This window comes from Amycolatopsis sp. NPDC114478 (assembly GCF_055633805.1).
Map to the genome: position 1 here is coordinate 1 of NZ_JBVKDO010000032.1, position 92,532 is coordinate 92,532.

At 70.8% G+C, this 92,532-nt stretch carries 92 protein-coding genes and 4 pseudogenes; 54 read left to right on the forward strand and 42 right to left on the reverse strand.

All coding sequences use genetic code 11. The features are described 5' to 3' along the window. Positions 1-98: 98 nt before the first annotated feature. Positions 99-629 carry a snapalysin family zinc-dependent metalloprotease gene (locus tag ACZ7OH_RS46710; protein ID WP_470286825.1) on the forward strand — a complete coding sequence of 177 codons (531 nt, stop codon included), beginning with the start codon at positions 99-101 and terminating at the stop codon, positions 627-629. A 6-nt stretch (positions 630-635) separates the two neighbouring features. On the opposite strand, the gene ACZ7OH_RS46715 is transcribed toward ACZ7OH_RS46710, so the two are convergent. After that, the gene (locus tag ACZ7OH_RS46715; RefSeq protein ID WP_470286826.1) at positions 636-1,043 is read right to left on the reverse strand and encodes a DUF2000 domain-containing protein; all 408 of its coding nucleotides are present in this window, start codon (positions 1,041-1,043) and stop codon (positions 636-638) included. Positions 1,044-1,152: 109 nt separating this feature from the next. On the opposite strand from ACZ7OH_RS46715, the gene ACZ7OH_RS46720 reads away from it, so the two are divergent. The 7 genes and pseudogenes from ACZ7OH_RS46720 to ACZ7OH_RS46750 form a co-directional block, all read left to right on the forward strand. Then, on the forward strand, positions 1,153-1,608 hold the full coding sequence (locus ACZ7OH_RS46720; RefSeq protein ID WP_470286827.1) for an Lrp/AsnC family transcriptional regulator: 456 nt from the start codon (positions 1,153-1,155) through the stop codon (positions 1,606-1,608). 55 nt (positions 1,609-1,663) lie between these two features. Further along, entirely contained in the window at positions 1,664-2,884 is a 1,221-nt protein-coding gene (locus tag ACZ7OH_RS46725; RefSeq protein WP_470286828.1) for a sensor histidine kinase, read from the forward strand. Further along, entirely contained in the window at positions 2,881-3,528 is a 648-nt protein-coding gene (locus tag ACZ7OH_RS46730; RefSeq protein ID WP_470286905.1) for a response regulator, read from the forward strand. Before ACZ7OH_RS46725 ends, ACZ7OH_RS46730 begins: the two co-directional genes overlap by 4 nt. Positions 3,529-3,574: 46 nt before the next feature. Further along, complete coding sequence (locus ACZ7OH_RS46735) at positions 3,575-4,186, forward strand: hypothetical protein (RefSeq protein ID WP_470286829.1); 612 nt, start codon at positions 3,575-3,577, stop codon at positions 4,184-4,186. A 44-nt stretch (positions 4,187-4,230) separates the two neighbouring features. Continuing rightward, positions 4,231-4,512, forward strand: a pseudogene (locus tag ACZ7OH_RS46740) (methyltransferase domain-containing protein); the annotation flags it as partial. Continuing rightward, positions 4,482-4,709, forward strand: a pseudogene (locus ACZ7OH_RS46745) (response regulator transcription factor); the annotation flags it as partial. The pseudogenes ACZ7OH_RS46740 and ACZ7OH_RS46745, both read left to right, overlap by 31 nt. A gap of 8 nt (positions 4,710-4,717) precedes the next feature. Next, positions 4,718-4,858, forward strand: a pseudogene (locus tag ACZ7OH_RS46750) (methyltransferase domain-containing protein); the annotation flags it as partial. Positions 4,859-4,892: 34 nt separating this feature from the next. On the opposite strand, the gene ACZ7OH_RS46755 reads toward ACZ7OH_RS46750, so the two are convergent. The 3 genes from ACZ7OH_RS46755 to cysD form a co-directional block, all read right to left on the reverse strand. Next, the gene (locus ACZ7OH_RS46755; protein ID WP_470286830.1) at positions 4,893-5,318 is read right to left on the reverse strand and encodes a hypothetical protein; all 426 of its coding nucleotides are present in this window, start codon (positions 5,316-5,318) and stop codon (positions 4,893-4,895) included. Between the two features lie 198 nt (positions 5,319-5,516). Continuing rightward, the gene (gene cysC, locus ACZ7OH_RS46760) at positions 5,517-7,325 is read right to left on the reverse strand and encodes an adenylyl-sulfate kinase (protein WP_470286831.1); all 1,809 of its coding nucleotides are present in this window, start codon (positions 7,323-7,325) and stop codon (positions 5,517-5,519) included. Continuing rightward, entirely contained in the window at positions 7,325-8,254 is a 930-nt protein-coding gene (gene cysD / locus ACZ7OH_RS46765) for a sulfate adenylyltransferase subunit CysD (protein WP_470286906.1), read from the reverse strand. The genes cysC and cysD overlap by 1 nt, the downstream gene beginning before the upstream one ends. Positions 8,255-8,293: 39 nt before the next feature. Between cysD and ACZ7OH_RS46770 the strand changes: the two genes are divergently transcribed. Genes ACZ7OH_RS46770 through ACZ7OH_RS46785 form a run of 4 tightly spaced genes read left to right on the forward strand, consistent with a single transcriptional unit; the run spans position 8,294 to position 11,902 of the window. Further along, positions 8,294-8,773: a nuclear transport factor 2 family protein gene (locus ACZ7OH_RS46770; RefSeq protein ID WP_470286832.1), complete on the forward strand. Its 480-nt coding sequence runs from the start codon at positions 8,294-8,296 to the stop codon at positions 8,771-8,773. Further along, positions 8,770-9,960, forward strand: a complete 1,191-nt coding sequence (locus ACZ7OH_RS46775) for a hypothetical protein (protein WP_470286833.1) — start codon at positions 8,770-8,772, stop codon at positions 9,958-9,960. The genes ACZ7OH_RS46770 and ACZ7OH_RS46775 overlap by 4 nt, the downstream gene beginning before the upstream one ends. Before the next feature lie 2 nt (positions 9,961-9,962). After that, positions 9,963-10,745, forward strand: coding sequence for an SDR family oxidoreductase (locus ACZ7OH_RS46780; protein ID WP_470286907.1), 783 nt, complete (start codon positions 9,963-9,965; stop codon positions 10,743-10,745). A gap of 8 nt (positions 10,746-10,753) precedes the next feature. After that, a complete protein-coding gene (locus ACZ7OH_RS46785) occupies positions 10,754-11,902 on the forward strand; it encodes a sulfotransferase family protein (RefSeq protein WP_470286834.1) in 1,149 nt (382 codons plus the stop codon). On the opposite strand, the gene ACZ7OH_RS46790 is transcribed toward ACZ7OH_RS46785, so the two are convergent. Further along, on the reverse strand, positions 11,890-12,288 hold the full coding sequence (locus ACZ7OH_RS46790; RefSeq protein WP_470286835.1) for a nuclear transport factor 2 family protein: 399 nt from the start codon (positions 12,286-12,288) through the stop codon (positions 11,890-11,892). The two genes, ACZ7OH_RS46785 and ACZ7OH_RS46790, sit on opposite strands and share 13 nt — an antisense overlap. A gap of 9 nt (positions 12,289-12,297) precedes the next feature. Beyond that, positions 12,298-13,467, reverse strand: a complete 1,170-nt coding sequence (locus ACZ7OH_RS46795; protein ID WP_470286836.1) for a glycosyltransferase — start codon at positions 13,465-13,467, stop codon at positions 12,298-12,300. 41 nt (positions 13,468-13,508) lie between these two features. On the opposite strand from ACZ7OH_RS46795, the gene ACZ7OH_RS46800 reads away from it, so the two are divergent. After that, positions 13,509-14,114, forward strand: a complete 606-nt coding sequence (locus ACZ7OH_RS46800) for a TetR/AcrR family transcriptional regulator (RefSeq protein WP_470286837.1) — start codon at positions 13,509-13,511, stop codon at positions 14,112-14,114. Positions 14,115-14,193: 79 nt separating this feature from the next. After that, positions 14,194-14,724, forward strand: coding sequence for a hypothetical protein (locus ACZ7OH_RS46805; RefSeq protein ID WP_470286838.1), 531 nt, complete (start codon positions 14,194-14,196; stop codon positions 14,722-14,724). Here the strand turns inward: ACZ7OH_RS46805 and ACZ7OH_RS46810 are convergent. Further along, positions 14,721-16,385 (reverse strand): GGDEF domain-containing protein, encoded by a 1,665-nt coding sequence (locus ACZ7OH_RS46810; protein ID WP_470286839.1) that lies wholly within the window; start codon positions 16,383-16,385, stop codon positions 14,721-14,723. The genes ACZ7OH_RS46805 and ACZ7OH_RS46810 overlap by 4 nt on opposite strands. Positions 16,386-16,530: 145 nt before the next feature. On the opposite strand from ACZ7OH_RS46810, the gene ACZ7OH_RS46815 reads away from it, so the two are divergent. Then, the gene (locus ACZ7OH_RS46815; protein ID WP_470286840.1) at positions 16,531-16,881 is read left to right on the forward strand and encodes an ArsR/SmtB family transcription factor; all 351 of its coding nucleotides are present in this window, start codon (positions 16,531-16,533) and stop codon (positions 16,879-16,881) included. Then, positions 16,878-17,513: an SRPBCC family protein gene (locus ACZ7OH_RS46820; RefSeq protein WP_470286841.1), complete on the forward strand. Its 636-nt coding sequence runs from the start codon at positions 16,878-16,880 to the stop codon at positions 17,511-17,513. The genes ACZ7OH_RS46815 and ACZ7OH_RS46820 overlap by 4 nt, the downstream gene beginning before the upstream one ends. On the opposite strand, the gene ACZ7OH_RS46825 is transcribed toward ACZ7OH_RS46820, so the two are convergent. Then, positions 17,510-17,854: a PASTA domain-containing protein gene (locus ACZ7OH_RS46825; RefSeq protein WP_470286842.1), complete on the reverse strand. Its 345-nt coding sequence runs from the start codon at positions 17,852-17,854 to the stop codon at positions 17,510-17,512. The genes ACZ7OH_RS46820 and ACZ7OH_RS46825 overlap by 4 nt on opposite strands. Before the next feature lie 60 nt (positions 17,855-17,914). On the opposite strand from ACZ7OH_RS46825, the gene ACZ7OH_RS46830 reads away from it, so the two are divergent. The 5 genes from ACZ7OH_RS46830 (at position 17,915) to ACZ7OH_RS46850 (ending at position 25,531) form a co-directional block, all read left to right on the forward strand. Next, positions 17,915-19,486 (forward strand): deoxyguanosinetriphosphate triphosphohydrolase family protein, encoded by a 1,572-nt coding sequence (locus tag ACZ7OH_RS46830; protein WP_470286843.1) that lies wholly within the window; start codon positions 17,915-17,917, stop codon positions 19,484-19,486. A gap of 306 nt (positions 19,487-19,792) precedes the next feature. Next, a complete protein-coding gene (locus tag ACZ7OH_RS46835; RefSeq protein WP_470286844.1) occupies positions 19,793-22,669 on the forward strand; it encodes a S8 family serine peptidase in 2,877 nt (958 codons plus the stop codon). Positions 22,670-22,727: 58 nt separating this feature from the next. Beyond that, positions 22,728-23,378 carry an acVLRF1 family peptidyl-tRNA hydrolase gene (locus ACZ7OH_RS46840; RefSeq protein WP_470286845.1) on the forward strand — a complete coding sequence of 217 codons (651 nt, stop codon included), beginning with the start codon at positions 22,728-22,730 and terminating at the stop codon, positions 23,376-23,378. Positions 23,379-23,515: 137 nt separating this feature from the next. Next, positions 23,516-25,144 carry an ABC-F family ATP-binding cassette domain-containing protein gene (locus tag ACZ7OH_RS46845; RefSeq protein WP_470286846.1) on the forward strand — a complete coding sequence of 543 codons (1,629 nt, stop codon included), beginning with the start codon at positions 23,516-23,518 and terminating at the stop codon, positions 25,142-25,144. Between the two features lie 177 nt (positions 25,145-25,321). Beyond that, the gene (locus ACZ7OH_RS46850) at positions 25,322-25,531 is read left to right on the forward strand and encodes a helix-turn-helix domain-containing protein (RefSeq protein ID WP_003071237.1); all 210 of its coding nucleotides are present in this window, start codon (positions 25,322-25,324) and stop codon (positions 25,529-25,531) included. Here the strand turns inward: ACZ7OH_RS46850 and ACZ7OH_RS46855 are convergent. After that, entirely contained in the window at positions 25,518-26,870 is a 1,353-nt protein-coding gene (locus ACZ7OH_RS46855; protein ID WP_470286847.1) for a glycosyltransferase 87 family protein, read from the reverse strand. The two genes, ACZ7OH_RS46850 and ACZ7OH_RS46855, sit on opposite strands and share 14 nt — an antisense overlap. A 33-nt stretch (positions 26,871-26,903) precedes the next feature. Then, positions 26,904-27,755: an LLM class flavin-dependent oxidoreductase gene (locus tag ACZ7OH_RS46860; RefSeq protein WP_470286848.1), complete on the reverse strand. Its 852-nt coding sequence runs from the start codon at positions 27,753-27,755 to the stop codon at positions 26,904-26,906. Positions 27,756-27,827: 72 nt separating this feature from the next. On the opposite strand from ACZ7OH_RS46860, the gene ACZ7OH_RS46865 reads away from it, so the two are divergent. Together ACZ7OH_RS46865 and ACZ7OH_RS46870 are read left to right on the forward strand one after the other, a co-directional pair. Then, complete coding sequence (locus ACZ7OH_RS46865; protein WP_470286849.1) at positions 27,828-28,268, forward strand: MarR family winged helix-turn-helix transcriptional regulator; 441 nt, start codon at positions 27,828-27,830, stop codon at positions 28,266-28,268. A gap of 97 nt (positions 28,269-28,365) precedes the next feature. After that, the gene (locus ACZ7OH_RS46870) at positions 28,366-30,237 is read left to right on the forward strand and encodes an ABC transporter ATP-binding protein (RefSeq protein WP_470286850.1); all 1,872 of its coding nucleotides are present in this window, start codon (positions 28,366-28,368) and stop codon (positions 30,235-30,237) included. 43 nt (positions 30,238-30,280) lie between these two features. On the opposite strand, the gene ACZ7OH_RS46875 is transcribed toward ACZ7OH_RS46870, so the two are convergent. Further along, a complete protein-coding gene (locus ACZ7OH_RS46875; protein WP_470286851.1) occupies positions 30,281-31,447 on the reverse strand; it encodes a serine hydrolase domain-containing protein in 1,167 nt (388 codons plus the stop codon). 107 nt (positions 31,448-31,554) lie between these two features. Then, on the reverse strand, positions 31,555-32,283 hold the full coding sequence (locus tag ACZ7OH_RS46880) for an SIS domain-containing protein (RefSeq protein ID WP_470286852.1): 729 nt from the start codon (positions 32,281-32,283) through the stop codon (positions 31,555-31,557). A gap of 118 nt (positions 32,284-32,401) precedes the next feature. Here ACZ7OH_RS46880 and ACZ7OH_RS46885 point away from each other — a divergent pair, with 118 nt between their 5' ends. The 5 genes from ACZ7OH_RS46885 (at position 32,402) to ACZ7OH_RS46905 (ending at position 36,830) form a co-directional block, all read left to right on the forward strand. Continuing rightward, positions 32,402-33,094 (forward strand): alpha/beta hydrolase, encoded by a 693-nt coding sequence (locus ACZ7OH_RS46885; RefSeq protein WP_470286853.1) that lies wholly within the window; start codon positions 32,402-32,404, stop codon positions 33,092-33,094. A gap of 93 nt (positions 33,095-33,187) precedes the next feature. Next, positions 33,188-34,435, forward strand: a complete 1,248-nt coding sequence (locus ACZ7OH_RS46890; protein ID WP_470286854.1) for a class I SAM-dependent methyltransferase — start codon at positions 33,188-33,190, stop codon at positions 34,433-34,435. Between the two features lie 96 nt (positions 34,436-34,531). Further along, a complete protein-coding gene (locus tag ACZ7OH_RS46895) occupies positions 34,532-35,737 on the forward strand; it encodes an LCP family protein (protein WP_470286855.1) in 1,206 nt (401 codons plus the stop codon). A gap of 41 nt (positions 35,738-35,778) precedes the next feature. Continuing rightward, entirely contained in the window at positions 35,779-36,312 is a 534-nt protein-coding gene (locus tag ACZ7OH_RS46900) for a GNAT family N-acetyltransferase (protein WP_470286856.1), read from the forward strand. Further along, on the forward strand, positions 36,309-36,830 hold the full coding sequence (locus ACZ7OH_RS46905) for a GNAT family N-acetyltransferase (RefSeq protein ID WP_470286857.1): 522 nt from the start codon (positions 36,309-36,311) through the stop codon (positions 36,828-36,830). The genes ACZ7OH_RS46900 and ACZ7OH_RS46905 overlap by 4 nt, the downstream gene beginning before the upstream one ends. Before the next feature lie 201 nt (positions 36,831-37,031). Here ACZ7OH_RS46905 and ACZ7OH_RS46910 read toward each other — a convergent pair whose 3' ends face one another. The 4 genes from ACZ7OH_RS46910 to ACZ7OH_RS46925 form a co-directional block, all read right to left on the reverse strand. Next, on the reverse strand, positions 37,032-37,493 hold the full coding sequence (locus ACZ7OH_RS46910; protein WP_400890177.1) for a peroxiredoxin: 462 nt from the start codon (positions 37,491-37,493) through the stop codon (positions 37,032-37,034). A gap of 387 nt (positions 37,494-37,880) precedes the next feature. Further along, positions 37,881-39,698 carry a diguanylate cyclase domain-containing protein gene (locus ACZ7OH_RS46915; protein WP_470286908.1) on the reverse strand — a complete coding sequence of 606 codons (1,818 nt, stop codon included), beginning with the start codon at positions 39,696-39,698 and terminating at the stop codon, positions 37,881-37,883. 237 nt (positions 39,699-39,935) lie between these two features. Beyond that, entirely contained in the window at positions 39,936-41,396 is a 1,461-nt protein-coding gene (locus ACZ7OH_RS46920; RefSeq protein WP_470286858.1) for a cytochrome P450, read from the reverse strand. 101 nt (positions 41,397-41,497) lie between these two features. After that, on the reverse strand, positions 41,498-42,427 hold the full coding sequence (locus tag ACZ7OH_RS46925; RefSeq protein ID WP_470286859.1) for an AraC family transcriptional regulator: 930 nt from the start codon (positions 42,425-42,427) through the stop codon (positions 41,498-41,500). Positions 42,428-42,509: 82 nt separating this feature from the next. Here ACZ7OH_RS46925 and ACZ7OH_RS46930 point away from each other — a divergent pair, with 82 nt between their 5' ends. Beyond that, entirely contained in the window at positions 42,510-42,914 is a 405-nt protein-coding gene (locus tag ACZ7OH_RS46930; RefSeq protein ID WP_470286860.1) for a pyridoxamine 5'-phosphate oxidase family protein, read from the forward strand. Here the strand turns inward: ACZ7OH_RS46930 and ACZ7OH_RS46935 are convergent. From ACZ7OH_RS46935 to ACZ7OH_RS46955, 5 genes are all read right to left on the reverse strand, one after another. After that, positions 42,902-43,813, reverse strand: coding sequence for an alpha/beta hydrolase (locus tag ACZ7OH_RS46935; protein ID WP_470286861.1), 912 nt, complete (start codon positions 43,811-43,813; stop codon positions 42,902-42,904). The genes ACZ7OH_RS46930 and ACZ7OH_RS46935 overlap by 13 nt on opposite strands. 214 nt (positions 43,814-44,027) lie before the next feature. Continuing rightward, the gene (locus tag ACZ7OH_RS46940) at positions 44,028-45,101 is read right to left on the reverse strand and encodes a ribonucleotide-diphosphate reductase subunit beta (protein ID WP_400890189.1); all 1,074 of its coding nucleotides are present in this window, start codon (positions 45,099-45,101) and stop codon (positions 44,028-44,030) included. Positions 45,102-45,115: 14 nt separating this feature from the next. After that, a complete protein-coding gene (locus tag ACZ7OH_RS46945) occupies positions 45,116-48,019 on the reverse strand; it encodes a ribonucleoside-diphosphate reductase subunit alpha (RefSeq protein WP_470286862.1) in 2,904 nt (967 codons plus the stop codon). 259 nt (positions 48,020-48,278) lie between these two features. After that, positions 48,279-48,884 (reverse strand): acetoacetate decarboxylase family protein, encoded by a 606-nt coding sequence (locus ACZ7OH_RS46950; protein WP_470286863.1) that lies wholly within the window; start codon positions 48,882-48,884, stop codon positions 48,279-48,281. Further along, positions 48,881-49,720 (reverse strand): enoyl-CoA hydratase-related protein, encoded by an 840-nt coding sequence (locus tag ACZ7OH_RS46955; protein ID WP_470286864.1) that lies wholly within the window; start codon positions 49,718-49,720, stop codon positions 48,881-48,883. The genes ACZ7OH_RS46950 and ACZ7OH_RS46955 overlap by 4 nt, the downstream gene beginning before the upstream one ends. A gap of 140 nt (positions 49,721-49,860) precedes the next feature. On the opposite strand from ACZ7OH_RS46955, the gene ACZ7OH_RS46960 reads away from it, so the two are divergent. The 9 genes from ACZ7OH_RS46960 to ACZ7OH_RS47000 all read left to right on the forward strand — a co-directional run bounded on the left by ACZ7OH_RS46960 (position 49,861) and on the right by ACZ7OH_RS47000 (position 60,196). Next, positions 49,861-50,652 carry a TIGR03084 family metal-binding protein gene (locus tag ACZ7OH_RS46960; protein ID WP_470286865.1) on the forward strand — a complete coding sequence of 264 codons (792 nt, stop codon included), beginning with the start codon at positions 49,861-49,863 and terminating at the stop codon, positions 50,650-50,652. Then, the gene (locus ACZ7OH_RS46965; RefSeq protein WP_470286866.1) at positions 50,649-52,337 is read left to right on the forward strand and encodes an acyclic terpene utilization AtuA family protein; all 1,689 of its coding nucleotides are present in this window, start codon (positions 50,649-50,651) and stop codon (positions 52,335-52,337) included. The genes ACZ7OH_RS46960 and ACZ7OH_RS46965 overlap by 4 nt, the downstream gene beginning before the upstream one ends. Further along, positions 52,334-53,482, forward strand: coding sequence for an acyl-CoA dehydrogenase family protein (locus ACZ7OH_RS46970; protein WP_470286867.1), 1,149 nt, complete (start codon positions 52,334-52,336; stop codon positions 53,480-53,482). The genes ACZ7OH_RS46965 and ACZ7OH_RS46970 overlap by 4 nt, the downstream gene beginning before the upstream one ends. Next, positions 53,479-55,077 carry an acyl-CoA carboxylase subunit beta gene (locus ACZ7OH_RS46975; RefSeq protein WP_470286868.1) on the forward strand — a complete coding sequence of 533 codons (1,599 nt, stop codon included), beginning with the start codon at positions 53,479-53,481 and terminating at the stop codon, positions 55,075-55,077. The genes ACZ7OH_RS46970 and ACZ7OH_RS46975 overlap by 4 nt, the downstream gene beginning before the upstream one ends. 7 nt (positions 55,078-55,084) lie before the next feature. Next, positions 55,085-57,034: an acetyl/propionyl/methylcrotonyl-CoA carboxylase subunit alpha gene (locus ACZ7OH_RS46980; RefSeq protein ID WP_470286869.1), complete on the forward strand. Its 1,950-nt coding sequence runs from the start codon at positions 55,085-55,087 to the stop codon at positions 57,032-57,034. After that, complete coding sequence (locus ACZ7OH_RS46985) at positions 57,031-58,197, forward strand: acyl-CoA dehydrogenase family protein (RefSeq protein ID WP_470286870.1); 1,167 nt, start codon at positions 57,031-57,033, stop codon at positions 58,195-58,197. The genes ACZ7OH_RS46980 and ACZ7OH_RS46985 overlap by 4 nt, the downstream gene beginning before the upstream one ends. 10 nt (positions 58,198-58,207) lie before the next feature. Next, positions 58,208-59,044 carry an SDR family oxidoreductase gene (locus tag ACZ7OH_RS46990; RefSeq protein WP_470286871.1) on the forward strand — a complete coding sequence of 279 codons (837 nt, stop codon included), beginning with the start codon at positions 58,208-58,210 and terminating at the stop codon, positions 59,042-59,044. Continuing rightward, the gene (locus tag ACZ7OH_RS46995) at positions 59,041-59,637 is read left to right on the forward strand and encodes a TetR/AcrR family transcriptional regulator (RefSeq protein WP_400890211.1); all 597 of its coding nucleotides are present in this window, start codon (positions 59,041-59,043) and stop codon (positions 59,635-59,637) included. Before ACZ7OH_RS46990 ends, ACZ7OH_RS46995 begins: the two co-directional genes overlap by 4 nt. A gap of 301 nt (positions 59,638-59,938) precedes the next feature. Further along, on the forward strand, positions 59,939-60,196 hold the full coding sequence (locus ACZ7OH_RS47000) for a hypothetical protein (protein ID WP_400890213.1): 258 nt from the start codon (positions 59,939-59,941) through the stop codon (positions 60,194-60,196). A 36-nt stretch (positions 60,197-60,232) separates the two neighbouring features. Here ACZ7OH_RS47000 and map read toward each other — a convergent pair whose 3' ends face one another. After that, complete coding sequence (map, locus tag ACZ7OH_RS47005; protein WP_470286909.1) at positions 60,233-61,015, reverse strand: type I methionyl aminopeptidase; 783 nt, start codon at positions 61,013-61,015, stop codon at positions 60,233-60,235. Positions 61,016-61,137: 122 nt separating this feature from the next. Here map and murJ point away from each other — a divergent pair, with 122 nt between their 5' ends. Together murJ and ACZ7OH_RS47015 are read left to right on the forward strand one after the other, a co-directional pair. Further along, positions 61,138-62,919 carry a murein biosynthesis integral membrane protein MurJ gene (murJ, locus tag ACZ7OH_RS47010; protein WP_470286872.1) on the forward strand — a complete coding sequence of 594 codons (1,782 nt, stop codon included), beginning with the start codon at positions 61,138-61,140 and terminating at the stop codon, positions 62,917-62,919. A gap of 127 nt (positions 62,920-63,046) precedes the next feature. Continuing rightward, a complete protein-coding gene (locus ACZ7OH_RS47015; protein ID WP_470286873.1) occupies positions 63,047-63,541 on the forward strand; it encodes a hypothetical protein in 495 nt (164 codons plus the stop codon). Here ACZ7OH_RS47015 and ACZ7OH_RS47020 read toward each other — a convergent pair. Both ACZ7OH_RS47020 and ACZ7OH_RS47025 read right to left on the reverse strand, forming a co-directional pair. Further along, entirely contained in the window at positions 63,505-64,878 is a 1,374-nt protein-coding gene (locus tag ACZ7OH_RS47020; RefSeq protein ID WP_470286874.1) for a purine-cytosine permease family protein, read from the reverse strand. The genes ACZ7OH_RS47015 and ACZ7OH_RS47020 overlap by 37 nt on opposite strands. Positions 64,879-65,034: 156 nt before the next feature. Beyond that, positions 65,035-65,994, reverse strand: a complete 960-nt coding sequence (locus tag ACZ7OH_RS47025; protein ID WP_470286875.1) for a chitinase — start codon at positions 65,992-65,994, stop codon at positions 65,035-65,037. Positions 65,995-66,222: 228 nt separating this feature from the next. Here ACZ7OH_RS47025 and ACZ7OH_RS47030 point away from each other — a divergent pair, with 228 nt between their 5' ends. Both ACZ7OH_RS47030 and ACZ7OH_RS47035 read left to right on the forward strand, forming a co-directional pair. Further along, a complete protein-coding gene (locus ACZ7OH_RS47030; RefSeq protein WP_470286876.1) occupies positions 66,223-67,494 on the forward strand; it encodes a GGDEF domain-containing protein in 1,272 nt (423 codons plus the stop codon). Between the two features lie 120 nt (positions 67,495-67,614). Further along, positions 67,615-68,058 carry a hypothetical protein gene (locus tag ACZ7OH_RS47035; RefSeq protein WP_470286877.1) on the forward strand — a complete coding sequence of 148 codons (444 nt, stop codon included), beginning with the start codon at positions 67,615-67,617 and terminating at the stop codon, positions 68,056-68,058. Here the strand turns inward: ACZ7OH_RS47035 and ACZ7OH_RS47040 are convergent. Both ACZ7OH_RS47040 and ACZ7OH_RS47045 read right to left on the reverse strand, forming a co-directional pair. Continuing rightward, a complete protein-coding gene (locus ACZ7OH_RS47040) occupies positions 68,052-69,017 on the reverse strand; it encodes an isopenicillin N synthase family dioxygenase (protein ID WP_400890227.1) in 966 nt (321 codons plus the stop codon). The genes ACZ7OH_RS47035 and ACZ7OH_RS47040 overlap by 7 nt on opposite strands. Positions 69,018-69,030: 13 nt before the next feature. Then, positions 69,031-69,489 (reverse strand): nucleoside deaminase, encoded by a 459-nt coding sequence (locus tag ACZ7OH_RS47045; protein WP_470286878.1) that lies wholly within the window; start codon positions 69,487-69,489, stop codon positions 69,031-69,033. Between the two features lie 111 nt (positions 69,490-69,600). On the opposite strand from ACZ7OH_RS47045, the gene ACZ7OH_RS47050 reads away from it, so the two are divergent. After that, entirely contained in the window at positions 69,601-70,557 is a 957-nt protein-coding gene (locus tag ACZ7OH_RS47050) for a helix-turn-helix transcriptional regulator (RefSeq protein ID WP_400890231.1), read from the forward strand. Here the strand turns inward: ACZ7OH_RS47050 and ACZ7OH_RS47055 are convergent. The 4 genes from ACZ7OH_RS47055 to ACZ7OH_RS47070 form a co-directional block, all read right to left on the reverse strand. Further along, positions 70,554-71,642 carry a winged helix DNA-binding domain-containing protein gene (locus ACZ7OH_RS47055; protein ID WP_470286879.1) on the reverse strand — a complete coding sequence of 363 codons (1,089 nt, stop codon included), beginning with the start codon at positions 71,640-71,642 and terminating at the stop codon, positions 70,554-70,556. The two genes, ACZ7OH_RS47050 and ACZ7OH_RS47055, sit on opposite strands and share 4 nt — an antisense overlap. Continuing rightward, positions 71,639-72,079, reverse strand: a complete 441-nt coding sequence (locus ACZ7OH_RS47060) for a DinB family protein (RefSeq protein ID WP_470286880.1) — start codon at positions 72,077-72,079, stop codon at positions 71,639-71,641. The genes ACZ7OH_RS47055 and ACZ7OH_RS47060 overlap by 4 nt, the downstream gene beginning before the upstream one ends. Further along, positions 72,076-72,831: a pentapeptide repeat-containing protein gene (locus ACZ7OH_RS47065; RefSeq protein ID WP_470286881.1), complete on the reverse strand. Its 756-nt coding sequence runs from the start codon at positions 72,829-72,831 to the stop codon at positions 72,076-72,078. Before ACZ7OH_RS47065 ends, ACZ7OH_RS47060 begins: the two co-directional genes overlap by 4 nt. A 106-nt stretch (positions 72,832-72,937) precedes the next feature. Further along, positions 72,938-73,570: a TetR/AcrR family transcriptional regulator gene (locus tag ACZ7OH_RS47070; RefSeq protein ID WP_470286882.1), complete on the reverse strand. Its 633-nt coding sequence runs from the start codon at positions 73,568-73,570 to the stop codon at positions 72,938-72,940. A 145-nt stretch (positions 73,571-73,715) separates the two neighbouring features. Here ACZ7OH_RS47070 and ACZ7OH_RS47075 point away from each other — a divergent pair, with 145 nt between their 5' ends. Together ACZ7OH_RS47075 and ACZ7OH_RS47080 are read left to right on the forward strand one after the other, a co-directional pair. After that, positions 73,716-74,300: a CGNR zinc finger domain-containing protein gene (locus ACZ7OH_RS47075; RefSeq protein ID WP_470286883.1), complete on the forward strand. Its 585-nt coding sequence runs from the start codon at positions 73,716-73,718 to the stop codon at positions 74,298-74,300. Positions 74,301-74,326: 26 nt separating this feature from the next. Then, positions 74,327-75,325 (forward strand): quinone oxidoreductase family protein, encoded by a 999-nt coding sequence (locus tag ACZ7OH_RS47080; RefSeq protein WP_470286884.1) that lies wholly within the window; start codon positions 74,327-74,329, stop codon positions 75,323-75,325. Between the two features lie 17 nt (positions 75,326-75,342). Here the strand turns inward: ACZ7OH_RS47080 and ACZ7OH_RS47085 are convergent, their stop codons facing one another. After that, a complete protein-coding gene (locus tag ACZ7OH_RS47085) occupies positions 75,343-76,782 on the reverse strand; it encodes a HEAT repeat domain-containing protein (RefSeq protein ID WP_470286885.1) in 1,440 nt (479 codons plus the stop codon). A 45-nt stretch (positions 76,783-76,827) separates the two neighbouring features. Continuing rightward, entirely contained in the window at positions 76,828-77,781 is a 954-nt protein-coding gene (locus tag ACZ7OH_RS47090) for a ketopantoate reductase family protein (protein WP_470286887.1), read from the reverse strand. Between the two features lie 69 nt (positions 77,782-77,850). Here ACZ7OH_RS47090 and ACZ7OH_RS47095 point away from each other — a divergent pair, with 69 nt between their 5' ends. Next, a complete protein-coding gene (locus ACZ7OH_RS47095; protein WP_470286888.1) occupies positions 77,851-78,438 on the forward strand; it encodes a TetR/AcrR family transcriptional regulator in 588 nt (195 codons plus the stop codon). A gap of 97 nt (positions 78,439-78,535) precedes the next feature. On the opposite strand, the gene ACZ7OH_RS47100 is transcribed toward ACZ7OH_RS47095, so the two are convergent. Continuing rightward, on the reverse strand, positions 78,536-79,960 hold the full coding sequence (locus ACZ7OH_RS47100) for a M1 family metallopeptidase (protein WP_470286889.1): 1,425 nt from the start codon (positions 79,958-79,960) through the stop codon (positions 78,536-78,538). A 236-nt stretch (positions 79,961-80,196) separates the two neighbouring features. Between ACZ7OH_RS47100 and ACZ7OH_RS47105 the strand changes: the two genes are divergently transcribed. After that, positions 80,197-80,694 carry a GNAT family N-acetyltransferase gene (locus ACZ7OH_RS47105; protein WP_470286890.1) on the forward strand — a complete coding sequence of 166 codons (498 nt, stop codon included), beginning with the start codon at positions 80,197-80,199 and terminating at the stop codon, positions 80,692-80,694. Between the two features lie 110 nt (positions 80,695-80,804). Here the strand turns inward: ACZ7OH_RS47105 and ACZ7OH_RS47110 are convergent, their stop codons facing one another. Next, positions 80,805-81,470 carry a hypothetical protein gene (locus tag ACZ7OH_RS47110; protein ID WP_470286891.1) on the reverse strand — a complete coding sequence of 222 codons (666 nt, stop codon included), beginning with the start codon at positions 81,468-81,470 and terminating at the stop codon, positions 80,805-80,807. 60 nt (positions 81,471-81,530) lie between these two features. Between ACZ7OH_RS47110 and ACZ7OH_RS47115 the strand changes: the two genes are divergently transcribed. The 3 genes from ACZ7OH_RS47115 to ACZ7OH_RS47125 all read left to right on the forward strand — a co-directional run bounded on the left by ACZ7OH_RS47115 (position 81,531) and on the right by ACZ7OH_RS47125 (position 83,760). After that, positions 81,531-82,214, forward strand: coding sequence for an endonuclease/exonuclease/phosphatase family protein (locus tag ACZ7OH_RS47115; RefSeq protein WP_470286892.1), 684 nt, complete (start codon positions 81,531-81,533; stop codon positions 82,212-82,214). A gap of 680 nt (positions 82,215-82,894) precedes the next feature. Then, positions 82,895-83,302 (forward strand): hypothetical protein, encoded by a 408-nt coding sequence (locus ACZ7OH_RS47120; RefSeq protein ID WP_470286893.1) that lies wholly within the window; start codon positions 82,895-82,897, stop codon positions 83,300-83,302. Positions 83,303-83,382: 80 nt separating this feature from the next. Continuing rightward, entirely contained in the window at positions 83,383-83,760 is a 378-nt protein-coding gene (locus ACZ7OH_RS47125) for a hypothetical protein (RefSeq protein ID WP_470286894.1), read from the forward strand. Between the two features lie 157 nt (positions 83,761-83,917). Here the strand turns inward: ACZ7OH_RS47125 and ACZ7OH_RS47130 are convergent, their stop codons facing one another. Then, the gene (locus ACZ7OH_RS47130) at positions 83,918-84,391 is read right to left on the reverse strand and encodes a hypothetical protein (protein WP_470286895.1); all 474 of its coding nucleotides are present in this window, start codon (positions 84,389-84,391) and stop codon (positions 83,918-83,920) included. A 124-nt stretch (positions 84,392-84,515) separates the two neighbouring features. Between ACZ7OH_RS47130 and ACZ7OH_RS47135 the strand changes: the two are divergent. The 3 genes and pseudogenes from ACZ7OH_RS47135 to ACZ7OH_RS47145 form a co-directional block, all read left to right on the forward strand. Further along, positions 84,516-84,956 (forward strand): annotated as a pseudogene (locus ACZ7OH_RS47135) (tyrosine-type recombinase/integrase); the annotation flags it as partial. A 52-nt stretch (positions 84,957-85,008) separates the two neighbouring features. After that, on the forward strand, positions 85,009-85,359 hold the full coding sequence (locus tag ACZ7OH_RS47140) for a DUF5958 family protein (RefSeq protein ID WP_470286910.1): 351 nt from the start codon (positions 85,009-85,011) through the stop codon (positions 85,357-85,359). Positions 85,360-85,763: 404 nt separating this feature from the next. Further along, positions 85,764-86,120, forward strand: coding sequence for a hypothetical protein (locus ACZ7OH_RS47145; RefSeq protein ID WP_470286896.1), 357 nt, complete (start codon positions 85,764-85,766; stop codon positions 86,118-86,120). 183 nt (positions 86,121-86,303) lie between these two features. Here ACZ7OH_RS47145 and ACZ7OH_RS47150 read toward each other — a convergent pair whose 3' ends face one another. From ACZ7OH_RS47150 to ACZ7OH_RS47180, 7 genes are all read right to left on the reverse strand, one after another. Next, positions 86,304-86,606, reverse strand: coding sequence for a hypothetical protein (locus ACZ7OH_RS47150; protein WP_470286897.1), 303 nt, complete (start codon positions 86,604-86,606; stop codon positions 86,304-86,306). 87 nt (positions 86,607-86,693) lie between these two features. Beyond that, positions 86,694-87,233 carry a hypothetical protein gene (locus ACZ7OH_RS47155; RefSeq protein ID WP_470286898.1) on the reverse strand — a complete coding sequence of 180 codons (540 nt, stop codon included), beginning with the start codon at positions 87,231-87,233 and terminating at the stop codon, positions 86,694-86,696. A gap of 534 nt (positions 87,234-87,767) precedes the next feature. Beyond that, on the reverse strand, positions 87,768-88,373 hold the full coding sequence (locus tag ACZ7OH_RS47160; RefSeq protein ID WP_470286899.1) for a DUF3558 domain-containing protein: 606 nt from the start codon (positions 88,371-88,373) through the stop codon (positions 87,768-87,770). Further along, complete coding sequence (locus tag ACZ7OH_RS47165; RefSeq protein ID WP_470286900.1) at positions 88,370-88,969, reverse strand: YbaB/EbfC family nucleoid-associated protein; 600 nt, start codon at positions 88,967-88,969, stop codon at positions 88,370-88,372. The genes ACZ7OH_RS47160 and ACZ7OH_RS47165 overlap by 4 nt, the downstream gene beginning before the upstream one ends. 252 nt (positions 88,970-89,221) lie before the next feature. Continuing rightward, positions 89,222-89,410 carry a hypothetical protein gene (locus ACZ7OH_RS47170; protein ID WP_470286901.1) on the reverse strand — a complete coding sequence of 63 codons (189 nt, stop codon included), beginning with the start codon at positions 89,408-89,410 and terminating at the stop codon, positions 89,222-89,224. Positions 89,411-89,705: 295 nt separating this feature from the next. Continuing rightward, complete coding sequence (locus tag ACZ7OH_RS47175) at positions 89,706-89,858, reverse strand: hypothetical protein (RefSeq protein WP_470286902.1); 153 nt, start codon at positions 89,856-89,858, stop codon at positions 89,706-89,708. Then, positions 89,855-90,499 (reverse strand): hypothetical protein, encoded by a 645-nt coding sequence (locus ACZ7OH_RS47180; RefSeq protein WP_470286903.1) that lies wholly within the window; start codon positions 90,497-90,499, stop codon positions 89,855-89,857. Before ACZ7OH_RS47180 ends, ACZ7OH_RS47175 begins: the two co-directional genes overlap by 4 nt. A gap of 547 nt (positions 90,500-91,046) precedes the next feature. Between ACZ7OH_RS47180 and ACZ7OH_RS47185 the strand changes: the two genes are divergently transcribed. Continuing rightward, the gene (locus ACZ7OH_RS47185; RefSeq protein ID WP_470286904.1) at positions 91,047-92,423 is read left to right on the forward strand and encodes an MFS transporter; all 1,377 of its coding nucleotides are present in this window, start codon (positions 91,047-91,049) and stop codon (positions 92,421-92,423) included. The last annotated feature ends 109 nt before the right edge of the window (positions 92,424-92,532 follow it).

A 92,532-nucleotide genomic window follows, 5' to 3' on the forward strand; every position in this document is an offset into this window, starting at 1 on the left:
GAAGCCACCACACGAGGCAAGACACCATCAGCCACACCCCATCGCCCTGGGCATTCAGAACATCCCGTCCTGAACACCAACAATCTTATGGAGACACGATGAACGGACGCGTGATCGGCCGGATCGCGGCCCTGCTCCTGGTGGCCCCGGTGGGGCTGGGATTCGCCCCGGCCGCCTCGGCGGCCACCGTCACGACGCTGTACTACAGCTCGTCGGGTGCCCCGGACTACCTCGCCCAGATCGACCAGGGCGCGGCCAACTGGAACGCCGCGGTCACCGACGTGAAGCTGGTCAAGCGCTCGACGGGCGCGACGATCAAGTTCCACGAGATCCACAGCGGCGGTTCGTACACGAACACCAACGGCCACGGCCGCGGCGACATCTACCTGGACACGAGCCAGGTCGCGGAGGGCTACGACCCGACCCGCATCGCGGCGCACGAACTGGGCCACAACCTGGGCCTGCCGGACCACTACACCGGCCCGTGCACGGAACTGATGTCCGGCCACGGCCCGGGAACGGCGTGCAAGAACGCCAAGCCGGACGCGACCGAAGCGGCGAAGGTGCAGTCGTTGTGGGTGAACGGCCTCGCGGCGGCGCGCACGGAGGCCTTGGCCACGGTCCGCTGACGGCGCTCAGCGGAGCAGCGGGAGCGCGCCGACCAGCCGGTCGACGCGTTTGCGGGGGCCGTGCACGGCGACGCCGACGCTGTCGAGGTCGGCGGTCGCCGTGGCCGCCAGCCGGCCGGTGTACTCCTCGTAGGTCCGGCAGCTCTGCGCGAGCGCGCTGAAGGAGACGAAGAAGAGTTCGCCGTCGTCGGCCGCGGCCCGCACGACGGCGGCGATCCGCGCTCGCGGCGCCGTCAGGATCGGCAGCGGCGTGGCGATGATGCCGGGATGGGCGAGGCCGTCGGCGTCCTCGACGTCGGCCCCGACGAGGCCGCCGACCCGGTGGCCCAAGGTCACCGAGAGGACGCCGGCGGCGTTCGCCGCGAGACCGGTGGGCAGCTCTTCGCTGACCACGATGGCACATTTGGTGATCATGGCGTCACGGTAGCCAGCGGGCGGGGCTGCCGCGGCGAACTCCGCAGCCGATTCGGTAGGGTGGCCGAAATCCCGAATCCTGCTCGCTGTGGGGGAGAACGAGGCACCGGTGGACGAACTCGATGCGGCGCTGCTGACCTTGCTCCAGGAGGACGCGAAGCAGACCAACAAGGAGCTCGCCCGCCGCCTGCACATCGCCCAGTCGACCTGTCTCGAGCGGGTGCGGGACCTGACCCGGCGCGGCATCGTGCGCGGGCACCACGTCGACGTCGACCTGAAGAAGATCGGCCGCGGCGTGCAGGCGATGGTGGCGGTCCGGCTGCGGCCGCCCGACCGCGCGGTCATCGAGTCGTTCCGCGCGTTCGTGACCGGCCTGCCCGAGGTGCTGTCGGTGTTCGTGATGTCCGGCAGCGACGACTTCCTGCTGCACATCGCGGTCGCGGACAACGACGAGCTGAGCGGGTTCGTCCTCGACCGGCTGACCCAGCGCAAGGAGATCGTCGACGTCCGGACGTCGGTCATCTTCGACCACTTCCGCCGCACCGTGGTGACGCCGTCGTCCTGACCGGCTCCACCGCGAGAGGGAGGCGCCCGCGCCGGCCGGCTGCGAAGATCGGCCCGTGCGCATCCTCCGCCCCCTGACGAGCAAGGCGACCTACCGCCGCTGGGTCTACCTCGTCCTCGGCGGCGCGATCAGCGTGCCCTACCTGCTGTTCTCCGCCATCGCCGTGCCGTCGGTGCTGCCGTTCGTAACCACCGCCGACCAGGCCGTCGTGATCGGGGGCGCCGTCACGCTGCTCGTGCTCGCCGGGACGGCGTTCTTGCCCGCCGTGCACGTGCTGGAGTCCACCGCCGTCCGGGAGCTGCTCGACGACCCCGTGCCGGACGCGCCCGCGAAACCCCGCAGCCGGCCGGGCCGGCGGCGGGCCGCCGGGATGTTCGTGCTGCACGTCGTCACCGGGTTCGTCGTCAGCTTCTTCAGCCTCGCCGCGCCGGTCGCGGTCGGGCTGTCGGTGAGTGCCGTGTTCACCGGGCACCTGGTGCAGACCGGCGAAGGTGGCGAGGTGGCCGTGCCCACGGGGTGGCCTTCGGTGTGGCTGCCGGCGGTGTTCGCGGTGGGTGTGGTGGTGCTGATCTACGCCGTGTGGGCGGTCGGCGGCGTGCTGCGCCGGGTCGCGGTGCGGCTGCTCGGGATGACGGCCGCCGACCGGATCGCCCAGCTGGAACGGCGGACCGGGCAGCTCGCCGAGCGCAACCGGCTGGCCCGCGAACTGCACGACTCGGTCGGGCACGCGCTGAGCGTCGTCACCGTCCAGGCGGGTGCCGCCCGGCGGACGCTGCGCACCGACCCGGACTTCACCGAGCGCGCGCTCGGCGCGATCGAGGAGTCCGCCCGCACGGCCCTCGACGACCTCGACCACGTCCTCGGGCTGCTGCGGGAGGAGGCGGCGGCCCGGGCGCCGCGGCCGGCGCTGACCGAGCTGCCGACGTTGCTCGAGACGACCCGGCTGGCCGGCACCGACGTCATCGCGTCGATCGACGGCGACCTGGCCGCGGTGCCCGCGGTGGTGTCGCGCGAGGTGTACCGGATCCTGCAGGAATGCCTGACCAACGCGGTCCGGCACGCCGGTAGGGTCCCGGTGGCGGTGGCTCTTTCCGTTGCCGGTCACGGGCTGGTCGCCCGCGTCGCCAACCCGCTGGGGAGCGGCACGGGACGGACCGGCGGCGGCCGCGGCGTGCGCGGGATGGCCGAACGGGTCGCGGTGCTCGGCGGCGAGCTGACGGCCGGGCGGGTGGACGAGCGGTGGGAGGTCGAGGTGCGGGTGCCGTGGGGGAGCTGAGCGTGCGCGTGCTGCTGGTGGACGACGAGCCGCTGATCCGCGCCGGGCTGCGGGCGATCGTCGACAGCGAGCCCGGGTTGACGGTGGTCGGCGAAGCGGCCGACGGCGCCGAGGTGCCCGGCCTGGTGGCGCGGCTGCGCCCGGACGTCGTGCTGATGGACGTGCGGATGCCGGCGGTGGACGGGATCCGGGCCACCGCGCACCTGATGTCCACTGTAGACGTTCCGCCGAAGGTGGTCGTGGTGACGACGTTCGAGAACGACGACTACGTGTACGACGCGCTCCTCGCGGGCGCGAGCGGGTTCCTGCTGAAGCGGGCGCGGCCGGAGGAGATCGTGACGGCGATCCGCACGGTGGTGACGGGCGAGTCGCTGCTGTTCCCGGCGGCGATCCGCCGCCTGGCGGCGCACCACGGCCCGTCCGGCGACGGCTTGGCGGGGGCCGGCCTGACCGAGCGCGAGCGCGAAGTCCTGCGGCTGATGGCGGCGGGGCTGTCCAATGTGGAGATAGCGGGGGAGCTGTACGTGGGGATCCAGACGGTGAAGACCCACGTGGGCAACGTACTGGCGAAACTGGGAGCGCGCGACCGAACCCAGGCGGTGATCCGGGCGTACGACTCGGGCTTCGTGGCCCCGGCGGGCTGACGAAGACCCTGGTCGGAAGCGTAACGAATGCGTCGGAGAAACGGACTTGGACGACGGAATGCGTGAGACTGCCGGGAGCGAGATGACGACATCCGACGGAGAGCCCGACTTCGATTTGGCTGAAGTGGCCGACATCATGACCGGTGCCGAGTTCGCGGGCGATCTCCTTCTGGCCGAGTATCGGACGCTTCGCGACGAGATCCTCAAGAAGATGGACCACAGGACAAGTTTGGTCGTTTGCTCGGTTACGGTGAGCTCGGCCGTACTGGGCTTCGGGATCGAGCGCAGGAGTGCCTCGCTGCTTCTGGTATCCCCGTTGGTGTCGCTTCTCCTGGGCATCCTCATCGTCTTCTACACCATGCAGATCGGTGTCGTTTCGGAGTACCTGCGCAAGCGGTACGAACAACCGTTGTCCCGTCGGTTCAACGGGTTCACCGGGTGGCACGAGGGTATGGGCGTCTCCGATAGGGTGTTCCGGAGGTTGGTTCCCTACCACTTGCCGTTGATCTTGATAGCGATCGCTCCGGTCATCGTCGCAGTTCCGTTGGCGGTGTCCTTGGGAAGCGCGTTCGTCGCCGGAATTCCCGTCCTCGTGGTCGTTGTCTGCCTCTTCGCCGTCTACGTGTTCGAGCTGGTGAGGAACCGGAAGCCGCGCTGAGGGGGCCTGCACGCTGACGGGCTGACCCGGGCACTATGGGTTGCATGACCCGGGTTCCCGCGTACGACACCTTCGCCGAGGCGTACACCGCCGAGAACGACGCCAGTCTCATGAACGCCTACTACGAACGGCCCGCGACGCTCGCACTCGCGGGTGATGTGGCGGGACGGCGAATCCTCGACGCCGGCTGCGGGTCGGGGCCGCTGTTCGCGGCGCTGCGCGAGCGGGGTGCCGTCGTGACCGGTGTCGACCAGAGCCCGGCGATGCTCGACCACGCGCGCAAGCGGCTCGGCGCCGACGCGGACCTGCGGGTCGCCGATCTGGCCTGACCGAGCGCGAGCGCGAAGTCCTGCGGCTGATGGCGGCCGGACTGTCCAATGTGGAGATAGCGGGGGAGCTGTACGTGGGGATCCAGACGGTGAAGACCCACGTGGGCAACGTACTGGCGAAACTGGGAGCGCGCGACCGGACCCAGGCGGTGATCCGGGCGTACGACTCGGGTTTCGTCGCCCCGGCGGGCTGACTCAGGCACTATGGGTTGTCGGTGACGTGGCCGGCCGGCGGATCCTCGACGCGGGCTGCGGGCCGGGCCCGCTGTTCGCGGCGCTGCGCGACCAGAGCGCCATCGTGACCGGTATAGACCAGAGCCCGGCGATGCTCGAACAGGCGCGGGGAGCGCCGACGCTCGCCGAAATCCTGCTGAGCCTCAGAGCCGGTCGGCCAGCAGCTTCGCGAGGGTGGTGTAGCTGTCCTCGCTGCCCGTCGGGGTGAGGAACAGGGTTGCGGTCCGCACCTGGCCCTTGCTGTGCTTGGCGACCGCGATCTTCAGGCCGACGTCCTTCTGGTCGCAGTGCATCGCGGCTTCGCCGATCCCGGGCAGCGGCACCGGGTTCGCACAGTCCTTTTTCGCCCGCGCGAGGAACTGCGCGGGCGTCGTGGAATCCGCGGAGACGTACAGGGCCCCAGTCTGGCCTTTGCCGTATTCGCAGGAGTAGGCCTTGCCGACTCCGGTCTGCACCGGATCGCTCTCGGCCGACCCGCCGGTGACCGACCGGCCGAGTGCCTGGATGATCTCGTCGGCGCTCAGGAACGGGCCGGACGCGGTCATGGTGACGGCCAAGGCCGCCGGCATGAAAGTCGACTGCCATCGGCGCGAACTGCTGCGGGTCGGAACGAGAACCAGCTGGTTGGTGGGGTTCGGTGACGCCACGGCCCGAGAGCGCACCCCGCCCTTCCCTGGGGGGCGACCCCGCACCCAGTCTATCGGAGCCCGCTGCCACGAACGGGTGATGCGGTGAATCTGTGGACAGCCGAACCCGATGTGGATAACTCAGGCGAGGTCGTCGAGCAAGGCCTGGATCGCCGCCGCCATCGATGACGGGTCGCCGTCGTCCGGTCGTAGCACCAGATCCGGTGACGCAGGCCGCTCGTAAGGCGCGTCGATGCCCGTGAAGCCGGTGATCTCACCTGCCCGCGCCTTCGCGTACATCCCCTTCGGGTCGCGTGCCTCGCATACCTCCAGCGGCGTGTCCACGAACACCTCCACGAACGGCAGGTCCCCGGAAATCGCGCGCGCCGAAGCTCGGTCGGTTGCATACGGGCTGATCAAGGACGCGATCGCCACCACCCCCGCGTCCGCGAACAGCCGGGCCACCTCCGCCACCCGCCGCACGTTCTCCGCGCGGTCCTCCGGGCTGAACCCCAGCCCCGCGTTCAACCCGTGCCGCAGGTTGTCGCCGTCCAGCAGGTACGCCGGGCGGCCCGCCGCCACCAAGCGGCGCTCCAGCTCCACCGCCACCGATGACTTGCCAGACGCCGACAACCCCGTCAGCCACACCGTCGCGCCGCGGGTGGGGCGGTCCTCGCGGCGGACCGCCGCCGTGTGCCAGACGACCGGGGACGCGACCGCGCCCGTGATCATGCCCGCCGCCACCGTGTCGCCCGTGTGCTCGTCCACCAGCAGGAACCCGCCCGTGGCGCGGTTGCGGCGGTACGGGTCGAACAGCAGCGGCGCGCGCGTGCGCAGCCGGATGCGGCCGATGTCGTTCAACGACAGGGAATCCGCCTCGGAACGGTGCAGCGTCGTCACGTCGAGGCGGTACTCCAGCCGCTCCACCGAACCGCGCGTCTCGGTCGTCGTGTGCCGGACCACGTAAGAAGCGCCTGGCGTCAGCGATGAACGAGACGAGAACCAGCACACGAGCGCGTCGACCTCGCGGGCCGACTCCGCGCGGTTGCCCGGGCGGCACAGCATCGCGCCGCGCCCGAGGTCCAGGTCGTCGGCCAGCTCGACCGCGACCGCCTGCCCGGTGAAGGCCTCCGAAAGCGGTTTCCCGCCCGGGCCCCACACCGCGCGCACCCGGGAGGTGAACCCCGACGGCAGCGCCACGACCTCGTCGCCCGGCTTGAACACCCCGCCCGCGATGGTGCCCGCGTAGCCGCGGAAGTCCGACCGGCGGATCACGTACTGCACCGGGAACCGCGCGTCGATCAGGTTCCGGTCGGAGGCGACGTGCACCTCCTCCAGCTGGTGCAGCAGCGAAGTCCCTTCGTACCACGGCATGCTCGCGCTGCGGTGGACGACGTTGTCGCCGTGCAGCGCCGAAACCGGCACGAACGTCAGGTCGGCGACGTCGAGCTTCATCGCGAACCGGCGGAACTCCTCGCGGATCTCGTCGAACCGTTCTCGGGACCAGCCGACCAGGTCCATCTTGTTCACGCACACCACGAGGTGCCCGATCCCGAGCAGCGACGCGAGGAACGCGTGCCGCCGCGACTGCTCCAGCACGCCCTTGCGCGCGTCCACCAGGACCAGCGCCAGGTCGGCCGTCGACGCGCCGGTCACCATGTTCCGCGTGTACTGCAGGTGCCCCGGTGTGTCGGCGATGATGAACTTGCGTTTGGGCGTGGCGAAGTAGCGGTGGGCGACGTCGATGGTGATGCCCTGCTCGCGTTCGGCGCGCAGGCCGTCGGTGAGCAGCGCGAGGTCGGGGTAGTCCTCGCCGCGTTCGCGGCTGGCGCGTTCGACGGCGGCGAGCTGGTCGGTGAAGATCGCCTTCGAGTCGAACAGCAGCCGGCCGATCAGCGTGGACTTCCCGTCGTCCACGCTCCCCGCCGTGGCGATCCGCAGCAGCTGCATCAGAAGTAGCCCTCTCGCTTGCGGTCTTCCATGCCTGCTTCGGAAATCCGGTCGTCGGCGCGGGTCGCGCCGCGTTCGGTGACGCGCGTGGCGGCCACCTCGGCGACCACTTCGGACGGTGTCGCCGCCGACGATTCGACGCACCCGGTGCAGGTGGCGTCCCCGACGGTCCGGAAGCGCACAGTCGCCTCGTACGGCGTCTCACCGTCCACAAGGGACAGGAACCGCGTGGCCGCCAGCAGCATCCCGTCGCGCTGGACGACCTCGCGGCGATGGGCGTAGTACAGCGGCGGCAGCGCGATCCGCTCGTCGCGGATGTACTGCCAGATGTCCAGCTCGGTCCAGTTCGACAGCGGGAAGACGCGGATGTGCTCGCCGCGCCGGTGCCGGCCGTTGTAGAGGTTCCACAGCTCCGGGCGCTGGCCGCGTGGGTCCCACTGGCCGTGTTCGTCGCGGAAGCTGAACACGCGCTCCTTCGCGCGCGCCTTCTCCTCGTCGCGGCGGGCGCCGCCGAACACGGCGTCGAAGCCGCCCTCGCGGATCGCGCGCAGCAGCGTGACGGTCTGGAGCCGGTTGCGGCTCGCCCGCGGCCCGGTCTCCTCGACGGCGCGGCCGGCGTCGATGTCGTCCTGCACGCTCGCGACGAGCAGCCGGAGGTTCAAGGCGGCGACCGTCTCGTCGCGGAACCGGATGACCTCGTCGAAGTTGTGGCCGGTGTCGACGTGCAGCACGGGGAAGGGCAGTGGCGCCGGCCAGAACGCCTTCGCGGCGGCGTGCAGCATCACCACCGAGTCCTTGCCGCCGGAGAAGAGCAGCACCGGACGTTCGAAGGTCGCCGCGACTTCGCGGAAGACGTGCACGGCCTCCGCTTCGAGCGCGGCCAGGTGGGACAGCTCATAGGCCACGGACACCGGAAAAAAGTAGAACATGTTCTTGTCATCGGTCAAGCGGTGCGCGATCCTGGGACGATGGACCTGGTCGTACTCGAAGAGATCCGCCGGCTGAAGTACCGCTACCTCCGCGCGGTCGACCTGAAGCAGTGGGACGAGGTGGCCGACTCCTTCACCGTCGACGCCACGGCCGACTACGGGACCCGTGCCACCGGTGAGGACGGGAAGCACTTCGAGGGGCGCGACGCCATCGTCGAGTTCCTCACCAAGAGCCTCGGCAACGGCATCATCACCGTTCACCACGCAGGTCAGCCCGAGATCGAGGTCGACGGCGACACTGCGACCGGGCGGTGGTCGTTCACCGACAAGGTCATCGTCCCCGACCACAAGGTGATCATCGAGGGGGCCGCCTTCTACGAGGACACCTACCGCCGGGAGGCCGACGGCGCCTGGCGGATGACGCACATCGGGTACGTCCGGACCTACGAGTCGATGGTCTCGTGGGCGGACACCCCGGGCTTCCGGCTGCTCGCGAACCGCTGGGCCGTTCCGGCATGATCGAGAACGAGTTCTCGTTGACGCGGCCGTTCGCCGACGCGATCGCCGAGGCGGAGAAGCTGATCGCCGAAGCCCCGCCGGCGCAGACCGAGCAGGGTCTGCTGGAGGGCTACGACTACCTCGCCGGGAGCATCCGCGCGTCGCTGCAGATGGCCTGGGCCTACCAGCGCGACTTCCCGTACTTCACCGCGTCCACCGGGCCGTACACGAAGATGGGCCTGGACAACCCGGACACGCTGTACTTCAACGCGAACATCCGCGCCGACCGCGAGTACCTCGTCACCGGCGTCCGCGGGACCACCGCGGACCTGAGCTTCCAGATCCTCAACGGCGACTACTCGCCAGTGGTGGTGCCCGACAGCCTCGCCGCGTTCGACGACCGGGCCATCGAAATCGGCGAAGACGGCCGGTTCGAGCTGCGCTTCGGCCCGGCCCGCGAAAACCCGGGGCCGAACTACTTCGTCCTCGGCGAGGGCTCGTCGATGCTCGTCGTCCGCGAGGTCCACAGCGACTGGGCGACCGAGAAACGCGGCGAAATCCGGATCCGGTGCGTCGACACCGCGGGCCAGGCGCCGCCGGTGCCGGACCGCTCGGCGATGGCGAAGCGCTACGGCGTCACCGGCAAGATCCTGCTGAGCCGGCTGAACACGTTCCTCGCGTTCCCGAAGTGGTTCTACGACAACCTGCCGGTGAACACGATGACCGAGCCGCGCTCGACGCCGGGCGGGCTGACCACGCAGTTCTCCTCGGCCGGGCACTACGAGCTCGGCGACGAAGAGGCCATGATCGTCACCGTGCCGCGCTGCGCGGACGCGCCCTACCAGGGCATCCAGCTCGGCAGCCTCTGGTACGTCTCGCTCGACTACATCAACCACCAGACGAGCCTCACCGCCGACCAGGCCCGCGTCGACCCGGACGGCAAGATCCGGTTCGTCATCAGCGAGCGCGACCCCGGCCTGGCGAACTGGCTGGAACGCACCGGGCACGAACGCGGGTACGTCCAGATCCGCTGGCAGCGGCTCGCGCGGGACCTCAGCCCGGACGACGGGCCGGTCGTCGAGGTCGTCAAGGTGGACGAGCTGCCGGACCGGCTGCCCTTCCACGAGGAAGCACGCGTGACGCCGGCCGAGTGGTCGGCGCGGATCGCGGCCCGGCAGGACGCCGTCGCCGCCCGGATGCTGGGGTGAGTGTGTCGGACCTGTTGCGGGACAAGGTGGTCGTCGTCTCCGGCATCGGCCCGGGGCTCGGCCGGTCGATCGCCGTGCGCAGCGCGGAGGCCGGCGCGGACGTCGTGCTCGCCGCGCGCACCGAGTCGCGGCTGACCGAGGTCGCCAAGGAGGTCACCGACCTCGGGCGCCGCGCCGTCGCGGTCCGGACCGACATCGACGACGCCGACTCCGCCGCGAACCTGGTGAACGAAGCCCTCGAAGCGTTCGGCCGGGTGGACGCGGTGGTGCACAACGCCTTCGCCGTCCCGCCGCTGACCGACCTGGCCACTGTGGACCTCGACGCGGTCCGCAAAGGATTCGAGACCGCCGGGATTTCGGTGCTCCGGCTGACCCGGCTGTTCCTGCCCGCGCTCAAGGAGAGCAAGGGCTCGCTGGTGATGATCAACTCGGCCGTGCTGCGGCATTCGCGGCGCACGTTCGGCGCGTACAAGATGGCGAAGTCGGCGCTGCTGTCGCTTTCCCAGAGCCTCGCCAGCGAACTGGGTCCGGACGGGATCCGCGTCAACACCGTCGCGCCCGGCTACATCTGGGCGCCGAACCTCAAGTGGTACTTCAACTACCTGGCCAAGGAACGCGGCATCACGCCCGAAGAGGTCTACGCCGAGACCGCGTCCACAATAGACCTGCGCAAGCTGCCGGAGCCGGACGAGATCGCCGACGCCGTGGTGTTCCTCGCCTCGCCGATGGCGCGCGCGATCACCGGGCAGTGCCTCGACGTCAACGGCGGCGAGTACCACCACTAGGAGGATCCATGCGTCCCGGCCGCGAAGACGTCGGCACCGTCGAGGACCTGCACGCGTCGGCCACCAAGCTCACCGGGCTCGACGACTTCGGCGCGGACGAGTACCTCGAGGGCCTGCGCGTGCTGCTGGAGGCGTACGAGGCGGACGAAGACCTCACGCCGTACGGCAACAAGGTGCACCGGGCGATGCTGCGCGGCGCGCTGGTCGCCCGGCTGCTCAGCGAGGCGGGCTGGAAGCAGCACCCCGCTTCGGCGGACGTCCCGATCGAACGGCCGATCTTCGTGACCGGCCTGCCCCGCACCGGCACGACCGCGCTGCACCGGCTGCTCGCCGAGGACCCCGGCCACCAGGGCCTGGAGGTCTGGCTCGCCGAGGTCCCGCAGCCGCGGCCGCCGCGTGCGACGTGGCCGGACAACCCGGTGTACCAAGGGATCCAAGCCGGCTACGAGCGGCACCACGTCGAGCACCCGGAGTTCATGGGCGTGCACCACATGTCCGCGGACCAGGTGGAGGAGTGCTGGCAGCTGCTGCGGCAGTCGATGCGGTCGGTGTCGTTCGAGTGCCTGGCGCACGTGCCGCGGTACTCGCGCTGGCTCGCGAAGCAGGACTGGACGGACGCCTACGCCCGGCACCGGCGCAACCTGCAGCTCATCGGGCTGCCGGACGCGGGCAAGCGGTGGGTGCTCAAGAACCCGAGCCACCTGTTCGCGCTGGACGCGCTGATGGCGGCGTACCCGGACGCGCTGGTGATCCAGACCCACCGCGCGCCGCGCACGATCATGGGCTCGATGTGCAGCCTCGCGGAGAAAGCGGCGGACGGCTGGTCCACGAAGTTCCGCGGCGAGGTGATCGGGCGTTCCCAGCTGGAGCTGTGGGCTCGTGGCGCGGAGGAGTTCCGCGAAGCCCGCACCCGGTACGACGCCGCCCAGTTCTGCGACGTCGCGTACGAGGACTTCGTCGCCGACCCGATCGGCACGGTGTCCACCGTGTACGACCACTTCGGACTGTCCTTGACGGACGAGGCCCGCGCGGCGATGACCGCGTTGCACTCGGAAAGCCGTTCCGGGGACCGGAAGCCGGTGCACCGCTACCGCTTGGAGGACTTCGGGTTGACGGCGGCGGAGGTCGACGAGCGGTTCGCGGCTCAGGGCTCCTGAGCGCCGGGGATCGGCTCGGCCAGCGCCGCCCGCGACGGCGCCGCCGGGAACGGGTCGGCGAAGTACTGCGTTTCGCGGGTCACGAGCCCGTCGGCGAACTCCATGATGCTGACCGTGCGGGTCGGCGCGCCGTCGTAGGTGATCACGCATTCGCTGACCCAGAGGTCGCCCCGGCCCTGGATGCGGCGGACCGTGAAGTGGCGCTCGGCCGGGTGACCGCCGCGCTGCGCCTGGATGGTCTCGCGGCCGCGGAAGCGCTCTCCGGACTGGGGGTAGTCCAGGATCGCGTCGGCGGCGTAGATCGCGTGCTCCCGCTCGACGTCGCCGCGTTCGGACGCGGCCCAGTGCTCCTCGATCGCGGCGTGGATCCCGGCGTCCGGCGTCATTCCGGAACCCTACGCCGTGATGAGCTCCACCACCTCGGCCAGCGACGGCCCGGCCGCCATCTCGGCGGCCAGCTCCTTCGCCCGGTCGCGGTAGCGCGGCTCGTCCAGGACGGCGCGGACGTCCCGCCGGAGCCTCTTGGGCGAGGCCGACGCGCGGGCGCGGCCGATCCCGGCGCCGGACCAGGTGACGCGGGTGGCGACCTCGCGCTTGTCCTCGCTGGCCCCGACCACGACCAGCGGCACGCCGTACCGGAGGGCGTGGTTGACGCCGCCGTACCCGCCGTTCGTGACCACCGCGGCGCAGCGGGGGAGCAGGTCGTCGTAGGGCAGGAAATCGGCGACGCGGACGTTGGCCGGCAACGGGCCGGGCCGCAGCGTCCCTCCGCACGTCGTCACGACGACGAGCACGTTTTCCCCGGCCAAGGCGTCGATCGCGGGTTCGGCGAGCCGGCTCAGGTCGTCGTTGGCCACCGTCCCCTGGGTCACGTGCACGACCGGCCGGGAGCCGTCGAGGTCGGCCCACCACGGCGGCAGCGGGTGCTCGTCCGCCGCGCTGACCGTCGTCGGGCCGATGAAGTGCAGCGGCGCGTTCGGGCGCGGGTATTCGAAGCCCGGGCAGGTCATCTGCAGCACGCCGTCGCTGCGCAGGGGCCAGTTCGCGAACAGCAGGCCGGGGTCCTCGCCCAGCACTTCGCGGGCTCGCCGCTGGGCCGGCCCGAGCACCCAGGGCGCGAGCACCTTGAGGAACGCGCTGTTCGGGCCGCTCGGCACGGGCGGCATGAACGGCAGGAACCCGAGCACCAGCACGCGCGGCCGGTGCTCGCGGCGGACCAGGGCGAGGCCGGCCATGAAGAGCGGGTCGCACAGGACGACGTCGACGTCGAGGTCCAGGACGCTCAGCTGGGCGGGTATCGCGCTCACGAAGTTCGCGAGGTCGAACCGGGCGAGCGTCAGCCCGCGTTTCCCGGCGCGGCCGGGGATGGAGCCGTCGAGGTCGGTCTCGTCGAAGTCGGCCTCCGGCGGCAGGAGCTTCACGGTGGCTTTTCCGAACGCCTCCCGGTAGCGCGCGCCGGTGACGACGGTGACGTCGTGCCCTTCGGCGAGCAGGGCTTCGACGATCGGCTTGGTCGGGCCGACGCGGCCCCGGGCGGGCTGGACGCAGACGAGTACGCGGGCCATGGTTCCCCCTCGATTGACCGATACGCTGTACTATCCAATTGATGACGATACCCGAACGGCGCCGCTACTCGTCCCCGGTGCGCGCGGCGCGAGCCCGGCAGACCCGCGCGCACGTGGTCGCGACGGCGGGGCGGCTGTTCGCCGAGCGCGGCTACGCGGGCACGAGCATGCGGCAGATCGCGGCCGCGGCTGAGGTGAGCCTGGAGACGGTGACGCAGACGGGCCGCAAGGCGGACCTGCTGCTGGCGGCGTTCCGGGACGGTTTCGCGGGCAACCCGGACGCGGTGAACCTGGACGGCCTCGTGGGGCGCGGCACGCTGGAGGAGCTGCCGGAGATGGTCGCGAGGCTGGCGTCGGGCGTCCGCCGGTCACTGCCGATCTGGCGAGCGTTCACGACGGCGGCGATGGCCGACCCGGCGGTGGCGGCGGTCCGCGCGGAGCTGGCGGTGGCCCGACACGCGGAGATCGTGGAACGGTTGGAGGACGCGGGGGTGCCGCCGTCCGGCCGGCTGGCGGACGCGATCGGCTTGCTCACGTCCCACGAGGCTTACGACCATCTGGTGGGGGTGTGCGGCTGGCCGCACGAGGACTACGTGACGTGGACCGTGTCGGCGATCCAGGCTCAGCTCCCGCTCGGCGGAAACTGAGGGAAGGACTCGGCGCGGCGAACCGGAAGCGTGCGTACCATCGCCCGGAGCCAGGACCGTGAGCAGGGGAGCGCGACCCGTGGAAGTGACCGGCGTGATGGCCACCGATGCCGGGATGTTCGGCCTGTGGTCCCCGGCGTCGTTCGCCGGCGTCGTCGATTACGACACGTGGGAGCCGGAGCTGCTCGAAGACGAAGACATCGTCCGGCACATCACGGCCGGCTCGTTCGTGCCGATCGACATCGGAGGCGACGGAGCGTTCCAGGTGCTGGCGCGGGTCGGTTCGGTGTCGGCCACCGCGGACCTGACGTCGCGGGAACGCCGATACCTCCTCGTGTCCTCGGATCCCTACCTGTTCGTCACCTCCGGCGACGCGAGGATCAGCGGCATCGAGCACGTGGGAGCGGACGCCGAGGCGGGCGTGCACCTCCCGCTGCCGGCGGGCCGGTGGCGCGTGACGGTGGCGTTGCTCGACTGGAACGCCGAGCCCGGGCAGCGGGACGCCGAGGGACGGCCCGCTCCGACCGCGCTGCCCGATTTCACGCTGCTGATCGACCCGGACCCCGGCACCGGCCCCTACCGGACCGCCATCCGGACGTTCGCCGGCTAACCGGCCGCCGCCTGCAGACCGCGGGTTCCGATACCGCGCAGCACTTCCACCCGGTCCGCGCCCGGCCGGCTCAGCACCCAGCTCGACCCCGGCACCGCCTTCGCGCGCTTCTTCAACGGCGCCAGCAGCCGCGACGCCTCCTGGTACGAGCGGATCGAGCCGCTCGCGCACACCAGCGTGGCCAGGGACACCGTCACCGGCATCCCGTCCGCCGTCCACTGGCGGTCCAGCAGTGCTCCCGCGACCGTCCCGATCTCGTCGACGTCGCAGACCACCAGGAAGTCGTCGCCGCCGACGTGGCTCACCCGCATGCGCCTCAGCTGCCCGGACAACGCCGTCAGCGCGCCGCCCAGCTCGCGGATCAGGTCGTCGCCCGCCGCGAAGCCCGCCGTGTCGTTGACCGCCTTGAACGCGTCGATGTCCAGCCACGCCGCCACGAACGGCTCGCCGATCGTGATGCGGCGGCCGACGTCGCGGGCCACCGTGTCGCTGCCCGGCAGCCGGGTCAGCGGGTTCAGCGCCGCCGCGGCCTCGACCTTCGCCTCGGCCACCCCGCGCACCACCTCGGTCACCAGCACCACGCCGAGGCAGCGGCCGACCTCGTCGACCACCACGACGTCGTCGCCGGTGCGGCCCCAGTCGGCGTCGGTCACCAGCTCCAGGAACTCCATCGCGCCCGCGCGGGCCTCGATCGTGTGCGGCGTGTCCGCGAGCCGCGCCGCCGGGCGCTTCGCGTGCAGCGCGTGCCCGTACGGGCCGGTGACCGCGACCAGGAACCGCGTCCGGTCGACCGACCAGCGCGGCCGGTTCAGCTCGTCGACCCCGACGACGCCCGACGGCGCGTCGGCCGCCGCCAGCACCTCGCGGACCTCGTCGCAGGTCGCGGACTCCGGCAGCGTCGTGGCCGGCCGGAGGAAGTCGCCGACGCACTGCGCCGGACCCGGCGCGCGCGTGGGCTGCTGGGGCCGGGTGAGCAAAGCCGGCGCGGGACCGGCGGCGGTCGGCGGGGCCAGCAGGTTCCCCTGCGCGATCCGGACGCCGAGGCCGCGGACGGCGTCGAGCTGCGCGTCGGTTTCCACGCCGGTCGCGACCAGCCGCGTGCCGGTGCGGTTGGTGTAGTGCAGCAGCGCCTCGACGACGGCGACCGACGCCTGGTCGTCCGGCAGCCCGCGCAGCACCGTGCGGTCGAGCTTGACCAGGTCGACGGGCGCGTCGACGAGCAGGCCGAGCGGCAGGTCGCCGCGGCCGAGGCCGTCGAGCGCGAGCCGGAAGCCGAGCTCGGTCAGCGCCCGCATCCCGGCCAGCGCGCGGTCGGCGGGCAGCGGCGCGAACGGCGGCCCGATCTCGAGGACGACGTCGCGGGTGCGGCGCCCGGCGTCGCCGAGCTCTTCGAGGAGGTCTTCGTACATCGCCGCCGGTGCCGCGAGGGTGCGCGCGGAGAGGTTGAGGTGCAGGGGGAGCGTCGTCTCGTCCTGCCGGACGGCGGCGATCGCGAGGCCGAGGTCGACCTCGGCGAGGCGGCCGTCGCGGCGCGCCTGGGCGAGCAGCTCGGGGACGGTGCCCTGGCCCGGCCTGGCCAGCGCTTCGTGAGCCACGACGCCCCCGGTGTGGAGGCTGTACAGCGGCTGGAAGGCGAAGCGGACCGCGCGTGGCGACTTCACGCCCCGATCGTCGCGGCTCGGGCGGCGAAACGAAACCGATGTCGACTGATGTTCACCACCGATACCCGAATCGGAGTAACGCAGGGTGACGTCTGCCACTAGATCACGGTTGACTTATATAAGTCGCTGCTTGTAACTTGACGACGTGCACGCGTTCGACGTCCTCGGCGACCCGGTCCGCCGCCGGATCCTCGAGCTGCTGGCCGACGGCGAACGGGCCGCCGGCGCGGTGACCGAGGTGATCCGGGCCGAGTTCGGCATCTCGCAGCCCGCGGTATCGCAGCACCTGAAGGTGTTGCGGGACAACGGCTTCGCGATCGTCCGCCAGGACGGCACGCGGCGGCTGTACGCGGTCGGGCACGACCCGCTGCGCGACGTCGACGCCTGGCTCGACCGGTTCCGCCGGTTCTGGACCTCGCCGCTCGACGCACTGGCCACCGAAATCGCCCGCGGCAAGCGCGCCCGGCGAACCACCGAAGAAGGAGAACGTCCGTGATCGAGGTCAGCCACCAGATCAGCGCCGTCCGCCGGACGCTCGGCGACCGGGTGCTCGAGGGGAAGGAGGCCCGCGTCCTGACCATCAGCCAGGTCTACGACACCGGCGTCGACGACCTGTGGGACGCCTGCACGAACCCCGAGCGCATCCCGCGCTGGTTCCTGCCGGTCAGCGGCGAGCTGAAGGTCGGCGGGAAGTACCAGCTGGAGGGCAACGCCGGCGGCACGGTCGAGCGCTGCGACCCGCCGAAGAGCTTCGCCGCCACGTGGGAGTTCGGCGGCAACGTCAGCTGGATCGAGGTGCGCCTGACGCCCGAAGGCGAGGGCACCCGGTTCGAGCTGGAGCACGTCGCCCACGTCGACGAGCGCTGGGACGAGTTCGGCCCGGGCGCGGTGGGCATCGGCTGGGACGGGGCGCTGGTCGGCCTGGTCCTGCACCTGCGCGCGCCGGGCACGGCCGTCGACCCCGAGGCGGCGATGGCCTGGATGATGTCGCCCGAAGGCATCCGGTTCATGACGGCGTCGAACGACGCCTGGTACGAGGCCGACGTCGCGGCGGGCGCGGACCCGGCGAAGGCCCGCGCGGCGGCCGACCGCACGCTGAAGGCGTACACGACCCCGCCGGAGGCCTAGCGGTCGGTGTACTTGACCGCGGTCAGCGTGATCACCGCGTCGGGCGGGACCTCGGTGCCGGGCGCCGGGTCCTGGCCCGTCTGGACCCAGTTGCGGTCCACGACCAGCGCGCGGCCCCGGCCGGTGCCGTCGACCTCGCGCAGGTTGTAGAGCCCGGCCTTCTGCATCGCGTTCTGGGCGTCCTGGTGGTTCATGCCGGAGACGTCCGGGACCTTGATGCGCGCCGCCGAGGTCGAGCTCGGCTCCGGCACCGAGGTCGCGCTGGGTGCGGCCGGTGGGCCGCCGCACGCGACCAGGGCGAACGCGAGTGCTGCCAGCGTCGTGACCATCGCTCGGGACATACGACAGGGGTACCCACGCGCCTGCCCGCCGTTCGGGTGAAGCCGGATAAGGTCGGGCGCATGGATCAGGGCAGCGAGCAGACCGACCCCAGGGTGGTGCGGAGGGACCCCGTCTCCAACGCCGGCGGCTTCACCGACCTGGCGACCAGCCCGTTCCGGATCGACCGCGACCGCATCGCCGCTTCGCCCTTCTTCGCCCGGCTCGGCGGGGTGACGCAGGTGGTCAGCGCCGGCGGCGCCGGGCTGCTGCACAACCGGCTGACCCACAGCCTGAAGGTCGCGCAGGTCGCCCGCGCCATCGCCGAGCGGATCACCGCCGGTCCCGACGCCGGCCTGGCCGACAAGCTGGGCGGCTGCGACCCCGACGTCGCCGAGGCCGCCGCGCTCGCCCACGACCTCGGGCACCCGCCGTTCGGGCACCTCGGCGAGCAGACGCTCGACCGCATCGCCCGGCACCGCTTCGGCCTGGCCGACGGCTTCGAGGGCAACGCGCAGACGTTCCGCATCATCACCACGACCGACGTGCGCGGGCCGTCGGCGATCGGGCTCGACCTGACCACGGCGGTGCGCGCCGCCGTCCTCAAGTACCCGTGGCTGCGGCTGCACCACCCCGAGCCGCACCCGTCCGCGATGGCCGTGCCGCCGCGCGGCGCCGCCGAGCCGGAGGAGGCGCCCGGCACCGGCGCGGCCAAGTTCTCCGCCTACGCCACCGAACTCGACGACTTCGAACAGGCGCGCGCGGCGTTCGCGGGGCGCGTCGAAAGCTGGCAGCAGACGGTCGAAGCGTCCGTGATGGACACCGCCGACGACATCGCCTACGCCATCCACGACCTGCAGGACTTCCACCGCATCGGCGTCCTGCAGCACGCGCCGGTCGCGGCGGAGCTGGGGGAGTGGCTCGAGCACGCGGACGAGCTCGCCGCGCTCGACGACGAAACGCTGCACGCGGAGCTGCGGCGGCCGGGGCGTTCGCTGGAGCGCGTCCGCCGCCGCATGCACGTCAAGGACGCCTGGATCGTCGACGACGACGCGTTCGCCGCGGCCGTCGCGCGGGTGCGCGCGGAGCTGGTCGACGGGTTGCTCGCCGGGGAGTTCGACGGCTCGATCGAAGCCGAGCAGGCGACGGCGGCGTTCTCCGCGAACTGGACCGCCCGCCTGGTCGACGGCGTGGTCGTGCTCGCGTCGCCGTCCACTCGCACCGGTCACGTCTCGCTGCGGCCCGCGCAGTGGCACGAAGTCCAGGTGCTGAAGTTCGTGCACCGCCGGTTCGTGCTGCTGCGCCCGGACCTCGCGCTGCACCAGCGCGGCCAGGCGGGCGTCGTGTCCAGCCTGGTGGACGCGCTGGACGCGTGGCTTTCCGACCGCGACGAGGTTTCGCGGCTGCCGCGGCGGCTGCACGACCTGGTCGAGCTGGCGCACGCCGAGTACACGGAGCTGGCGCGCTCGGCGCCGGAGCTGCTGATCGGGGCGACGGGGGAGCCGGTGTCCGGTCCGGACGCCGTGCGCGGCCTGGCGCGCGGGCGCGCGGTCGTGGACTTCGTGGCTTCGCTGACCGACAAGCAGGCGGTGACCCTTTTGGACGCGCTGTCGGGCCGCGCCGCGCAGCCGTGGTCGGACTCGTTCGTGCTCTGATCGACGGCTGTCCGGTTCTTGTCCGATCCGGCGATCCCGTGCAGTGGTACCGCTTGACGCTGCTGGTCCGTTTCGTTCGCCCTGTAACGGTTGTGCGGTTCCGCTGAACGGCCTACGACTTACGGTCCATTCGGGAAATTCTCCATCCGATGTCACTCGAACGGCCGCTGCTCACACGGAACTCACAGTACTTAGCTGGAACTTGCCGGTGATCACCGGCATCGGTCAGCGTGAGTCGGGGCACGCGCCTGGAGATATCGGAGGGCGCACGTGCGTCATACCCGTTCCACGAGATCGAGATCCACAGTGCTCACGGCCGGGGCGGCGGCCTTGCTCGCCGCGCTCGGCCTGGTTTCCCCGCCGGTCGCGGGGGCCGCCTCGGTGTCCACTCCGGACACCTTCACCGAAACCGCGCAACAGCAGATCGCCGCCCTGCAGGCCGTCAAGGCGGGCCGCACCGCCGCCGAGTCCAAAGTGGACAGCAAGCTGCTCGTCGCCGAAAAGGGCGTCGCCAAGCAGCTGACCGCGTTGCAGTCGGGGGCTGCCGTTTCTCCGGCCGGGACCGTCCTGGTCGACATCCGCGCGAGCAAGGTCACCCCGGACCTCATCGGCTCGCTGACCAAGGCCGGAGCGGGCATCCGCGCGGTGTCGGACCGCTACGGCAGCGTCCGCGCCGAGGTGCCGCTGAACCAGGTCTCCGCGATCGCCGCACGCGGCGACGTCCAGCGCGTCGAGCAGGCCGACCAGGCCATGACCGCCCGCGAGCTGGCCACCCCGGCGACGACGCCGGCCAAGACCGAAACCAAGCAGCAGAAGGCCGATCGCATCGCCGGTGAGCTGCAGAAGGCGGTCGCCGCGAAGTCGCAGCGCAGCGCCGCCGCGGCCGCCACCGTGACCAGTGAGGGCGACCGCGCCCACAACGCCGACATCGCGCGCCAGCAGTTCGGCGTCACCGGCGTCGGCGTCAAGGCGTGCGCGCTGTCCGACGGCGTCGACTCCCTCGCGGCCTCGCAGGCCAAGGGCGAGCTGCCGCCGAACGTGGACGTCATCGCCGGCCAGGAGGGCAGCGGCGACGAGGGCACGGCGATGCTCGAGATCATGCACGACCTCGCGCCCAACGCCGCGCTCGGTTTCGCCTCGGCGTTCAACTCCGACGCCAGCTTCGCGGACAACATCCGCAAGCTGCGCTTCGAGTCGCACTGCGACGTCATCGTCGACGACGTCATCTACTTCAAGGAATCCCCGTTCCAGGACTGGATCATCGCCCAGGCCGTGAACGACGTGACCGCGAACGGCGCGCTGTACTTCTCGTCGGCGGGCAACGAGGGCAACGTCGCCGACGGCACCGCCGGGCACTGGGAGGGCGACTTCGTCGACTCCGGCAAGTCGGTCGGCAAGTTCGCCGGCACCGCGCACAACTTCGCCGGCGCCGCGGGCAACCAGATCTACGAGCCCCTTTCCGACGCCTCTTCGGCCGGCGTCCCGGTGACGCTGCACTGGTCCGACCCGCTCGGGCACTCGGCCAACGACTACGACCTCTACCTGCTCAACTCCGCGGGGGCCGTGGTCAGCTTCAGCCAGAACGTCCAGGACGGCACGCAGGACCCGTACGAGATCCTGCAGACGCCGATCTTCGGCGGCACCGGGCTGCGCCTCGCCGTCGTGAAGTTCTCCGGCCAGAACCGCTACCTGTCGCTGTCCGCGCTGCGCGGCCGGTTCAAGGACTCGGCGGACGGTCTCAAGGCGTACAACACCCCGGGTGTCACGGTCGGCCACTCGGCCGCGCGCGACGCCTTCAGCGTGGCGGCCACCCCGGCGGCCGCGGCGTTCGGCCGGCCGCTCGAGCCGGGCGACCCGGCCAACCCGACCGGCCCGTTCCCGGGCTCGTTCAGCAGCACGTCGAAGGCCGAGCGGTTCAGCTCCGACGGTCCGCGGCGGATGTTCTACGAGGCCGACGGCACCCCGATCACCCCGGGCAACGTCTCCTCGACCGGAGGTGAGGTCCGGAACAAGCCGGAGATCACCGCGGCCGACGGCGTGCAGACCAGCGTCACCGGCTTCAGCCCGTTCTTCGGCACCTCCGCCGCCGCTCCGCACGCCGGGGCGATCGCGGCGCTCGTGCTCTCGGGCAACCCCGGCCTGCCGCCGTCCGAGGTGCGCGAGGCGCTGATCAACACCGCGGTCGACATCGAAGCCCCGGGCCGCGACAACTTCACCGGCGCCGGCGTCATCCTCGCGGACAAGGCGCTCGCCTACACCGGAGCCAGTCCGCAGCCCCTCGCGGTGGCGAAGCAGCCGACGGTCACCCCGGCCGACGGCGGCTCCTCCCTCGACCCGGGCGACACGGCCAAGGTGACGCTGCCGGTGACCAACGACGGTGACGGCACCGCGGTGTCCACCAGCGTCGTGCTCACCAGCCCGACCCCGGGTGTCACGGTGGCGCCGCGGTCCAAGTCCTACGGCACCATCAGCCCCGGACAGACCGGCGTCAACGACTTCACCATCACCGTCCCGGCGACGCAGCAGCTCGGCGTGCCGGTCGTGCTGAACGCCCGCGTCAGCTTCGCCGGTGCCCACTCGCCGACGACGTCGACGTTCTCGCTCCCGGTCGGCACCCCGTCGCCGGTCGCGCAGGACTTCGCCTACACCGGCGCGCCGGTGGCGATCCCGGACAACAGCCCGGTCGGGGCGTCGGTGACCATCCCGGTCACCGGGGTCGGCCGCGCGTCCAAGGTGACGTTCTCGGTGGACGGCAGCACCTGCAGCACCGACCCGACCTCGACGACGGTGGGGCTCAACCACTCCTACGTCGGTGACCTGATCGGCACGCTGACGGCGCCTTCGGGTGCGAAGGCGACGGTGTTCCAGCGCAACGGCGGCTCCGGCAAGAACCTGTGCCAGGTCGTCTTCGCGGACAACGCCGCGGCCGCGTTCAGCACGGTGACCTCGGCCAACGCGCCGTTCACCGGGACGTGGCGGCCGACCCAGGCGCTGACCGGCAACCTGACCGGTGCGGCGGTCGACGGCACCTGGACGTTCTTCGTGGTGGACGCGGCCGGCGGCGACGTCGGCTCCATCCGCTCCGTCGCCCTGCACATCAACGGGTTCGTCCAGCCCCCGGCGGCCGGCGCGCCGTCGAACGTGCGGGGTTACACGAACAACGGCCCGGTGCACCCGCTGTAGGCAGTAGTTCGGTGCGGGGCCGTCGCGGTGATCGCGGCGGCCCCGTACCGTTTTCCCCATGGCGAAAGCGCGGCAGGTCTCCGGGGGCGGACGCGCTGTCGAGGTCCCGCCCGAGCGGCTGGCCGGCTGGTTCTCCCGCTTCGCCGCGTCGCACGGCGGGATCGTCGCCACCGAAGCCGAACCGCGCGAAGTGCGCGTGACCGCGGCCGACGGCACCACCGCGACCGCGACCGTCCCTTTCGGACCCCTCGAAGAACCTTCCGTCGACGCCCTCGTCGCGCACGCCCTCCGCCCGCGGACCGTCGCGCTCGTGCTGGTGCGCCGCGGCGGGCACAGCGTCGGCGTCGCGCGCGACGGCCGGATCGAGGTCTCCCGCACCGACCGGCACCTCGTCCAGGGCCGCTCGGCTGCGGGCGGCTGGTCGCAGCAGCGCTTCGCGAGGCGTCGCGCGGGCCAGGCGCGCCACGCGCTCCAGGACGCGGCCAAGGACGTCTTCGAAGTCCTGGTGCCCCGACTGTCCGAAGTGGACGCCGTGGTGCTCGGCGGTGATCGGCGGGCCCTCGACGAGCTGCGGGAGGACCGCCGGCTGGCGCCGCTGTTCGCCCGCGCGGAACCCCGCGTGCTGGACGTCGGCGAGCCGGGCTACGCCGTCCTCGAGGACGCCGCCGCGCGGGCGCTGTCGGTGCAGGTCACGCTGCGCGACGGGTGAGACCGCACACGTCCGGAAAAACCGTTCGGCACCGACCCGTACACTGGGTTCCGTGGATATCCAGCTGGAGTGACGCCGCGGCCTTCGCGGCCGCCTGATGCTGTCCTCCGTACGCCCCCTTTCCACGGGAGTTTCCCTTGATCACGGCCACCGGCCTTGAGCTGCGCGCTGGTTCGCGCATCCTGCTCAACGGCGTCACCGTCCGCATCCAGCCCGGCGACCGCATCGGCCTCGTCGGCCGCAACGGCGCGGGCAAGACCACCTCGCTGAAGGTGCTCGCCGGCGAGGGCGAGCCGCACGCGGGCGAGGTCCGCCGCAGCGGCGAGCTCGGCTACCTGCCGCAGGACCCGCGCGAAGGTGATCTTTCGGTCACCGCGAAGGACCGCGTGCTCTCCGCGCGCGGCCTCGACAAGCTGATGCGCGACATGGAGAAGGCCCAGGCCTCCATGGCCGAGCTCGTCGACGAAGCCGCGCGCGACAAGGCCATCAACCGCTACGCCCGGCTCGAAGAGCGCTTCGCCTCGCTCGGCGGGTACGCCGCGGAGAGCGAAGCGGCGCGGATCTGCTCGAACCTCGGCCTGGCCGACCGCATCCTCGCGCAGACGCTGCAGACGCTCTCCGGTGGTCAGCGCCGCCGCGTCGAGCTGGCCCGGATCCTGTTCGCCGCGGCCGAAGCGGGCGCCGGCGGCAAGTCCGAGACGATCCTGCTGCTCGACGAGCCGACCAACCACCTCGACGCCGACTCCATCAACTGGCTACGCGGGTTCCTCAAGCAGCACGACGGGGGCCTGGTCGTGATCAGCCACGACGTCGACCTGCTGGCCGACGTCGTCAACAAGGTCTGGTTCCTCGACGCCACCCGCGGCGAGCTCGACCTGTACAACATGGGCTGGCAGCGCTACCTCGACGCCCGCGCCACCGACGAGAAGCGCCGCCGCCGTGAGCGCGCCAACGCCGAGAAGAAGGCGTCGGCCCTGCAGCAGCAGGCCGCGAAACTCGGCGCGAAGGCGACGAAGGCCGTGGCGGCCAAGAACATGGCGCGCCGCGCCGAGCAGATGCTGTCCGCACTGGACGAGACCCGGCAGGCCGACAAGGTCGCCCGGATCAAGTTCCCGGACCCCGCGCCTTGCGGCCGCACCCCGCTCACCGCCGAGGGTCTGTCGAAGTCCTACGGCTCGCTCGAAATCTTCACCGGCGTCGACCTCGCCATCGACCGCGGTTCGAAGGTCGTCGTACTCGGCCTGAACGGCGCGGGAAAGACGACTTTGCTCCGGCTCCTCGGCGGAATGGAAACTCCGGACACCGGCGAGATCGTGCCGGGTCACGGAATGCGTTTGGGCTATTACGCTCAGGAACACGAAACTCTTGATCATGATGCGTCGGTGTGGGAAAACATCCGACATCTCTCGCCGGACACCGGCGCGCAGGAGTTGCGGAACCTGCTCGGCTCCTTCCTCTTCACCGGCGAACAACTCGACCAGCCCGCCGGGACGCTTTCCGGCGGCGAGAAGACCCGGCTCGCGCTGGCCGGGCTGGTCTCCAGCGCTGCCAACGTGTTGCTGCTCGACGAGCCGACGAACAACCTCGACCCGGCCAGTCGTGCCCAGGTCCTGGACGCTTTGCGCAGTTTCTCCGGCGCTGTCGTGCTGGTCACGCACGACCCCGGCGCGGTCGAGGCGCTCGAGCCGGAGCGGGTCATCCTGCTGCCCGACGGCACCGAGGACCACTGGTCGGCGGACTACCTGGAACTTGTCCAGCTCGCGTGATCCATGCGTCCATTCGGGTGCAAGATCACTACCGCCCGGCACTGGAATGGCCCAATGTGATCGCAATTTCGGCTGTTTTGAGGCTGTCGTCTGGCAATCCGGCGCTCAGTGTTCGATCATTGCCCCGGCAGGGGCCGATATGTGGCCCAGAACACTCTCGGCGGGAAGGCGATCGACGTGGCTGATCTCAAGAAAGGCGCGCGGATCACCGGCAACACGCGCGACAAGCTGGCCGCTGACCTGAAGAAGAAATACGAGAAGGGGTCCAGCATCCGGGCCCTCGCGGAGTCGACGGGCCGCTCCTACGGGTTCGTGCACCGGGTCCTGTCGGAGTCCGGGGTCCAGCTGCGGGGGCGCGGCGGGGCCACCCGGGTCAAGAAGAAGTAGGCGAGGACTGCTGCGCGGGGGGCGCAGCGGGAGCTTCGGCCACGCGGAACGTCAGGTGGGCCCCGAGCAGGACCAGCGGGTACACCAGGTAGCCGTAGCGGGTGGCCGGGGTGAGCAGGATCAACGCGCCGAGTCCGACGGCGATGCGCAGGACTGCGCCGGAGCCGTTCGCGGGGGGCCGGCGCACCAGCCAGACCAGCATGGCCACGGCCGCGGCGCCGACGAACACGAACGCCGCCACCTGGCCGGCCACGCCGAGTCCGGCGATGAGGTGGCCCGGCAGCGGGCTCGCCGCGGGCGACCGCACGGCGCCCATCCCGAGGGGAAACCGGAAGACGTGCTCGACGAACGCCGCCGGATCCACCAGGTAGACGGGCAGGTGCAGCGCGACCGTCGTCGCCACCAGCGCTGAGGCGAACCGCCCCACCGCGGGCCAGTCCCGGCCCTTCCCGCCGCGCACCAGCACGAACACCGCCAGCACCGCGGCCGCGGGCGCCACGATGAGCTTCGCGCTGACCACCAGCGCCAGCACCAGGCCCGACCACGCGACCCGTCCGGTGGCGGCGAGCGCGCAGGCGAGCACCAGCAACCCGACGATCGCCAGGTCGGGGCCGGCGACGGCCCAGGTGAGCGCGGTCAGCGGGCAGGCCAGCGCGAGCTGCGCGGCGCCGACCGGCACCTTCGGCCACTTCAGCAGCTTCAACGTGCCCAGCACGCACGCGCAGGCGGCGAGGGCGAACATCCAGCGGGCGTCGGTGAGCGCGTCGCCCAGCGGCGTGCCCCCGAACAGCGCCCGCGGCAGGCCGAACACCGCCATGACCGGGCCGTAGGGGGTGTAGTCGTTGACCTCGGGCGGCCGGTGGAGCGCGGTGACGTCGATGTACGGGGTTCCGTGGTGCAGCAGCAGATCCGCGGACCGCTCGATCACCCAGACCTCGGGCTGCGCGGCCCACGAGAACGGGGTGATCAGCCAGTCCACCCCGGTCAGTCGGCGGATCACGAGAAGCAGCAACGGAAGGATCATTGCCAACAAGGCGACGGCGGCGATGCCGCACCAGCGCGAGCCGAGTACTCCGTGCGGCGTACGGCCGGTGCGTGCGGACAGCAGCAGCCACCCGCTGTGCAGCGCGCCGAAGCCGTACGCGACGGTCGCGAAGTTGCCCCAGACGCGGTAGCCGTAGAACTCGGCGACGAGCGCGGTCGGCAGCGCGAAGGCCAGGCAGGCGAGGTAGAAGCCCAGGTCCCAGCGCAGGACGGCCGGGCCGGCTTCGCGCGCGGGAGCCGTGAAGAGCCGTGCCGCGCGCCGCCATGCGGGCGCCCGGCCCACCTCCGTTTCCACCTCTTGAGGCTACCGAGGGGCCCGCTGCCCGGTTCAGCCGACGTCGCGCAGGCGGGGAAGCAGTTCCGCCGCCGCTTCGGCCGCCTTCACGACGTCGTCGTGCCCGGTCGGCATCAGCACCAGCTCGGCGAAGCCCGCCTCGGTGTAGCTCCGCGCGAGCCGCAGCGCACTGTCCGCATCGGACGGCAGCCGGAACTGCACCGCCCGCCGGATCGTCGCCGGGTCGCGGCCGGCTGCCGCGCAGTGTTCGTCGAGGACGCGCGAAAGCCGTTGCAGCTCCGCGATTTCCGTGCCCGGCAGGGCCGCGTTGAGCCAGACGTCGGCATGCTCGGCCACGACCCGCAGCCCGCGCTTCTCGCCGCTGCTGCCCAGCCACAGCGGCGGTTTCGGCTGCACCGGCTTCGGATCGCTGACCGCCCCCGTCAGCGTGTAGTGCCGCCCGGAGAAGTCCGTCGCCGGGCGAGTCCACAGCAGACCGAGGATCGCGCACGTCTCGGCGAGCCGTGCGACGCGTTCGGCCGGCGGTGGGGTCGGGGTGCCCATCATCGCGTCGGTGAGCGCGTCGCCGCCGGCGCCGAGGCCGACGTCGAGCCGGCCGCCGGACAGGTGGTCGACGGTCGCGGCGATCTTCGCCAGCGTGCCCGGGTGGCGGTTCGTGTTCCCCGAGACCAGGCAGCCGATGCGCACCCGTTTTGTCGCTTCGGCCATCGCAGCCAGGAGTGTCCAGCCGTCGAAGATGTCGCCGGTGCGGTCGGGGCCCATCGGCGCGAGGTGGTCGAACACCCAGCAGCCGTCGAACCCGGCGTCGTCGGCGATGGCCCAGACCTCGCGGAGCGCGGCGACGCCGATGTGCTGCTGGGGTGGCTTGAGCCCGATCGTGACCATGATGCTCTCCTGATTATCAGTCATACAAATCATCAGTAAGTCTGACGATCAGCGTAGGGGTAGAGTCCTCCCGTGTCCAGCGACCTCGAAGCGCCGCCCGCCGTCACCCGCCGGCTCGGCTACCTGCTCAAGCACGCCCAGCTGCGGCTCGCCGAGCTGGCCGAGCCGTTGTACGCGCCGCTGGGAATCACCGGCCGCCAGCTCGCCCTGCTCACGCTGTTCGGCGACGGCCCGGCGCTGTCGCAGCAGGACGGCGCGGCCCGCCTGGGCATCGACCGGACGACGATGGTCGCGCTCGTCGACGAGCTGGAGGTGAAGGGACTGGTCCGGCGCGAGGTCGCGCCGGGCGACCGCCGCAAGCGCCTGGTGACGCTGACCGGCGAAGGCGAGCGGGTCCGCGCGGCGGGCGAAGACGTCACCCGGCAGGCTGAGGCGCAGTTGCTGGAGCCCTTGGCCGAAGGGGACGCGCAGCGGCTGCGCGCCGCACTGCACCGCGTTGTTCGCGGGGAGTGAACGGCGGCGGGAAGCAAACGGACAACGCCCGCGTTGTCCAGGTCATATCCGGAGAAAACCTCAGTTATGGTAGAGGTTTTGAGACTGGGGGTTCCCCATGGACAACACCTGGGCGCTGCTGAGCTCGGCGATGCGCGCCAACGACGTGCCGAAGGGGCTGAGCCGCGGCACGCTGAAACGCGTGGCGCGGTTCGCCCGGCCGCACTGGCGGCGGTTGCTGGCCTTCCTCGTGCTGACGGTGATCTCGGCGGTCCTCGCGGTGACGACGCCGGTGCTGGCGGGCAAGGTGGTCGACGCGATCGTCGGCGGCCGTGACCTGCCGCTGGTCATCTGGCTCGCCGTCGTCATCGCCGCGCTGGCGATCGCCGACGCCGGGTTCGGCCTGGTCGAGCGCTGGCAGTCCGCGCGTATCGGCGAAGGCATCATCTTCGACCTGCGGCGTGCGGTGTTCGAGCACGTGCAGCGGATGCCGATCGCGTTCTTCACCCGCACCCGCACCGGCGCGCTGGTCTCGCGGCTCAACAACGACGTCATCGGCGCGCAGCGGACGTTCACCGCGACGCTGTCCGGCCTGGTCACCAACACGATCCAGCTGGCGCTGTCGCTGGCCGTGATGCTGACGCTGTCGTGGCAGGTCACGGTGCTCGCGCTGGTGCTGCTGCCGATCTTCGTGCTGCCGGCGCGCCGGCTCGGCCGCCGGATGGCCGGGCTGCAGCGCGAGGCCGCGAACCTCAACGCGGGCATGACGACGCAGATGACCGAGCGGTTCTCCGCGCCGGGCGCGACCCTGGTCAAGCTGTTCGGCCGTCCGGTGCAGGAGGCGGACGACTTCGCGCTGCGGGCCGGGCGCGTGCGCGACATCGGCGTCCGGACCGCGATGCTGACCCGCTGGTTCATGACGAGCCTGACCCTGGTTTCCGCACTGGCGCAGGCGCTCGTCTACGGCCTCGGCGGGTACCTCGCGCTGACCGGCAAGCTCGCGCCGGGCACCGTCGTCGCGCTGGCGCTGCTGCTGACCCGGCTGTACGCGCCGCTGACCGCGCTGGCCAACGTCCGCGTCGACGTCATGACCGCGCTGGTGTCGTTCGAGCGCGTCTTCGAGGTCCTGGACCTGGAGCCGATGATCAAGGAGAAGCCGGACGCGCGTGCTCTGCCGCCGTCTTCCGGGGTTTCGGTCGAGTTCTCGGACGTCCGCTTCGGCTACCCGGCGGCGGACCGGTACTCGCTGGCGTCATTGGAAGACGTCGCCACGCTCGACCACCGCGGCGGCGACGAGGTGCTGCACGGTATCTCCTTCCGCGCCGAGCCGGGGGAGATGGTCGCGCTGGTCGGGTCGTCCGGCGCGGGGAAGTCGACGATCGCGTCGCTGCTGCCGCGGCTGTACGACGTCGACTCCGGGTCGGTGCGGCTGTCCGATGTGGACGTCCGGGACCTGAGTTTCGCTTCGCTGCGCGAGACCGTCGGCGTCGTGACGCAGGACGGGCACCTCTTCCACGACACGATCCGCGCCAACCTCGCGTACGCGCGTCCCGGCGTCACCGACGACGAGATCTGGGAGGCGCTGGATCGGGCGCGGCTCGGCCAGCTGGCGCGGTCGCTGCCGGACGGCCTCGACACGACGGTGGGGGAGCGCGGCTACCGGCTCTCCGGCGGCGAACGCCAGCGGCTGACGATCGCGCGGCTGCTCCTGGCGCAGCCGAAGGTGGTCATCCTGGACGAGGCGACGGCGCACCTGGACTCGGAGTCCGAGGCGGCGGTCGGCGAGGCGTTGACCCACGCGCTGGTGGGGCGGACGGCGCTGGTGATCGCGCACCGGCTGTCGACGGTTCGCGCGGCGGACCGGATCCTGGTGCTGGAGCACGGGGAGATCGTCGAACGCGGTACGCACGAGGAGCTCTTGGCGCTGAACGGCCGGTACGCGACTTTGCACGCGACGCAGTTCGCGGAGGAGGAGCCGGCGGTGGCGTGAGCGGGAGAGGTGGCGCGCGGGAACCCCGCGCGCCACCTCGCTGTCAGCCCTTCTGCGCGTCCAAGCTCTCGTAGACCGCGTTGACCAGCGCCATCTTTCGCGGATCGTCGCGGATCAGCGGCCCCAGCTGGTTGAGCGTGTAGCCGAACGACATGCCGTTCTCCGGATCCGCGCCGCCGGTCGAGCCGCCGAGACCGTCGTGGCCGAAGGCCGCCGGGTTGGGGCCGAAACCGCGGGCGTCGCTACCCAGGTAGAACCCGAGCCCCCACTCGTTCGGCAGGCCGAGCACCGCGTCGATCTCCTTGCCCTGGCTTTCCCGCGCGCGAGCCAGCGTCGGCGCGGACAGCAGGTCGCCGGTGGCCAGGGCTCCGTAGATCGTGGCGATCGCGCGGGCCGTGCCGTGGCCGTTCAACGCCGGCATCACGGCGCGGCGGAACGCCGGCTCGTTCGCGTGGTGGCCCGCGAGCTGGGGGTTGGTCAGCGCGGCCTGGGCGACCGGGCCGGCCGCGGCGAACGCCGTGGCCAGCGCGTTCGCCATCTCCTCGGTCATGACGGGGTCGACGAGCGTCGCGCAGCGGTCCAGGTCGGCGTCGTCGGCCAGGCCGATCGAGAAGTCCGCGCCCAGCGGCCCGGCGACCTGCTCGGCGAAGTACTCCCGGATGCCCTGCCCGGCAATCCGGCGGACGACCTCGCCGACGAGCCAGCCGTAGGCCAGCGCGTGGTAGCCACCCGCGGAACCGGGCACGTACAACGGTTCCTGCGCCGCCAGCAGCGACGTCATGAGGTCCCAGTCGTACAGCTCTTCGACCCGCACCGGCCGGTCGAGGCCGATCCCGGGCACACCGGAGCGGTGGGTGAGCAGCCACCGCACGGGGACCTGGGCCTTGCCCGCCGCGGCGAACTCGGGCCAGTACTTCGCGACCGGCGCGTCGACGTCCAGCTCGCCGGCGTCGACGAGCTTGTGCGCGCAGATCGCCGTCATGCCCTTGGTCGTCGACCACACGTTGGCGAGCGTGTCCGGCCGCCATTCGGCCGTGCGCTCCGGACCGGACCAGCCGCCCCACAGGGCCACCACGACTTCGCCGTCGCGGATGGCGGTGAAGGCCGCGCCCAGCTCGCCGCGGGAGCGGAAGTTCTCTTCGAAGGCCGCGCGCACCGGTTCGAAACCGGGCGCGCACTCGCCGTGCACCGTCGCCGTGGCGCTGTCCATCGGACCTCCTCGGGGACGACCGGTCCACACCGACCAGTCGGTATGCTCACCGTAAAGCGGCCGGGCACGCCCGTCAAGGCGCGCCCGGCCGGTGCTTTCCCACCAAGTCAGCGCAGCCGCGGCACGATCTCGCCGTACTTGGCCAGCAGCGCCGCGTTGGCCTCGTCGCCACCCTCCACATTGGAGCTTCGCCACAGCGGGACGTCGAGGCCCTCGGCCGTCCCGCGGTCGTAGACCTGGGCGAGCACGAGGTTCCACAGGAACGCGTTGACCACAGTGGACAGCGGCGCGGTGCGCGGCGCGTCCGGCGGGTAGCTCGCGTCGCCGGGAATCACCAGCGAGTCCAGCACCACCGTGCCCTGCTCCACGAGGTTGCTCGACGACCGCTTCGGCGCCGCCGCCACGCACGCCCGCGACGTGATCGCGATGACCGCCGCCCCGCGCTCGCGGGCCTCGATGCACAGCTCGACCGGGTACGGGTTGGAGCCGGACGTCGAGAAGACCACCAGCACGTCGTCCGGGCCCGGTGCGCGCTCGGCCAGCACTTCGGCGGCCAGACCGCTGCGCCGTTCGGTCTGCGTGCTGCTCACCGCGCCGTGCAGCGGCAGCAGGTCCGGGTGGTACAGCGGGTAGACGCACGCCAGGCCGCCGGCCCGGTAGAACGTCTCGGCGACGGCCGCCAGCGAGTGCCCGGCCCCCGCGGTATAGACCAGTGCGTCGGCCCGGATCACCCCCAGCACCAGATCCGCCGCTTCGCGCACCGCCTCGGCGTTGGCCTGCTCGACGTCCGCCAGCTGCTTCGCGACGCTGCCCGAGATGTTCGTGGCGCTCACCACACCCACCCTTCCGTAGGGGATCGGGCGCCGAATCTACCGCGAAGATGGTGGTGCGCGGTGGAATAGCCCGGTGGGCGGGTGCGGTTGACCCGGATGCGGGTGACAGGGGAGGACGCGGGTGAGCGAAGCGGAACCGGCGGTGTCGGTGTGGCCGGCGCGCGGGCGGACCGAAGCGGTCGTGCTCGTGCTGCACGGCGGCGCCGAGCGCGGCACCGGCAGGGTGGCGCCCTGGAAGCTCGCTTTCCTGCGGATGGTGCCGATCGCGCGCGCCCTGCACCGCGCCGGCCGTCGGCACGGCGTCGAGGTGCGCCTGGTGCGCAACCGCCGTTATGGCTGGAACGCCCCCGCGATGGACCCCGTCGACGACGCCCGCTGGGCCCTCGACCGCATCCACGCCGACCACCCGGGCCTGCCCGTCGTGCTGGTCGGTCACTCCATGGGCGGCCGGGTGGCGCTGCGCGTGGCCGGCGACCCGGCGGTGCGCGGGGTTTGCGCGCTGGCGCCGTGGACGCCGCGGGGCGAGCCGGTGGACGCGGTCGCCGGGCGGGCGGTGCTCATCGTGCACGGCACCCGCGACCGGATGACCAGCCCGGCGGAGTCGCACGCCTTCGCCGAACGCGCCGAGGGCGTCGCCGCCCGCGTCGCCCGGTTCGAGATCGCGAACGAAGGCCACGCGATGCTCCGCCGGTCGTCCGTGTGGACCCGGCTCACGATTGCTTTCACACTGGAAGTGCTCGCCGGGAACGCCGGCGCGGAACTCCGCGGCGCATGGGCCGCGCCGGGGCCCGAGCGGCTCCGAATACCGGTGTAGAACCGCCCCGAACAGGGCATACAGCGAAACGCGCCGCGGGGGTGCGGCGACTACGATCGTTCACCGGCGCACCAGGCCGGCGGAGGGAGAACCGTGACCACCTCGAGTGTTGACCGCGCTCAGGACATCCCCGACGAGTCTCGTTGGCCGGGCCTGGCCAGCCCGCCGCGATCGGCGCTGCGCGCGCGGATCGCCGCCGCGTTGTTCCGCCGCGCGGTCCGCCCGCTCGACGTCCGGGTGGTCTTCCCGGACGGCACGGTGCTCGGTGCCGGTGGTCCGGAATCACCCGAAATGCGTATTTTGCGACCGGAAGCGTTCTTCCACCGCCTCGGCGTCGACGCCAAGATCGGCTTCGGCGAGTCCTACATGGCCGGTGACTGGACGGCCTCCGACCTGGCCGAGGTGCTGACGCCGTTCGCCGAGCGGATGGCCACGCTCGTGCCGCCGGTGCTGCAGAAGTTCCGGAAGATCGCCGAGCGCACGCAGCCGCCGTCGGAGGAGAACACCCTCGAAGGCGCGCGGGCCAACATCCACCGGCACTACGACCTGTCCAACGACCTGTTCGGCGCCTTCCTCGACGAGTCGATGATGTACTCCTCGGCCCTGTTCGGCCCCGGCGAGGACCTCACCGCCGCCCAGTACCGCAAGATCGACAGCGTGCTGGACTACGCCGGCGTCCGCGAGGGCAGCGAAGTCCTCGAAATCGGTACCGGATGGGGTGAACTCGCCATCCGCGCCGCCGCCCGCGGCGCGTACGTGACGTCCCTGACCATTTCGGAGGAACAGCGCGCGCTGGCCACCGAGCGCATCGCCGCGGCCGGGTTCTCCGACCGCGTGGAAGTGAAGCTGTGCGACTACCGCGAGTCGAGCGGCCAGTACGACGCCGTGGTCAGCGTCGAGATGATCGAGGCCGTCGGCGCGTCCTACTGGCCGGCGTTCTACGCCACGATCGGGGAGCGGCTGCGCCCCGGCGGCCGGTTCGGCCTGCAGGCGATCACCATGGACCACGACCGGATGCTGGCGGCTTCGCGCGCCTACACCTGGATCCACAAGTACATCTTCCCGGGCGGCATCATCCCGTCGGTGCGCTCGGTCGAGGAGGGCGTCAAGGCGAACACCCGGCTCAAGCTGGCCGGGATGCGCGAGTTCGGCCAAGACTACGCGCGCACGTTACGGTTGTGGCGCGAACGGTTCCTGCACCGCTGGACCGACATCGCCGGGTTCGGGTTCGACGACGTCTTCCGCCGGATGTGGGAGTTCTACCTGGCCTACTCGGAGGCCGGGTTCCGCTCCGGGTACCTCAAGGTCCACCAGTTCGGCTACGAGGCGACCGGCAAGTAACCCCGCCGGACAACCCGACCCGATGCCGGACGTCCTCTTTGTAGAGGACGTGCGGTGTACTGGCGACGACAGTTTTGTCCGGATCGGGATTGGGTGATGGAGATGACGTACCGTGGCGACGACGGCGGGCGCCGCATGCCGCCCCGGCCTCCCGCGCGTGCCCGGGACCACCAGCGCGCGCAGATGATGCCGCTGCCCGGCCGCGGTCGCAGCCCCTACGACGAGCGCACCCGCCCGATGGGCACGCGCGAGGACGATCCCCAGTACGCGCCGCCCCCGCCGCCCCGGCGTGACCCCCCGCGCCCGGACGAGGACTACCCGCCGTCCCGGCCGCCGCGCCGGCGTCGCTGGGGCTTCGGCCGGATCCTGCTGACGCTGCTGCTCGTGTTCGTGGTGTTCCTCGCCGGCATCTGGGTCTACCTGGAGTTCTCCATCAAGCGCGTCGACGCGCTGACCGACTACTCGGGCCGCCCGGTCGCCGCGGCCGGCACCAACTGGCTGATCGTCGGCTCCGACAGCCGCGAAGGCCTCACGGCCGCCGACGAAGAGCGGCTGGCCACCGGCGACGTCGCCGCGGCGGGCGGCGGGCAGCGCACCGACACGATCATGGTCGCGCACCTCCCGGACAACTCCACCAAGCCGACGCTGCTGTCGCTGCCGCGCGACTCCCAGGTGAAGATCCCGGGCCACGGCACGAACAAGATCAACGCGGCGTTCTCGCTGGGCGGCCCGAAGTTGCTCACGCAGACCGTCGAGGGCGCCACCGGGCTGCACATCGACCACTACGCGGAGATCGGCTTCGGCGGGTTCGCCAAGATCGTCGACGCGATCGGCGGCGTCGACATGTGCATCGACAAGGACATGAACGACACCGTCACCGGGATCAGCATCAAGGCGGGCTGCCCCCAGACGCTCGACGGCCGCTCGGCGCTGGGCTTCGTCCGCATGCGCCACAGCGACGCGACGCCGCGGTCGGACCTCGACCGCGTCGCCAACCAGCGCAAGTTCATCGGCGCCCTGGTGAGCCAGATCGCGAGCCCCGGCACGCTGCTCAACCCGTTCCACTTCTTCCCGCTGCTGGGCTCCGGGCCCGACGCGCTGACGATGGACTCGGGCGACCACGTGCACAACCTGGTGGGCCTGGCGATCGCGATGCGCGGCATCTCCTCCGGCGGCGTCGTGACGACGACCGTCCCGGTCACGAACGGCTCTGCCGAGAACTGGGACAAGACCAAGTCGAAGCAGCTGTTCGACGCGCTGAAGAACGACACGGAGATCCCGGACAGCGTCATCAGCAATTAATTCGGACGCGGTTTCGTCTCGGCCGGGGCACCATGGGAGCCATGGAGACCCCGGCCGAGACGTTCACCCGTGACGAGTTTTCGCTGACCCGCTGGCAGTCCGGCGACTGCTCGGCCGCCGCGGCGGCGGTCTCGGGGTCCGGCGGCCACCTGGCCGACTGGGTTCCGTGGGCGGTCGGCGGCTACACGGAGTCCGACGCGGCGGCGTTCCTGCGGCTGACGCACGAGAACTGGGAAACCGGCCGAGCCCACGAGTGGGCGATCCGGGTGGCCGGCTCGCTCGCGGGCGGCGTCGGCGTGATGACCCGCGAGGGCGGCGTCGAGACCGGCTATTGGCTCGCGCGGGAGTTCACCGGCCGCGGTCTGGTGACCCGCGCGGTGACGCTGCTGGTTTCGGACGCGTTCGCGCGCGGCGCGGGGTACGTCGAGATCAAGCACGACGAGGCGAACGTCCGAAGTGGAGCGATCCCGGCCCGGCTCGGGTTTTCCCTGGTGCGCAAGGAACCCGCTGACGACGGTGTCCGGCCGCCGTCCTGCGTCGGGGTCAAGCAGGTGTGGCGGAAGGAGAAGCCGTGAAGGAGACCTACACCGGTGACGGCTTCACCCTGACCCGCTGGGAGTTCGCCGACGAGCCGGAGCTCACCGCGGCGGTCGCCGGGTCCCTCGACCACCTCGGCGCCTGGCTGATCTGGGCGGCCGGCGGCTACACCGCCGAAGACAGCGCCGAGTTCCTGCGGCGCACCCGGAAGAACTGGGAGAGCGGGGAAACGCACGACTTCGCCATCCGCGTCGACGGCGCGATCGCCGGCGGCATCGGCACGATGAAGCGCGACGGCGGGATCGAGATCGGCTACTGGCTCGCGCGCGGGCACACCGGCCGCGGCCTGATGACCCGCGCGGCCCGGCTGCTCACCGACGAGGCGGTCCGGCTGGGCGCGGGCTACGTCGAGATCAAGCACGACGAACTGAACGTCCGAAGTGGAGCGGTGCCCGAGCGGCTCGGCTTCGTGAAGGTGCGCGAAGAGCCGGCCGAGAAGCCGCTCGCGCCGTCGTGCACGGGCATCAACCACGTTTGGCGTTGGGAGCGGCCGTGATGGAGACCCTGATCTACCGGACCGAACTGGGGCACCGGTGGCTGTGCGAGCGGCAGCGCGCCACCCGGCCCCCGAGACGCCGGCGCGCCGACGAAGCCCCGGCATGGGCTCGCCGGCGCGACGGGCGCCGTCGCGGGGGGTGGCCGTCCGGTACGCGGCTGCGCCGGCCGCCGCGGGTCTGGCCGCCCCGCCGCTGAGCGGTCAGGAAACCTTGTTGCGCTCCCGCAGCACCTTGAGCGCCTGGTCGGCGTGCACGGTGAAGTTCAGCTCGCTCTTGATCTTCTCGAGGACCTTCCGGTCTTCGCCGATCACGAACGTGACGCGCTTGGCGTGCAGCGGCAGCAGCTTCCGCCAGACGCCGAACTGCTTCGCGACTTCACCCTCCACATCGGACAGCAGGGGGTAGTCGAAGCCGTTGGCCTCGGAGAACTGCCGCTGCTTGGTGATGCCGTCCGGGCTGATCCCGATCCGGTGCGCGCCGACCTCGGCGAACTCGGCGGCGAGGTCGCGGAAGTGGCAGCTTTCGGCGGTGCAGCCCCCGGTCATCGCGGCGGGGTAGAAGAACAGCACGACCGGCCCGGTGGCCAGGAAGTCCGACAGCGTGCGCTCGGCGCCCTGGTCATCGGGCAACGTGAAGTCGGGGGCGAGGTCTCCGGCGTCCATGGACGTCCCTTCTCATCGGCGGCAGAACCCATCCTGCCGTGTGTTCGGAGCCACCGCCCCACCGGCTTGGTCAGTGCGGGCGGAGATCACGCCGGTCCGCGGCTCTCGGCCAGGACGCGGGCGCCGGTCCGCGACGACCGAGCCGGCGCTCGCTCGGGTGGGGGCCGCTTGCGGAGTGCCCGACCGGCGGTGCCGGCTTGCCGCGACCGAACCCGCGCCTGCTTGCCCGAGGGACCGCCGGCTGCGGCTTGCCCGCCCGATGGCGCTGGTCGACCGGGCCCGGCGCTCGCTCGCTTGAGGGAGCGCCGGTGGGGGCGTGCCCGATCGGCGGCGCCGACCCTGTGCCCGCCCGGAGGCCGTTGCCCCGAGCGACCCGAGCCCAGTGCCTCAGCCGCCCGGGTGGCGGGCGATCAGCTCGTCGACCTCGTCGCCCGTTGCCGTGTCCTTCACGAACGGTCCCCGGGCCGCCAGTACGCCCAGCTGCCGCAACCGCGCTGCCTGCTCGTGCGAGCGGACGCCCTCCGCTCCCACGCGGAGCTTCAGCTCACGCGCCCGGGTCACCAGCTGCGTCAGGTGGCGCAACGCCGGCTCCGGTGGCGAGTCCGTGTCCAGCGCGTCGACCACCGGGCCGGACAGGATCACGTGACGGACCGGCAGCCGGTGCCGGGGGATCAGCTCCAGGTCCGCCGAGCCCGAGATCGTCAGCACCAGCTGCGTGCCCAGGTCGGACAGCACCGCGAACGAGTCCAGCACCTCGCCGCGCGGGTCGAGGATCGAGTCGCGGTTCGTGCACAGCCGCAGCGCGTTCGCCGGGAGCTCGTTCTTGTCCAGCTGCTCCTTCACCAGCAGGACCAGGTCCGGGTCGATGGCCAGCCGCGTGGGCAGCTGGACGCACACGTCCGGGGCCGCGTCGCCGAAGCGGGTGCGCCAGCGGGCCGTCGCCGCCAGGGACTCCGCCAGGAGCCAGCGCCCCAACGGCACCGTCATCCCCGTCGTCTGGGCCAGCGGGTAGAACTCGTCCGAGTCCAGCTCGCCCTTCTCCGGGTGGTTCCAGCGCAGGCCCGCGTTGACCGCGGCGAGGCGCTCGGGGTCGGTCAGGCGCACCGTCGGCTGGTAGACGAGCGAGAACTCGCCGTTCTCCAGCGCCCCGGCGATCACCGCGCCCAGCTGGTAGCGGCCGCGGTCGCGGGCGTCCAGCTCGGGGTCGAACAGCATCCACTGCGCCTTGCCGGCCTCCTTGGCGCGGTGCAGCGCGATCTCCGCCGCCCGCAGCAGCTCGGCCGCGCCGCCCTCGACCGCCGCGCGCACCACGATGCCCGCGCTCGCGCTGACACCGATGCCGTGCCCGCCCAGGTAGATCGGCTCGTTCAGATCTTCCAGCGCCCGCTCGACGAGCTCGACGACCGCGCTGGCGGACAGCTCGCCGCGCAGCAGCACCGCGAAGCCGTCGCCGGACAGCCGCGCGACGAACCCGTCGTGGTGGCCGGTGAACACCGCCGACAGCTTGCTCGCGACCCCGCGCAGCACCTGGTCGCCGACGCCGGCGCCGAGGCCGTCGTTGACCACCTTGAAGCCGTCGACGTCGAGGTAGATCAGCGCGATGTCGTCGCGCGCGCCGGCGCCGAGCGCGGCTTCGAGCTTGGTGGTGAACGACGACGCGTTGGGCAGCCCGGTCAGCGGGTCGTGCACGTTCTGGTGCAGCAGCCGTTCCTGCAGCAGGTGCAGCTCGTTCGCGTCGGAGACCATCAGCACCGGGTAGACCGACCCCGGCCGGTCGCCGGGCAGCCGGGCGAGGGTGACGTCGGTCCAGAGCTGCCCGTCCTCGGTGTGGTCGAGCAGCATCCGCTCCTGGTAGCGCTCACGCCCGCCGCGCACCTGCTCGAGGCCCGCCTTGAGGCGCGAGACGTCGTGGTCGGTCGAGCCGAGGTCGGTGAGGTGGCGCCCGCGCAGCTCGTCCGGCGAGCAGCCGAGCAGCTGGCCGAGCGCGAGGTTGGCCTCGACGATCTCGCCGCCGGGGTCCGCGAGCGCGATGCCCATCGGCGACGCGGCGTACAGCGCCGTGAACCGGTGCAGGGCGCCGTCGTGGCCCGGGCCGGCGTGGTCGATCGCGTCGTGCGCGATCTCCAGAAGCAGTGGCTCCAGCTCCTCCGGGGGAAGTGTTACTCCTTTGGTGTCGGCCAACGTCGCCGCCCACCTGCGCGCCACGTCCAGCAGTCCTGGCGCGGCACCGGGCTCAGGCACACTCCACCTCTTCACGCACGGGTCAGGCCAGTTCAGCCACGGTGTCGGGGATCATGAACCCACACTAGGTACCCCTCGGCCGCGACCGATGCCACGCCATCATGCGCGTAACGGGGTGTCTACCGGCTGAACGAGTGAACGAATGCCCACATGCGGTAACTTTTTGTCACACCGCGTATGCAGTGGCAGACAGAGCCCGGGTCAGCGACGCGTCAACCGCACCGGAAGACCGTCGGCGGGGACCGGCAGGGACACGTAGTCCCACTTCGCGGTGTAACTCTCCGGAACCGACCAGCGGTACGCCCGCAGCATCTCGTGCATCAGCAACTTCACCTCGAGGCTGCCGAAGTGGAGCCCGATGCACTTGTGCGCGCCGCCGCCGAACGGCATCCACGCCATCCGGTGCGACTTGTCCTCGCGCCGCGGCTCGGCGAACCGCTCGGGGTCGAAGTCGAAGGGGTTCGTCCAGCACTCGGGCGCGAAGTGGTTCACCGTCGGGGAGACGCCGCACAGGGTGCCGGCGGGGATGTAGTGGCCGAGGACCTCGGTGTCCTTGACGGTCTGGCGGGTCAGCGTCGGCACCGGCGCGACGAGCCGCAGCGCCTCCTTCATCACGAGGTCCAGGGTTTCGAGCTTGTCGATCGCCTCGATGTCGAGGACGTCGTCGCCGAGGGCCAGGGACTCCTCGCGGGCGCGCTCCTGCCACTCGGGGTGCTTGGCGAGGTAGTACGCCATGGCGCTGCTGGTGATGGTCGTCGTGTCGTGCGCGGCCATCATCAGGAAGATCATGTGGTTGACGATGTCGGTGTCGGTGAAGCGGTCGCCGTCCTCGGTGGTGGCGTGGCAGAGGGCGGTGAAGAGGTCGTCGCCGTCCGACTTCCGCTTGGCGGGCAGGGTTTCGCTGAAGTAGCGCTCGAGCACCTTCCGCCCGTGCAGGCCCGCCGACCAGCGCCCGCCGGGCACCGGGACGCGCACCAGCGCGGTGCCGGCACGCACGGAGCTGACGAACGCGCGGTTGATCCGGTGCGAGTCGGCGCCGCTGCGCATGCCCATGAACACGCGCGTCGCGACGTCGAGGGTGAGCTGCTTGAGCGCCCAGTACAGCCGCGGGCGCTCGTTCGAGCCCCAGCTCGCGACGCCTTCGCGCAGCGCGGGGCCCATTTCGCCGACGTAGCCGGCCAGGCGCGGGCGGGTGAAGGCCTCCTGCATGATCCGGCGGTGCAGGTGGTGCTCGCCGAAGTCCATCAGCATCAGGCCGCGCTCGAAGAACTTCTCGATGAAGAACTTCCAGCCCTCCTGCGAGAACGCCTTGTCCTTGTTGACGAGCGCGATCTGCGTCGCCTCCGGCCCGGACAGCGCGACGATCCGGCGGCCGAACCCGCCGGTCCAGGACACCGGGCCGTAGAGCTCGTAGCGGCGCAGGCCGAAGGCGGGTCCGAAGCGCATCATCTCGAGCATGTGCCCGACGACCGGCGGCCCTTCGTCGCCGAGGACGGGCTTGAGGCCGCTGCCCGCGGGCGGCGTCGCGAGCTCCTTGACGGGCCAGCGCGACTGCAGCCAGCGCTCGTCGACCTTGTGCGGCAGGGGGAGCGCCGTCAAGGGCGGAACGCGTTCGCGCAGCGCTTCGGCGGCTCGGCTGACAGTGCCCGGCAAAATGACCATCTCCCCGCTGAGATCGGCTGTCCCCCCACGATGCACCCTTGTTGACGATGTGACAACAGGTGGGGCGTCCTCTTTTCGGGTGGCTTCCGGGCGCCGGCCCTTCAGCGGTTCCGCGCCTCGGCGCGCCGGGCTTCGGACGGGTTCGTGCCGCGCACCCGCTTGAACGCCGCGCTGAACGAGAACGCGTCGGCGTACCCGACGGCGTGGGCGACCTCCGCGACGGTCGCGGTCACCCGCTCGGCCAGGAGGTCGGCCGCGAGCGCCATGCGGTGGCGGGTCAGGTAGGTCAGCGGCGGCTCGCCGACCAGGTCGCCGAAGCGCTTGGCCAGCGTCGAGCGCGACACGCCGGTGCGGGCGGCCAGCGTCCCGACCGTCCACGGCGCCGCCGGTTCGGCGTGCAGGAGCCGCAGCGCCTGGCCGACCACCGCGTCGCGCTGGGCGGTCCACCACGCCGGGGGCGCGCCGCCGGGCCGGTCGAACCACTCGCGCAGCGTGCAGACGAGCATCCAGTCCAGCAGCCGGTCGAGCACCACCTGCTGGCCCGGCGCGTCGACGGCGACCTCGGCCGCGAGGTGGTCCAGCACGGCGTCGCCGGTGCCACCGCCGTCGACCCGCAGCACGACGGGCAGGGCGTCCAGCAGCCGGCGGCCGATCTCGCCGCGGACCGGGTAGGCGCCGGTGATCAGGGTCGTCGAGCCGTCGCCGGGGTCGTGCCAGCCGCGCCGATGCCGGGTCCCGCCCAGCTCGGGCGCAGCGCAGAACTCGCCGCACGCCACGGGTTCGGCGGTGGTGCCGAGCTCGTCGACGAAGGTGAAGGTCGCCGGCCCGCGGACGACGACCGTGTCGTAGGCGCGCAGCGGTTCCGGTGCGCCGTGGTCCGGCACGATCCAGCCGCCGCCGGTGAGGACCGTGCAGAGGGTCAGCGGCGCGCCGTCGACGAAGTGCAGGGCCCAGGGCGAGGCGAGGGCCGAGCTGCCGAACAGCGAGCCGTGGGCCCGCACGTCGCGGAAGAGGTCACCGAAGGCGTCCACGAGGGTGACGTTAGACGATCGCGTAGGTGTTCCGGTGTTTCACCCATGGGATCGTCCGAGCGGGCCGGGTTGACTCGACGTCATGACCGCGTTGACTGATCAGGACCTCGAACTCCTCCGGCGGCCGTTGCACGGCTTCTTGACGGTGGCCGGCGGCGAGCCCCGTCCGGTGTGGTTCGAGGCGACGGCCGCAGGCACGATCCAGCTGTTCACGGAACCGGACTCGCCGAAGGTCCGGCGGGTGCGCCGCGACCCGCGCGCGTCGCTCACCGTGGCGGCGCCGGTGGGGGAGCGCGAACGGTGGGTGTCGGCCACGGGCCGGGTTTCCCTCGAAGCCGGTGGGGCGCACGAACTCGCGTCACGCCTGGCCGCGCGCTACTGGGACCTCGGCGACCCGGCGCGGGCCGCGGATCTCGAGGGAATCCTGGCGGTGGACCAGCTCCGCCTGGTGATCCACCCGGAGAAGGTGCGCCGCTACACGTACTGACCGAAGTAGCCGGCGAGCTTGTCGACGGCGAGGTCGATGTACTCGCGCTTGTCGTAGAGGTCGACGTGGCTCGCGCCCTCGATCCAGTGGATCTCCGCGGGACCGGTCGCGCGCCGGTGGGCCTCCAGGCCCATCCACGCGGTGACGGCGCGCTCGCCGAGGATCTGCAGCATCGGGCGCGGGCCGATCAGCGGGACGGCGTGGAAGACGTCGCTCGCGGCCATCTTGTCGACGCTGTCCCAGGTCAGGAACTTCGCCGAGCGCTCGTGGTGGCCGCGGGCACCGCAGTAGTACTCCCAGCCCTCGACGCCGTGCTGCCCGCCGAGCGCGCCGGCTTCCGCGGCCGTCTCGGGGAACATCGTCAGCACGCCGGGGTCCTCACCGCGGGCGGCGGCCGTCCGCGCCTGGGCGGCGGCGTCGAGCAGACCCTGGAAGACGGCCGGGTCCTGGGTGCCGTCGGCGCCGTAGCGGAACTGGCGGGCGGGTTCGGCGGTGCACACGGTCGCCACGGCCTTGACGCGGTGGTCACCACCGGTGGCGGCGAGCGAGTACCCGCCTGAGGCGCAGATGCCGAGCAGCCCGATCCGGCCGGCGTCGACCTCGGGGCGGGTGGTGAGGTACGAGACGGCGGCCTTGAAGTCTTCGATCCGCTGGGCGGGGTCTTCGAGGCCGCGCGGCAGACCGCCGGATTCGCCCTGGTGGGCGGCGTCGAACGCCAGGGTGACGAACCCGCGTTCGGCCATCAGCCGCGCGTACGTCCCGGAGGTCTGCTCCTTGATGCCGGTCCCGGGGTGCCCGACAACGAGCGCGGGGCGCGGGGTGCCCGTGTCGTCGGGGACGTAGAGGTGCGCCGCGATGTCGATGCCGGCGCTGGTGAAGGTGACGGTGGTCTTGGTCATGAAGACACCTTCGCCCCGGCTCGAGGAGCGGAAAAGCCGAGAGTTCCTGCCTGGGAAGGATCCTGCCCCCGCACGCCGAGAGCTACTCGCTCGTCCTGACGGCCGGGGACGGGCCCGGCGTCGAGGGCCGCGCAGCGACGGTCCGGATCGACCCGGCGGCGTGAAGAAGCCCGGCCACGCCCCGAAAGACGTGGCCGGGCTCAGCAGCGGGACCTCAGTCCCAGTCGAGCGCGCCGCCCGACTGGTACTCGATGACGCGGGTCTCGAAGAAGTTCTTCTCCTTCTTCAGGTCCATCGCCTCGGACATCCACGGGAACGGGTTCTCGGTCTCGCCGAAGATCGGCTGGAGCCCGATCTGCTGCGCGCGGCGGTCGGTGATGAAGTGCATGTACTGCTCGCACAGCTGCGCCGACAGGCCGAGCATGCCGCGCGGCATCGTGTCGCGCGCGTAGTTGACCTCGAGCTCGCACGCCTCCTTCAGCATTCCGCGCACCTCGGCCTGGAACTCCTCGGTCCACAGGTGCGGGTTCTCGATCTTGATCTGGTTGATGCAGTCGATGCCGAAGTTCAGGTGGATCGACTCGTCGCGCAGGATGTACTGGTACTGCTCGGCGATGCCGACCATCTTGTTCCGGCGGCCCAGCGACAGGATCTGCGCGAAGCCGGTGTAGAACCACATGCCCTCGAAGATCACGTAGAACGCGACGAGGTCGCGCAGGAACGCCTGGTCGGCCTCCGGCGTGCCGGTCTCGAAGTCCGGGTTCTCCAGGTTCTGCGTGTACTTCAGCGCCCACGCGTCCTTGTCCGAAATGGACGGAACCTCGCGGTACATGTTGAACAGCTCGCCCTCGACCAGGCCGAGGCTCTCGCAGATGTACTGGAAGGTGTGCGTGTGCACGGCCTCCTCGAACGCCTGGCGCAGCAGGTACTGGCGGCACTCGGGGTTGGTGATCTGCCGGTACACCGCGAGCACGATGTTGTTGGCCACCAACGACTCCGCGGTCGCGAAGAAGCCGAGGTTGCGCTTGAGCATCTGCCGCTCGTCCTCGGTGAGGCCGTCCGGCGACTTCCACAGCGCGATGTCGGCCTGCATGGCGACCTCGGTCGGCATCCAGTGGTTGTTGCAGCCGGCGAGGTACTTCTCCCACGCCCACTTGTACTTCATGGGCAGCAGCTGGTTGACGTCGGCGCGCGCGTTGATCATGCGCTTGTCGTCGACGTTGATCCGGGCGGCGCCGACCTCGATCTCCCCGAGGCCGGTCGCGTCCGTGGTCTCCACGTTGGTCATGTTCCTCGGGTTCCTTACTGGCAGGCTTCGCAGTCGGGGTCGTCGATGCGGCAGGCGGCGCCTTCGGTGGCCACGAAGTCGACGTCCGGCGCGGGCTTCGGAGCGGGCGTCGGCGCCGGTGCCGGAGCGGGCGTCGGCGCCGGGGCAGCCGCCGCGGGAGCCGGGACCGGGGTGGCCGAGACGGCGTTCAGCTTGCCGTCGGTGCCGCGCAGGGTGCTCTTCTCCACGTGCGTCGCGGACTGCGCCCGCAGGTAGTACGTGGTCTTGAGGCCCTTGTGCCACGCGTAGCGGTACAGCTCGTCGAGCTTGCGGCCGCTCGGCGCCGCGATGTACAGGTTCAGCGACTGCGCCTGGTCGATCCACTTCTGGCGCACCGAACCCGCGTCGACGATCCACTTCGACTCGATCTCGAACGCCGTCGCGTACAACGCCTTCAGGTCGGCCGGCACGCGGTCGATCTGGCCGAGGCTGCCGTCGAAGTACTTGAGGTCGCTGACCATGACCTCGTCCCAGAGCCCGCGCTCCTTGAGGCTCTTGACCAGGTGCGGGTTGACGACGGTGAAGTCGCCGGACATGTTCGACTTGACGAACAGGTTCTGGAACAGCGGCTCGATCGACTGCCCGACCCCGGAGATGTTGGAGATCGTCGCGGTCGGCGCGATCGCCATCACGTTGGAGTTGCGCATGCCGACGGTCTTGACGCGCTCGCGCAGCGGCGCCCAGTCCAAAGTGGACGAGGTGTCGACGTCGAGGCCGTCACCCTGGCGGGCGTCGATGAGCAGCTGCAGCGAGTCGATCGGCAGGATGCCCTTGCTCCACAGCGATCCCTCGAACGACTGGTACTGCCCGCGCTCCTCGGCGAGATCGGTCGACGCCGAGATCGCGTAGTAGGACAGGTGCTCCATGGAGACGTCGGCGAACTTCACGGCCTCTTCGGAGGCGAACGGGACGCCGATCTCGAACAGCGCGTCCTGGAAGCCCATGATGCCCAGGCCCACCGGGCGGTGGCGCAGGTTGGAGCGGCGCGCCTCCGGGATCGTGTAGAAGTTGATGTCGATCACGTTGTCCAGCATGCGGACGGCCGTGCGCACGGTCTTCTCGAGCCGCTCGGTGTCCAAGCCGGCCGGGGTGACGTGCTTGAGCAGGTTCACCGAGCCGAGGTTGCAGACCGCGACCTCGTCGGTGGTCGTGTTCAGCGTGATCTCGGTGCACAGGTTGGACGAGTGCACGACGCCGACGTGCTGCTGCGGCGAGCGCAGGTTGCACGGGTCCTTGAACGTGATCCACGGGTGGCCGGTCTCGAACAGCATGGTCAGCATGCGGCGCCACAGGTCGACCGCGCGGATCCGGCGGAACACCTTGATCTCGCCGCGGTCGGCCATCGCCTCGTACTCGCGGTAGCGGGCGGCGAACTCGTTGCCGTAGAGGTCGTGCAGGTCCGGCGTCTCGTTCGGCGAGAACAGCGTCCACTCGGCGTTGGCCTCGACGCGGCGGAGGAACTCGTCGGGCACCCAGTTCGCGGTGTTCATGTCGTGGGTGCGCCGGCGGTCGTCACCGGTGTTCTTGCGCAGGTCGAGGAACTCCTCGATGTCCACGTGCCAGGTCTCGAGGTACGCGCAGGCCGCGCCCTTGCGCTTGCCGCCCTGGTTGACCGCGACGGCGGTGTCGTTGGCGATCTTGAGGAACGGCACGACGCCCTGCGACTGGCCGTTGGTGCCCTTGATGTGCGCGCCGAGGCCGCGGACCGGGGTCCAGTCGTTGCCGAGGCCGCCCGAGTACTTGGCCAGCAGCGCGTTGTTCTTGTAGGCCTGGAAGATCGAGTCCAGGTCGTCGTCCACCGTGGTCAGGAAGCAGGACGACAGCTGCGGGCGCGTGGTGCCCGAGTTGAACAGCGTCGGCGTGGACGCCATGAAGTGGAAGCTCGACAGCAGCTCGTAGAACTCGATGGCGCGGGCCTCGCGGTCGTCTTCCCGGATCGCGAGACCCATGGCGACGCGCATGAAGAACGCCTGCGGCAGCTCGAAGCGGGTGCCGTCGTGGTGCTGGAAGTACCGGTCGTAGAGCGTCTGCAGGCCGAGGAACCCGAAGTCGAGGTCGCGCTCGGGGCGGATCGCGGCGGTGATCTTGTCGAGGTCGAAGCGCTGCAGCTCGGCGTCGACCAGCTCCAGCTCGATCGCGCGGCGCAGGTAGGCGCGGAAGTACGCGGGGTACTCGGTCGCCATCTCGTCCTGGCTGGCCAGGCGCGGCTTCTTCGCCAGGTAGCTCAGCGCCTCGCCGCGCAGCTTGTCCAGCAGCAGGCGGGCGGAGACGTAGGAGTAGTTCGGCTCCTGCTCGACGAGCACGCGGGCGGCCAGGACCTGGGCCAGGGCCAGCTCGTCGGCGCTGATGCCGTCGTAGAGGTTGCGCTTGGCCTCGGCCAGCACCGGCTCGGCTTCGACGTCGTCGAGCCCGGCGACGGCCTCGCCCACGACGTGGGACACGCGGGCCCAGTCGAGCGGGCGCAGCACGCCGTCGGTGCCCTTGACGTTCAGGGCGACCTCGGTGGCGGCGGGCTTGATGGCCTCGCGGGCCTTGCTGCGCTCCTCGCGGTAGAGGACGTAGGCGCGGGCGACCTTGTGGTGCTCGCCGCGCATGAGGGCGAGCTCGACGATGTCCTGGATCTGCTCGATGTGCAGGGCGGTCTCGGGGCCGGCGTGGCGCAGCAGGGTGGTCTCCACCTGCTGGGTCAGCTCGGCGACGACGTGGTGCACGCGGGAGGACGCGGCGGCGTCGCCGCCCTCGACCGCGAGGAACGCCTTGGTCAGCGCGACCGAGATCTTCCCGGCGTCGAACGGCGACACGCTGCCGTCCCGCCGGATGACCCGGATCGCGGTGGGTGTGTCGGCGGCTGAGGGCCGCTGACCGGTTTCGACTGACATGCGTGTCTCCAAGTTTTCGGGCGCGTTCGATCGCCGCACGACGTCATGAGGCCGTGCGCTGCAGGTTCTCCAAAGCTGCCCGGCCACCCTCTGCAGCGGTCTCCCCGTCGCTGGGGGCTGCCGGTCACCAGAGACTACATGTAGGGGTGATCGCCCGCGCGGGACCCAAGGGGTGGCGTGTCGCGCTCTCACCCTGGCGGGTTACGTGATCACCCAGAGGTGCTGTTCACGCCGCGGGGACGCGCTTGCGGAGGTAGGTTCAGGCGCCGAAACGCAACTGCGAGCCCGGGAGTTCCAGGCTCGCCACCGGGCGGCGGCCGTCCAGGTAGCCCAGCGGGCCGTCCGGGTTGAAGCTCCAGTCCGCCGAGGCCGGGCGCGGGCGGATCTTCGCGCCCACCGGGGTGCGCAGCAGGCCGTCGCGCTCCTGGACCACCTCGAACGACGTCGGCACGCGCACGGGCAGGCCGGCCCGTCGGGTGAATGCCGCCGTCGCGATCCAGTCGTCCGCCGTCGCCGCCGTGGCCTGGAAGGTGCGGTTGCCGACGAAGTTCAGGGTGGCCAGGTCCTTCGGGATTGCCCACAGCTCCCGCCCGCCCGCCAGCGATGCCTCACTGTCGACCCAGATCTCGGTGATCGAGCACGAAACTCGACGCGCCTTGATCGAGACCGCGGCCAGCAGCTCGTGGTAGGCCATCTGCCCGGGCGGGGTGTAGTCGATCCACGCCGTGAACACCGACGCCTGGCCCGCGACGAGCAGCGGCGACGCGCCGGGCGGCAGGGGAGGCAGCTGAGAAGGCGGCACCCGCCAGATCGAGACGCGCGCGTCGGCGGTCAGGTGCCAGGGCTGTGGCGGGTAGAGGCTCATTTGTCCAACCAGGGGAGGTACGGCGGCAGGTCCTTGTCGACGCGCATGCCGAACGCCGGCGGCCGCTTCTGCAGGAACGACATAACGCCCTCGACGGCGTCCGGGCTCGCGCCGAGCCCGCCGATCAACTTCGAGTCGAGTTCGTGCACCGGGTACGGCGACTCGGCGCTCGCCATCCGGTAGAGCAGCTGGCGGGTCACCGCGACCGACACCGGTGCCGTCGTCGCGACGATCTCGTGGGCCAGCTTGTACGCCTCGTCGAGCACGGTCCCGGTCGGGAAGACCTGGTGCACCAAGCCTTTCGCGAGGGCCTCGGCCGCGGGGAACACCCGGCCGCTGATCATCCAGTCGAGAGCCGTGCCCATGCCGACGAGCCGGGGGAGGAACCACGCCGACGCGCCCTCGGGGTAGAGCCCGCGGCGCGTGAACACGAACCCGAACCGGGAGTCCTCCGACGCGAGCCGGTAGTCGCACGACAGCGTGATCGTGACGCCGCCGCCGACCGCGGCACCGTGCAGGGCCGCGATCACCGGCTTGTTCATCGCGAAGATCCGCTTCGAGCACCGGCCGGCGGGCTCCTGCCACGCCGCGTCCGGGCCGGCCGACGGGTCGAAGTCGAAGCCGCCCTGCGAGAGGTCCGCGCCGACGCAGAAGTCCTTGCCCGCGCCGGTCAGCACGACCACGCGGACGTCTTCGTCGCGGTCCGCACGATCCATCGCGTCGCCGAGCTCGTCGGCCATCCGGATCGTGTAGCCGTTGCGCGCCTCGGGGCGGTTCAGCGTCACCGTGGCGATCCGCTCCGCGACGGCGTAGGTGATCTCGGCGTAGTCGGCCATGCGACGAAACTATTGCAGTCCGACCCTACTGGCAAGGTGTCAATAGTGGGTCCGCAGCGTCCGGGGCGAAACAATCAGGCGTGCTTGATTTTTCCACCGGCCGGTGCGACGCTGGGCGCCAGGACGCAAGGAGGCGGCTGATGGCGGATCTCGGCGTGATCCTCGGGGATCTCGACGCGGAGACACGGACGATCGACGACGTGGTGGCGGGCCTGCCGGCGTCGGACTGGGCGCGGGAAACACCGGCCGAGGGGTGGACGATCGCGCACCAGATCGCCCACCTGGCCTGGACCGACCGGAAAGCGCTGATCGCGGCGGCCCATCCGGAAGACTGGCAGGCCGAGGTCGAGGAGCTGCTCAAGGCGGGGGCAACCTACGTCGACGACGGCGCCGCGGCCGGGGCGCAGCGGCCGCCGCGCGAGATCCTCGAAGACTGGCGCTCGGGGCGCGCGGCACTGGCCGAAGCGCTCGCCGCCGTGCCGGAAGGGCAGAAACTGCCCTGGTACGGCCCGCCGATGAGCGCCGCCTCGATGGCGACCGCGCGGATGATGGAGACCTGGGCGCACGGCCAGGACGTCTTCGACGCCCTCGGCCTGACCCGCGAACCGACCGCGCGGCTGTGGCACATCGCCCGCTTCGGCACGCGCACCCGCGACTTCGCCTACCTGACCCAGTCGCTCGCGCCGCCGGCGGAGGAGTTCCGCGTCGAGCTGGCCGCGCCCGACGGCTCCACCTGGGCGTTCGGCCCGGAGGACGCCGAGCAGAAGCTGACCGGCAGCGCGCTGGACTTCTGCCTGGTCGTCACGCAGCGGCGGCACTCGGCCGACACCGATCTGGTCGCGCACGGCGCCGACGTCGAAGAGTGGCTGACCATCGCGCAGGCCTTCGCCGGCCCGCCCGGGGAAGGCCGGAAGCCGGGGCAGTTCGCATGACCTACCGCATCGGCAACGCGTCCGGTTTTTACGGCGACCGGTTCTCCGCGGTCCGCGAGATGCTGACCGGCGGCCCCCTCGACGTCTTGACCGGCGACTACCTCGCCGAGCTGACCATGCTCATCCTCGGCCGCGACCGGATGAAGGACGCGAACCGCGGCTACGCCAAGACGTTCCTCCGCCAGATGGAGGAAAACCTTGGTCTGGCAAGGGAAAAGGGTGTCAAGATCGTCGCCAACGCGGGCGGGCTCAACCCCGCCGGCCTCGCCGACGCCCTCCGCGAACTCGCGGCCAAGCTCGGGCTCGACGTCAAGATCGCGCACGTCGAAGGCGACGACCTCGTGGCCCGCGCGGACGAGCTGGACCTCGGGAAACCGTTGACCGCCAACGCCTACCTCGGCGCCTGGGGCATCGTCGAATGCCTGAACGCGGGCGCCGACGTCGTCGTCACCGGCCGCGTCACCGATGCCTCGGTGATCGTCGGCCCGGCCGCCGCGCACTACGGCTGGGCCCGCGACGACTTCGACGCCCTCGCCGGCGCGGTCGCGGCCGGGCACGTCATCGAATGCGGCGCCCAGGCCACCGGCGGCAACTACGCCTTCTTCACCGAGCACTCCCTGGGCGTGCCGGGCTTCCCGATCGCCGAGATCGAGGCCGACGGCTCCAGCGTCATCACCAAGCACCCGGGCACCGGGGGAGTGGTGAACACCGGCACGGTCAAGGCTCAGCTGCTGTACGAAATCACCGGCGCGCGCTACGCCGGGCCCGATGTGACCACGCGGTTCGACACGCTGTCCTTGTCGGACGACGGGCCCGATCGGGTCCGCATCTCCGGCGTCCGCGGCGAAGCCCCGCCGCCGACGCTGAAGGTCGCGCTGAACACCCTGGGCGGGTTCCGCAACGAGACGACGTTCGTCCTCACCGGACTCGACATCGAGGCGAAAGCCGCGCTGGTGCGCGAACAGCTCGAAGCGTCCATGAAGGACCGGCCACCCGCCGACGTCCGGTGGACCCTCGCCCGGACCGACCACGCGGACGCCGACACCGAGCAGGCGGCCAGCGCGCTGCTGCACGTCGCCGTCAAGGACGCCGACCCGAAGGTCGCCGGGCGCGCGTTCACCGGGGCCGCCATCGAGCTGGCGCTGGCGAGCTACCCGGGCTTCCACGTCACCGCGCCCCCTTCCGACGCGTCGCCGTACGGCGTCTACACCGCGGCCTACGTGGACGCGGGGCAGGTGCCGCACGTCGCCGTGCTGCCCGACGGCATGCGTGTCGACATAGCGCCTTCGTCGTCCACTCTGGACCTGTCCGATGTGGACGAGCCCGCGCTGCCCGAACCGCTCGGCCACGGCCCGGTGCGCCGCGTCCCCCTGGGCACGATCGCCGGCGCCCGCAGCGGGGACAAGGGCGGCAACGCCAACCTCGGCGTCTGGGTGCGGTCGGAAGAGGCGTGGCGGTGGCTGGTGCACCGGCTGACCGTCGCCGAGTTCAAGCTGCTGCTGCCCGAAACCGCCGACCTGCCGGTGACGCGCTACCTGCTGCCCAACCTGTGGGCGATGAACTTCGTCGTCGAGGGCATCCTCGGCGAGGGCGTCGCGTCGCAGGCGCGGTTCGACCCGCAGGCCAAGGCCTTCGGCGAGTGGCTGCGCTCCCGTGAAATCGACGTCCCCGAGGTGCTCCTGTGACCGATCCCTTCCGGACGCCCGAACGGGCCGAGCTGCGCAAGACCGTGCGCAAGTTCATCGAGCAGGAGGTCCTGCCGCACCTCGACGACTGGGAGCGCGCCGGCGAGCTGCCGCGCGACCTGCACCGCAAGGCCGGCGAGCTGGGCCTGCTCGGCGTCGCCTTCCCCGAGGAGATCGGCGGGGGAGACGGCAACTACCTCGACGCCCTGGTCGTCGCCGAGGAGATGCACTACGCGGGCGGCTCCGGTGGCCTCTTCGCGTCGCTGTTCACCTGCGGCATCGCCGTCCCGCACATCGCCGAAGCGAACGACCCGGTCCAGATCGAACGCTGGGTGCGCCCGACGCTGGCCGGGGACAAGATCGGTTCGCTGGCCGTCACCGAACCCGACGGCGGCTCGGATGTCGCCGGGATCCGGACCACCGCCGTCCGCGAGGGCGACGAGTACGTCGTCAACGGCGCCAAGACGTTCATCACCTCCGGCTGCCGCGCGGACTTCGTCACCACGGTCGTGCGCACCGGCGGCGACGGCGCGCACGGGCTTTCGCTGATCGTCGTCGAGCGCGGGACGCCCGGGTTCACCGTGTCCCGCAAGCTCGAGAAGATGGGCTGGCTCTGCTCCGACACCGCCGAACTGTCCTACGTGGACGTCCGCGTGCCGGTGGAGCACCTGATCGGGGCCGAGAACAGCGGGTTCGCGCAGGTGGCCACCCAGTTCGTCACCGAACGGCTTTCCCTGGCCGTGCAGGCGTACGCCCACGCGCAGCGCGCCCTCGACCTGACGCTCGACTGGTGCCGGCTGCGCGAGACGTTCGGCCGGCCGCTCATCTCGCGGCAGGTCGTGCAGCACAAGCTCACCGAGATGGCGCGCAAGGTCGACGTCGCGCGGACCTACACCCGGCAGGCCGCGATCCGGCACGTCTCGGGCGAAGAGGTCATCGCCGAAGCCTGTTTCGCCAAGAACACCGCCGTCGAGGCCGCCGAATGGGTGGTCAACGAGGCCGTCCAGCTGCACGGCGGCCTCGGCTACATGCGCGAGTCCGAAGTGGAGCGCCACTACCGCGACGTCCGGATCCTCGGCATCGGCGGCGGCACCACCGAGATCCTCACCGGCCTGGCCGCGAAGCGATTGGGATACACCTCGTGACTACCTTGAGGTCCACAGTGGACACGCGGGCCGCCGAGTTCGGCGCGAACCGCGAGGCGATGCTGGAGAAGCTCGCCGAAATCGACGCCGAGCAGGCCAAGGCCGTCGCGGGCGGCGGCGAGAAGTACGTCGAGCGCCACCGCAAGCGCGGCAAGCTCCTCGCCCGCGAGCGGATCGAGCTGCTGCTCGACCAGGACTCGCCGTTCCTGGAGCTGTCGCCGCTGGCCGCGTGGGGCACCGACTACCGGGTCGGCGCGAGCCTGGTCACCGGCATCGGCGTCGTCGAAGGCGTCGAGTGCCTGATCTCGGCCAGCGACCCGACGGTCAAGGGCGGCGCGAGCAACCCGTGGACCACCAAGAAGAGCTTCCGGGCCGCGGACATCGCCGCGCAGAACCGGCTGCCGTCGATCAACCTCGTCGAGTCCGGCGGCGCCGACCTGCCGACGCAGAAGGAGATCTTCATCCCCGGCGGCCGGATCTTCCGCGACATCACGCGGGCCTCGGCCGCGGGCTGCCCGACGGTCGCGCTGGTCTTCGGCAACTCCACCGCCGGTGGCGCGTACCTGCCGGGCATGTCGGACTACGTCGTGATGGTCAAGGAACGCGCGAAGGTGTTCCTCGGCGGGCCGCCGCTGGTCAAGATGGCGACCGGCGAGGAGTCCGACGACGAGTCGCTCGGCGGCGCCGAGATGCACGCGCGGACCTCGGGCCTGGCCGACTACCTGGCCGTCGACGAGCAGGACGCGATCCGGCTGGGCCGCAACATCATCAAGCGGCTCAACTGGACCAAGCAGGGGCCGACGCCGAAGCCGGACTACGCCGAGCCCCTGTACGACACCGAGGACCTGCTCGGCATTGTCCCGACCGACCTCAAGGTGCCCTTCGACCCGCGCGAGGTGATCGCCCGGGTCGTCGACGGCTCCGACTTCGACGAGTTCAAGCCGCTGTACGGCTCTTCGCTGGTGACCGGCTGGGCGAGCATCCACGGCTACCCGGTCGGCGTGCTGGCCAACGCCCAGGGCGTGCTGTTCGGCGAGGAGTCGCAGAAGGCCGCGCAGTTCATCCAGCTGGCCAACCAGATCCACACGCCGCTGGTGTTCCTGCACAACACCACCGGCTACATGGTCGGCAAGGAGTACGAGCAGAGCGGCATCATCAAGCACGGCGCGATGATGATCAACGCCGTGTCGAACTCGAAGGTGCCGCACCTGTCCGTCCTCATGGGAGCGTCCTACGGCGCCGGGCACTACGGGATGTGCGGCCGCGCCTACGATCCCCGCTTCCTGTTCGCGTGGCCGAGCGCGAAGTCCGCGGTGATGGGCCCGGCGCAGCTGGCCGGCGTGTTGTCCATCGTGGCCCGCGCGGCCGCCGAGAGCCGCGGCCAGGAGTACAACGAAGAGCACGACAAGGCCATGCGCGCCATGGTGGAAGGCCAGATCGAAGCCGAGTCGATGCCGATGTTCCTCTCCGGCATGCTCTACGACGACGGCATCATCGACCCGCGCGACACCCGCACCGTGCTGGGCGTGAGCCTGTCCGCGATCCACAATGGACCAGTGAAGGGCGCCGAGGGCTTCGGCGTCTTCCGGATGTGAGTGAGCGATGATCCAGAACCTGCTGGTCGCCAACCGCGGCGAGATCGCCCGCCGCGTCTTCCGCAGCTGCCGTGACGCCGGGATCGGCACGGTGGCGGTGTTCTCCGACGCCGATGCCTCCGCACCCCATGCCTTGGAAGCCGACGCGGCCGTCCGGCTGCCCGGCAACGCGCCGTCCGAGACGTACCTGCGCGCCGAGCTGCTGGTGAAGGCCGCGGCCGACACCGGCGCCGACGCCGTCCACCCCGGCTACGGCTTCCTGTCCGAGAACGCCGCGTTCGCGCGGGCCGTCCTCGACGCCGGGCTGACCTGGGTCGGGCCGCCGCCGGAGGCCATCGAGACGATGGGCTCCAAAGTGGAGTCCAAACGGCTGATGGCCGCCGCCGGTGTCCCGGTGCTGTCCGAACTGGACCCGGCTACGGTGACTTCCGACGACTTGCCGTTGCTGGTCAAGGCGTCCGCCGGTGGTGGTGGCCGCGGGATGCGCGTGGTCCGCTCCCTCGACGAGCTGGCCGAAGCGGTGGAAGGGGCCAGCGCGGAGGCCGGGTCCGCGTTCGGCGACCCGACGGTCTTCTGCGAGCGGTACCTGGAAACCGGCCGCCACATCGAGGTCCAGGTGCTCGCCGACAAGCACGGCACGGTGTGGGCGGTGGGGGAGCGGGAGTGCTCCATCCAGCGGCGCCACCAGAAGGTCGTCGAAGAGGCGCCGTCGCCGTTCGTCGACGCCGCGATGCGCGAGGAGCTGTTCGACGCCGCGCGCAAGGCCGCCAAGGCGATCGACTACGTCGGCGCGGGCACGGTCGAGTTCCTCGCCGGGCCCGACGGGCGGTTCTACTTCCTCGAGATGAACACCCGGCTGCAGGTCGAGCACCCGGTCACCGAGAACGTCACCGGCCTCGACCTGGTCGCGCTGCAGCTGCGGATCGCAGATGGGGAACGGTTGCCCGCCGACCCGCCGCCGACCGTCGGACACTCCATCGAAGTCCGGCTCTACGCCGAAGACCCGGCGGCCGGGTGGCAGCCCCAGAGCGGCACGCTGCACACGTTCGAAGTGCCCGATGTGGACCGCCGGTTCACCGAAGGCGCCGGGCTGCGGCTCGACTCCGGGTTCGAGAGCGGCTCGGTGGTGGGTGTCCACTACGACCCGATGCTCGCCAAGGTGGTCACCTGGGCCCCGACCCGCGCCGAAGCCGCCCGGCGACTCGCGAAGGCCCTCGCGGCGACGAAGATCCACGGCGTCGTCACCAACCGCGACCTGCTGGTCACCATCCTGCGTCACGAAGCTTTCCTGGCGGGGGAGACCGACACGGCGTTCTTCGACCGCCACGGTCTCGACACCCTGGCCGCGCCGCTGGCCACTGTGGACACCGAGCGGCTCTCGGCCCTCGCGGCGGCCCTGGCGGACGCGGCGGGCAACCGCGCGTCGGCGACCACGCAGAGCAGGCTGCCCAGCGGCTGGCGCAACGTCCGCTCGGCCGGGCAGCGCAAGGCGTTCACCGTGGCCGATCGCGAATACGAGGTCGTCTACTCGCTGACGCGGGATGGCTTGAAGGCCGACGGTTTCGAGGCCGAGCTGGTCAGCGCCGAGCCCGGTCGGGTCGTGCTGGACGTCGGCGGCGTGCGACGCGCGTTCGACGTCGCCCGCCACGACGGGGTGTCCTACGTGGACTCCGCACTCGGCTCGGTGGCGCTCAAGGCCGAGCCGCGGTTCGCCGACCCGGACGCGGCCCTGGCCGCCGGGTCGCTGGTCGCGCCGATGCCCGGCACGGTCGTCCGGCTCGCCGTGCAGGCCGGGGACCCGGTCAAGGCCGGTGACCCGCTGCTGTGGCTCGAGGCGATGAAGATGGAACACCGGATCGCCGCCCCCGCCGACGGCGTGGTCGCGGAACTGCCGGTGACAGTGGGACAGCAGGTCGAAGTGGGCACGATCCTCGCGGTGGTGGGAGAAGCAGAATGAACGCCATGAACTTCATCGAGCCGGAGGAGCGGATCGCGCTTCGCAAGGCCGTAGCCGAGCTGGGCGCCAAGTACGGGCACGAGTACTACGCCCGCAAGGCCCGCGCGGACGAGAAGACGCACGAGCTCTGGGACGAGGCCGGGCGCCTCGGCTACCTCGGCGTCAACATCCCCGAGGAGTACGGCGGCGGGGGCGCGGGCATCGCCGACCTCGCCGCGGTGCTCGAAGAGCTCGCCGCCGCGGGCTCGCCGCTGCTGCTCATGGTCGTCTCGCCGGCCATCTGCGGCACCGTCATCTCGCGGTTCGGCACCGACGAGCAGAAGAAGCAGTGGCTGCCCGGCATCGCCGACGGCACCAAGCGGATGGTCTTCGCGATCACCGAGCCGGACGCCGGCTCGAACTCGCACAAGATCACCACCACCGCGAAGCGCGACGGCGACGGCTGGGTCCTCAGTGGACGCAAGGTCTACATCTCCGGCGTCGATGAGGCCGACGCGGTGCTCGTCGTCGGCCGCATGGAGGACTCGAAGACCGGCCGGCTCAAGCCCGCGCTGTTCATCCTGCCGACCGGCACCGAGGGCTTCGAGTACACGAAGATCCCGATGGACATCGTCGCGCCGGAGAACCAGTTCTCGCTGTTCCTCGACGACGTCAAGCTCCCGGCCGAGGCGCTCGTCGGCGAGGAGGACGCGGCCATCGCGCAGCTGTTCGCGGGCCTCAACCCGGAACGCATCATGGGCGCGTCGTTCTCCCTCGGCATCGCCCGGTACGCCCTTTCCAAGGCCGTCTCCTACGCCAACCAGCGCCAGGTCTGGGGCACGCCGATCGGTGCGCACCAGGGCCTCGCACACCCCCTGGCCGAGATCAAGGTCGAGCTGGAACTGGCGAAGCTGATGACGCAGAAGGCGGCGTCGCTCTACGACTCCGGTGACGACTTCGGCGCGGGGGAGTCGGCCAACATGGCGAAGTACGCCGCCGCCGAGGTCGCCATCCGCGCGACCGACCAGGCCGTGCAGACCCACGGCGGCAACGGCCTCGCGACCGAATACGGCCTCGGCACGCTCGTCACCGCCGTCCGGCTCGGCCGGATCGCGCCGGTCAGCCGCGAGATGGTGCTCAACTTCGTCGGCCAGCACAGCCTCGGCCTGCCCAAGTCCTACTAGGAGAGTCGCCATGTCTACTTTGGACGGCAAGACGATCATCATGTCGGGCGGCAGCCGCGGCATCGGCGAGGCGATCGCGCTCCGGGCGGCCGCCGATGGGGCCAACATCGCGCTGCTGGCCAAGACCGCCGAGCCGCACCCGAAGCTGCCGGGCACGATCTACACCGCGGCCGAGGCGATCGAGAAGGCGGGCGGCCACGCGCTGCCGATCCTCGGCGACGTCCGCGACGACGACGGTGTCGCCGCCGCGGTGGCGAAGACCGTCGAGCAGTTCGGCGGCATCGACATCGTCGTGAACAACGCCAGCGCGATCGACCTGACGCCGACCGAGCAGGTCAGCATGAAGCGCTACGACCTGATGCAGGACATCAACGCACGCGGCACGTTCCTGCTGTCCAAACTGGCCATCCCGCACCTCCGGCAGGGGATGAACCCGCACATCCTGACGCTCTCGCCGCCGATCAGCCTCGACGAGAAGTGGTTCACCGCCGGGCACCTCGCGTACAGCATCGCGAAGTACTCGATGAGCCTGGTGACCGTCGGGCTCGCCGCGGAACTCCGCCAGGACGGCGTCGCGGTCAACTCGCTGTGGCCGCGCACGACGATCGACACGGCGGCGATCCGCAACGTCGTCGGGGCGGAGCTGGCGTCGCGGAGCCGGACGCCGGAGATCATGGCCGAAGCCGCGTACGCGATCCTGACCAAGCCGAGCCGGGAGGTCACCGGCAACTTCTTCCTCGACGACGAGGTGCTGCGGGCCGAGGGCGTCACCGACTTCGCGAAGTACCGCGTCGGCGACACCGCGGAGGAAGACCTGCAGCTCGACTTCTGGGTCGAACCGGCTTGACCGGCGTCCGCGAACCCCAGCAGGAACGCAGTCGCACGACGCGCCGGCGGCTGATCGAGGCCGCACTCGACGGGTTCGCCGAGCGCGGCTGGCACGGCGTCACGGTGGCCGCCATCGCCGAGCGCGCCGGCGTCTCGCGCGGCGCGGCCCAGCACCACTTCCCGACGCGCGAGGACCTCGTGGTGGCGGCGGTCGACCTGCTCGGCGAAGCCCAGATCGACGAGCTGCGCGCGCAGGCCGCCGACCTGCCGAGCGGGCCGTCCCGCACCGAGCGCGTGGTCGAGATGGTGCTGAACCTCTACACCGGGCCGCTGTTCCGCGCGGCCCTCCAGCTGTGGGCGGTGGCGGCGACGGACGAGTCGCTGCGTGACGTGCTGGTGCCCCTGGAGGCCAGGGTCGGACGCGAAGCGCACCGGGTGGCGGTGGAGCTCCTCGGCGTGGACGAGTCCCGCCCGGGGGTCCGCGAGCTGGTCCAGGCCACCCTCGACCTGGGCCGCGGCCTGGGCCTGGCGAACTTGCTCACGGACGACGCCCGCCGCCGCAAGCAGATCATCAGGGAGTGGGCGCGAACGCTGGAGCTGAGGCTCGGCTGAGCTGCACCGGTCGGAGCTGGACGGAGAGCCGGCTCGGGCGCCCGAGGAAAGAGCTGGGTGGTCACCCAAAGCCTGCCCGTCCGGCGAGGACAGCTTTTTGCAGTGAGCAAGTCCAAAGCCCACCGACCGTCCGCCCCAGTGAGCGACGACCGCTCGCCGAGACCCCTCAACCGTTCACCGACACCAACCGAGACCCACCGGAACCCGAACCTGCTCCGAACCGTCATAGTGTTGTAAGTAACACAATCGGCCCAACGGGCGAATGACTATACGTAGCAAGAACGCAGAGGAAGGCAGTCCGGTGTCCGGTTCAGGAGTCGAGCTCACCCACCGCGCGATGGCAATGCTGAAGGCGGTGGCCGCTGGACGTGCGCAGATGTCGTGCAGCTGCGAGCCCGACCTCTTCATCGACGGATTCGCGTGCTGCGATCAGATGACGGCCCACGCGCTCGCCCACGGTGGCTACCTGCGTCCCGCCGCCGAAGCCGCCACCGGCCGGGTCCCCGCCGAACTGACCGAAGCCGGCCGGGCCGCGCTGGAGATCACCGTCGCCGCCTGAGCACCTGCTCACGCGTCACGCACCGTCGTTGTTCGCTCATCCGTTCGATTCGCCCTCCCGTCGCGTGAGCACGCGGGCAGTGCCTTCGGTGACGGCGACCGTGTGCTCCGAGTGGGCCGTGCGGGAGCCGTCGGCCGACCGGATGGTCCAGCCGTCGGGGTCGTAGACGATCCGGTCGGTCGTGCGGGCGAACCAGGGTTCGAGCGCCAGCGTCAGGCCCGGCCGGAGCTTCATCCCGCGCCCGGGCGCGCCCTTGTTGGGAACGTGCAGGTCCTCGTGCATGGTGCGGCCGATGCCGTGCCCGCCGAACTCGGTGTTGACCGGGTAGCCGTACTCGCGGGCCACCGCCCCGATCGCCGCCGAGATGTCACCCAGCCGGTTGCCCGGGCGGGCTGCCTCGATCGCCGCTTCCAGGGCTTCCTCGGTGGCGCGGACGATCCGCAGGTCCTCCTCGGCGGCCGTGCCGACGATGACCGTGCGGGCCGAGTCGGCCGCCCAACCGTCGATGCTGACCGCGAGGTCGGCGGTGAGCACGTCGCCGTCGCGCAGCACGTAGTCGTGCGGCAGGCCGTGGAGGACGGCGTCGTTGACCGACAGGCAGATCACGTTGCGGAACGGTCCCTTGCCGAACGACGGCGCGTAGTCCCAGTAGCACGACTCGGCACCGCGCCGCTTGATCATCCCGCGCGCGTGGTGTTCCAGGTCCATCAGGTTGACGCCCACATCGGCGAGCCGGCCGACCTCGGTGAGGATCTCGGCGACGAAGCGTCCCGTCACGTGCATGCGGTCGACTTCCGCAGGCGTCTTCAGTTCGATCACGAAAACCTCGCGTCCCACCAGGTCGGTATAGTTATACCGCTACCGTAGCACGGTCCCGGTATAGGAATACCAGTCCGGGTGGGAAGGCGCCGGAAACCCGTCCGACCTGGCAGGCTTGGGCCATGGCGGAACCCCCACCACCGGTCGACGACGAGGCGACGGTCTTCCTCCCCAGCGAGCTGCGCGGCGCCCACTGGCCGACCCGCGACCCCGACGTCTCGCGACGGCCCTACGACGAGTTCGCCACCCAGATCGTCGCGCGGCCGCCCGCTTCGCCCGTCTCCGCCGGCCGCGGCGAGGGCGCCGGTTCGTCACTCGCCCGCTCGAGCGGCCGGATGGCCGTCGCTTCGACCGTCAGCCGGATCACCGGGTTCGTCGCGAAGCTGCTGCTCGCCGCCGTCGTCGGCACCGGGGTCGTCAACGACTCCTTCACCGTCGCGAACACTCTGCCCAACATCGTCTTCGAACTGCTCTTCGGCGGCGTCCTCGCCAGCGTCGTCGTGCCGCTGCTGGTCCGCTCCCAGGACGACCCGGACGGCGGCCGCGCCTACACGCAGCGGCTGATCACCATGGCGCTGGTGCTGCTCACCGTCGGCACGGCCGTCGCGGTGGCGATCGCGCCGCTGTTCACCGCGCTCTACGTCGACAAATCGTCCGCGACCGCCAACCCGCCGCTGACCACCGCGCTCGCGTACCTGCTGCTGCCGCAGATCCTCTTCTACGGCCTCTTCGCGCTGCTCTCGGCGATCCTCAACGCGCAGAACGTCTTCGGCCCGCCGGCCTGGGCGCCGGTGCTGAACAACGTCGTCGTCACCGGCACGCTCGTCGTGTTCGCCGTCGTGCCGGGGGAGCTGACGCTCGACCCGGTCCGGATGGGCGACCCGAAGCTGCTGGTCCTCGGCCTCGGCACCACGCTCGGCATCGTCGTGCAGGCCGCGGTGCTGATCCCCGCCTTGCTGCGCACCGGGTTCCGGTTCCGCTGGCGCTGGGGCTTCGACCCGCGGATCAAGGAGTTCGGCGGCCTGGCCGCGTGGATCCTCGGCTACGTCGTGGTCAGTCACGTCGGGTTCGTCGTCACCACCCGCGTGCTGACCCACGGGACCAGCGGCGGCGTCACGGCCTACAGCTACGCGTCCCTGCTCTTCCAGCTCCCGTACGGCATCCTCGGCGTTTCGCTGCTCACCGCGCTGATGCCGCGGATGAGCCGCGCCGCCGCCGACGGCGACACGGTCTCGCTCGTCGGCGACCTCTCGCTCGCCTCCCGCATCTCGACGGTGCTGTTCGTGCCGATCTCCGCCGTGCTGGCCGTCGTCGGCACGCCGGTCGGCATCGCGATCTTCACCTGGGGCCGCGGCACCCTCGCCGACGCCGAGCGGCTCGGCCAGACGCTCGCCGTCTCCGCCGTCGGGTTGCTGCCCTTCGCGCTGGTCATGTTACAGCTGCGGGTGTTCTACGCGATGAAGGACGCCCGCACGCCCACGCTCATCATGCTCGTGATGACCGCGGTCAAGATCCCGTTGCTGCTGCTGTGCCGCGGGCTGCTCGACGGCGAGCACATCGTGTACGGCGTGATGCTCGTCAACGGCGCCGGGTTCGTCGTCGGGGCCGTGCTCGGCCAGGTCTGGCTGTGGGTCCGGCTCGGGCACCTGCGCAGCAAGCGGTCCCTGCGCGTCGGGCTGATCACGCTGTCGGTCAGCGCGCTCGGCGTCGGGGCGGCGGTGCTCGCCGGCTACGCCGTGCCCGGCTCCCTCGGCGAGATCGCGGGCGCGTGGGTGAAACTGCCGGTCCAGACCTTGCTCGGGATGGCCGTCCCGTTCGGCTTGCTGGCGTTGCTGAGGCTCCCGGAGTTCACCCCGGTGACCCGGCGCGTGGCCGGTCTCCTGCGGCGGTTCGCCTCTCGTTGACGACTACGGCCGGGAACGCGATCCGGATGTCTCGGAACGGTAACGAGACCGCTGCGATCAGCGCGTTTACAATTCCGGCGCGGCTTCCTAATATCCACCCCGATCAGCTATGGGGCGGAGGTCGTGCATGACGCGCAGGGCGCGCAGGCGGCGGGACCGGGTTTCGGTCGACGAACTGCTGCAGCAGGCCGGGCTGCGCCCGAGGCGGCCCGGCTCGCGATCGGCCGAGACGGCCGCCCGGCGCGACCCCGGCGACGAGCCGCGCGGCGCGGCGGGCCGGCTCGCGCTGGCGGCGGCGGTGCTGGTGGTGCTGGGCGGGCTGGTGGTCGTCCTGGTGTCGCGGCCCGAGCCCGTCCCGGGGACCACCCAGTTCCCGCAGCTGCAGCCGGCCACGGGCGTCCCGACGTCGACGGCGGTCGCCGTGCCGACGCAGACGACGACGCCGTCCCCGGTGGTGATGCACGCGCGCAAGACGCCGACGCCGACGCCGCCTCCGACCCCGACGGTGACGATCGAGCTGAAGCCGTCGCCGACGATCACGGTCACCCTGCCGTCGCCCACCGGGGACTGGAACCGCTGCTCCCCCTACGGCTGCCGCCGCGACGGCACGCCGGTGCGCTGACGGCGCAGCAGGAGGTACGTGCCGGCGGCGAGCACGAACCCGGCGGCGAACGTCAGGTCGCCGGTGCCGGGCACCGCCTTCGGCACCGGCGCGGTGTAGAGCGCCTGGTTCGCGAACAGCCCGACGGACACCACCAGCCCGACGAGGAACGCGGTGAACCCGGCGACGTTGCGGTGGTCCTTGTCGAAGAGCAGGTCGCCGAACTCCGTGCCGCGGCGCAGGTGGTGGTCGGCCAGCAGCACGCCGAGCCACGGGCCGATCCAGTAGGCGATCACGAGCAGGAAGTTCTCGTACGCGTGCCCGGCGTCGGCCAGCCCCAGCCAGGCCAGCACGAACCCGACCGCGCCGAACGCCAGCGCGACGGCGGCGCGGCGCCAGGCCAGCGGCAGCCGGACGCCGAGCGCGAGGAAGGCGAGCGCGCCCGAGTAGACGTTGAGGACGTTCGCGGCGACGGCGCCGAGCGTGATCGCCAGAAGCGTCGCGGCGGCGAGGAAACCGGGCAGGTGCCCGGTGAACGCCGTCGTGGGGTTGTCGTCGGCCGGGCCGGCGATGGTCGTCGAGGCGGCGCCGGCGAGCATCAGGACGGTCGTGGAAAGGAACAGGCCACTGCCGGCGTAGAGGCCGATCGCGCGGGGTGACGCGGTTTTCGGCAGGTAGCGCGTGTAGTCGGCGGCGTAGGGGTTCCAGCCGGCGGTGTAGCCGAACGCCGTCCCGACGGCGAGCAGGAACCCGCCCACGCTGCCGGAGTTGGTGGTGGCGCCGGCCTTGCCGAAGACGACCACGCTCGCCGCGGCGAACACGACGGCCAGGACGGCGAAGACGTACTTTTCGTACGCCTGCACGAGGTTGTGCCCGAAGAAGGCGACGACGATCTGCAGCGCGACGACGAGCGCGAGGCAGGCGAGCGTCGGGAGCCCGGTGAGGCTGGCCAGCGCGAAGGCCCCGCTGACGCTGTTGACCGCGAACCAGCCGACCCCGGCCATGACCGACATGAGCGCGGCGGGCAGCACGTTCCCGCGGTAGCCGAAGGCGGCCCGCCCGAGCACCATCTGCGGCACGCCGTAGCGCGGACCGCGGGCGCTCAGGACGCCGTGGGCCAGGGCGCCGAGGCCGTTCCCGACGACCGCGGCGAGCGCGGCCTGGGTGAAGGAGAGCCCGAAAGCCGTGACCGCGAGGACGCCGACGAAGACGGTGGCGAACTCGAGGTTGGGCGAGGCCCAGGTCCAGACCAGCTGCCGGGGAGTGCCGTGCCGGTCGGCGTCGGCGACGGGCTCGACCCCGCCGGGCTCGACCGCGACGAGCTTGTCGCCGTAACCGGCCGCTTCGGAGTTCACCATGGGACGAAGGTAGGTGACGGAAGTTTCGGCGGTGTGACGGAATCCGGGGCCCGCTCACCGGCACGGTTTCCGCTGACCGGTAACCCCGCGAAGGCCCCCTCACCGGCCCCGATGCCGGTGAGAGGGCCTCCGACAGCCCCACTACGGGCCTCGGTGTCAGCCGGCGTACCCGGCGACGATCTTCGTGAACGCGTACTTGTCCTGCGTGATGCCGCTGCACTCGCCGCCGCCGCTGCAGTCGCGGTTGGTGGCCCAGAACGTGAAGCGGGCCAGGTGGTGGCTCGTCGCGTAGCCGCGGATCGAGTTGAAGTTCGCCACCGTGACCGTCTCGCCCGCGTTGTCGGTCTTGCCGTTCATCGAGGACAGGCCGCTGTGCCGGTAGGCGGTGTCGTCGCTCCAGCCGAACGTGGTCTTGAGCTGGTTCTTCAGCCCGTCGACCGCGGACTTCGTGTGGGCGGCCATGTCACCGCCGCCGGAGAAGTCGAACGGCATGACCGACCAGACGTCGACCGGGGCGCCGATCGCCTTGGCCTGGTTGATCAGGCGCTTGCCCCACGAGTCCGGGCCGGTCGTGGTCGTGCCGATGGTGATGACGACCTTCAGGTTCGGGTTCTTCTGCTTGGTCAGCTTGACCGCGCCCAAGATGCGGTCCTGCACCGTGTTGTTCTGGAACTCGTCGGTGTTCTCGATGTCGAGGTCGATCGCCTTGAGGCCGTAGGCGTCGATCACCTTCTGGTACGCGCCCGCCAGCGCCGAGGCCGACGTGCACTTCGAGCCCAGCTTCGTGCCCGACCAGCCGCCGAAGGACGGGATCACGTCCCCGCCCGCGTTGCGGATGTTCTGGATCATCGTCTTGTCGGAGCCGGTCAGCGAACGGTTGCCGTCCCACTTCGGGTTGCAGGTGCCGTCCGACAGGACGAACGCGAGGGTAAACGCTTTCACGCCGGTCGCGGACATCGCCGCGGTCGGGCTCGTCTGCCCGCCCCACTGGTACAGGTACGGGGACGCGAGCACCGGGTCGACCGCGGCCATGGCCTGCGGGGCGAGACCGACCGCCGTCGCCATCGCGGCTCCGGCCGCGAGCGCGAGGGTCACCAGACGGCGCACTGATTGCATGGGGGGTCCTCCAATGTGCGAGTGGAGCACCTCCGGTTTGAGGCGGCGGGATCAACCCGGGAGGAGCACTGTGTGCCACCACACAGTGGACTAGACCAATGTTGCGTGTCAACCCTCCTTCGGTCGCGAAAATGACTCACCGTGCGCGCACGGGTGCCGAGCGTCGGCGGTGTGAGATTCCCCTGAAGGCGGAGTGACACCGCCCGGCATTCCGGCTACTTTGCCGAAATGGTGGGGGATTCGGTCGCCGCCGGCGGAGGACGCCGCCCGGGCCGGATCCTGCCCGCCGTCGTGCCGCGGCGCTGGGCGCTCTGGCGGCTGCCGCGCCGCGGCCAGGTCCTCTACCTCGTCGCGATCGACGTCCTCGCCGTCGCCGCGGCCGTGCTCGCGGCGCTGCGGTTCCCGCCGCTCGCCGCCATGCTCACGCCGTTCGCGCTGCTCCTGGGCGGCATGCTGCTCTCGGCCGAGCTCGCCCGGACCGTGGAGCGCCACCGCGAGGAGACCCTCCTCGGCCCCGGCGTCGACACGCCGTGGATCTTCGCGGGGGTGCTCGTGCTCCGGCCGGGCCTCGCCGTCGCACTGGTCGTGCTCTCCGCGCTGCACCAGTGGTTCCGGGTCCGCAGAAGACCCGGGTACCGGCAGGTGTTCGGCGCCGCCGCGACGGCGCTGGCCGCCCTCGTCGCCGGCGCGTTCCTCACCGCGACCGGCGTCCGCCCGCTCGGCGAGGTCGTCGACAACCGCACCGTCGCCCTGCTGACCGTCGCGGGCGTGGTGTTCCTGGCGGTGAACGCCGCGCTCGTCACCGCCGCCGACGGCCCCCGCCGGCTCCGCGCGGCCCTCCCCGGCCACGCCTTCGACGCCGCGATGACGGCGTCCGCCCTGCCGCTCGCCTGGGCCGTCGGGGCCGCGCCGCTGCTGGTCCCGGTGCTGGCCGGCGCCACCGTCGTGCTGCACCGCGGCGGGCTCGGCCACGGCCGCCGCGACCACGTCACCCTCGACCCCGGCACGGGCGTGCTGACGGCAGCGTCGTGGCGCGGCGCCGCCGAAGCCGAACTGGACCGGCTCGGCCGGCACGGCCCCGGCCAGGCGGTCCTGGTGCTCGACCTCGACCACTTCCGCCAGCTCAACGACCGCTACGGCGCCCGCATCGGCGACGCCGTCCTGCGCGCGGTCGCCGACACCCTGCGCGACGAGGTCCGCGCCGCCGATCTCGTGGGCCGCTCCGGCGGCGAGGAGTTCGCGGTGCTGCTGCCCGGCACCGGCCGCTTCGACGCGATGGCGATCGCCGAGCGGATCCGGCTGCGGATCGCCTCGACGCTGGTGGCGCTGAAGGCCTCCGGCGACGGCCCGCAGTTCGTCGGCGTGACGGTGTCGATCGGCGTCGCGGGCTGCCCGCCCGGCGAGGAGCTGGCGGACGCGCTGCTGGCGGCGGAGGCGGCGGTGCTGCGCGCGAAGGCGGCGGGCCGGAACCGGACCATCTGCGCCGAACCGGCGTCGTGATCCTTCCGTTAGGGAAGGCGTACAACCGGGCATACCGCCGGGCGTCTTGATGGCAGGAAGGCGGCGAGGGGCCGTCGGGGGATTCAGGGGGAACAAATGTATTCACTTCGTCGTGCCGTCGTGGCCGGAACCGGTGTGGCGGCCGCGGTCGTGCTTTCGGCGTGCACCGGTCAGCAGAATGCGAACGTCGGGCAGACCGCGCCGCCCGCGACGACGACGCCGGCCGCGACAACGGCCGCCGCGCCCGCGCAGGCCACGACGTCCCCGCAGGCCGCGAAGCCGGTACCGGCCGAGGTCAACGCCTGCGCCTCGGCGACCAAGGCCGCGCTGGAAGCCGCGCTCAAGGCGGACGAGAAGCTTTCCGGCGCGCTGATCGTCGACGGCAAGGGCCTGCAGCGCATCCACTGCGTCGCCCCGTGGGCGTTCGCGCACTTCACCAACGAAATCGACGGTGGCCGCATTCTCTTCACCCACCGGAACGGGAGCTGGGTTCCGGTGAACGCCGGCACGGGAGAATTGTGCGAAAAGGTCCCGGCCGCGACCGCGAAGCAAATCTGCTATTGAGTGACCGTGATCGCGTTCAGCTTTTCGCGGAGATAGTCCGAAGCGATCACTTCCGGGTACGTCGTCCGGCCCAGCGGCGGGGCCAGTGACGTGATCCGCGCGTCGTGGTCGGTCTCGTAGAAGAAGATCAGCGACACCAGGTCCTCGTCCGGGGCGGTGGCCGCCGGGGGGAGGACGCGGTGGCGCGTCGACCGCCAGCGGTCACCCGTCCAGCGGGCCATCAGGTCGCCGATGTTCACCGTGAACGCGTCCGGGTGGAACGGCGCGTCCTCCCACTCGCCATCGGCGGTGTAGACCTGCAGGCCGCCGACGCCGTCCTGGCGGTCGAGCACCGTCACCGTGCCGAAGTCGGTGTGCGGGCCGATCCGGAACTGCTCCGGCTCCGGCGCGCCCACGTGGGTCATCGGCGGGTACCAGTTGATGTTGAACGTGTACGTCGGGTGCGCGGTGTGCCGCGTGAAGTGGCTTTCGGCGAGGCCGAGCGCCGCCGCGAAGATCTCGAGGAGGTGGTCCGACAGCGCGCGCATCCGGCGCATGTACTCCGTCGCCGTCTCGGCGAGGCCCGGGACCTCGACCGGCCAGACGTTGGGCTGGAACCAGAACCCGTCGATCTCGGCGACGCCGACACCGAGGTCGGCGCCCGCGGAGAACGACTCCTTCAGGTCCGGCGGGGTCTCGGTGCCCTCGGCGTAGCCGTTGGCCTCGACGCCCGGCGGCAGCCAGCCGCGGCCGCCGACGGTGACGGCGTAGCGCTGCTTGACGTCTTCGGGCAGCGCGAAGAACTCCCGCGCCAGCTCACGCGTCCGGCGGCGCAGGTCGTCCGGCACGCCGTGTCCGGTGACCAGCAGGAACCCGGACTCCCGCAGCGCCGCGTCGATCCGCGTCGCCACCTCGGCCCGGCCCTCGGACGTGCCCGCGAACCACGGCGAGAGGTCCACGAGGGGAACGGTTGACGGCATACCGGCTCCTGTCCTATTCGGACTTCTCCACCCCGATGTCTTCGAACCACAGGTCCGGGCGCGCGGCGATGAACTCCGTCATCAGCGCGGTGCAGGCGGGGTCGTCGAGCAGGGTGATCTCGACGCCGAGCCCGGCGAGCCAGTCGTGCCCGCCGTGGAACGTCTTCGCCTCGCCGATGATGACGCGCCCGATCCCGAACTGACGGACGAGCCCGGAGCAGTACCAGCACGGCGAAAGCGTCGTGACCATGATCGTGTCGCGGTAGTGCGGGCGGCGCCCGGCGTTGCGGAAGGCCGAGGTCTCCGCGTGCATCGACGGGTCGTCGTCCTGCACGCGCCGGTTGTGCCCGCGGCCCAGCAGGGTGCCCGCGGTGTCGAACAGCGCGGCCCCGATCGGCACCCCGCCCTCGGCCTTGCCCAGCTCGGCTTCTTCACGGGCGACGGCCAGCAGGGCGTCCGGGTCGATCGGCATGCGTCACTCTTTCCGGCCGACGCGGTCCGTGGCAAGTGTTTGACGATTCAACTGCACCTTCCGGCGGATCGCGGACCGATCCTGTCCTCGATGTCTGGCACACTGCGTCCCATGTACGGGACATCGGAACGCCTGCTCAGGCTGCTGTCGCTGCTGCAGGCCCGCCGCGACTGGCCGGGCGCGGACCTCGCGTCGCGGCTGGAGGTCGACGTCCGCACGATCCGCCGCGACGTCGAACGCCTGCGGTCCCTGGGGTACCCGGTGCACGCGACGCCCGGCGTCGCCGGCGGCTACCGGCTCGGCGCGGGGGCCGCGCTGCCGCCGCTGCTGCTGGACGACGACGAGGCGGTCGCGGTGGCGGTCGGCCTGCGCACGGCGGCGAGCGGCACGGTCAGCGGCATCGAGGAGACGTCCGTGCGCGCGCTGGCGAAGCTGGAGCAGGTGCTCCCGGCGCGGTTGCGGCCACGCGTGAGCGCCTTGGGCGCGGCGACGGTGTCGCTCCCGGGCGGCGGCCCGACGGTGGACGCGTCGGTGCTGACGGTGATCGCGGCGGCCTGCCGCGACCACGAGCGGCTGCGGTTCCCCTACGGCGACCACGCCGGCACGGAGACGGAGCGGTCGGTCGAGCCGCTGCGCCTGGTCCACACGGGACGGCGCTGGTACCTGGTCGCGTACGACCTGGACCGGGCCGGCTGGCGCACGTTCCGGGTCGACCGGATCACGGCGGTGCCGGCGCCGAGCTTCCGGTTCACGCCGCGCGAACCGCCGGCCGACGACCTGGCGGCGTACGTGTCGCGGCAGATCTCGTCGGCGCCGTACCAGCACCAGCTGGTGCTGCGCGTGGCGGCGCCGGCGGCGGTGGTCGCGGCGCGGGTGCCGCCGACGACCGGGGCGGTCGAGCCGATCGACGAGCACAGCTGCCGGGTCCGGACCGGGGCGAACACCCTGGACACGGTGCCGTACTACCTGGCGCAGTGGGGGCACGACTTCGTGGTGGAGGAGGCCCCGCCGGGGTTGGTGGAGCGGCTGCGGGAGGTCTCGGAGCGCTTCGCCCGGGCGGTTGGCTAGCCCGCTTCAAGCCGAACGCAATCGCTTTCGCCGTCGCTCAGGAAGGTCGCCAGCTCGCTTGCTTCTTCCAGTAGTTCCCGGCGTTCTGTCTTGGCCAGTTTTCGCAGGGGCCGCACGGTCACTGTGTCGTCCTCGACCGTCCACGTCGCCGACACCCGGCCGTCGACCAGCACCACCCGCTCGCCGGCCACCGAGAGCCCGCGGTGGGCGTCGTCGATGACGCGGGTCCGGTCGTCGTAGCCCAAGATCGCGTTGTCGAACGCCGGCAGGAACCGCACGGGAGCCGGCGTCTCCGGGTCGGGGCGCGGCGCGTCCGGCAGGTCGAGCAGCTCGCGGCCGCGCTCGTCGCGGAAGACCACCAGCTCGTCGCGCACGGCTTTCACCGCCGCCGGCAGCCCGGCCAGGCCGGACCACGCGCGCAGGTCGGCCGTTGCGGCCGGGCCGTACGCCGCCAGGTAGCGCCGCACGAGCGTCCGCCCGACGGCGTCGTCCGGATCGAGCGGGTCGACGTCGCGGCCGAGCCACGTCGCCAGCGGCAGGTTCCGCACGCCGGCCTTGACGCGCCACAGCCCCCGCGGCGGCAGCTGCGCGACGGGGATCAGCGCGGCGACCAGCATTTCGCCGAGCGGCCGCGGCCCGGCGGCCGGCCACCGGTCGGCGACCGCCCGCGCGAGATCCCCCATCGACCGCGGCTCGCCGTCGGCCAGCACGGCGAGCCCGGCTTTTTCGAGTTCCTCGAGGTCGACGCCGTCGAGTTCCCGCCGGTAGACGCCGAGGACGCGCTGGCGCAGCATGGCGTCGAAGCGCGTCCGCCAGGCGAGGACGTCGTCGGCGGTGAGCAGGTGGACGGTCCGGCGCATCAGGTGCGTCCGCACGACCCGTCGTCCGGTGAGCAGGTCCGACAGCGCCGCCGGGTCGAAGTTCCGCAGCCGCGACCACAGCCCGGTGAACGGTTCCTGCGGTTCCTGCGCCTGCAGGCCACCGAGGTGCGCGACGGCGTCGGGCACGGGCAGGTCGGCGCGGTCGAGCAGGAGCTGCCGGGCGAGCGTCGCGCGGTTGAGGGCTCCGGTGCCGAGAACGGTCACGTGGACTTCTGCCCGTCGAGGGTCTCCCTGAGGATGTCGGCGTGCCCGGCGTGCTGCACGGTCTCGGCGATGACGTGCAGGATCGCCCGCCGCGCGGTCCACTGCTGCCCCGGCCGGTCCCACGGCGCGTCGGGCAGCGGGTGCTTGGCGACGTCTTCGTAGCGCGCCCGGATCTTCGTGAGGGTGTCACCGGGCTGCATGGCGAACTCGTTCTGATGCAGGTCGAACCGCATGGCGGATGGGCCTTCGACGACGAAGCGCAGCCAGTTCTCTTCCATCGACGCGACGTGCTTGAGGAGGCCGCCGAGGCACAGGGCGCTGACGGTCGGGGTCGCGCCGGCTTGCTCGTCGGTGAGGCCGTCGGTGGTGGCTCGGAGGGCGGCTCGGGCGGTCGCGAGCTCGGCGAGCAGGTCGTCGCGTTCGGTGTCGGTGGTCATGCGCCCAGCGTGTCAGGGATAGCGGACAGTATGTGTCCGCTATTGCGGCACGGTCGAGTGTGTTCACCCACCGTTGCGCACCCCGGCCGAAAGGGGGGCGAAGCCGGCGGGCCACCACGTGGTCTCGTCCGCCAGGGCGCCCTCGAAGTCGGTGCCGTCGACGACGGTCTCCTCCAGATCCGTTCCGCGCCGCAGAGGTTGGCCTGGGCCAGGTTCGCGCCGTGGAGCCGGACCCGCCAGAGCCGGGCGTTCTCGAGATTCCCCAGCCGCAGGTCGGCGTGGCTCAGGTCGGCGGTCGGCCAGGACCGGCTGCCGTCCTCGGTGGGGCCCCACCGGCCCAGGACCGTGAGCGCGGCTTGGACGTCCATGGCCCGGACGCGCAACGGCGGTGTGGCGTCGATCGGCTGATCCGCCGGGTACCCGGAGCCGTCCGGCGGTGGCCACGGCGACCGGGTGCGCACGTGGGCGGCGAGGACGTGCACGATGGCTTCCCGGTCGCGTGCGGACTCCGACGCGATCCGGTCGAGTGCGTAGACGCCGCCCAGCCGGGCGGACAGGCTGTCGGGGCCGAGCAGCTCGACCGAACGTCCGAACCGCTCGGTGAGCTGGCCTTGGCGTTCGATCTCCCGCTGTTGCCGGCTGTCGTCCACGTTGTGCCTCAGCTGGCGCCACGTGCCGTAGGCGCCGAGGAACAGAACCGCTCCGGCGACGCCCTGCAGGAGCGTGGCCCGCGCGTCGTTGACGGCTTTCACGTAGTCGGCCGGCGAGCTGCGCGGTGGAGGGCGAGCCCGGCGCGGCCAGGAGGACGTTCCGTCCCCACCGCCGTGGCCTGGACGCGGGCGTCGGCACCACGATCGCTCAGCCGGTGACCGGCGTGTCGGGCTGTGACGCGCCGAGCATGCGCAGCACCAGGCCGCCGTACTCCTTGCCGAGCGCGGCCGGTGTCTGGCGGGCGCGCTCGGTGTACCAGCGGGCGACGTCGACGCCGAGGGAGAGGACCGCGCGGGCCGAAGTGTGCGCGTCGGAGACCGTGAAGACGCCCTCCTCGACGCCGTCGGCGATGACCTCGCGGACGATCCGCTCGATGCGCCGCCGCAGCTCGGCGACCACGGCGAACTCCTGCTCGGGCAGGGCCTGCAGCTCGTACTGGACAACCCGGGCGACGGTGTGGCGCCGCGCGTGCCAGGCGACGAAGTCCTCGACGATCAGCCGGATCCGTTCGACGGGATCGGACTCCTTCGCGACGACGTTCTCGACGAGGGCGAGGGTCTGCTCGTGGCCGTACCGGCTGATGGCGAACAGCAGCGCGGCCTTGGACGGAAAGTGCACGTAGAGAGCGGCGGGACTCATCCCGGCGGCTCCGGCGATGTCCCGCGTGGTGGTGGCGTGGTAGCCGCGCTTGGCGAAGGCCTCGACCCCGGCCAGCATCAACCGGCGAGCGGTCTCGGGCTGCACATCCGGCCAGAGATCGGCCGACAGCGACATCGTCATCCGGTGATCCTCCCAGACCCCACCGCCCAGGATGGCCGGCTCCGGTCACCCTCATTGTAAGTACGGGCCGACCTCGGCCCGAGCAGTGCGGTGACCTGGCCCACAAATTCGCGCACGAAATAAGTAAAAGAGTCATGCTTCTTTCATGACTTGGCTCGCGACCGCGCGCTACGACCTCGCCCCGGCCCCGGGTGGCCTGGGGTTCGTCCACGATCTGCTCAACACCCGGTCCGCCGGCCGTCCGAGGCAGCCCGACCTGCTCGCCGACGTCGCGTCGGCGCAGGGCTGGGCCGACGGAGTCCTGGCCGCCTGGACCGAAGAGACCGGACAGGACCTGCCCGCCGTGACACTCGGCGAAGACGACCTCGACCCGCTTCGCGACCTCCGCGTCGATCTGCACGCCCACGTGGCCCGCGCGGACGGAGCGCCCGCGCCGGAACATCAAGCCGGGGTGGTGCTGCGCCTTGGGGCGGACGGCCGGGTCCGGGCGGAACCCCGCGGCACCGGCTGGCGGGCGCTGGCTTCGGTCGCTCTGATCGCGATCTCGGAGGCCCAGGCGGCCGACACCTGGCGCCGGCTCAAAACCTGCCGCAACCACCGGTGCGAAGCCGCGTTCTTCGACCGCTCGCGCAACAACAGCGGCACCTGGCACGACGTGCGCGTCTGCGGCAACCCCGCCAATCTGCGCGCTTTCCGCGAGCGGCAACGCGCCGAAAGAGTCGAGTCCTGAACACCTATTTCGAAAGAAGGGGCGCCATGCGCGCGATCCAGTACGACGAGTTCGGCGGCTACGACGTCCTCGGAACCGTCGACGTCCCGATCCCGGTCCCCGCCGACGGCCAGGCGCTCGTGCGACTCACGTTGGCGGGCGTGAACCCGCTGGAAGAGACCGTCCGCCGCGGGAAACTCCCCGCCGCGGCCGTCAAACCGCTGCCGATCCGGCCCGGCGGGTTCGGTGTCGGCGTCCTCACCGAGCCCGGCGCCAGCGGGCTGCCGGCCGGCACCCGCGTCATCCTCAGCGGCGGCCGGTACGGCGTGGGCGCCGACGGCGCGTGGGCCGAGTACATCGCCGTCGACCCGCGGCACGTCGTGGCCGTTCCGGACGGGGTCGACGACACCGCCGCGGCCGCGCTCACCGCCGCGACCGGCCACCTCACGGCGTACCTGGCGCTCATCGAACTCGCCGGCTTCCGGCCGGGGCAGTCCGTCCTCGCGCCCGGCGTCGGGGGAGGGGTCGGACAGGGCGGCGTGGACGTCGCCCGGGTGCTCGGCGCCGGCGCGGCGATGACCACGGCCACGACCACCGCGAAGGCCGAACGCGGCCGTGCGCTCGGGTTCGAGGTGATCGACCTGTCCACCGAGTCCCTGCGCGACGGCGTCCACCGGCTGACCGGCGGCCGCGGCGTCGACGTCGTCCTCGACGGCGTCGGCGGGTCCGTGACCGGCGCGGCGCTGGGTGCGCTGGCGGTGGACGGCACCCTGGTCAGCATCGGGTATGCGGCGAGCACCCGCACCGAGATCGACGTCACCGACCTCATCTGGAAGAACACCCACATCCACGGCTTCCGGTTCGCCCTGTTCACCGCGGAGCAGATCAACGCCGCGAACACGCAGTTGCTCGAACTGGTCGCCCGCAAGGAGATCACGCCCCTGGTCGACCGCGTGTTCCCGCTGGAGCAGGCCGCGCAGGCGCAACGCCACCTCGCCGAAGACGGCCCGTTCGGCCGCGTTCTGCTGGCCATCCGGCCGACCTGATCGTCCACAGAGGACGGTCAGTTGGTCGTCGTTCGTAGGGCCGCCATGGCGGCGGACCGGACGGCGGGGTGCGGGTCGGCCAGGGCGTCGGCGAGGAGGGAACGCAGGCCCTCAGCCGAAGTTCGGCCCAGCGCGGTCCCGGCGTTGGCCCGGACGCGGGGCCTGGGGTCGCGCAACGCCTCGGTCAGCAGCGGGAGCGTCTTCTCGTGGGTGATCCGCCCGAGTGCCGCGGCGGCGCGAGATCGGACCAGCTCGTCCTCGTCCTTGAGTGCGTTGGTCAGCGTCCAGATGTGGGCCGCGTCGGCTCGTTGGCCGATGATCCAGACGATGACGCGGCGGACCAGCGGGTCGGGATCGTGGCCGGGCAGGTAGTGGTGCGTGCCGACGCGCGCGAGGATTCGTCCGGCGAGCTTGCGGACACGCCGCTCTTCGGTGGTCAGCAACACCTGCACCAAGGTGGGCGCGACCGAGTCGTCGGCCAGGCGGGCCAAGCCTGTGAGGGCGGTGTGGACGTGGCAGCTGTCGCAGGCGGCGGTCAGCCGGCCGAGCGCGCGGTGATCGCCGTGCTTGGCCAGCACCCGGTAGGCCCGTGCGCGGACGACGGGGTGGACGTCGTCCGCGGCCTTGAGAGCGGCCGGAGTCGCCACCGGCCCGCCGATCCGGTTCAGCGCCAGCAGGGCGTTCTCGCGCACGTAGAACGAACTGTCGTCGAGCAGCGGCGCGATCGCCGGCGCGGCCTCCAGTGCTTCCAGCTTGCCCAACGCTTCCACCACGGGCAGCGACTGGTAGCCGTCGGACTCGCGCAGGACGTCGATGAGCGGGCCGGTCGCTTCGGCGACGCGCAGGTTGCCGAGCACTTCCGCGACGGCGAAGCGGCCCGGGCGGCGGTGGCGGAGGTGCTCGATCAGCACCGGCGCGACGCGCGGGTCGCCGGCCCGGCTCAGGGCGCGGGTGATGTCGTGTGCGCCGGCGTGGTCTACCCGCCCCAGCGCCTCGGCGAGGACGTCCAGCCGTCTCGGATCGCCGGTCTCGGCGATGCGCTGGGCGGCGGCGCGGCCGAGCCAGGCCCGGTCGCGGTCCGTCTCGTTCAGCAGCGCGACCAGCCGGTCGAACACCTCCGCCGAGGACTGCGCGGTGAGGCCTTCCAAGGCGGCCTGCACGACGGTGGCGGCGGGGTCGGCCAGGGCTTCCACGAGGACGGGCTGATGGGCGGGATCGTGGCCGGAACCGAGGGCTCCGACCGCGATGGCGCGGACCAGGCTGTTCGGGTTGGCCACCAGGGTGATCAGCCAGGCCGGCCCGGCCGGGTCGGACACGACCGCGTGCGCGTGCTGGTAAAGCGCCTTGTGTGCCTCGGTGCGCTCCGGCCAGTTTTCCGGCTCGATCAGTTCGGGGTCGGCCAGCCGGGCGGCCAACGCGTCCCCGATCGCGGTGTCCGGATCCCGGTTTTCGCGCATGACTTTCAGTCTGCCCGGCCGTACCAACGAATTTCGCCCACCGGATCATCGGCTGCCGGCGAAGTACTTTTCGGCGGCTTGCAGCCGCGGCACCGCGACGCCCAGCCGCCGTGCTTCCGCCAGGGTGTCCCGGCAGACCTCTCGCGGTTCTTCGGCGTCCGGGTCGGAGTGCGTCGCGAAGCTCATGCGCACCAAGGCGAAATGCGCGGTCAGCCAGGCGAACGCGGGCGCCGTCAGCCAGGTCGGCGCGCGGTAGCCCAGCATCGCACCCCGGTGCCGGTGAAGGTCGATCCCGCGCGCCTCGACCAGCGGCAGCAGCTCGCGGCTGGTCAGCAGCGCCTCGCGCAAGTCGCTCGTCGCGCCGGCCAGGTCGGCCAGCGAGCCCCGTCTCAGTCCCTGCGCGTGCAGGCCCGCGTTCGCCGCGAAGTGGAGCCATAGCCACCCGCGGAAGTCCGGCCGCTCCCGCACCCGGACGCCGGCCGCGCGAAAAGCCTGACGTACAGCCAGTTCACGCTCGGTCGGCGGCCGGTCGATGGTCCCGAAGACGGCCGCGGGCAGCATCGTCGCGCGGAGCACGCCGTCCGCGCCGAACCCGCCGCCGGACTGCGGGAACCCCCACGCGACCCGGTCGACGGGAAGGTCACCGATCGCGGCCAGCGGCTCGGCCCAGACGTTGCCGAACACCAGCACCGTCGCGTTGCCGATGCGCGGCGCGAGAAAAGCCGCGGCCTCGGTGAGGCGGTGGTGCTGCACGCTCAGCACGATCAAATCGAAGTCGTGGCCGGGCGCCAGCTCCTCGCGGTAGCGCACCGGCCACGTCCGGACGACGCGCTCACCCCGGATTCGCTTCCGCGCGTCGAGCAGGTCGAGGTCCATCGCGTCCCCGTAGGCCGCTGCGCGGCCCGGCCGGACGTAGAACTCGACGTCGTGCCCGGCCTGTTCCAGCGCCCAGCCGTGCACCGCGGCGATCACGCCACGGCCGAACATGAGGATCTTCACGCGCACCTCCTCGGGTATGATGAAAGTGGAGGTCATCTCCATTTCTCAACGTAGGGAGGCGAGCGCCGGTTGTCAACGGAAGGCAGTGCGGGCAAGCCGCTGCGCGCCGACGCCCGGCGCAACCGCGAGGCGGTGCTGGCCAAAGCCCGGGAGATCTTCGCCGCCGGGAGCTTCTACGACCTGCGCTTCGACGACTTCGCCCGGCTGGCCGGCGTGGGCACGGGCACGCTGTACCGACACTTCCCCACGCGAGAAGCGCTGGCCGAAGCCGTCTACCGCAACGAAGTCGCGACGCTCTGCGGCCGCGCCCGCGAGTTGCAGGCCACGCTGCCCGCGGCGGAGGCTTTGGCGACCTTCTTACGGGGCATGGTCGGTTATCTCGCCGCCCACCACGGCCTCGCCCGGACGCTGGCCACGCTCATGACGACCGGGTCGGACGTCCTCGCCGAAGGCGGCCGGGCGCTGGAGCAGGCCGTGACCGATCTGGTGACCGCCGCCGTGCGCGACGGTCACCTCCGCGACGACGTGCGTGCGGGTGCCGTGATGATGGCCCTGCACGGCATCGGCGCGGCGCACGACCGCCCGGATTGGCGGGCCGAGGCGGACGGCGTGATCACCCTCGTGCTCGACGGTCTGCGCCGGTCGCGCCCGACGTGAGCCTCAGCGCGTTGCGGACGACCCGGCCGCGATCGCCGAGGTGCGCGCACATCCTCGACTCGGCCGAGCGACATCCGCGCTACCGGCCGAATCGTGGTCAAAGTGTCGGCTTGCCCGGCTGGTAGAGCCAGGTGTGGAAGAACGAGTCGAGGTCGCGGTGGGTCAGCCGCTCGACGAACTGAATGAACTGCCGCGTCGAGACGTTGCCGTAGCGGTGCGCCGTCGGCCACTGCCTGAGGACGTCGAAGAAGGCGCGGTCGCCGATCTTCGTGCGCAACGCCTGCAGGGTCATCGCGCCGCGGGTGTAGACCAGGTCGTTGAAGATGTTGTCGCGGCCGGGGTCGGCGACTTCGCCGCTCCAGTCCTTCTCGTCGGCGTAGGCCTTCGCGAAGGTCTGCTGCACCGGGACGTTGTTGAACTTCTCCTGGTAGAGCCACTCCGAGTAGGTCGCGAAGCCTTCGTTGAGCCAGATGTCCGACCAGTGCACCGGAGTGAGGCTGTCGCCGAACCACTGGTGGCCGAGTTCGTGGGCGAGCAGATCACCGTCGACGTCGCTGGTGCTCTGGTCGTAAACCGGCCGGCTCTGCGTCTCGAGGGCGTAGTCGACGCCGACGTCGGCGAGGATGCCGCCGGTCGAGTCGAACGGGTACTGCCCGTACATCGAGGATTCCCAGTGGACGATCTGCGCCGTGGTCTGGTTGAACACCTGGCCCTGACCGGGTTTGGTGTCGATCGACTTGCCGATCGCAGTGATGTTCGGCAGGCCGCCGTCCGTCACGCCGCGGGTGACGTCGTAGTCGCCGATCGCGAGCATGCTCAGCTCGCTGGCCATCGGCCGGTTCATGGCCCAGCGGAAGGTGGTCTGGTGGTCGTGCGTGGTGGTGGGCCCGGGTTCGCCGTTGGCCAGCACGGTGAGTCCGGTCGGGACGGTGATGGTCTGGGTGTAGGTCGCTTTGTCGTCGGGGGTGTCGTTCACCGGGTAGTAGGTCGCCGCGCCGATCGGCTGGTTGAGCGCGACCGCGCCGTCCTTCGTGGCGACCCAGCCGGAGAGGCCCAGTGCGGGGTCGTCGATCTTCTGCGGGACGCCGGCGTAGCTCACCGAGACGACGAACGTGCTGCCGTTCCGCAGACCGTGCGGCGGGGTGATCACCAGCTCCTGGGCGCCGCTGCGGGTGAAGGTGGCGTTCTGGCCGTTCACCGAGAGCCTGCTGATCGTCAGCGGTCCCTGGAAATCGAGGTCGAAGCGAGAAAGGTCCTGGGTGGCCGTGGCGAGAATCGTCGTGGTCGCGTCGATTGCCCCGGTTTCGGGGCGGAACGCCAGCCGGATGTCGTAGTGGCTGACGTCGTAGCCGCCGTTGCCCATGTCGGGGAAGTACGGATCTCCGGCGCCCGGCGCACCGGGGAAGAACCGCGGTGCATCGGGCGCAGCATCTGCTGCCGGGCTCGCCGCGGCGAGCAGGCCGGCGGACAGTGCACAAGAGATGATCACCAAGTGGCCACGGCCACGGTTGACGCCTCGCATCGGTCCTCCTCGGCAACCATCGACGCTGAAGAGTAGGACCGACCCGACACGCGGATCAAGCCTGGTGCGGGCGGTGCCCGGCCGGCGAGAGGTTCCTCCGACCCGGCCACGGCGTCAGCCGTCCGCGATGGCCCGGGAAAGCCGAGGAGGTTCGATGCCGAGCCGTTCGGCCTGAGCGCGTGTTCGTGAATGATCACGCGGATGCCACGGCGACCAGGTGTGTAGCCTCGGCAGCTATGAGCTGGCTGCCCGACGACTTCGTCCACCCCGTGTATACGCCCGTGCCCGACACCGCGCTTCACCTGCGGCCGATCCGCGAGGCGGACACTGCTCTGGATTACCCCGCTGTGATGGGTTCCCAGGAGCGCTTGTGGAGGATCTTCGGTCCGGCCTGGTCTTGGCCCAAGGAGACGATGACCTATGAAGAGGATCGCCTCGACCTGTTGCGGCACGAGAAGGAGATAGCCGAGCACCAGTCGTTCAACTATGCGCTGCTGGACGAAGAGGAGAGCGCGATCCTGGGCTGTGTGTACATCGACCCGCCCGAGCGCACCGGTTCCGACGGCGAGGTGGCGTGGTGGGTGGTGGACGACCTCGTCGGCAGCGACGTGGAGCGTGCGCTCGATGCGCTGGTGCCACAGTGGATCGCCACCGACTGGCCCTTCCGCCGGCCCCGCTTTCTGGGCCGCGACATCACCTGGCAGGACTGGCTCGCGTTGCCGCCCGTCTCGTGACACCTCCCAAGCGGTGATTGGATCGGCGGACTACCGGCGGTAGCGACGAGAATGGGGCAGCGGCATGACAGCGCGGTGGTGTCGGGGTGTGCTCTGCCGCCGCGGTTGTCTCAGGAGTAGGGGGCGGCCTGAATCTCAACTCGGTGCCGGAGGTAGTCGTCGGGTGAGGTGCGGGCGATCCGCACGGCCTGGGTCACCAGGTCGTGCATCGTGTCGGGATACATCTGCGGATCCAGCGGCAGGCTCGGCAGGATGCACCGACGCATGTCTAGGTCGTCTTCGGTGACGAAGCGGCGCAATGCGGTGTGACGGTATCGCCGGCTGAGATCGCTGAGTGGGTGCCTGCGGGCACGGTGTGTCCAGTACCAGGCGCGGGCGGCGCCCGCGGCGTCGGTGGCTGAGCCGGTGTCAAGGCAGGTGATGAGGGCGAGTTGGACACGACGGTGGCCATACGCGGCGACAAGGGGTTCGACGAGCTGCCGGTTGAGGCTCGGGTCCGGTTCGTGGACTGCGGCCCGCAGCAACGGTTCGAACCACTCCTCCGGTACAGGACCGGCTTCTGATGCCGACGTGGCGTGGCGCGTGACGGCTTTGCCGATCTCTCGGCGGGCTCGGTGACGCCAGGTCGGTCGGACGCCGGGCTCGTCGGCTGCCGGAGATTCGGCCCCGACGAGGTCGAGCAGCTTTCGCAGCAGGGCCTCGTACGCAGCTGAGCGGTCGACGGTTTGGCCGGGCAGCGGCTGGAACAGCTTTGGCGTGTCGTCTTTCGACGTCATGTGTGAGAGCTTATTGGGCGACGGACCGTCAGCCGCTCATCGGCATGACCGGACACTGGGATGCTCGGAGGCCGCGAAGCACCTGCGGTCCGCCGCCCTCGCCGAGCACGCTCCGGACGTCGTGGCGCTCCAGGAGGCGTGGTCGGCGCCCGAAGGCGATCAAGCGCGAGAGCTCGCCGCCGCGGCGGGGCTGCACCATCACCGGTTTTCCTGCGACCGCTTGGAAGATGGTGTGACGTCGGCAGCGCGGTGCTCTCCCGCTGGCACGCGGGCGGCGCGGCCCGGGTCGACATCGACGGTCCGCGTGGCCCGGTCCGGCTGGTCAACGTCAGGCTGGACTGGCCGCTGCACCACTCCCACGTCCGGCAGGAACAGGTCACCGAGCTCGCGCGGCGGGTGCGTGAACTGGGCCGCGGTCCGCTGACCGTGGTGTGCGGCGACTTCAACGCCGCACCGGACTGCGACGAAATCCGGATGCTCACCGGCCGCGCGGCGGGCACGAGGACGTGCTGGCACGACGCCTGGGAGTTCGCCGGTGCCGGCCCGGGGCACACCTGGTCGACCGGCAATCCCTGGGCTGCGGCGGTGTTCCCTCGTGACCGGCGCATCGACTACGTCTTCTCGACGTTCTTCCATCGAGGAGGAGCCGGGCAGCCCCTGCGAGCGGAGACTCTGCGCACCGCGCCGGTCGGCGCCACCGTGCTCTCCGACCACTACGGGATGTTGGCGGAACTGCGCTACTGACCCGGACGGCCACCGGGCCGATCAGGCAGAGACCGGACATCCTTTGCGGCATGACTTTGCCTTCGGCGTCGACGTGACTGGCAGCAGTGTTCTTCACAGCCGACACGAACAAGCATCCTTGGCGCGTGCCCGACGAGCGAATCGAAGAGACGCCCGATTCAACCCAGCCCAGGAGCGCCGTAGTACGGAGGCCGGGCGATGATCCGTCACTCTCGGACGAGGAGCTGATCTCTTCGCCCCGCTTCAGGGCGCGCGACGGGTAGGCCGACCCCGACAGTGCCGTGGTTCGCGGCGGTCCGACCGGGCCGATCAGCCTCGACGCCGGGCGAGCCCAGTACATCGCCAACGGAGGTACCAGATTGGCTCATACTCCGCCCCAACCCAGCTGACCACTTGCCGTCGAGCAACATGCCTGCGCAGGGCGGGTATTCACGAATTCGGACGCGCACTCATCGGCATGAGCGGACATTGAGTGAACGATCGGGGACCACTCAGCGGCACGAAGACGTTCTGCCGAGTGCGGTACTACACGTGGAACGGCGTCCTGCAAGCCGATGATCGCTTGGTGTCGGTTCAGCTCGGCGGTCCGCTTGCGGACTTCCTGGCGAAGAAGGGGTTGCCGGATGGGCCACGAATATGCGGTCGCCATAGCGCTCGTCGAACGCTGATGGTTGCGAGGAATGACTGCGGTAGTCTTCGGCGTGCTCGATGCAAGCGTCAACTTGGTTGCGGAAGGCCTACGTCGCTATGGCGAGGACGACGTTGCCTTGTGGGTCCTTAAATGTTCAGATGACGAGCTGCTTCGAGTGTGTTCGGTGGCTGATTGGCTCCTCCTGCGTGGCCCGGCGCTCCCGTCCGGCTCGAGCATGATGATCGTAAAGGCGTGCGCGCTGGCCGCGGTGTACGTCCGCGAGGGAAAGCCCCGCGATCTGAAGCGACGTCGCCGCAGGCCGGCATCGTCCGGTACGGTCCCGGACCAGCATTCGTCGGATGCCGACCGTCGGCCTGATTTGATGGCCCAGTTGAGCGCCGGTCACGGCTACGGGGTCGGGCAGGATGCCCGCGACTTCTGGGGTGTACTCGAGTAACTCCTGACGATCCCGCAGCAGCAGCCAAATGCGATCGCTCAGCGGCATGAGAGGACAGCAGCCGGATAGGCTCTTTCCTCGTGGAGGGTGTGGAGTTCGCAGTTATCGCTCAAGGCCGGGACGAGCCGTTCTACCGAGTCCGGACCTCGGTCTTCGAGGTGACCTTCATGGTCGGGGGTGACGAACAAATCGAGGCGGTGGCGAACGTCGATGCCGAAGTTCGCTTGCCTGACGGCTCTCGCTGGAGCGTGACGATCTTCACACTGGCCGAGGTCGAACGTCTTATGTCGGAATGGGCTGAGACTGGTGAGTACGGCGGGGGTGGTCACTTCTGGTGCTCCGACGGCCTGATCGTCCGTGAGTCCGGCCTGGACCACATGATCATCGCGCTGGCGAGCCTCCACCGGAGCGGCAACTTTCGCGACGCCCTCAATCGCCTCGATGAACCGGGCGGGTAGTTCCGGCAGCACGGTCCGAGCTGGACCGGATGCAGCATTCCCTACGCACGCTCTTCGGCATGACAGGGCGACTGGATGATCGACGGGGCGGGCAGAGTGCGGCAACGCAGTACCCGACACGTCCAGGGCGACGGATCGGAGGCTGGATGTCGTTGAATCAGTTGGCGGTCGGCCGCGGTGGGGGCTGGACTGCTCTGCGCCAGGCCGTCCGGAGACCTTCCAGTTCGTGTCGGGGGAACGGTCGACCCCACCGAGTCTGGTAGCCGGCCTCGCCCATGTCGTCGGCGACGGTGTCGAATGCCCTGAGCACGGCTTTGGCGAGCGTGGTCGTTGGCTGCTCGCTTTGCCAGAGCAGGCTTCCCTCGTGCCCAGGTGTCTTCCAATCGACAGCTTCGAGAAGGCGGATCGTGACCGTGTTCGCTCGACGATGGAGAAACCAGCGGTAAACGGTGGGTTCGGCCTCGAACTCGGCCTGGGTGTGGGTCTCATGGAGGACGATCCTGGCGACGGCCCTCAGCAGCTGCTCGGGACCATCGGTGACGTAGGAAGCGAACGCCTTGGCGCTGGTGTGCTCGTCCTCGACGGAGCAGAGCGCCCAACCGTGGTGTTTGATCGTCCAGGTAAGTCGCACGTCCGGCATTGTGATCGGACACGGTGCCCGCCGTCATCCGATTACTACTGCAGGCTGCAGCGGCGTCCGCTCATGGAGCCATGAGAGTGCGTATGGACCGGTCGTCCTGGTCTGCGCATCCTGGATGGCGGCCGGCGCCTGCGTCGTCGTTGAGGGTGGACGCTGGAGATGTCTGCGCCGGGGAACTCCACCGTTGGGGCCAACGCCTCGTTGGTCTCAACCAGGTGTGGAGGTCGTTGTGGCGTGGGTGGAGCAGTGCGGCAGGAGGTCGTGGCGCGTGAGGTATCGACGGCAAGGTTTCGGTGTTCGTTCGGTGTCCGGATTTGGCTCGCGGCGTGATGCTGTGGCTCATGCCGCCGGGTTGGAGGTGGATCGGCACCGGCGGGTGTGGATCGATCCGGCCGACAGCGCGGTCACGGTGGCGGAGTGGACAGGGCGGTGGTTCCGGTCGCTGGATCTGGATCCGCGGACGATCGAGAGTTACCGGAGCCGGTTGCGGTGTCACATCCTGCCGAAGTTCGGTGACCTGCCGTTGGGTGCGGTCACGGCGTTGGGTGTGACCGAGTGGGCTCGGGAGCTGGAGCGAGCAGGGTTCGCCCCGTCGACGCAGGCGCTCGATCACGTTCGGCGTCCGCTGGTTCGGTGCTATGACAGACTCCGAGCAACTCGCCGTACTGGAGGAGATCGTCGGCTACTGCCTTCAGGCACGGGCGACCACCGACGACGTTCCGGAGGCGATCAGGCGAGCCGGCCTCAAGCCCACCTACACGTCGGCTGTTCTGGCGGCACGCGGCCAAATTCACGTACAGCTGCCGAAGATCATGGGGCTGCCTTCCGACTGGAGGAGTAAGGCGTTCCGCTTGTTGATCGCGCTGCTCGGCGTCGCGGACGAGCGGAGACGGGCTGTGTCCTGCAGTCAGGGCTGCAGTCATTTTTGGCATCGGTTGGATGGCGCGCCCGCCGGTTGAGGTGCTGCTGAAGTAGTCCCTTCGGGACTCGCGCTCGTCGGCATGACGGGACGTGAGCGCGCGATAAGCGGCATGAGCAGTTGCTCAGATGTTTGTTCGGCTATGCTTCGACCGTGCATCGGGGTGACGAGTGGCCTGGGCTGGACCCACGTTTCAGCGTCCGGCTACGCCATCTCTTCGGCCCCTTCTACTCGGTGCGGATCTTCGATGAGAGGACCGGTGCAGAGGTCCATGTCACGGGAGGTTCGTTCTTGACTGGTCGATCCTCCGTCCGCCGGGCAGTCAAGTACGCCACCGCTCGATACGTCCGACGCGGTGCAGCCGGACGCACTGGTCGGGCATAAGGCGCAACTGCTGAACGCCCTGAATTCGGCACGGGCGAGCGGGGACGACATAGTCTCAGCATGGATCCTGATCATGAGCACAACCGATGGACAGACGCTGAAGCCGAGCGGGGCTACATCCGCGCACGATTGCGGCTCGTGACCGCGAGCCAAGGAGGCCGCCGAACCCCGATCCACTCCGGTTACCGGTCGCGCTGGGGCTTCCCGCCGGACGTCCATCCGGAAAGCCACGACGCGCCTCTGACGCTGGAGACAGTGAAGACCCTCGCGCCGGGCGAAGAGGCGACGGTGCGACTCCATCCGCTCATGCCTGATCTCTGGCCCCTTGTCGGGCCAGGTCTGCGGCTGTCGATGCGTGAGGGCGCCCGAATCGTCGGACTTGCCGAGGTCGTGGAAGTCGTACCTCCAAGCCGATGATCACGCTCTCATCGACTGGGCCGGTGGCGAACGCGCGGTATGCGGCACGACAGCGCGTCTGCGATGTGCTGCGACCTGGAACTCGTCCCGTCCCCGAAGTCCTCCGACCCGAGGTATCAGTCGCAGTGACATGCCAGAATCGATCGGGGTCAGCGGTTCCCGGACGGAATCGAGCATTCCCGATCAGGTGAGCAGGCGAACATGCCGCGGATCGCGTCGATGTCGATGTCCGAGACACTGCCGACCTGTTTGTTGTGGCCGTTGCGGCGTTCCGGGTACAGGTGGAGTGCGCGGCGGTCGGTTGGTCAGCCCGATCGGGTCGTGGACCCAGACATCCAGGGGCAGGCGCAGGCCGGGGCGGCCGATGTTGCAGAACTGGACGACGGTGCGTCCGTTGGTGGTGGGGTAGCTGTGCCAGACGCCTTGCTTGTTCCGGACGGCCGGTTCCTGCCCGGTGGCGGGCATCGCGTTGATCGGGCTAGCCATCGCGGTGAACGGTTGTCGGCGGCGGCAGGCTACTGGGGTGTCTGCTTCAGCCGCAACGAGGTTTCGGCAGCACCGGTGCCACAGCTGTCACCATGGGGTGCCGCCGAGGCTGGCTGGCCCGCTACCGACCACGATCAGCTTTTGGACGGGCCATTCATGAGAGTAGGAATCAAGGTCAGCGGTCAGCCACGACTCGCCTGGCCTCGCCCGATGGAACCGGAACGTCCCGTTCGTGGTGTTCGTACCAATGATGCAGCGCACTGCCACCGGCTTGTCCAGCTCGTTCACGAGCCGGACCACTTCCAAGGCGAAGCCAAGCCCGTGCCGAGGCATCAATGCTTGGTCTTCCTCGGAGATCACCGGCTCACCATCCGGCGACGATCTGACCTTGACCGGCACTGCATCGTCAAGATGGAGGCTACTGACAAAGCACTCCCAGCCCGTCAGGTCCGGAAACCTACCCGGGGGCTCGTCAGCCCAACCAGAATATCCTGCGAACAGCAGGACCTCGCCGCGCCGAACGACGCCCTCACGGAGGATTTCGCGCAGCATGGGCGGGAGCTCGGCCGGTGGAATGACAGCACCGGTCCCGCTCGCCTCGAGCGCGCTGGCTGCGACGTCGTTCATACGCACCGTCAACACGGACGAGAGCTTCTCATCCCGAGCAAACCATTATCCGCCCGTACCCTTGGCGACGACCGCCTTATCGGATGCAACGCTGAGCGTCGTAAGCGCGCCGGGACCAGATTCACGCTCGATCAGCCAGAGCTTCACCGATGCCACGCACAGAGATCGGTGAGTTCTTGACGCAGGGCGTCTCGTTCCGCGGACAACCTCGATGTGCTCGTCGTTTCGTCCGGCCTCCCACGATGCCAGTCTCACGCGACCTGGATGTGGCCCACGAATCATGCGAACCGTTTGCTCGTCGGCATGACCGCGCGGTGGCTCATCAGTACGTGTGTCGAACCGGCGGAGGAACGCCTGCCAGGCCGCATCGACCGCGGCGCGGTCGGGCCGATGCGGGAGGGCCAGAGCCACACGGGTTTCGGGATGGCGCCGGACGGCAGACGTTGGACTTCGCGCCGGGTCACGGTGCCCTCGATGATCGGCAGGGCACCGTCGTGGCCGGCTCAGGCGTGGCCGGCCATCATCGGACGTTCATCACTGCCGGAGGTTGCCGATCACGAATTCGGCCATCTTCGCGACACCGCCGCAGCGGTCGTTGTCCCAGTAGTTGTTGCGAAGATCTCTGCCCTCGATTTCGAAAGTCAGCATCTGCTGCTCAGTGACCTCGACCGAGACCGAGCATTCGCCGGGCGCTCTGAGTTCGTGGTAGACGACGGCGGGAAGGCCACTGACCGACGTCTCCGTCCACGGCTCCAGTTCGCCGTTCTTCTTCAGCGGGGAGGTCGAGAGCTCAGTGAGGGTTTTCGGGCTCTGGACCGGCTTCAACGCCACCAGCAGGGCGCCGGCCGGATTCGGCCAGGCGCAGCCGAACGCGGGGAGGGTGGTCCGCGGAGATGGCTGCATCCCGTTCGGTGGGTCGGCCACGACGGCGGCTGCCTGCTCCTTGGTGAGCAGGCTGCACGGGTCGGAGTCGAACTTCGCCAAGTCGAGGGGAGCGTCGACCTGGTCCAAAGGCAGCGGGGCGCCGGTCTGCGCCGGCGCCGGCGGCGTGGAGAGAAACCGTTCCGGTGTCGACGATCCGCAGGCGGCCAGCAAGCTCGCCGAGAGAAGTGTCGTGCACGCGATCACTGCTGCCCTCATGCCGGCGCCGCCGACGGGTCGACGCGCCATTGCCGTTGGTCGTCGATACCGGAGTTGCTCTGCATCGGAGGCATGTCCGGGAAGTCGGTGTTGCCTTGCACCAGGGCGATGGCCTGTTTCTGGAACCCTCCCAGGGTCTTCTGGGCCTCCGCGAACAGGTCGCTGACCGATTGACGAGGTCGAACCTCGTCGGTGAGGAAGTCGAGGTCCGCGAAGTTCTCCTCGTCCTCCGGCGCGGCGGCGCGCCGGGCCGGTTCGGGTGCGGCGGCCTGCGGCGGCGTAGCCGGCCCGGTGGCGGACGGCGGCGGTGGTGGTTGTTTGCCGAAGAGGGCGTTGAGGTGCGGCAGCGACGACGCCCGTGCGGCGGCGCGAGCGTTGCGGACGGCTTCGACGATGTCGAATCCGAGTTTCTGCACGTGCGCGCCGTGCAGCGCACGGTCGTCAATCCGCAGGTCGAGAAGTTTTTCCTTGCGGGTTACGGTGACGGTCACGAGTTGGTCGCTCGAGCGCGCGGTGTGGCGTGTCGCTGCCAGTTGTGCGTCGAGTTCGGCGGATTGTTGCTGCAGTTGCCGCAGGTCACGGTGTGGTGCGGTCATGACGGCGCCACAAGGTCAAGCATCGTGTTTCCCTACTCCAGGTCCTGTCGAGATGACAGAACGTGCCCGCCGTGCACCCTACTGCGACTGTGCGGCGGCGCAAGTGCGAACACCGAAGGAGGGGCATAGGTCACGCTAGCCGTGAGCCTGGGCTTGGACAGCGGGCTTGATTAGTCGTCGCCGGTGATACGGAGCTGAGTCCGAATGCTCTATGGCCGGCGATTTCTCGGTAGGACCGCTGTGCCGACGTTGTCAGTTCCCGTCCGTATGGCCGTGCCGGCCAGCACACTTGGCCGGGTTGCTGCGTAGGCACACCTTGCCTCCGGCTACCCGCAGCCCGGCGTCGTCGAAGGCGGTCACCCAGTCCGCCGCGGTCGCCTTTTGCGCGGTCGCCAGCGGGATCAGGGCGGAGCAGACGGCCTGGTTGAGCTTGTTCTCCACTGCGTCCTTGGGGTTCGGGATAGTTCCGGGTTCCACCCAGAGGTTGCGCGGGTCGTCCGGGGCGCCGCCGAACTCGAGGCTGACCAGGTCCCGATGTGATAACCGATGTTGCGGAATCGGACGCTATCACCTGGCTGCGGCAACAGCGAGCATGCTGACCTGCTATGCGGCTACATCGTCGACGCCAAGAAGAACGAGACCAGGATCAGCGAGTCTCCGGTTCATCAGCTGCCGAGCAGCGGGTGAACACGAGCGCGCGTTGCGGCAGCACGGTCAGCGGCATGAGCGGAGGTTGTCATGTCGTGGTCGGTGTCAGCCACACGTCCGCATCGAGCAGCCCGTCGGGCAGTGTCGCGGCCCATTGCGCGATCTCGGGGTCGATCCACGCGAACTCGGCATGCACGGTCGGCTGTCCGTCATCGTCGGCCGACCGGCCGGTCGAGATCATCGGCCATCGCCGCTCCGACAGCTCCTGCCGCAAACGGTTCTGAGCAGCGTCGATGTCCTGCCGCCGGTATCGGCTGGCGACCACGCAGAGAGCGGCACCGAACCGGGGGCGCAAAACCCGCTCCGCGCGTGCGGATCTTCGGCGGCAACAACCAGCACCGGCTGCGCCGGACCGGGATGGAACTGCGTGATCTGCGTGATGGTCAGCTCCGCCCATTCCTCCCAGCGGGGCGGTAACGCCCGGAGATTGACCGCCGTACCGGAGTTGCCGCCAGAGGCGACCGGCCAGCCGGAGGTGGGAGGAGGGCACGGGGGACTGGTCCACCGGCTCGCGTCGCGGGCCGGCGCGGGCGTCGGGTCCTGCGCCTGGACGTGCAGTTCACCGTTGCGCCACGTCGCGGTCAGCGTGGTCCAGCCTTCGAGCACACCGCCGGGATACTCCTGACGCCGGGCAAGGCGATCGGTGTCGATGCCGTGCAGGGGCAGGGCATATCGGCCGGGGCGCGGAGCCGGTCGCGGGTGAATCAACAGCAAGGCCTGCGGGATCGGTGGTTCGAACGAGGTCGCCCCGTCCAGCACCAGGACACGTCCCGTGGCCCGCACGAGGACGCCGTCGCGCAGCACCCAGTCATCCGGCTTCACCTGACCAGTATCGCCGCTGCACACACGACTGTGCTGCCGTGACGAGTCAGGCAGGTTGACTCGCGACAAGGTCCGCGCGGCGGTCAGTCGAGGACGAGCGCGGCGACTGTCTTGCCGTGGAAGGTCTGTGCGGTTGGAATGAAGCCCAGGCGCAGGTGGATTTGTCCGGGGGCCTCAGGGCCCGGCACCCACGGGATCGTGACCCGGTTCTGGCCGTGGGACGGGCTTCTGCTTGGAGTTGCTCGACAGCGAACCGGCCCGCATCGTAATCAGTCGAGCGGAACGTCCGGGGCGAAGCCGCTCATGACCAACCCGACCAGGTCATCGTCGTGATCGACCAGCGGGGCTATGCGGTCGCGGGGCGGGGTAAGCCTCGGCGTGAGACGCTGCAGTGGGCGCGACGAACTCTTCCTCTTATTGCCGGGAAGTCTGGACGGTTGACGCGGCAGACGTCCTCGATCGATCGGGCCGGGATCACACTCGGCACCTCGCGCGGTCATCGGCATGGGTGCACGTCGGGCCGGTTCTCGATGAGGCCGTGACTTGCATGAGGAACGCGGTCGCTGATGGCGCTAGGGGCTGGGACGGGGTGTCCGCTCTACGGTTCGGATCGATACGGGACCTGGGCCGGGGCACCTTTCTGTTCTGGGCGATCGCCACGGAACCCGTGGGGTGGGCCGGGGCTAGGCTCTCCGCTGTGGGGGCGCTGGGGCAGATCACAAGCAAGGCTGATTCCTTTCGGGTTTTCGCCGCAGCCGGGACATCACTGCTCGGTGACGGCGTCCGGAACGCCGCTCTGCCGTTGCTCGCCGTCGCCCTGTCGCCGACACCGGCCGCCGCCGGCATTGTCACCTTCGCCGGCACCGTCCCGATTCTGCTGTTCACACTGCTGAGCGGCGCGCTCGCCGACCGGCACGACCGCCGGGCCCTGATGTGGCGGACCGATCTGCTGCGCGGCGTCCTCGTCGGCGCGTTCGCCATCTGGGTGCTCGTGGCCGTTCCGCCGTTGTGGGCGCTGGTCATTACCACGTTCCTGCTCGGCAGCGCCGGCACCGTCTTCGACAGCGCTTCCAACAGCTTCATCGTCGACCTCTTCGGCCCCGATCCGACCCGGCTGGCTACCGCCAACAGCCGCCTGCAGGCCACCCAAGTCGTGAGCTACCAGTTCGTTGGGCCGCCCCTGGGTGCCGCACTGTTCACCGTCTCCGCCGGTGCGCCACTGGTCGTCGACGCAGTCTCGTTCCTGGCCGCCGGTGTTCTCGTGCTCACCATCCGCACCCGGCACACCGCCGCCCGCCCCGACCGGACCACCACCATCCGCGCCGACATCGGCGAGGGCGTGCGCTGGCTGTGGCGGCACCAGGGCCTGCGGCTGCTCGCACTCGAACTCGGACTGGCCAACCTGACCCTCACGATGGGCACCACCATGCTGGTGCTGCTCATCGTGAACGTCCTGCACGCCCCGGCCGCGATCTACGGCGTCGTCCTGCTGGCCGGCGCGGCCGGCGGCCTGCTCGGCAGCCTCGCTGCCGGCCGGGTCCGCAAGCACCTGCGCCCGGGACCGGGGCTCGGGCTGTCGATCAGTCTGATCGCGGCCGGTTTGTTCTTGGCCGGGTTCGCGTGGTCGATCCCGGTAGTCGCCGCTGCCTACGCTCTCGGCGCGTTCGGCATCATGCTGTGGAACGTGCAGGCCGTGGTGATCCGCCAACGGCTCATCCCCCGCGAGTTGATGGGCCGGGCCACCAGCAGCTACCGGCTGATCGGCTGGGGCGCCGGTCCCATCGGCGCCGCTCTGGGTGGTCTTCTCGGTTCCGTACTCGGCGTGCGAGCACCGCTGATCATCGGCGGGGCGGTCCTGGCGCTGTCTTTGGTGCTGGTCCCGCGGCTGGCCGCACTGGAGCCCAGCGGGCCGAGTTCGGCTTAGCCGACCTCGACTGCTGTCAACGCTTCGGGAACCTTGACCCCGGGTGGTCTCTGGAAAATTGACCCCCTGTGCGGTGTTGTTGTCTAGTTCTGGTCGGTGTTCTGTTGCT

Bases quoted from the DNA above. Each gene is read 5' to 3' on its own strand.
- ACZ7OH_RS46955 (WP_470286864.1), bottom strand. From the start codon at position 49,720: ATGGCCGACTACGCCGAGATCACCTACGCCGTCGCGGAGCGGATCGCC.
- ACZ7OH_RS46825 (WP_470286842.1), bottom strand. From the start codon at position 17,854: ATGTCCCGAGCGATGGTCACGACGCTGGCAGCACTCGCGTTCGCCCTG.
- ACZ7OH_RS46930 (WP_470286860.1), top strand. From the start codon at position 42,510: ATGACCGCGTTGACTGATCAGGACCTCGAACTCCTCCGGCGGCCGTTG.
- ACZ7OH_RS46710 (WP_470286825.1), top strand. From the start codon at position 99: ATGAACGGACGCGTGATCGGCCGGATCGCGGCCCTGCTCCTGGTGGCC.
- ACZ7OH_RS47030 (WP_470286876.1), top strand. From the start codon at position 66,223: ATGGTGGGGGATTCGGTCGCCGCCGGCGGAGGACGCCGCCCGGGCCGG.
- ACZ7OH_RS46980 (WP_470286869.1), top strand. From the start codon at position 55,085: ATGATCCAGAACCTGCTGGTCGCCAACCGCGGCGAGATCGCCCGCCGC.
- ACZ7OH_RS46800 (WP_470286837.1), top strand. From the start codon at position 13,509: ATGACGATACCCGAACGGCGCCGCTACTCGTCCCCGGTGCGCGCGGCG.
- ACZ7OH_RS46985 (WP_470286870.1), top strand. From the start codon at position 57,031: ATGAACGCCATGAACTTCATCGAGCCGGAGGAGCGGATCGCGCTTCGC.
- ACZ7OH_RS46965 (WP_470286866.1), top strand. From the start codon at position 50,649: ATGACCTACCGCATCGGCAACGCGTCCGGTTTTTACGGCGACCGGTTC.
- ACZ7OH_RS46840 (WP_470286845.1), top strand. From the start codon at position 22,728: ATGGCGAAAGCGCGGCAGGTCTCCGGGGGCGGACGCGCTGTCGAGGTC.
- ACZ7OH_RS47105 (WP_470286890.1), top strand. From the start codon at position 80,197: ATGAGCTGGCTGCCCGACGACTTCGTCCACCCCGTGTATACGCCCGTG.
- ACZ7OH_RS47075 (WP_470286883.1), top strand. From the start codon at position 73,716: ATGACTTGGCTCGCGACCGCGCGCTACGACCTCGCCCCGGCCCCGGGT.
- cysD (WP_470286906.1), bottom strand. From the start codon at position 8,254: ATGTTCTACTTTTTTCCGGTGTCCGTGGCCTATGAGCTGTCCCACCTG.
- ACZ7OH_RS46920 (WP_470286858.1), bottom strand. From the start codon at position 41,396: ATGGTCATTTTGCCGGGCACTGTCAGCCGAGCCGCCGAAGCGCTGCGC.
- ACZ7OH_RS47145 (WP_470286896.1), top strand. From the start codon at position 85,764: ATGGATCCTGATCATGAGCACAACCGATGGACAGACGCTGAAGCCGAG.
- ACZ7OH_RS47110 (WP_470286891.1), bottom strand. From the start codon at position 81,470: ATGACGTCGAAAGACGACACGCCAAAGCTGTTCCAGCCGCTGCCCGGC.
- ACZ7OH_RS47040 (WP_400890227.1), bottom strand. From the start codon at position 69,017: ATGCCGTCAACCGTTCCCCTCGTGGACCTCTCGCCGTGGTTCGCGGGC.
- ACZ7OH_RS46755 (WP_470286830.1), bottom strand. From the start codon at position 5,318: ATGCCGGCGGCCTTGGCCGTCACCATGACCGCGTCCGGCCCGTTCCTG.
- ACZ7OH_RS46875 (WP_470286851.1), bottom strand. From the start codon at position 31,447: ATGGACAGCGCCACGGCGACGGTGCACGGCGAGTGCGCGCCCGGTTTC.
- murJ (WP_470286872.1), top strand. From the start codon at position 61,138: ATGGCGGAACCCCCACCACCGGTCGACGACGAGGCGACGGTCTTCCTC.
- ACZ7OH_RS47120 (WP_470286893.1), top strand. From the start codon at position 82,895: ATGACTGCGGTAGTCTTCGGCGTGCTCGATGCAAGCGTCAACTTGGTT.
- ACZ7OH_RS46900 (WP_470286856.1), top strand. From the start codon at position 35,779: ATGGAGACCCCGGCCGAGACGTTCACCCGTGACGAGTTTTCGCTGACC.
- ACZ7OH_RS47155 (WP_470286898.1), bottom strand. From the start codon at position 87,233: ATGAACGACGTCGCAGCCAGCGCGCTCGAGGCGAGCGGGACCGGTGCT.
- ACZ7OH_RS46870 (WP_470286850.1), top strand. From the start codon at position 28,366: ATGGACAACACCTGGGCGCTGCTGAGCTCGGCGATGCGCGCCAACGAC.
- ACZ7OH_RS47160 (WP_470286899.1), bottom strand. From the start codon at position 88,373: ATGAGGGCAGCAGTGATCGCGTGCACGACACTTCTCTCGGCGAGCTTG.
- ACZ7OH_RS46860 (WP_470286848.1), bottom strand. From the start codon at position 27,755: ATGGTCACGATCGGGCTCAAGCCACCCCAGCAGCACATCGGCGTCGCC.
- ACZ7OH_RS46715 (WP_470286826.1), bottom strand. From the start codon at position 1,043: ATGATCACCAAATGTGCCATCGTGGTCAGCGAAGAGCTGCCCACCGGT.
- cysC (WP_470286831.1), bottom strand. From the start codon at position 7,325: ATGCAGCTGCTGCGGATCGCCACGGCGGGGAGCGTGGACGACGGGAAG.
- ACZ7OH_RS47060 (WP_470286880.1), bottom strand. From the start codon at position 72,079: ATGACCACCGACACCGAACGCGACGACCTGCTCGCCGAGCTCGCGACC.
- ACZ7OH_RS46940 (WP_400890189.1), bottom strand. From the start codon at position 45,101: ATGACCAACGTGGAGACCACGGACGCGACCGGCCTCGGGGAGATCGAG.
- ACZ7OH_RS47175 (WP_470286902.1), bottom strand. From the start codon at position 89,858: ATGATCTCGACCGGCCGGTCGGCCGACGATGACGGACAGCCGACCGTG.
- ACZ7OH_RS47050 (WP_400890231.1), top strand. From the start codon at position 69,601: ATGTACGGGACATCGGAACGCCTGCTCAGGCTGCTGTCGCTGCTGCAG.
- ACZ7OH_RS47165 (WP_470286900.1), bottom strand. From the start codon at position 88,969: ATGACCGCACCACACCGTGACCTGCGGCAACTGCAGCAACAATCCGCC.
- ACZ7OH_RS47045 (WP_470286878.1), bottom strand. From the start codon at position 69,489: ATGCCGATCGACCCGGACGCCCTGCTGGCCGTCGCCCGTGAAGAAGCC.
- ACZ7OH_RS46960 (WP_470286865.1), top strand. From the start codon at position 49,861: ATGGCGGATCTCGGCGTGATCCTCGGGGATCTCGACGCGGAGACACGG.
- ACZ7OH_RS46990 (WP_470286871.1), top strand. From the start codon at position 58,208: ATGTCTACTTTGGACGGCAAGACGATCATCATGTCGGGCGGCAGCCGC.
- ACZ7OH_RS46775 (WP_470286833.1), top strand. From the start codon at position 8,770: ATGATCGAGAACGAGTTCTCGTTGACGCGGCCGTTCGCCGACGCGATC.
- ACZ7OH_RS47025 (WP_470286875.1), bottom strand. From the start codon at position 65,994: ATGCAATCAGTGCGCCGTCTGGTGACCCTCGCGCTCGCGGCCGGAGCC.
- ACZ7OH_RS47080 (WP_470286884.1), top strand. From the start codon at position 74,327: ATGCGCGCGATCCAGTACGACGAGTTCGGCGGCTACGACGTCCTCGGA.
- ACZ7OH_RS46895 (WP_470286855.1), top strand. From the start codon at position 34,532: ATGGAGATGACGTACCGTGGCGACGACGGCGGGCGCCGCATGCCGCCC.
- ACZ7OH_RS46790 (WP_470286835.1), bottom strand. From the start codon at position 12,288: ATGACGCCGGACGCCGGGATCCACGCCGCGATCGAGGAGCACTGGGCC.
- ACZ7OH_RS46795 (WP_470286836.1), bottom strand. From the start codon at position 13,467: ATGGCCCGCGTACTCGTCTGCGTCCAGCCCGCCCGGGGCCGCGTCGGC.
- ACZ7OH_RS47150 (WP_470286897.1), bottom strand. From the start codon at position 86,606: ATGGCTAGCCCGATCAACGCGATGCCCGCCACCGGGCAGGAACCGGCC.
- ACZ7OH_RS46770 (WP_470286832.1), top strand. From the start codon at position 8,294: ATGGACCTGGTCGTACTCGAAGAGATCCGCCGGCTGAAGTACCGCTAC.
- ACZ7OH_RS46950 (WP_470286863.1), bottom strand. From the start codon at position 48,884: ATGAGCCTCTACCCGCCACAGCCCTGGCACCTGACCGCCGACGCGCGC.
- ACZ7OH_RS47100 (WP_470286889.1), bottom strand. From the start codon at position 79,960: ATGCGAGGCGTCAACCGTGGCCGTGGCCACTTGGTGATCATCTCTTGT.
- ACZ7OH_RS46935 (WP_470286861.1), bottom strand. From the start codon at position 43,813: ATGACCAAGACCACCGTCACCTTCACCAGCGCCGGCATCGACATCGCG.
- ACZ7OH_RS47015 (WP_470286873.1), top strand. From the start codon at position 63,047: ATGACGCGCAGGGCGCGCAGGCGGCGGGACCGGGTTTCGGTCGACGAA.
- ACZ7OH_RS47085 (WP_470286885.1), bottom strand. From the start codon at position 76,782: ATGCGCGAAAACCGGGATCCGGACACCGCGATCGGGGACGCGTTGGCC.
- ACZ7OH_RS46910 (WP_400890177.1), bottom strand. From the start codon at position 37,493: ATGGACGCCGGAGACCTCGCCCCCGACTTCACGTTGCCCGATGACCAG.
- ACZ7OH_RS46945 (WP_470286862.1), bottom strand. From the start codon at position 48,019: ATGTCAGTCGAAACCGGTCAGCGGCCCTCAGCCGCCGACACACCCACC.
- ACZ7OH_RS47070 (WP_470286882.1), bottom strand. From the start codon at position 73,570: ATGACGATGTCGCTGTCGGCCGATCTCTGGCCGGATGTGCAGCCCGAG.
- ACZ7OH_RS46785 (WP_470286834.1), top strand. From the start codon at position 10,754: ATGCGTCCCGGCCGCGAAGACGTCGGCACCGTCGAGGACCTGCACGCG.
- ACZ7OH_RS46830 (WP_470286843.1), top strand. From the start codon at position 17,915: ATGGATCAGGGCAGCGAGCAGACCGACCCCAGGGTGGTGCGGAGGGAC.
- ACZ7OH_RS47115 (WP_470286892.1), top strand. From the start codon at position 81,531: ATGCTCGGAGGCCGCGAAGCACCTGCGGTCCGCCGCCCTCGCCGAGCA.
- ACZ7OH_RS47020 (WP_470286874.1), bottom strand. From the start codon at position 64,878: ATGGTGAACTCCGAAGCGGCCGGTTACGGCGACAAGCTCGTCGCGGTC.
- ACZ7OH_RS47185 (WP_470286904.1), top strand. From the start codon at position 91,047: ATGAGGAACGCGGTCGCTGATGGCGCTAGGGGCTGGGACGGGGTGTCC.